The sequence below is a fragment of the Bacillus sp. UMB0728 genome (assembly GCF_002858875.1).
Classification (GTDB): domain Bacteria; phylum Bacillota; class Bacilli; order Bacillales; family Cytobacillaceae; genus Bacillus_AB; species Bacillus_AB infantis.
The window spans coordinates 1-115,343 of the sequence record NZ_PKLA01000004.1; the positions used below are offsets into that span (position 1 = coordinate 1).

At 47.0% G+C, this 115,343-nt stretch carries 112 protein-coding genes and 1 other annotated feature (1 of these 113 running past the window's edge); of the genes, 11 read left to right on the forward strand and 101 right to left on the reverse strand.

Features of this window, described 5'->3' with window-relative positions; genetic code table 11:
* Window positions 1-305: 305 nt before the first annotated feature.
* The 11 genes from ftsY to CYJ37_RS15915 form a co-directional block, all read right to left on the reverse strand.
* The gene (gene ftsY, locus CYJ37_RS15865; RefSeq protein ID WP_101550625.1) at window positions 306-1,295 is read right to left on the reverse strand and encodes a signal recognition particle-docking protein FtsY; all 990 of its coding nucleotides are present in this window, start codon (window positions 1,293-1,295) and stop codon (window positions 306-308) included.
* Window positions 1,296-1,374: 79 nt separating this feature from the next.
* Window positions 1,375-4,941 carry a chromosome segregation protein SMC gene (gene smc / locus CYJ37_RS15870; RefSeq protein ID WP_009795944.1) on the reverse strand — a complete coding sequence of 1,189 codons (3,567 nt, stop codon included), beginning with the start codon at window positions 4,939-4,941 and terminating at the stop codon, window positions 1,375-1,377.
* Window positions 4,942-4,954: 13 nt separating this feature from the next.
* Window positions 4,955-5,734 (reverse strand): ribonuclease III, encoded by a 780-nt coding sequence (gene rnc, locus CYJ37_RS15875; protein WP_009795945.1) that lies wholly within the window; start codon window positions 5,732-5,734, stop codon window positions 4,955-4,957.
* Between the two features lie 229 nt (window positions 5,735-5,963).
* Window positions 5,964-6,197: an acyl carrier protein gene (locus CYJ37_RS15880; RefSeq protein ID WP_009795947.1), complete on the reverse strand. Its 234-nt coding sequence runs from the start codon at window positions 6,195-6,197 to the stop codon at window positions 5,964-5,966.
* A 94-nt stretch (window positions 6,198-6,291) separates the two neighbouring features.
* On the reverse strand, window positions 6,292-7,035 hold the full coding sequence (gene fabG, locus CYJ37_RS15885) for a 3-oxoacyl-[acyl-carrier-protein] reductase (RefSeq protein ID WP_094767483.1): 744 nt from the start codon (window positions 7,033-7,035) through the stop codon (window positions 6,292-6,294).
* Complete coding sequence (gene fabD / locus CYJ37_RS15890) at window positions 7,032-7,979, reverse strand: ACP S-malonyltransferase (protein WP_101550627.1); 948 nt, start codon at window positions 7,977-7,979, stop codon at window positions 7,032-7,034. Before fabD ends, fabG begins: the two co-directional genes overlap by 4 nt.
* Window positions 7,980-8,011: 32 nt before the next feature.
* Entirely contained in the window at window positions 8,012-9,013 is a 1,002-nt protein-coding gene (gene plsX / locus CYJ37_RS15895) for a phosphate acyltransferase PlsX (protein WP_101551125.1), read from the reverse strand.
* Between the two features lie 37 nt (window positions 9,014-9,050).
* Window positions 9,051-9,620 (reverse strand): transcription factor FapR, encoded by a 570-nt coding sequence (gene fapR, locus CYJ37_RS15900; protein ID WP_009795951.1) that lies wholly within the window; start codon window positions 9,618-9,620, stop codon window positions 9,051-9,053.
* A 108-nt stretch (window positions 9,621-9,728) separates the two neighbouring features.
* On the reverse strand, window positions 9,729-11,777 hold the full coding sequence (recG, locus tag CYJ37_RS15905) for an ATP-dependent DNA helicase RecG (protein ID WP_101551127.1): 2,049 nt from the start codon (window positions 11,775-11,777) through the stop codon (window positions 9,729-9,731).
* 144 nt (window positions 11,778-11,921) lie between these two features.
* On the reverse strand, window positions 11,922-13,604 hold the full coding sequence (locus CYJ37_RS15910) for a DAK2 domain-containing protein (RefSeq protein WP_009795953.1): 1,683 nt from the start codon (window positions 13,602-13,604) through the stop codon (window positions 11,922-11,924).
* 16 nt (window positions 13,605-13,620) lie between these two features.
* The gene (locus tag CYJ37_RS15915) at window positions 13,621-13,983 is read right to left on the reverse strand and encodes an Asp23/Gls24 family envelope stress response protein (RefSeq protein WP_009795954.1); all 363 of its coding nucleotides are present in this window, start codon (window positions 13,981-13,983) and stop codon (window positions 13,621-13,623) included.
* A gap of 314 nt (window positions 13,984-14,297) precedes the next feature.
* Between CYJ37_RS15915 and rpmB the strand changes: the two genes are divergently transcribed.
* Window positions 14,298-14,486, forward strand: a complete 189-nt coding sequence (gene rpmB / locus CYJ37_RS15920; protein WP_009795956.1) for a 50S ribosomal protein L28 — start codon at window positions 14,298-14,300, stop codon at window positions 14,484-14,486.
* A gap of 162 nt (window positions 14,487-14,648) precedes the next feature.
* On the opposite strand, the gene spoVM is transcribed toward rpmB, so the two are convergent.
* From spoVM to CYJ37_RS16005, 17 genes are all read right to left on the reverse strand, one after another.
* Entirely contained in the window at window positions 14,649-14,729 is an 81-nt protein-coding gene (spoVM, locus tag CYJ37_RS15925; RefSeq protein ID WP_022543708.1) for a stage V sporulation protein SpoVM, read from the reverse strand.
* 104 nt (window positions 14,730-14,833) lie between these two features.
* Window positions 14,834-15,478: a thiamine diphosphokinase gene (locus CYJ37_RS15930; RefSeq protein WP_094767531.1), complete on the reverse strand. Its 645-nt coding sequence runs from the start codon at window positions 15,476-15,478 to the stop codon at window positions 14,834-14,836.
* A 71-nt stretch (window positions 15,479-15,549) separates the two neighbouring features.
* Window positions 15,550-16,194, reverse strand: coding sequence for a ribulose-phosphate 3-epimerase (gene rpe, locus CYJ37_RS15935; RefSeq protein WP_101550629.1), 645 nt, complete (start codon window positions 16,192-16,194; stop codon window positions 15,550-15,552).
* A 1-nt stretch (window position 16,195) separates the two neighbouring features.
* Window positions 16,196-17,077: a ribosome small subunit-dependent GTPase A gene (rsgA, locus tag CYJ37_RS15940; protein WP_009795960.1), complete on the reverse strand. Its 882-nt coding sequence runs from the start codon at window positions 17,075-17,077 to the stop codon at window positions 16,196-16,198.
* A gap of 20 nt (window positions 17,078-17,097) precedes the next feature.
* Window positions 17,098-19,074 carry a Stk1 family PASTA domain-containing Ser/Thr kinase gene (gene pknB / locus CYJ37_RS15945; protein ID WP_101550631.1) on the reverse strand — a complete coding sequence of 659 codons (1,977 nt, stop codon included), beginning with the start codon at window positions 19,072-19,074 and terminating at the stop codon, window positions 17,098-17,100.
* Window positions 19,068-19,829 (reverse strand): Stp1/IreP family PP2C-type Ser/Thr phosphatase, encoded by a 762-nt coding sequence (locus tag CYJ37_RS15950; RefSeq protein ID WP_101550633.1) that lies wholly within the window; start codon window positions 19,827-19,829, stop codon window positions 19,068-19,070. The genes pknB and CYJ37_RS15950 overlap by 7 nt, the downstream gene beginning before the upstream one ends.
* 4 nt (window positions 19,830-19,833) lie before the next feature.
* The gene (rlmN, locus tag CYJ37_RS15955) at window positions 19,834-20,922 is read right to left on the reverse strand and encodes a 23S rRNA (adenine(2503)-C(2))-methyltransferase RlmN (protein WP_009795963.1); all 1,089 of its coding nucleotides are present in this window, start codon (window positions 20,920-20,922) and stop codon (window positions 19,834-19,836) included.
* Window positions 20,922-22,268, reverse strand: a complete 1,347-nt coding sequence (rsmB, locus tag CYJ37_RS15960) for a 16S rRNA (cytosine(967)-C(5))-methyltransferase RsmB (RefSeq protein WP_101550637.1) — start codon at window positions 22,266-22,268, stop codon at window positions 20,922-20,924. Before rsmB ends, rlmN begins: the two co-directional genes overlap by 1 nt.
* Entirely contained in the window at window positions 22,258-23,214 is a 957-nt protein-coding gene (gene fmt, locus CYJ37_RS15965) for a methionyl-tRNA formyltransferase (protein WP_101550638.1), read from the reverse strand. The genes rsmB and fmt overlap by 11 nt, the downstream gene beginning before the upstream one ends.
* Window positions 23,211-23,696, reverse strand: a complete 486-nt coding sequence (gene def / locus CYJ37_RS15970; RefSeq protein WP_035403535.1) for a peptide deformylase — start codon at window positions 23,694-23,696, stop codon at window positions 23,211-23,213. The genes fmt and def overlap by 4 nt, the downstream gene beginning before the upstream one ends.
* A 70-nt stretch (window positions 23,697-23,766) precedes the next feature.
* The gene (gene priA / locus CYJ37_RS15975; RefSeq protein ID WP_009795967.1) at window positions 23,767-26,175 is read right to left on the reverse strand and encodes a primosomal protein N'; all 2,409 of its coding nucleotides are present in this window, start codon (window positions 26,173-26,175) and stop codon (window positions 23,767-23,769) included.
* Window positions 26,172-27,377: a bifunctional phosphopantothenoylcysteine decarboxylase/phosphopantothenate--cysteine ligase CoaBC gene (coaBC, locus tag CYJ37_RS15980; RefSeq protein ID WP_101550640.1), complete on the reverse strand. Its 1,206-nt coding sequence runs from the start codon at window positions 27,375-27,377 to the stop codon at window positions 26,172-26,174. The genes priA and coaBC overlap by 4 nt, the downstream gene beginning before the upstream one ends.
* A gap of 314 nt (window positions 27,378-27,691) precedes the next feature.
* The gene (rpoZ, locus tag CYJ37_RS15985; protein ID WP_022543704.1) at window positions 27,692-27,913 is read right to left on the reverse strand and encodes a DNA-directed RNA polymerase subunit omega; all 222 of its coding nucleotides are present in this window, start codon (window positions 27,911-27,913) and stop codon (window positions 27,692-27,694) included.
* A 4-nt stretch (window positions 27,914-27,917) separates the two neighbouring features.
* The gene (gmk, locus tag CYJ37_RS15990) at window positions 27,918-28,532 is read right to left on the reverse strand and encodes a guanylate kinase (RefSeq protein WP_009795971.1); all 615 of its coding nucleotides are present in this window, start codon (window positions 28,530-28,532) and stop codon (window positions 27,918-27,920) included.
* A gap of 10 nt (window positions 28,533-28,542) precedes the next feature.
* Window positions 28,543-28,806 carry an extracellular matrix/biofilm regulator RemA gene (gene remA / locus CYJ37_RS15995; protein WP_009795972.1) on the reverse strand — a complete coding sequence of 88 codons (264 nt, stop codon included), beginning with the start codon at window positions 28,804-28,806 and terminating at the stop codon, window positions 28,543-28,545.
* A 57-nt stretch (window positions 28,807-28,863) separates the two neighbouring features.
* Window positions 28,864-29,739, reverse strand: a complete 876-nt coding sequence (locus tag CYJ37_RS16000) for a YicC/YloC family endoribonuclease (protein WP_101551129.1) — start codon at window positions 29,737-29,739, stop codon at window positions 28,864-28,866.
* Between the two features lie 200 nt (window positions 29,740-29,939).
* Entirely contained in the window at window positions 29,940-32,618 is a 2,679-nt protein-coding gene (locus CYJ37_RS16005; protein WP_009795974.1) for a calcium-translocating P-type ATPase, SERCA-type, read from the reverse strand.
* A gap of 329 nt (window positions 32,619-32,947) precedes the next feature.
* Here CYJ37_RS16005 and CYJ37_RS16010 point away from each other — a divergent pair, with 329 nt between their 5' ends.
* Entirely contained in the window at window positions 32,948-34,660 is a 1,713-nt protein-coding gene (locus CYJ37_RS16010; RefSeq protein WP_009795976.1) for an Rqc2 family fibronectin-binding protein, read from the forward strand.
* Window positions 34,661-34,735: 75 nt separating this feature from the next.
* Here CYJ37_RS16010 and pyrE read toward each other — a convergent pair whose 3' ends face one another.
* From pyrE to CYJ37_RS16255, 48 genes are all read right to left on the reverse strand, one after another.
* Window positions 34,736-35,371, reverse strand: a complete 636-nt coding sequence (gene pyrE / locus CYJ37_RS16015; RefSeq protein WP_094767494.1) for an orotate phosphoribosyltransferase — start codon at window positions 35,369-35,371, stop codon at window positions 34,736-34,738.
* The gene (gene pyrF, locus CYJ37_RS16020) at window positions 35,368-36,084 is read right to left on the reverse strand and encodes an orotidine-5'-phosphate decarboxylase (RefSeq protein WP_009795978.1); all 717 of its coding nucleotides are present in this window, start codon (window positions 36,082-36,084) and stop codon (window positions 35,368-35,370) included. The genes pyrE and pyrF overlap by 4 nt, the downstream gene beginning before the upstream one ends.
* The gene (locus CYJ37_RS16025; RefSeq protein ID WP_101550642.1) at window positions 36,056-36,997 is read right to left on the reverse strand and encodes a dihydroorotate dehydrogenase; all 942 of its coding nucleotides are present in this window, start codon (window positions 36,995-36,997) and stop codon (window positions 36,056-36,058) included. Before CYJ37_RS16025 ends, pyrF begins: the two co-directional genes overlap by 29 nt.
* Window positions 36,994-37,773 carry a dihydroorotate dehydrogenase electron transfer subunit gene (locus tag CYJ37_RS16030; RefSeq protein ID WP_009795980.1) on the reverse strand — a complete coding sequence of 260 codons (780 nt, stop codon included), beginning with the start codon at window positions 37,771-37,773 and terminating at the stop codon, window positions 36,994-36,996. Before CYJ37_RS16030 ends, CYJ37_RS16025 begins: the two co-directional genes overlap by 4 nt.
* Window positions 37,770-40,982 (reverse strand): carbamoyl-phosphate synthase large subunit, encoded by a 3,213-nt coding sequence (gene carB / locus CYJ37_RS16035; RefSeq protein WP_009795981.1) that lies wholly within the window; start codon window positions 40,980-40,982, stop codon window positions 37,770-37,772. Before carB ends, CYJ37_RS16030 begins: the two co-directional genes overlap by 4 nt.
* The gene (locus tag CYJ37_RS16040) at window positions 40,961-42,067 is read right to left on the reverse strand and encodes a carbamoyl phosphate synthase small subunit (protein WP_101550644.1); all 1,107 of its coding nucleotides are present in this window, start codon (window positions 42,065-42,067) and stop codon (window positions 40,961-40,963) included. The genes carB and CYJ37_RS16040 overlap by 22 nt, the downstream gene beginning before the upstream one ends.
* The gene (locus CYJ37_RS16045; protein ID WP_101550645.1) at window positions 42,064-43,350 is read right to left on the reverse strand and encodes a dihydroorotase; all 1,287 of its coding nucleotides are present in this window, start codon (window positions 43,348-43,350) and stop codon (window positions 42,064-42,066) included. The genes CYJ37_RS16040 and CYJ37_RS16045 overlap by 4 nt, the downstream gene beginning before the upstream one ends.
* Window positions 43,313-44,251 carry an aspartate carbamoyltransferase catalytic subunit gene (locus CYJ37_RS16050; protein WP_101550647.1) on the reverse strand — a complete coding sequence of 313 codons (939 nt, stop codon included), beginning with the start codon at window positions 44,249-44,251 and terminating at the stop codon, window positions 43,313-43,315. The genes CYJ37_RS16045 and CYJ37_RS16050 overlap by 38 nt, the downstream gene beginning before the upstream one ends.
* Before the next feature lie 175 nt (window positions 44,252-44,426).
* Window positions 44,427-45,731 carry a solute carrier family 23 protein gene (locus tag CYJ37_RS16055; protein ID WP_101551131.1) on the reverse strand — a complete coding sequence of 435 codons (1,305 nt, stop codon included), beginning with the start codon at window positions 45,729-45,731 and terminating at the stop codon, window positions 44,427-44,429.
* A gap of 143 nt (window positions 45,732-45,874) precedes the next feature.
* On the reverse strand, window positions 45,875-46,417 hold the full coding sequence (gene pyrR, locus CYJ37_RS16060) for a bifunctional pyr operon transcriptional regulator/uracil phosphoribosyltransferase PyrR (RefSeq protein ID WP_009795986.1): 543 nt from the start codon (window positions 46,415-46,417) through the stop codon (window positions 45,875-45,877).
* A gap of 216 nt (window positions 46,418-46,633) precedes the next feature.
* Window positions 46,634-47,539, reverse strand: a complete 906-nt coding sequence (locus CYJ37_RS16065; protein ID WP_101550649.1) for an RluA family pseudouridine synthase — start codon at window positions 47,537-47,539, stop codon at window positions 46,634-46,636.
* Window positions 47,514-48,002, reverse strand: coding sequence for a signal peptidase II (lspA, locus tag CYJ37_RS16070; RefSeq protein WP_022543702.1), 489 nt, complete (start codon window positions 48,000-48,002; stop codon window positions 47,514-47,516). The genes CYJ37_RS16065 and lspA overlap by 26 nt, the downstream gene beginning before the upstream one ends.
* A 99-nt stretch (window positions 48,003-48,101) precedes the next feature.
* On the reverse strand, window positions 48,102-48,443 hold the full coding sequence (locus tag CYJ37_RS16075) for a hypothetical protein (protein WP_022543701.1): 342 nt from the start codon (window positions 48,441-48,443) through the stop codon (window positions 48,102-48,104).
* A 195-nt stretch (window positions 48,444-48,638) separates the two neighbouring features.
* A complete protein-coding gene (gene ileS / locus CYJ37_RS16080) occupies window positions 48,639-51,410 on the reverse strand; it encodes an isoleucine--tRNA ligase (protein ID WP_009795990.1) in 2,772 nt (923 codons plus the stop codon).
* A 92-nt stretch (window positions 51,411-51,502) separates the two neighbouring features.
* Window positions 51,503-51,746, reverse strand: a binding site (T-box leader).
* Window positions 51,747-51,790: 44 nt separating this feature from the next.
* A complete protein-coding gene (locus tag CYJ37_RS16085; protein ID WP_022543700.1) occupies window positions 51,791-52,306 on the reverse strand; it encodes a DivIVA domain-containing protein in 516 nt (171 codons plus the stop codon).
* Between the two features lie 122 nt (window positions 52,307-52,428).
* On the reverse strand, window positions 52,429-53,202 hold the full coding sequence (locus CYJ37_RS16090) for a YlmH family RNA-binding protein (RefSeq protein WP_101550650.1): 774 nt from the start codon (window positions 53,200-53,202) through the stop codon (window positions 52,429-52,431).
* Window positions 53,203-53,310: 108 nt separating this feature from the next.
* Window positions 53,311-53,574 (reverse strand): YggT family protein, encoded by a 264-nt coding sequence (locus CYJ37_RS16095; protein ID WP_009791730.1) that lies wholly within the window; start codon window positions 53,572-53,574, stop codon window positions 53,311-53,313.
* Window positions 53,575-53,580: 6 nt separating this feature from the next.
* Window positions 53,581-54,021, reverse strand: a complete 441-nt coding sequence (locus CYJ37_RS16100; protein ID WP_009791729.1) for a cell division protein SepF — start codon at window positions 54,019-54,021, stop codon at window positions 53,581-53,583.
* Window positions 54,022-54,037: 16 nt separating this feature from the next.
* Window positions 54,038-54,709 (reverse strand): YggS family pyridoxal phosphate-dependent enzyme, encoded by a 672-nt coding sequence (locus CYJ37_RS16105; RefSeq protein WP_101550652.1) that lies wholly within the window; start codon window positions 54,707-54,709, stop codon window positions 54,038-54,040.
* Window positions 54,710-55,537, reverse strand: a complete 828-nt coding sequence (gene pgeF / locus CYJ37_RS16110; RefSeq protein ID WP_101550653.1) for a peptidoglycan editing factor PgeF — start codon at window positions 55,535-55,537, stop codon at window positions 54,710-54,712.
* A gap of 73 nt (window positions 55,538-55,610) precedes the next feature.
* Window positions 55,611-55,880 (reverse strand): YlmC/YmxH family sporulation protein, encoded by a 270-nt coding sequence (locus CYJ37_RS16115; RefSeq protein ID WP_009791726.1) that lies wholly within the window; start codon window positions 55,878-55,880, stop codon window positions 55,611-55,613.
* Between the two features lie 479 nt (window positions 55,881-56,359).
* A complete protein-coding gene (gene sigG / locus CYJ37_RS16125) occupies window positions 56,360-57,139 on the reverse strand; it encodes an RNA polymerase sporulation sigma factor SigG (protein WP_009791194.1) in 780 nt (259 codons plus the stop codon).
* 143 nt (window positions 57,140-57,282) lie between these two features.
* Entirely contained in the window at window positions 57,283-58,002 is a 720-nt protein-coding gene (gene sigE, locus CYJ37_RS16130) for an RNA polymerase sporulation sigma factor SigE (protein ID WP_009791193.1), read from the reverse strand.
* Between the two features lie 44 nt (window positions 58,003-58,046).
* Window positions 58,047-58,985 (reverse strand): sigma-E processing peptidase SpoIIGA, encoded by a 939-nt coding sequence (spoIIGA, locus tag CYJ37_RS16135; RefSeq protein ID WP_101550657.1) that lies wholly within the window; start codon window positions 58,983-58,985, stop codon window positions 58,047-58,049.
* Window positions 58,986-59,255: 270 nt separating this feature from the next.
* Window positions 59,256-60,422, reverse strand: coding sequence for a cell division protein FtsZ (gene ftsZ, locus CYJ37_RS16140; protein WP_009791191.1), 1,167 nt, complete (start codon window positions 60,420-60,422; stop codon window positions 59,256-59,258).
* Window positions 60,423-60,463: 41 nt separating this feature from the next.
* Window positions 60,464-61,744 (reverse strand): cell division protein FtsA, encoded by a 1,281-nt coding sequence (gene ftsA / locus CYJ37_RS16145; protein WP_101550659.1) that lies wholly within the window; start codon window positions 61,742-61,744, stop codon window positions 60,464-60,466.
* Window positions 61,745-61,870: 126 nt separating this feature from the next.
* A complete protein-coding gene (locus tag CYJ37_RS16150; RefSeq protein ID WP_009791189.1) occupies window positions 61,871-62,230 on the reverse strand; it encodes a small basic family protein in 360 nt (119 codons plus the stop codon).
* Window positions 62,230-62,958 (reverse strand): DUF881 domain-containing protein, encoded by a 729-nt coding sequence (locus CYJ37_RS16155; RefSeq protein WP_022543698.1) that lies wholly within the window; start codon window positions 62,956-62,958, stop codon window positions 62,230-62,232. Before CYJ37_RS16155 ends, CYJ37_RS16150 begins: the two co-directional genes overlap by 1 nt.
* Window positions 62,959-63,005: 47 nt before the next feature.
* A complete protein-coding gene (locus tag CYJ37_RS16160; protein WP_101550661.1) occupies window positions 63,006-63,725 on the reverse strand; it encodes a DUF881 domain-containing protein in 720 nt (239 codons plus the stop codon).
* Window positions 63,685-64,479, reverse strand: a complete 795-nt coding sequence (locus tag CYJ37_RS16165; protein WP_094767509.1) for a cell division protein FtsQ/DivIB — start codon at window positions 64,477-64,479, stop codon at window positions 63,685-63,687. Before CYJ37_RS16165 ends, CYJ37_RS16160 begins: the two co-directional genes overlap by 41 nt.
* A gap of 203 nt (window positions 64,480-64,682) precedes the next feature.
* On the reverse strand, window positions 64,683-65,591 hold the full coding sequence (murB, locus tag CYJ37_RS16170) for a UDP-N-acetylmuramate dehydrogenase (protein WP_101550663.1): 909 nt from the start codon (window positions 65,589-65,591) through the stop codon (window positions 64,683-64,685).
* Window positions 65,592-65,645: 54 nt separating this feature from the next.
* Window positions 65,646-66,749: an undecaprenyldiphospho-muramoylpentapeptide beta-N-acetylglucosaminyltransferase gene (gene murG / locus CYJ37_RS16175; protein ID WP_009791183.1), complete on the reverse strand. Its 1,104-nt coding sequence runs from the start codon at window positions 66,747-66,749 to the stop codon at window positions 65,646-65,648.
* A gap of 280 nt (window positions 66,750-67,029) precedes the next feature.
* Window positions 67,030-68,130 (reverse strand): stage V sporulation protein E, encoded by a 1,101-nt coding sequence (gene spoVE / locus CYJ37_RS16180; RefSeq protein ID WP_022543696.1) that lies wholly within the window; start codon window positions 68,128-68,130, stop codon window positions 67,030-67,032.
* A 109-nt stretch (window positions 68,131-68,239) separates the two neighbouring features.
* Window positions 68,240-69,592, reverse strand: a complete 1,353-nt coding sequence (gene murD, locus CYJ37_RS16185) for a UDP-N-acetylmuramoyl-L-alanine--D-glutamate ligase (protein ID WP_094767511.1) — start codon at window positions 69,590-69,592, stop codon at window positions 68,240-68,242.
* Window positions 69,593-70,567, reverse strand: coding sequence for a phospho-N-acetylmuramoyl-pentapeptide-transferase (gene mraY / locus CYJ37_RS16190; protein ID WP_009791179.1), 975 nt, complete (start codon window positions 70,565-70,567; stop codon window positions 69,593-69,595).
* 1 nt (window position 70,568) lies between these two features.
* On the reverse strand, window positions 70,569-70,718 hold the full coding sequence (locus CYJ37_RS27335; protein ID WP_009791178.1) for a hypothetical protein: 150 nt from the start codon (window positions 70,716-70,718) through the stop codon (window positions 70,569-70,571).
* An 84-nt stretch (window positions 70,719-70,802) separates the two neighbouring features.
* The gene (locus CYJ37_RS16195; protein ID WP_101550665.1) at window positions 70,803-72,263 is read right to left on the reverse strand and encodes a UDP-N-acetylmuramoyl-L-alanyl-D-glutamate--2,6-diaminopimelate ligase; all 1,461 of its coding nucleotides are present in this window, start codon (window positions 72,261-72,263) and stop codon (window positions 70,803-70,805) included.
* Between the two features lie 321 nt (window positions 72,264-72,584).
* On the reverse strand, window positions 72,585-74,501 hold the full coding sequence (locus CYJ37_RS16200; protein WP_022543694.1) for a stage V sporulation protein D: 1,917 nt from the start codon (window positions 74,499-74,501) through the stop codon (window positions 72,585-72,587).
* 94 nt (window positions 74,502-74,595) lie between these two features.
* On the reverse strand, window positions 74,596-76,839 hold the full coding sequence (locus tag CYJ37_RS16205; RefSeq protein WP_009791174.1) for a penicillin-binding protein: 2,244 nt from the start codon (window positions 76,837-76,839) through the stop codon (window positions 74,596-74,598).
* Entirely contained in the window at window positions 76,836-77,195 is a 360-nt protein-coding gene (gene ftsL, locus CYJ37_RS16210; protein ID WP_009791173.1) for a cell division protein FtsL, read from the reverse strand. The genes CYJ37_RS16205 and ftsL overlap by 4 nt, the downstream gene beginning before the upstream one ends.
* A 94-nt stretch (window positions 77,196-77,289) precedes the next feature.
* On the reverse strand, window positions 77,290-78,222 hold the full coding sequence (gene rsmH / locus CYJ37_RS16215; RefSeq protein ID WP_009791172.1) for a 16S rRNA (cytosine(1402)-N(4))-methyltransferase RsmH: 933 nt from the start codon (window positions 78,220-78,222) through the stop codon (window positions 77,290-77,292).
* 61 nt (window positions 78,223-78,283) lie between these two features.
* Window positions 78,284-78,715: a division/cell wall cluster transcriptional repressor MraZ gene (gene mraZ / locus CYJ37_RS16220; protein ID WP_009791171.1), complete on the reverse strand. Its 432-nt coding sequence runs from the start codon at window positions 78,713-78,715 to the stop codon at window positions 78,284-78,286.
* Window positions 78,716-79,022: 307 nt separating this feature from the next.
* Window positions 79,023-80,657 carry a bacillithiol biosynthesis cysteine-adding enzyme BshC gene (gene bshC / locus CYJ37_RS16230; RefSeq protein WP_101550667.1) on the reverse strand — a complete coding sequence of 545 codons (1,635 nt, stop codon included), beginning with the start codon at window positions 80,655-80,657 and terminating at the stop codon, window positions 79,023-79,025.
* Between the two features lie 124 nt (window positions 80,658-80,781).
* Window positions 80,782-81,177 carry a DUF3397 domain-containing protein gene (locus tag CYJ37_RS16235; RefSeq protein ID WP_101550669.1) on the reverse strand — a complete coding sequence of 132 codons (396 nt, stop codon included), beginning with the start codon at window positions 81,175-81,177 and terminating at the stop codon, window positions 80,782-80,784.
* A 12-nt stretch (window positions 81,178-81,189) separates the two neighbouring features.
* Window positions 81,190-82,083, reverse strand: a complete 894-nt coding sequence (locus CYJ37_RS16240; RefSeq protein ID WP_101550671.1) for a 2-dehydropantoate 2-reductase — start codon at window positions 82,081-82,083, stop codon at window positions 81,190-81,192.
* Window positions 82,084-82,844: 761 nt separating this feature from the next.
* A complete protein-coding gene (locus CYJ37_RS16245; RefSeq protein WP_009791166.1) occupies window positions 82,845-84,386 on the reverse strand; it encodes an acyl-CoA carboxylase subunit beta in 1,542 nt (513 codons plus the stop codon).
* A 32-nt stretch (window positions 84,387-84,418) separates the two neighbouring features.
* Window positions 84,419-84,631, reverse strand: a complete 213-nt coding sequence (locus CYJ37_RS16250) for a biotin/lipoyl-containing protein (protein ID WP_009791165.1) — start codon at window positions 84,629-84,631, stop codon at window positions 84,419-84,421.
* A gap of 14 nt (window positions 84,632-84,645) precedes the next feature.
* Window positions 84,646-85,989, reverse strand: coding sequence for an acetyl-CoA carboxylase biotin carboxylase subunit (locus tag CYJ37_RS16255; RefSeq protein WP_101551133.1), 1,344 nt, complete (start codon window positions 85,987-85,989; stop codon window positions 84,646-84,648).
* Between the two features lie 341 nt (window positions 85,990-86,330).
* Between CYJ37_RS16255 and CYJ37_RS16260 the strand changes: the two genes are divergently transcribed.
* A complete protein-coding gene (locus CYJ37_RS16260; RefSeq protein WP_009791163.1) occupies window positions 86,331-86,813 on the forward strand; it encodes an N-acetyltransferase in 483 nt (160 codons plus the stop codon).
* Window positions 86,814-86,864: 51 nt separating this feature from the next.
* Here the strand turns inward: CYJ37_RS16260 and CYJ37_RS16265 are convergent, their stop codons facing one another.
* The 4 genes from CYJ37_RS16265 to CYJ37_RS16280 all read right to left on the reverse strand — a co-directional run bounded on the left by CYJ37_RS16265 (window position 86,865) and on the right by CYJ37_RS16280 (window position 89,265).
* Window positions 86,865-87,467 (reverse strand): RsfA family transcriptional regulator, encoded by a 603-nt coding sequence (locus CYJ37_RS16265; protein ID WP_009791162.1) that lies wholly within the window; start codon window positions 87,465-87,467, stop codon window positions 86,865-86,867.
* A 78-nt stretch (window positions 87,468-87,545) separates the two neighbouring features.
* A complete protein-coding gene (locus CYJ37_RS16270) occupies window positions 87,546-88,304 on the reverse strand; it encodes an enoyl-CoA hydratase/isomerase family protein (RefSeq protein WP_101550673.1) in 759 nt (252 codons plus the stop codon).
* Between the two features lie 139 nt (window positions 88,305-88,443).
* A complete protein-coding gene (gene rpmF, locus CYJ37_RS16275; protein WP_009791160.1) occupies window positions 88,444-88,617 on the reverse strand; it encodes a 50S ribosomal protein L32 in 174 nt (57 codons plus the stop codon).
* 126 nt (window positions 88,618-88,743) lie between these two features.
* Window positions 88,744-89,265 (reverse strand): YceD family protein, encoded by a 522-nt coding sequence (locus CYJ37_RS16280; protein ID WP_094769954.1) that lies wholly within the window; start codon window positions 89,263-89,265, stop codon window positions 88,744-88,746.
* A gap of 224 nt (window positions 89,266-89,489) precedes the next feature.
* On the opposite strand from CYJ37_RS16280, the gene CYJ37_RS16285 reads away from it, so the two are divergent.
* The gene (locus CYJ37_RS16285) at window positions 89,490-90,716 is read left to right on the forward strand and encodes a nucleotidyltransferase (protein ID WP_101550675.1); all 1,227 of its coding nucleotides are present in this window, start codon (window positions 89,490-89,492) and stop codon (window positions 90,714-90,716) included.
* A gap of 39 nt (window positions 90,717-90,755) precedes the next feature.
* On the opposite strand, the gene CYJ37_RS16290 is transcribed toward CYJ37_RS16285, so the two are convergent.
* Window positions 90,756-91,778: a SepM family pheromone-processing serine protease gene (locus CYJ37_RS16290; RefSeq protein ID WP_101550677.1), complete on the reverse strand. Its 1,023-nt coding sequence runs from the start codon at window positions 91,776-91,778 to the stop codon at window positions 90,756-90,758.
* A complete protein-coding gene (locus CYJ37_RS16295; RefSeq protein ID WP_022543690.1) occupies window positions 91,765-92,565 on the reverse strand; it encodes a patatin-like phospholipase family protein in 801 nt (266 codons plus the stop codon). The genes CYJ37_RS16290 and CYJ37_RS16295 overlap by 14 nt, the downstream gene beginning before the upstream one ends.
* Window positions 92,566-92,891: 326 nt before the next feature.
* On the opposite strand from CYJ37_RS16295, the gene ylbJ reads away from it, so the two are divergent.
* A complete protein-coding gene (gene ylbJ, locus CYJ37_RS16300; RefSeq protein ID WP_035401061.1) occupies window positions 92,892-94,118 on the forward strand; it encodes a sporulation integral membrane protein YlbJ in 1,227 nt (408 codons plus the stop codon).
* A gap of 20 nt (window positions 94,119-94,138) precedes the next feature.
* On the opposite strand, the gene coaD is transcribed toward ylbJ, so the two are convergent.
* The 3 genes from coaD to CYJ37_RS16315 all read right to left on the reverse strand — a co-directional run bounded on the left by coaD (window position 94,139) and on the right by CYJ37_RS16315 (window position 97,222).
* Complete coding sequence (coaD, locus tag CYJ37_RS16305; protein ID WP_022543689.1) at window positions 94,139-94,627, reverse strand: pantetheine-phosphate adenylyltransferase; 489 nt, start codon at window positions 94,625-94,627, stop codon at window positions 94,139-94,141.
* A 2-nt stretch (window positions 94,628-94,629) separates the two neighbouring features.
* A complete protein-coding gene (gene rsmD / locus CYJ37_RS16310; protein ID WP_101550679.1) occupies window positions 94,630-95,199 on the reverse strand; it encodes a 16S rRNA (guanine(966)-N(2))-methyltransferase RsmD in 570 nt (189 codons plus the stop codon).
* 604 nt (window positions 95,200-95,803) lie between these two features.
* On the reverse strand, window positions 95,804-97,222 hold the full coding sequence (locus tag CYJ37_RS16315; RefSeq protein ID WP_101550680.1) for a hypothetical protein: 1,419 nt from the start codon (window positions 97,220-97,222) through the stop codon (window positions 95,804-95,806).
* A gap of 251 nt (window positions 97,223-97,473) precedes the next feature.
* On the opposite strand from CYJ37_RS16315, the gene CYJ37_RS16320 reads away from it, so the two are divergent.
* Window positions 97,474-97,863, forward strand: coding sequence for a DUF7147 family protein (locus tag CYJ37_RS16320; RefSeq protein ID WP_094769948.1), 390 nt, complete (start codon window positions 97,474-97,476; stop codon window positions 97,861-97,863).
* A 247-nt stretch (window positions 97,864-98,110) separates the two neighbouring features.
* On the opposite strand, the gene CYJ37_RS16325 is transcribed toward CYJ37_RS16320, so the two are convergent.
* From CYJ37_RS16325 to CYJ37_RS16345, 5 genes are all read right to left on the reverse strand, one after another.
* The gene (locus tag CYJ37_RS16325) at window positions 98,111-98,386 is read right to left on the reverse strand and encodes a YlbG family protein (protein WP_009791147.1); all 276 of its coding nucleotides are present in this window, start codon (window positions 98,384-98,386) and stop codon (window positions 98,111-98,113) included.
* A 136-nt stretch (window positions 98,387-98,522) separates the two neighbouring features.
* Window positions 98,523-98,963: a YlbF family regulator gene (locus tag CYJ37_RS16330; RefSeq protein WP_009791146.1), complete on the reverse strand. Its 441-nt coding sequence runs from the start codon at window positions 98,961-98,963 to the stop codon at window positions 98,523-98,525.
* Between the two features lie 59 nt (window positions 98,964-99,022).
* Window positions 99,023-99,436, reverse strand: a complete 414-nt coding sequence (locus CYJ37_RS16335; RefSeq protein WP_101550683.1) for a hypothetical protein — start codon at window positions 99,434-99,436, stop codon at window positions 99,023-99,025.
* A gap of 139 nt (window positions 99,437-99,575) precedes the next feature.
* Window positions 99,576-99,818 carry a YlbE-like family protein gene (locus CYJ37_RS16340; protein WP_009791144.1) on the reverse strand — a complete coding sequence of 81 codons (243 nt, stop codon included), beginning with the start codon at window positions 99,816-99,818 and terminating at the stop codon, window positions 99,576-99,578.
* Window positions 99,819-99,835: 17 nt separating this feature from the next.
* Window positions 99,836-100,234, reverse strand: coding sequence for a YlbD family protein (locus CYJ37_RS16345; protein ID WP_009791143.1), 399 nt, complete (start codon window positions 100,232-100,234; stop codon window positions 99,836-99,838).
* A 143-nt stretch (window positions 100,235-100,377) separates the two neighbouring features.
* Between CYJ37_RS16345 and CYJ37_RS16350 the strand changes: the two genes are divergently transcribed.
* Entirely contained in the window at window positions 100,378-100,863 is a 486-nt protein-coding gene (locus tag CYJ37_RS16350) for a PaaI family thioesterase (protein WP_009791142.1), read from the forward strand.
* A gap of 10 nt (window positions 100,864-100,873) precedes the next feature.
* A complete protein-coding gene (locus CYJ37_RS16355) occupies window positions 100,874-101,263 on the forward strand; it encodes a hypothetical protein (protein ID WP_009791141.1) in 390 nt (129 codons plus the stop codon).
* A gap of 43 nt (window positions 101,264-101,306) precedes the next feature.
* Here CYJ37_RS16355 and CYJ37_RS16360 read toward each other — a convergent pair whose 3' ends face one another.
* Together CYJ37_RS16360 and CYJ37_RS16365 are read right to left on the reverse strand one after the other, a co-directional pair.
* Complete coding sequence (locus CYJ37_RS16360) at window positions 101,307-102,332, reverse strand: CAP domain-containing protein (RefSeq protein WP_101550685.1); 1,026 nt, start codon at window positions 102,330-102,332, stop codon at window positions 101,307-101,309.
* Window positions 102,333-102,819: 487 nt separating this feature from the next.
* Window positions 102,820-103,251 carry a CBS domain-containing protein gene (locus CYJ37_RS16365; RefSeq protein WP_009791138.1) on the reverse strand — a complete coding sequence of 144 codons (432 nt, stop codon included), beginning with the start codon at window positions 103,249-103,251 and terminating at the stop codon, window positions 102,820-102,822.
* 338 nt (window positions 103,252-103,589) lie between these two features.
* On the opposite strand from CYJ37_RS16365, the gene CYJ37_RS16370 reads away from it, so the two are divergent.
* Both CYJ37_RS16370 and ytvI read left to right on the forward strand, forming a co-directional pair.
* On the forward strand, window positions 103,590-103,949 hold the full coding sequence (locus tag CYJ37_RS16370; protein ID WP_009791136.1) for a YugN family protein: 360 nt from the start codon (window positions 103,590-103,592) through the stop codon (window positions 103,947-103,949).
* Window positions 103,950-104,143: 194 nt separating this feature from the next.
* A complete protein-coding gene (gene ytvI, locus CYJ37_RS16375) occupies window positions 104,144-105,202 on the forward strand; it encodes a sporulation integral membrane protein YtvI (RefSeq protein ID WP_101550687.1) in 1,059 nt (352 codons plus the stop codon).
* 111 nt (window positions 105,203-105,313) lie between these two features.
* Here the strand turns inward: ytvI and CYJ37_RS16380 are convergent, their stop codons facing one another.
* The 8 genes from CYJ37_RS16380 to cyoE all read right to left on the reverse strand — a co-directional run bounded on the left by CYJ37_RS16380 (window position 105,314) and on the right by cyoE (window position 113,339).
* Window positions 105,314-106,489, reverse strand: coding sequence for a GNAT family N-acetyltransferase (locus tag CYJ37_RS16380; protein WP_101550688.1), 1,176 nt, complete (start codon window positions 106,487-106,489; stop codon window positions 105,314-105,316).
* Window positions 106,490-106,626: 137 nt separating this feature from the next.
* Window positions 106,627-107,094: a DUF420 domain-containing protein gene (locus CYJ37_RS16385; RefSeq protein WP_009791133.1), complete on the reverse strand. Its 468-nt coding sequence runs from the start codon at window positions 107,092-107,094 to the stop codon at window positions 106,627-106,629.
* Window positions 107,095-107,253: 159 nt separating this feature from the next.
* A complete protein-coding gene (gene ctaG / locus CYJ37_RS16390) occupies window positions 107,254-108,165 on the reverse strand; it encodes a cytochrome c oxidase assembly factor CtaG (protein ID WP_101550690.1) in 912 nt (303 codons plus the stop codon).
* Window positions 108,166-108,350: 185 nt separating this feature from the next.
* The gene (gene ctaF / locus CYJ37_RS16395) at window positions 108,351-108,686 is read right to left on the reverse strand and encodes a cytochrome c oxidase subunit IVB (protein WP_035401058.1); all 336 of its coding nucleotides are present in this window, start codon (window positions 108,684-108,686) and stop codon (window positions 108,351-108,353) included.
* Window positions 108,687-108,690: 4 nt separating this feature from the next.
* A complete protein-coding gene (locus tag CYJ37_RS16400; protein WP_009791129.1) occupies window positions 108,691-109,320 on the reverse strand; it encodes a cytochrome (ubi)quinol oxidase subunit III in 630 nt (209 codons plus the stop codon).
* The gene (gene ctaD / locus CYJ37_RS16405; RefSeq protein ID WP_022543683.1) at window positions 109,320-111,197 is read right to left on the reverse strand and encodes a cytochrome c oxidase subunit I; all 1,878 of its coding nucleotides are present in this window, start codon (window positions 111,195-111,197) and stop codon (window positions 109,320-109,322) included. Before ctaD ends, CYJ37_RS16400 begins: the two co-directional genes overlap by 1 nt.
* Window positions 111,198-111,222: 25 nt before the next feature.
* Window positions 111,223-112,290: a cytochrome c oxidase subunit II gene (gene coxB / locus CYJ37_RS16410; RefSeq protein ID WP_009791127.1), complete on the reverse strand. Its 1,068-nt coding sequence runs from the start codon at window positions 112,288-112,290 to the stop codon at window positions 111,223-111,225.
* A gap of 110 nt (window positions 112,291-112,400) precedes the next feature.
* Window positions 112,401-113,339, reverse strand: a complete 939-nt coding sequence (gene cyoE, locus CYJ37_RS16415; protein ID WP_101550692.1) for a heme o synthase — start codon at window positions 113,337-113,339, stop codon at window positions 112,401-112,403.
* A gap of 534 nt (window positions 113,340-113,873) precedes the next feature.
* On the opposite strand from cyoE, the gene CYJ37_RS16420 reads away from it, so the two are divergent.
* Window positions 113,874-114,851 (forward strand): COX15/CtaA family protein, encoded by a 978-nt coding sequence (locus CYJ37_RS16420; protein ID WP_101550695.1) that lies wholly within the window; start codon window positions 113,874-113,876, stop codon window positions 114,849-114,851.
* A 119-nt stretch (window positions 114,852-114,970) separates the two neighbouring features.
* Here CYJ37_RS16420 and pyc read toward each other — a convergent pair whose 3' ends face one another.
* Window positions 114,971-115,343, reverse strand: the end of a protein-coding gene (pyc, locus tag CYJ37_RS16425) for a pyruvate carboxylase (RefSeq protein ID WP_165352506.1). It continues 3,068 nt past the right edge of the window; 373 of the gene's 3,441 nt are visible here — the last part of the coding sequence; its start codon lies off the right edge, out of view — the gene reads right to left on this strand; its stop codon occupies window positions 114,971-114,973.

Genomic DNA, 115,343 nt, shown 5'->3' on the forward strand with positions numbered 1-115,343 from the left:
TTTAACAGTAAACATTCTAACCAGATTAACCTACGATGTTACGAGTAGGAGCTAGTTTCGTTCATGATAACTCGTCGTACCTCCTACGGGGTCTCAGCTCTGCCGCTGCAATCCCGCAGGAGTCTTCGTGCCTTCCACTCCAATCAACGTGCTCCAATTTTTTTGCAGCAAGTTTATGCTTATTAAATAAAAGGCGAATGGTAGCACTATGGACTTTTGATACTACAATATGATGCTAACCCAAACCGTACCCTTTCTCTCCAAAATAAAAGCAGCTGCATATGCAGCTGCTTACCTCTTAGAATTTACTCTTCCGCATTCTCGACCATGTCAGCGAATAGCCCGTAGACATAGCGTTCTGCGTCGAATTCCTGCAGGTCGTCCATTTTTTCTCCGAGGCCGACGAATTTGACGGGAATGTCGAGTTCCTTGCGGATGGCCAGGACGATGCCGCCTTTTGCGGTGCCATCAAGCTTTGTCAGGACGATTCCGCTCACATCTGTTGCTTCTTTGAAGGTTTTTGCCTGGATCATGGCATTCTGCCCTGTTGTTGCATCAAGGGCGAGCAATACTTCATGCGGGGCGCCGGGGATTTCCCTTTCGATCACCCGCTTGACTTTTTCAAGCTCCTTCATCAGGTTGACCTTGTTCTGAAGGCGTCCTGCGGTGTCACAAAGAAGGATATCTGCATTCCTTGATTTCGCAGCCCTGACGGCATCAAACATAACAGCTGCCGGATCTGATCCTTCTGCCTGCTTGATGACTTCGACGCCGACCCGGTCTCCCCAGACTTCAAGCTGCTCGATGGCCCCCGCACGGAAAGTATCCCCTGCGGCCATGAGCACCTTTTTTCCTTCAGACTTGAACTTATGCGCCAGCTTGCCGATTGAGGTTGTCTTGCCGACCCCATTCACACCTACGAACAGGATGACTGTCAGGTCGCCTTCCTGGATATTCAAAGCGAAAGATGCTTCCCCGCTTCCCTCATATATTTCAACCAGTTTCTCGGAAATGATGCTTTGCACGCCTTGCGGGTCCTGGATGTTTTTGCGCTTCACTTCCATTCTCAGCTCTTCTACAAGCTCCATGACCGTGTCAAAGCCCACGTCAGCCTGAATGAGAATTTCCTCAAGCTCTTCGAAGAAGTCCTCATCGACCTTCCTGTACCTCGCTACAAGATCATTGACCTTGCCGGAAAAATTATCCCTCGTTTTTGTCAGGCCATCCTTGAATTTTTCTGTCACTGTATCGGTTTGCTTCGTAATTTTATCTTTCAGTTTTTTAAAGAAACTCATCTGTTCACTTCCTTCTCATTCATCTGTATGTATCGCCGGAAAAAGAGCGTACACCCCTTTTCCGGCATATTTTGGCTGTCTATTGCGGAACAAGCTCCCGGGTTTCTTCAAGTCTGACTGAGACAAGCTTTGAAACACCTGATTCCTGCATCGTTACACCGTACAGGACGTCTGCTTCTTCCATCGTCCCTTTGCGGTGGGTGATGACGATAAACTGTGTTTCCTCACTGTATCTCTTCAGATATTGGCTAAAGCGCTGGACGTTGGCTTCATCGAGCGCAGCCTCCACTTCATCCAGGATGCAGAACGGTACGGGGCGCACCTTCAGGATTGAGAATAGCAGCGCGATTGCCGTGAGCGCCCTCTCCCCGCCTGATAAGAGCCCCAGATTCTGCAGCTTCTTGCCTGGCGGCTGGGCAACGATGTCAACGCCTGTATTAAGCAGATCGTCAGGCTGTGTCAGCTTTAGATCTGCCCTGCCTCCGCCAAACAGCGCCTGGAAGACAGACTCAAAATGGAATCTGATTCCTTCAAATGTCTGCCTGAATCTTTTTTTCATTTCTTCATCCATTTCATCAATTACCTGGAAGAGAGTGTCCTTCGCTTCCTGCAGATCATTCTTCTGTGCCAGCAGGAACTCATAGCGCTCTGATACGCGCTCATATTCCTCAATGGAACCCAGGTTCACTGTCCCTAGCTCCTCAATGGACAATTTGATGAGCTTAACCTTTTTGCGTGCTTCCTCAGCAGGAATGTGGAGCGGATACTCCTCCCTGGCTGCTTCAAAGGTAAGCAGATATTCCTCCCTGAGATGGGCCAGGCGGTTATCCAGTTCAACATCCAGCCTGTTCAATCGCACTTCCTCATCCTTCATGCTCTCAGTCATGCCCTTATGAAGGCGGCGGAGCTCCTTGGCTGAAAGCTCCAGGTCTTCAAGTGTTTCCTGGAGTTTAAGGCGCTCCTCTTTCCTGGAAGAAATCAAGTCGATGGCTTCCTGCTTATCTTTCAGCTTCTTCCTTGCGGCTTCCTCGAGCACTTCTTCTCCTGAAGAGCTGCTGGTCAGCTCTGATGACAGCAGCGACAAATCTTCCTTGAAGGTCTGAAGCTTCTCTGATGTTTCCGCCAGCTCTCCCTCAATGGACGCGAAAGTATCTTTAGCGAAGTTCAGCTGTTCGTTCTTGGATGCCAGCGTAATCTTTAGCTCGCCGATCATGTCCATGAGCGTTTCCTTGGAGGTCATCCTAGTGTTTTTCTGCTGTGTGAGCACCTCGATTTCTTCCTCCAGGCCAGTGATGCTTTTTTGCATCTTCTCAAGCTCAAGCTCAAGTGCAGATTTCCTGGCTGAAAGCTTCTGGGACTCTTCGGCAGATTGCGACTTATCCATATCATACAAGGAAAGGCGTTCATTTATGTTCTTCTCAGCCATCTCCACTTCCCGGAGATCGCCCTTCAGGGAGTTTTCCTTCAGCCTCAGTTCTTCACCGGATCTGCGCAGGTTTTCAATCAGTTCTTCCTGCTTGTTTATGTCTCCCTTGACCCTTCTCACCTGCTCTTCCAGCAGCTGCGTCTTGGAATCCATTTCGGCCAAACGTTCTTTCAGCTCTTCAAGCTCTGTCTTCCGGCTGAGCAAAGAAGAGGATTTTTGCTTGACGGCGCCGCCTGTCATGCTGCCGCCCGGGTTTACAACATCGCCTTCCATTGTGACAAACCGGCTTCTGTAATTAAGGATCTTTGCCATTTCATTGGCTCCCTTTAGATCCTTTGAAACTATGACATTGCCGAGAAGGTTTTTAACGACCTCTTCATACTTTGAATCAAAAGATACCAGGTCAGCGGCAGCACCGATAAAAGATGGATGCAGCTTTAGCGATTGCAGCTGGCCCTGTGACAGCGACTTTCCTTTAATGACATTCAGCGGCAGGAAGGTCGCCCGGCCGTATGAATGCTTTTTCAGGAACTGGATGGCGCTGCGGCCATTCTCTTCGTTCGCTACCACAACATGCTGCATCGCACCGCCAAGAGCGGTTTCAATCGCAGTCTCATACTGCTTCGGCACCGCAATCAGCTCAGCGATCGCGCCTTCAATGCCCTTAAGTGCGCCGCCCCTTGCCTTCAGCACTTCTTTGACTCCCTGGAAGAAGCCGGAATAGTCCTCCTCCAGCTCTTCCAGCATATCTTTGCGGGACTTGGCCTGCTGAAGATACTGATAGGCCTGGTAAAGAGTCGTTTCCTGCTTCTGATAGTTCGTTTTCAAAGATTCGGTCTTTGCCTGCTCATTCTTGAAAAGGCGGACCTGTTCCTCAAGCTCGCCCTGTATCTGTTCAAGCCTGCCAATGATTTCTTTCTTTTGGTCTTCTATCTGCTTTCGTTCCGAAAGAAACTTTTCATTGTCTGACTCAAGCCGGGTTGATCTTGCTCCCTGCTGGGCCAGCTGCTGGCCGATATATTGAAATTCATTTTTAAAAGCAGCCTGCCTGTTCAGCAATTCAATATAATCACTTTTGAGAGAGTCGATTTTTTCTTCGGTATTTTCACTATAAAGCTTCAGCTCAGCCTGTTTTTCTCTCAGCTTTTTCTGAAGCTCAGCTGCCTCTCTCTGAAGAACATCGGCAATCTCCTGCTGCATTGCTTTTCTTTCTTTAAGAGAAGCTTCCTTTTCCCCCAGCTCTTCTATATTTCTCTTCAGCTGTTCTTTATTATGGGAAGCATTTTTCTTCCGTTCTTTGAGGACTTCTTTCCTGCCCTCGAGCTTTTCCAGCTCCTCGCTGGCATGAAGCAGCACACCCTGCAGATCATTGATGGACTCATCAAGGTCTGCAATGCCTGCCCTTGCCACTTCGATTTCAGCTTCCTTTTCCCCGATCGCACCGCCCAAAGCTTCTTCTTCCTTTTTCAGCTTTTCAAGCACGGCGGAAAGAGCCTCCCATTTTCCGTGAAGGTCCTCAATCTCAAAGGCTGTAAGGGCAACTTCGATTTTTTCCAGCTCTTCTTTTTGCTGCAGGTAGTCCTTGGCGATGGAAGACTGGATCTTCAGCGGCTCAACCTGGCTTTCGAGCTCATAGACGATATCATTCACCCGGTTCAGGTTTTCCTGGGTTTCAAGAAGCTTGGCCTCAGCCTTTTTCTTCCTTGTTTTATATTTCAGGACTCCGGCCGCTTCTTCAAAAATGCTCCTCCGGTCCTCAGCCTTGCTGTTTAAGATTTCTTCTACCTTCCCTTGGCTTATAATGGAGAATGCCTCCCGCCCAAGGCCTGAATCCATGAACAAATCGATGATATCCTTCAGGCGGCATGATTGGCTGTTTATATAAAATTCACTGTCCCCTGAGCGGTAGACTCTCCTCGTAACACTCACTTCATTATAATCAAGCGGGAGGAACTGATCTTCGTTATCAAGGGTCAGGGTCACCTCTGCAAAATTCAGCGATTTCCTGCTGTCGCTCCCGGCAAAGATGATATCCTCCATTTTCGATCCCCTCAGGGACTTCGCGGACTGCTCGCCAAGCACCCAGCGGATGGAGTCTGTAATATTGCTTTTGCCGCTCCCATTCGGGCCGACAACAGCTGTCACGCCAGGGACAAAATCGACAGAGGACTTCTCGGCGAAGGATTTAAAGCCTGCAATATCTAGCCGTTTCAGAAACACTGATATATCCCTCCTAGCTTCTCGGTTGATTTTCTTGGGATGTTGAGTCATTCTGCAAATGGGATTTTAAAATCTCCAGCGCCATCTGTGCCGCGTGCTGTTCTGCTTCTTTTTTCGATCTGCCTGTCCCGGTCCCGAGCTCATTCCCTGACAAGGAAACACGTGAGACAAACTCCCTGCTGTGTGCAGGGCCTTTTTCCTGAAGGATCTTATACTCAATTGCACCCGCTCCATCACGCTGGACGAGCTCCTGAAGCTGGCTCTTGAAATCCATCACATGAGAAAAAGCACCCGAATTTATTTTTGGAAAGACCGTTTGTTCTAAAAATCCGATGACTGTATCTATCCCTTTTTCCAGGTATAATGCGCCGATAAATGCCTCGAACACATCTGCAAGCAAAGCCGGACGCTCTCTTCCGCCTGTCATTTCCTCCCCTTTGCCGAGAAGGACGAGCTTCCCGAACTCAAGCTCATTGGCAAATGTAACCAGGGATGGCTCACACACAACTGCCGCTCTCAGCTTTGTCAGCTCTCCTTCGCTCATCATGGGATATTTCTTGTATAAAAATTGGGATACAGTCAGTTCAAGTACGGCGTCCCCTAAAAACTCCAGCCGTTCATTATCTTCATACGGCTTTCTCCGATGCTCATTCACATACGATGAATGTGTAAAAGCCTGCTTCAGCAGCTTTTCATTTTCAAAGGAAATCCCGATTTTCTTCTGGAACTCCCTGAATTGCATTTCTGCCGCGCGGTATGCTTTTTTCTCTTGGTCTTTATTGTTCTTGCGCATATTGCCTCCACCTTGCTAATAGTTTACATACATTATCAGTTTACGTAATAATTCTTAAAAACGCAAAAAAACCTGAAAGCATCCTGAATATTCCAGGCAGCTTCCAGCCTCTTGGACCAATGGGCCGATTCATCAGGAAGCACGGGCTCTGCCGGCATGTGAATCATCCCTGTATCCGCCTTTATAGAAGAAAGCCCCGTTCAAAACGGAGCTTTGCTCAATCTAACGATTACACATTAGCTTTTATGTAATTCACAGCGTCGCCGACTGTTGCGATCTTTTCTGCATCATCGTCAGAGATTTCCATATCGAATTCATCTTCCAGTTCCATAACCAGTTCAACTACATCCAGGGAATCTGCGCCAAGATTTTCTTTGAAAGAAGCTTCCAATGTTACTTCAGACTCTTCAACACCAAGACGATCTACGATGATCTTTGTTACACGTTCTAACACATCTGCCATGCTTGTCACCTCCCCTCAAGACATTATAGAGCATTTTAGCAGATTAATAAATGTCCAGCCTAACAATTTTTTCTTTTGTCTGCTGAAGAGGCTTCTACATCACCATTCCGCCGTCAACATGGAGGGTCTGCCCTGTCATATAGCGGCTGTCCTCAGAAGCCAGGAATAAGGCTACCTTTGCAATATCTGAAGGTTCGCCAAGCCGTCCGAGGGGGATTCCTGACAGCATCTGCTCTTTCACTTCTTCATTAAGCTTGTCTGTCATATCAGTCGAGATGAAGCCAGGGGCAATTGCATTGACGGTGATTCCCCTTGTAGCCAGTTCTTTTGCAGAAGTTTTTGTCAAGCCGATGACGCCTGCCTTTGCGGCAACATAGTTGGCCTGTCCAGGGTTGCCGCTGACACCGACGATCGATGATACATTGATGATCCTGCCGCTGCGCTGCTTCATCATTTGCCTTGTTGCCGCCTTCGTGCAAAGGAAGACACCTTTGAGATTGATGCTGATGACTTCATCCCATTCTTCCTCTTTCATTCTCATAAGAAGATTATCGCGGGTGATGCCTGCATTATTGACAAGAATATCAATGCTTCCGAATTTTTCGATTGTCTCTTTCATCATGGCCGTTACAGCCTCACTGTCTGATACATCTGCCTTTACAGCAAATGCGTCACGGCCGAGCGCCTTAATTTCTTCAACAGTCTCGTTAGCTTTTGCTTCGCTTCCTGAATAGTTGACTGTCACATTGGCTCCTTGCCTCGCAAGCTCCAATGCAATTTCGCGGCCAATTCCCCTGGAAGCGCCTGTTACGATCGCTGACTTGCCCTCAAGCTTCATTGCTGTTCCCCCTTTAATGCCTCAATTGCAGCCGCACAGCTTGCTTCATCTGAAACAGCATATGTTTTGGCTGAGCGGCTTACTTTTTTCACAAGCCCTGATAAAACTTTTCCTGGGCCGATTTCAATGAATGTATCGACTCCGAGGCCGATCATCCTTTCAATAGAATCCTCCCACAGCACCGGGGAATAGAGCTGCTGGACAAGCTTTTCTTTAATATCCCCTGATTCCGTCATTTCGGCGGCACTGACATTGGAGATGACTGGAATTTGCGCATCGGAAACCGTGATGCTGTCCAGGACACCCCGCAGATTCTCTGCTGCCGGCTTCATCAGAGATGAGTGGAACGGTCCGCTGACATCAAGCGGAAGGACCCTCTTGGCGCCTGCTTCTTTCGCTTTTGCAGAAGCTTGCTCAACGCCCTGCCTGGAGCCGGATATTACGATCTGGCCGGGGCAATTCAGGTTTGCCAGCTGTACCGGATGTCCTTTCCCTGAAATTTCCTCTGTCACCGCACGCAGTTCATCCCTTCCGAGGCCGAGGACTGCTGCCATCGTGCCTTCACCGTTTGGAACCGCCGCCTCCATGAACTCGCCTCTTTTTCTTACCGCATGCACCGCGTCTTCAAAAGAGATGCTGCCTGCAGCGACAAGGGCAGTATATTCACCAAGGCTGTGTCCGGCTGTATAATCAGCTCTGATTCCTGACTCACGGAACTTAGCGAGAATGGCAATGCTTGTCGTCAAAAGCGCCGGCTGGGCATTGACCGTTAATGTCAGTGTCTCCTGCGGCCCTTCAAATATCAGGCTTGATAGCTTATCATTCAGCCTTTGGTCTGCCTGATCAAAGACAGCTTTTACTTTATCATCTGATTCTGCCAAAGATTTCCCCATGCCAACAGTCTGAGAGCCCTGGCCAGGAAATAAAAATGCAATTTTCCCCATTTTCTCTTCTCCTTTTCAAAGAAATCTGCAGGCTATTCCCTGCCTGTTGCAGGCAGCTTTCCTGCTGCTGCCTTTATTGTTTCCGCCACATTATTCTGCACCATTTCACGTGTCTGCCTGACTGCGCTGAAGAGCGCATTGCTGTCAGAGGAACCATGGGCCTTGATGACAGGAGCGTTCAGTCCGAACAGCCCGGCTCCGCCGTACTCCGAATAGTCCATCTTTGATTTCAGCTGGACAAGGTCCGGCTTCAGCACTGCTGCTGCCATTTTGCTCTTCAGGCTGCTTGTCATCGCCTCTTTCATCATTTTAAAGACGGATAAGGCGGTGCCTTCTATCGTCTTCAGAACCATATTCCCTGTAAATCCATCAGTGACGACAACATCTGCCGCACCTTCCAGAAGATCCCTTGCTTCTACATTCCCGACAAAATTCAGTCCGGCATCTTTGATCAGTCCAAATGCACTCTTGGCCAGTTCATTTCCTTTTTTTTCTTCTGTGCCGATATTTAAAAGGCCTACTCGGGGATTGGAGATGCCCCTGACTTTTTCGCAATATATCGATCCCATGACGGCATACTGCAGAAGGTGCTCAGGTTTGGCATCGACATTTGCCCCTACATCAAGCAGGAGGAATCCCTTGCCATCTATTGTCGGCAAAGTCGGCGATAATGCCGGCCTTTCAATGCCCTCAATCCTTCCTACAACGAATAACCCTGCTGCCATCAGTGCGCCTGTATTCCCGGCTGAAATGCATGCATCCGCATTGCCATCAGCGACCTGCCTGGCTGCGAGGACCATAGAAGCATCCTTCTTCCTCCGCACTGCCCTGACCGGTTCATCGGTGCCAAGGATCATCTCTTCTGTATGGATGATTTCGATCCGCTCATTCACTGTGAGATGCTCCCTGATTCTCTTTTCGTCACCGACGAGTGTAATATGTATGTCCTTGAATTCTGCTGCAGCCTTCATGGCCCCGAGTACAATTTCCTTTGGGGCATTGTCTCCGCCCATTGCATCTATCGCTATCTTCATCATTCTGCATCATCCCCTGCTTGTTAACGGATTATTTTCATGCTTCTCTGTGGGAACGGAACATGTCGAACTCGCCTTTGAAAACCAGTTCATTGTTCGCAAAGCTTGAAACCTCTACAAGTGTCCTGCCAGAGCTGTTGTCGATCTTAACGACTTTTGCTTTTGCGATTACCCTCTCATTCTGGTGTACTGAGCGGGTAAACTGTATGCTCGCTTTAGCCGTTAGTGCCAGCTCGTCATTTATGACAGCGACAGCCAGTGAATTGGCCTGTGCAAAAAGGTGGTGGCCTCGGGCAATCCGGTTCCTTTTGAATACATGCTCTTCTTTTACATCAAATATAGAAATCGCCGTATTATCAAGTTCTATGTCAATGATTTCCCCAATGACTTCATCTATGGGAAGAGATTTTACTTCATCCTCGAAAGATTTCTCCGCAACATTTTTGATCCTTTCCCTCAGCTCGGGAATGGAAAGCTCGAGACGGTCGAGCCGGATGGTCTGGACGCTGACTGAAAAACGGTCGGCCAGATCCTCGTCTGTAATGAAGGGATTATCCTTTATCGTTTCAACCAGCAGCTGCTGGCGTTCTTTTTTATTTTTTCTCATATCCTCCACCGCCGAGATATTAAGACTAGGTACTAATAGCAGTATATACAAAAAAAAAGCAGAGCGCAAGGCAGAACTTTTCCGTTCTGTCTCCGTCTGCTTCCCGCTTCAATCAAGCTTTTCCCCATGGAATACGCCTGTATTTTTAAGATATTCCCTTAGCATCCCATATTCCGGACCTTCCCAGAAGATACTGGACTGTATCAGCTTCGATGCATCATTCCGTGCCGTTTCAAGAGCGCGGTAGTCATGGACCATATCTGCCACCTTGAATTCAGGCATGCCGCTTTGCTTGCGGCCGAAAAAGTCTCCAGGCCCCCTCAGTTCCAGATCCTTTTCACTGAGAACAAAGCCATCATTGGTCTCAGACATGATTTTCATCCGTTCTTTCCCGACCTCTGATTTTGGATCGGCAAGGAGGATGCAATAAGACTGTTCGCTTCCCCTTCCGACCCTTCCTCTCAGCTGGTGCAGCTGGGACAGCCCGAATCTCTCTGCATCATAGATTACCATAATGGTAGCATTAGGCACATTGACCCCAACTTCAACGACAGTTGTAGATACAAGGATCTGTATCTCGTTGCGGCTGAACTCTTTCATCACTCCATCCTTTTCCTCCGGATGGAGCCTGCCATGCATCAGCCCTACTTTATACCGGTCCTGATAATAGAATGTCAGATTGCTGTGGACATCGATTGCATTCTGGACATCCAGCTTGTCCGATTCCTCAATCAGCGGGCAAATGACGTATGCCTGCCTTCCTTTGGAAAGCTCCTTCTCCATGAATTGGAGAATCCGGTCCAGCATTTCCTGCTTTGCCCAGTAAGTTTCGATTGTCTTCCTGCCTGCAGGCATCTCATCAATAATAGATACATCCATTTCCCCGAACACCGTTATGGCAAGCGTCCTTGGAATCGGAGTTGCTGTCATGAACAGGACATCAGGGCTTTCACCCTTTTCACGGAGCACCCTGCGCTGTTCTACGCCGAACCGGTGCTGTTCGTCTGTTATGACAAATCCGAGCCGCTTGAACTCGACTTCCTGCTGGATGAGGGCATGGGTACCGATCAGAACATCAATTTCCCCTTCCGAAAGCCTGGCTAGGATCTCTTTTCTCTTCTTTCCCTTGACAGAGCTTGTCAGCAGCTCACACGACAGGCCCTGAGGCTCCAGCAGCTCTTTCAGCGATTTCTCATGCTGCTCGGCAAGTATCTCTGTCGGGACCATCAGTGCCCCCTGATAGCCTGCTGTTGCTGCTGCATATAAACCGATGGCAGCTACGACCGTCTTGCCGGAGCCTACATCACCCTGCAGGAGCCTGTTCATCCGGTATGGGGATTTCATATCAGACAGGATTTCGTTCACTACTCTTTTTTGGGCTCCAGTCAAAGGAAAGGGAAGCGATCCGATGAATTCTTTCAGCTTTTTCAAGTCATACGTCTGGACAATCCCTTTTGACTGTTCACGCTCGAATTTTCTGAGCGCCTGCATTTTAAGCTGGAAATATAAAAATTCTTCATAAACAAATCTGCGCCTTGCCTGCTTCAAATCCTCGGGCCCGCCCGGAAAATGCATCGCCCTGAGGGCATCTTTCCTGTTCAAGAGCTTATACTGCTCAAGAAGCCGCTCAGGCAGTGTCTCCGCAATACTGTCAGCATACTGGCTGAACGCCATGCCAATGAATCTGCGGATGCCTTTTACCGTAATGCTGCCTTTCACTGCGTATACAGGTTCGAAATCCTTGGAAGCTGCATTCTCCCCAAGATGAATTTCACTGGCGGAAATCATCTGGCGGTGCTGATCCCACTTCCCGGTAATCGTGACAGAATCATTGATGGCAAACTTCTTTTTTAAGTAAGGCTGGTTAAAAAATACCGCCTGGATCAAATAACGGCCGACAAGGACTCTTATCGTCAGGCGCGACCGTTTTCTCCCATAATAAGTCAGCAAAGGCTCGCTGTGGATTTTTCCCTCCACTGTAACCCTTTCCTCATGCTTGACTTCTGACAGGTCTTTAAGCCGGTAGTCCTCATAGCGGAACGGGAAATGCTCCAAAAGGTCGCCGACAGTAAAAATATTCATATCTGCCAGTGCCTCAGCGGTCTCTGCACCTATTCCTTTTATACTTGTAACTGGTTCGTTCAACATATTAATCACCTGATTTCGATTATACTTTATAGGAGAATATGACTGTGGATGCATCCGGGGATCTCTATTTGGGAGCTTCGGCAAGTTTCGGGGGCATTGCCTGCCTGCATAGATAGAAATAGAAGGGGCATCCCCTTCTATTTCCTGGTAAGGCTATTCGATTGAAAAGATGAAAGCGTACAATGGCTGTTTGCCGTCATGCACTTCAACTTCTATGTCTTCGTATTCTTTTTCCAGGAAGTCTGCAATGGCTTCCAAATCTGCCTCGGATGCATCCTCGCCCTTAAGGATTGTAATAATTTCAGCATCCTCATCAATCATATGTGTGAGGAGCTTTTTGGCTGATTCAGTCTTATCCTTATCTTTGACAACGATTTTGCCATCAGCGATGCCCATGAAATCTTCTTTTTCGATTTCAAGGCCGTCGATGCTCGTGTCACGGACAGCAAAAGTGATCTGTCCTGTCTTGACATGGCTTAAAGCCTCGCTCATGCCGCTTTCATTGTCCTGAAGGCCTGCACCAGGATTGAAAGCAAGCAGTGCAGCCATACCCTGCGGCACAGTTTTGGATGGAATGACAACAACGTCTTCCTCTGCTACCTCGGCGGCCTGCTGGGCAGCCATAATAATGTTCTTGTTGTTCGGCAGGATGATGATCTTTTTGGCATTCGCATCCTTTATGGCCTTAACAATGTCCTCGGTGCTCGGATTCATTGTCTGGCCGCCTTCAATGACAACATGGGCGCCAATGCTTCTGAAAAGGTCAGCAATGCCGCTGCCCATAGACACAGCTACAATGCCGTATTCAAGCTTCTCGTTTGTTTTGGCAGGTTCTCCGGTCCTTAGCGGGGTATGTGTCTCACCCACTATGTTTGTGTGCTGCTGGCGCATATTTTCAATTTTCATATTCACCAGGCTGCCATATTTCTGGCCATAGCTCAGCACATCTCCGGGCTGCTCAGAATGAATATGTACCTTCACCAGTTCTTCATCGGCAATCACCAGAAGAGAATCACCGAAACGGCTTAAATCCTGACGGAAAAGATCTTCAGAAAAGTTTTTTCCGTTCAGTTTTTCTTCTTCAAGCTTAACCATGAATTCAGTGCAATAGCCGAATTCAATATCTGCCGTATTGATATGCCCCTGGACTGATTTATGATGTTCGGCATTTACCATTTCATCCATGCTCGGAAGAGAGGCAGGTGCGTCAGGAAGCTTTTCGCCCTTCAGCTCAGCAAGAAAGCCTTCGTAGACAAATACAAGGCCTTGCCCGCCGCTGTCCACAACGCCGACTTCCTTCAGAACAGGCAGCAGGTCAGGCGTCCTGTTCAGCGAAGCTTTTGCTTCCTTCAGGACTTCCTCAAGGACTTTGATAATATCGTCCTCGCTTTGCGCAGCCTGGACACCCCTTTTGGCAGAATCCTTTGCAACGGTCAGGATCGTCCCTTCAACCGGCTTCATGACAGCTTTATAGGCGGTCTCGACACCAGTATTCAGCGCGTCTGCAAACTCGCTTGCTGTAATTTCAGACTTTTGCTCAATTGCTTTAGAGAAGCCGCGGAACAGCTGTGACAGGATGACACCCGAATTCCCGCGGGCACCCATCAATAATCCTTTTGAAAGGGCAGTGCCCACTTTTCCAATATGCGCCTGGACATTATTCCTGACTTCCTTCGCTCCGGAAGTCATCGATAAATTCATATTGGTTCCTGTATCTCCATCAGGAACCGGGAAAACGTTTAGCGCATCTACATATTTGGCATTAGAGGATAAGTGGTTTGCACCCTGCATCACCATTTCCGCGAAACGCTTTCCATCTAAAACTGTAATTGACACAAATCTTTCCTCCTCACTACGGGTTCGTTACACGAACTCCCTGAACGTAAATATTAACCGAGTCAACGGCAAGTCCAACAGTTTTATCAAGGGTGTACTTTACTTTTGATTGCACGTTGTGGGCAACCTCGGAAATTTTCGTTCCATAACTCACAATAATATACATATCGATATGTACTTCTTCGCTTTCCTGGCGCACAATCACACCGCGTGTAAAGTTTTCCTTGCGCAGAATATCGGTAAGCCCGTCCTTAATCTGGTTCTTGGAAGCCATCCCTACAATGCCGTAGCAGTCAACAGCTGCGCCACCGGCAATAGTAGCAATCACATCATTAGATATATCAATTTGCCCGAATTTCGTTTTTAATTCAATGGACATGAGTCGTTCCCCCTTTGGAAATTGCTCCTTGACTAAAGTCATTTTACTATATCAAGGGTAAATTTAAAAGCTATACTTCCCCTTTCTTATTATAGGGCAGCTTCCCGTATACTATGTCAAGGAAATTTTCTTGAAAGGTTGCATCACAACTATTGCATTCATTTGGGTTGTATGATAAATTATTAAAGTATCTTTTAATGCCGAAAAACATACTCGTTACTGTTTTTCCATTACTTAGATTGAGCAATATGATCATTGCAAATGAAAGCATGAAAAAATAGTTTCAAGCTTTGTGAGTTAGGAGGGAAATATACATGCCACGCAAATGTGTCGTAACAGGTAGAAAAACAACTTCAGGCAATAAGCGTTCCCACGCTATGAATGCAAACAAGCGTACTTGGGGAGCTAACCTTCAAAAAGTTCGCATCCTTGTAGACGGTAAGCCTAAACGTGTTTGGGTTTCTGCAAGAGCGCTTAAATCAGGTAAAGTAGAACGAGTGTAACAGCTCGAAAAGGACATCCCGCGGATGTCCTTTTTTATTTCTCCGTCCCCGCAAAACCGCACTTGCTTCGATATCCTTCCTTGCAAAAAAAATCAGCATCCGCTGTCCGGATGCTGCTGAAGGTGTGGTATTTTTGTACGTTCTGCTATGGATCTATCACTTTTATTCCTTTTTGAAGGTTCCTAGCATCGCGCGGACAAGTCCGCCTAAAAACTTCGGCAATTTAATCGTATAAAACTTCATGGATATGTCCCTCCTCGCCATCTAACCGCAAATCTCTCTGTCCTCTTTTGCGCCCTTACCATCATATTCAAAAGATTAAGATGAGTACACTTTGTTTAAGACTTTTAATCATGACTCCTTATCACCATTATTATGCCTTCGGTAAATGAAAAAGTACCATAATCATGATTAAGTTCGTTACTAATGCACAGGGTAGACCCGAGCGGGACATATTTATTTTTCAGCGGATATTTAAAGCCTTCGAGCGTCAGGTCCTTGATATGGCTCGTCACCGGGACGAAGGAGACATATTTCATATTCTCCAAGGGCAGGACAGTATAAGCCCCCGGGCCTTTGGCATAAATGATATTTCTGCTGTCTATCAGCTCGATATGGGTGCTAGCGCCTTTCAGGAGCGGCCCGATGAGGAGCTGCACATTGCCAAAGAAGTGGTCGAGGCGCCCCCCGGTCCCTCCATATATTTTGATGGCTTCGGGTTCCTGCTTCAGTGCCCAGATGATGGCAAGCTCCATATCGGTTTCATCTTTCTCAGGGTTGAACAGCCGGACTTTCTTTACAGCTTCCCGGATTTTCATCATCTCATCGGGAGATACTGAATCAAAGTCGCCGAATGCGGCCTGCGGAACAATACCTTTTGAGAGCAGGGTAAAGACTCCCCGGTCCACACCTGCCCAAATATCCCCTTCATCAGCAGGTACAAGTTCCGGAAGAAGTTCCACCGGCCCTCCTGCAAGTATATGGATAATCAGCGGTATCACCTGTCTTTCTTAAATTAGCTTATAGAAAAGCCAGCCGAATCATTCAGCTGGCTTTTCTTTTTTTATCCTCTAAGTGCTGCGATTGCTTTCGCGCGGTCTTTCTGATTATAAACGGCAGAACCGGCGACAAGTACATTTGCGCCTGCCTCTATACAGAGCTTAGCCGTCTCCTCATTCACACCGCCATCCACTTCAATTTCAAGATCCGGCTTCTGCTCTGCAGCCATTTCTTTTACCTGCCTGATTTTCGGGAGCACCGATGAAATGAATCTCTGGCCCCCAAAGCCAGGATTCACTGTCATCAGCAGGACCATGTCGATATCCTGGATGATATGCTTAAGAGCTTCTGCCGGGGTCGCTGGATTCAGGACGACGCCTGCTTTTACACCATAAGACTTGATAAGATGGATCGTCCGGTGCAGATGCCTGGATGCTTCTGCATGGACTGTAATATAATCGGCGCCTGCCTTGGCGAAGGCTTCGATATACTGATCTGGATTTTCAATCATCAGATGCACATCAAGCGGCAGCTTTGTAATCGGTCTGACTGCCTCTACAATCAGCGGGCCGATCGTGATATTCGGGACAAAATGGCCATCCATTACATCCACATGGATATAGTCGGCCCCTCCCCTTTCTACATCCTTGATTTCTTCTCCCAGCCGGGAAAAATCAGCAGATAATATCGATGGTGCAATCTTAACCATATTAATACCTCGGCTTTCTATCTTTTATTTCCTGGAGGAAATCTTTGTAATGCTCATATCTGTATTGCGGGATCTCTCCGTTGTCGACCGCTGCTTTGACCGCACATTTCGGCTCGGAAATATGCAGGCAGGCACGGAATTTGCAAGCCTCGCTTTTTTCCCTGATATCAGGGAAGCAGAAATTCAGTTCTTCTGCTTCAATATCGGTGAATTCAAGGGAACTGAATCCCGGCGTATCAGCAACAAATCCCTGGCCGATTTCAATCAGCTCCACGTGGCGTGTTGTATGCTTCCCTCTTCCCAGATGTGAGGAAATGATGTCCGTTTTGAGTTCTAGCTCCGGCCTGAGGGCATTGAGGAGAGAAGACTTTCCAACTCCCGACTGCCCTGCAAAAACCGAAATTCCTCTTTCAAGGAAAGGAAGCAGTTCATCAATCCCGATCCCATTTTCTGAAGAAGTCAGCAGCACATCATAGCCTGCGTCCCTGTACGAAGCTGCGTAGTCCTCAATCTTCATTCTTTCTTCTTCATTTACCAGATCCATTTTTGAGATGCAGATAACCGGCTGGATATGGTTAAATTCAACCAGCACAAGGAAACGGTCAAGTAAAGCTGTACTGAAATCCGGTTCAATAGCTGAAAAAACAAGAATGGCCTGATCCACATTGGCAATCGGAGGCCTGATCAGTTCATTTTTTCTTTCTTTCACTTCAAGGATATATCCTTCACTGTCGTTATCTGCCTGATATACGACATTGTCTCCGACAAGGGGTGTGATCTTATTTTTCCTGAACACTCCCCTGCCCCTGCATTGCACAGTTCTTTCGCCGCTAAGCACATAATAGAATCCGCTTAATGCCTTAATGATTTTGCCTTCAGGCATACAAACACTCCTAATTCTTTTTAGTTCCCGGGATAATCGACTTCTTCATCAATAATCTGCTGGCTGTTTCTCAGAACTTTATAATACGCTTTGCTGCCTTCCTGTATCAATAGTTCCATATTATACTTACGTTCTTCCGTAATGTAGAAGGTATCAAAAGGCGCTGTCATCTTATTATTCATATCTTCCACAAGGATCTGGATTTCCTGCGGTTCCCCTTCTTCCTCAGGCTCATATGGTATCGTGATTTCTATGGGCACTGTTTTTGGAGGAATCTCTTCCTTGCCTTTTGAGAAGGTGACTGACAGGCCTGAACCTTTGCCAAGCTCAGTTCCTGCGGGCTGCGACTGGCTGATGACGAGGCCTTTTTCAACTGTATCATGGTACTCTTCTTTTGATGTATCGATCTTCAGTCCCGTTGATTCGGCATAATCCTGAACTCCCTTTAGATTCAGACCAGTAAGATCCTTCAGGACAATGGGTGCGGGTCCACTGCTTACGGTGAACTCGATCCCGGTTTCGCCAGGGATTACTTCTTCCCCTTCATCGATTGACTGCTCAAGGATTGTACCTTCAGGCTCATCCTCATTATTGGCGTCCTCCCGGGTGATTTGTGTAAAGCCCTCTTTCTCGAGGAGGCTTTCGACCTCTTCAAAGGATCTTCCGGTATAGTCCGACATTTCAAACTTCTCTTTCCCGGAACTTAAATATATCGTTATACTGGATTCTTCCTTCGCCATCCTGCCGGCTTTCGGATCGGTTTTGATAACGAGTCCCTCTTCTACCTCTTCATCATTAATCTCGACCGGATCTTCCACCTCAAAACCTGCTTTTGTCAGTATAGATGTGGCATCCTCAATCGTTTCCCCTGCCACATCAGGAACCTCGATTTCCTTTGGCAGAAACAGCTCAGGAAGGACTGTCAGGGCCAGTACTCCCATTACAACAAAGAAGAGAAAAAGAGAAACAAGGACAATCGGCCACTTCTTCTTCTTTTTCTTATCTTTCTTTTGTTTTTTGGCAGCAGGAGCCGGACCCGCTGAAGAGCCTTTATCATCTTTTTCATGTACGCGCGTTTCGTCCATATTCTGATAGGGGCGATCGCTTGTGATCACCGGAATCGCTTTGGTGGCATCATCATCATCAGGCACCGAAAATTTCTTCTCATTCATTCTGTCCGGTTCAAGGGCGGTCCTGATATCTTCCTCCATATCCTCTACATTTTCATACCGGTGGAAGGGGTCCTTCGCAGTTGCCTTCAGGACGATATTCTCAACGCTTTGGGGAATAGACGGATTCCACCTTCTTAATGAAGGGGTTTCGGACTGAAGATGCTTAAGCGCGATGGAAACCGCCGACTCTCCTGAAAACGGCAGCCTGCCGGTCAGAAGCTCAAACATCACAATTCCAAGGGAGTATATATCCGATTTCTTATTGGCCATCCCCCCTCTTGCCTGTTCAGGGGATAGATAATGGACAGAGCCAAGCACAGAGTTGGTCTGGGTGATGCTTGTTGAACTCAGGGCCATGGCAATCCCGAAATCTGTAATTTTCACATTCCCGAGCCGGTCAACCAGGATATTATGCGGCTTGATGTCCCTGTGCACAATATGATGCTGATGGGCGTGGGAAATAGCGGAAAGAAGCTGTTTCATAATATCCAGTGCCGTGTCAACGGGTACAGGGGAATGCTGCTGTATATACTGTTTGAGTGTTTGCCCTTCCACATATTCCATGACAATATAATAGATTGAATCTTCTTCGCCGACGTCATAGATGCTCACTATATTCGGATGTGCGAGGCTTGTAGCCGATTGCGCTTCACGGTGGAATCTCCTGATGAATTCATCATTTTCAGCAAAATCCAGGCGCAGGATCTTTACGGCCACATCGCGGTCCAGGATCATGTCATGCGCCAGATAAACATTCGCCATCCCGCCGCCGCCGATCATATCCAAAATCTTATAGCGGCCGCTTATTCTTTTACCAATCAGCATTCTGTATCACCAGAGCTGCCGGCTTCCATGAACTCGACAATCACAAGGGTGATATTGTCCTCACCGCCGTTGTCATTGGCAAGCCGGATCAGATCCGCTGCCTTATCATCGAGCTTTTTCTCCCCGGCAAGGATTTCATGCATCTCCTGCTCTGAAACCTTATTTGTCAATCCATCCGAACTGAGAAGCAGCAGATCTTCTTCCTCAAATACGATGGTCCTGGTGTCCATCTGTACCTTTTCTTCTGTTCCAAGTGCTCTCAGCAAAACATTCTTCCGGGGGTGATGCTCTGCATCTTCTTTTGTAATCTGGCCTGACCGGAGGAGCTCATTCACAAGGGAATGATCTTCTGTCAGCTGCTTGAACCCAGATTCATTCAATATGTAACCCCTGCTGTCGCCAATATTGGCAATGGTGGCAAACAGGCCGGTCGCAATGGCGGCAACAATGGTCGTCCCCATGCCCTCGCATTCACTGTTATTCTTTGAATGTTCGAACAACAGGGCATTCACTTCCCCGATATTGGTCCTCAGCCATTCTTCAGCCTGCTCAGGTGTCTCAATCCCTGCATTGCCTTCCCAGAGCTCCTTCAGCTTCAGGAGGGTCATCTCACTGGCAACGTCACCCGCACGGTGGCCGCCCATGCCATCGGCTACGATGGCAAGGCGCTGCCCGCTGCGGTTGACAAAAATTCCGCCGTTATCTTCATTATGCTGACGGATCTTTCCCCTGTCCGTCATAAAGACAGCTTTCATTCTGTCACCTCGTCTCTTCTTTGCGCTCCTTCGCACGGAGCTGGCCGCATGCTGCATCAATATCATGGCCCTGCTCACGGCGGATGGTCACGTTCACACCTCTGTTCTTCAGCGCTTTTTCAAAAGCAAAGATCTGATCCTTCGGTGTTCTTACATAATCCCTTTCAGGCACATAATTGACGGGAATCAGGTTCACGTGGCATTTCAGCCCTTTAATCAGAGAAGCCAGCTCCTCAGCATGCTCCACCTGGTCATTTACACTCCCGAACAAGCCATATTCAAAGCTTACCCGCCTGCCCGTTTTATCGACATAATAGCGGATGGCTTCCATCAGGTCCGGCAGTTTATATGCACGGTTGATCGGCATCAGCCTGCTGCGGATTTCCGTGTTTGGCGCATGCAGGGAAACTGCGAAGTTGATCTGCATGTTTTCATCTGCAAATTTGTAGATTTTCGGAATGATCCCGCTTGTTGAAACCGTAATATGGCGCGCTCCGATATTGAGCCCGTCATCATGGTTGATGATTCTTAGGAAAGACATCATATGATCATAATTGTCAAATGGCTCGCCGATGCCCATGATGACAACAGAGCTGACCCTTTCATCCGTTTCATCAAGTGCCTGTTGTACTTTTACGACCTGGGCAACGATTTCTCCTGCTTCTAAATTACGTTTTAATCCTCCGAGTGTGGAAGCGCAGAATGTACAGCCTATCCGGCAGCCCACCTGAGTTGTCACACAGACGGAATTTCCGTATTCGTGGCGCATTAAAACGGTTTCGATGGAATAGCCGTCATGAAGCTCGAACAGAAACTTGATTGTTCCATCCGAAGAGGTCTGCTGGATAAGTGTTTTTAATGTCGTCAGGGTAAAGGTTTCATTCAGTTTATCTCTCAAAGCTTTTGAGAGGTTTGTCATATCTTCGAATGATGCCACCCGTTTCTGGTAAAGCCATTCGAAAATCTGGGCGGCACGGAATGCCTTCTCGTTATTTTCCTTGAGCCAATCCTTCAGCTCATCGAGCTGCAATGAATAGATGGATGGTTTTTGCTCGGCTGTCTGCTTCTTCTCTGTTGTTTTAACGTTTTCCACTATTGCACCTTCTTTCTCAGGCTGGCTATATAAAAGCCGTCCGACCCCAGGTCCTGGGGCAATATTTGTAGTTCAAAATCTTTTGCCAATGCTTTCACTGCATCAGGCAGTCTCTCTGCTAAGGAATGGTCGCCGGAGAATTCGGGATGTGAATCAAGGAATTGCCTCACGGCGTTTTCGTTTTCTTCCCGATCCACTGTACATGTGCTGTAGACAAGGGTTCCCCCGTCCTTCAGCAAAGGGGCGACTGCTTCCAGCAGTTTGAGCTGCACCTTCTGCAGGTGCATGATATCTTCTTCTTTTTTAGTGTATTTCATGTCAGGCTTCCGCCTCATTACACCAAGGCCTGAACATGGGGCGTCAAGCAGGATGCGGTCAAAAGAGCCCGCATTGAAGTGTTCCTGTACTGTCCTGCTGTCCATCGCCTTTGTCTCGATATTTGACAGTCCCAGTCTTCTGGCATTGTCATCAATAAGCTTAACCTTATGTTCATGCAGGTCAAGGGAGATGACTTGTCCTGTATTTCCAAGCTTTTCGGCAATATGGGTTGTTTTCCCGCCCGGAGCGGCACAGGCATCAAGAACATGATTATCCTTTTCTGCTCCCAGGGCATATGCCGCAAGCATAGAACTTTCATCCTGGATGCTCAGATAGCCTTCCTTGAATGCCCGTGAATGAGCAAGATTCCCTTTTTTGCTTTTGACTGCCTCGGGGATGACAGGGCTGGCTTCTACTAGGTAGCCTTCTTCTTCCAGCATTGCCATGCATTCATCCATGCTTACTTTCATAAGGTTGACCCTTCCTGTCTGCATGGGAGCTGTCAGATTAAGCTCGCACATTTCTTTTGCGCGTTCAAACCCGAGCTGGTCGACCCATCGCTTGACAAGCCAGAGCGGATGGCTCGTTTCCATTGCCAGCCTTTCCACACTGTCTTTGATGCTGTCGAGACTGCGGGCACCCTGCCTCTGAAGGCTTCTCAGCACGCCATTCACCATCCCGGAAATACCTTTATGCCCTTTGCGCTTGGCTATTTCCACCGCTTCATAGATAGCGGCACGGTCAGGGATTTTATCCAGATAGATCATCTGGTAAAAAGTGATCCTGAGCAGCTGCCTCACCCAGCTTTCAAGTTTCTTGGGATTCTTAAGGAATGGCTCCATTTGATAATCAAGGGTCATTTTCCTTTGCAGGGTTCCGTAGACAAGCTCAGTAAGGAGCCCGACATCTTTGCTGCTGATATCGTTTTTCTTGATGCTGCTGTTCAGGAGGAGATTGCTGTATGACTGGTTTTTTTCGATCGCTTCCAGCAGCTCTACCGCTGCCTCGCGCACATTTTTATTCGCCATGCTGTTCTCCCAGCACAGTGCCGATGCTCAAGGAAGAGCCTGCACCGCGGAGAAATTGTTCTCCGGACATTTTTTTCTTTCCTGCCGGCTGCAGCTCGGTAATCTTAATGCCGGTCATATTCCCGGCTGCCGCGATAAAGCCATCTTTTTCTATCCCGACAACTGTTCCGGGAAGGGCTTTTTCCTTCAAGCCGACTTTTTCAGAGCTCCACAGTTTCACTACTGACCCGTCAAGAGTGGTAAAAGCAACAGGCCAGGGATTCATGCCGCGGATATGGTTGTATATCTCTTCGCCAGTCTTGGTCCAATCTACCTGTTCCTGCTCTCTTTTTATATTATAAGCAAATGTCGCCTCTTCATCATTCTGGGGAATTGGCTTGAGTTCACCCTTTAGCAGCTTGGGAAGTGTCTCTGACAGAAGTGCTGCCCCCGCAGCGCTCAGCTTATCGAACAGAGATCCAGCTGTATCCTGCTCATCGATTTTAACCTCAGCCTGTGTCAGAATATCGCCTGCATCCAGATTTTCAGCCATATACATGATGGTGATGCCTGTCTTTTCTTTCCCCTGGATGATCGAATAATGGATCGGTGCGCCGCCCCTCAGCTCAGGAAGCAGGGAAGCATGAACATTGATGCAGCCGTATTTAGGGTAATCCAGCAGCTCCTTCGGCAAAATCTGGCCAAATGCAGCTGTGACGATCAGGTCAGGCTCAAGGGCCAGGATCTTCTCCAGCTCCTCTTTTACGCGGATTTTCTCGGGCTGGTAGACAGGGATTCCCTGCTTTACAGCTTCCGCCTTGACGGGAGGGGGCGTCAGGACTCTTTTCCTGCCGACCGGCCTGTCCGGCTGCGTTACCGCTGCAATCACATTATAGCCTTCCGATATTAATTGCTTTAAGATAGGCACCGAGAAATCCGGTGTTCCCATAAATACGATTTTTGTCATTCGCTTTCCAACCCTTCCAACTCTTCTTCTTCCAGGTATCTGTTCACTTTTGAAGTAAACAGGACACCATCCAAATGATCGATTTCATGCTGAATCGCCCTTGCCAGAAAATCATCTGCCTCCAGTGTGAAGCTTTTTCCTTTTCTGTCCTGGGCTTTTATTTTAACAGTGAACGGTCTTGTCACTTCTCCATACAGTCCGGGGAAGCTCAGACATCCCTCAGGGCCTGTCTGCTCCCCGCCTGTTTCAATGATTTCCGGATTGATGAGCTCAATCGTCCCGTTTTCATCATCAATATCAACGACGGCGATTCTTTTCCTGATCCCGATCTGGGGGGCGGCAAGCCCTACGCCGTCAAACTCTATCATCGTATCATACATATCATTCAAAAGCTTCACAAGCTTCTTATCGAATTCAGTAACCGTCTCGCACGGCTCTTCAAGTATCTCTGCTGGATAAGTAACTATTTTTCTAACGGCCAAATCATTGCCTCCAATGTCTTTTTCTCTATTTTCAACAAAATCCCCGAAACTCATAACCATTAATCCCCGTCTACATCATAATATAGGGATTAAGATCAACCGATATCTGCAAACCTGCAGATATCTCCTGCTGATAATGGTCGAGAACCGATTTTAATACTTTTTCCAATCCGGGTTCCCGTTTGTATTTTATCAGACATTGATAGCGATATCTATTATTGATCCGCGGAATCGGCGATGCCACCGGGCCGAGGATGTTAGCCTCCGGGCTCAGCCTTGCCGCAGCAAACTGCGTGATTTTTTCTGTCACCGAAACTGCCTTCATTAAATCTTCATGGCTGACAGTGATGAGCGATATATAATAGAAGGGAGGATATTGATGCATCTTCCTCACCATCATTTCTGTCCGGTAGAAGCTTTCGAAATCCTGCTCACCGGCAAGTTCGATGCTGTAATGCTCAGGCGTGTAGGTTTGTATGACCACTTCTCCCTCCAGCTCATGACGCCCAGCCCTTCCGCTCACCTGTGTCAGAAGCTGGAACGTTTTTTCAGACGCCCGGAAATCGGGGAGGTGAAGCATTGTATCCGCTGAAAGCACACCTACAAGTGTAATATTCGGAAAGTCAAGCCCCTTGGCTATCATCTGCGTTCCAAGGAGGATATCAGCATGCCCCTCCTGGAATTCGTTCAGCAGCCTTTCATGGGAGCCTTTTCGGCTCGTTGTATCTACGTCCATCCTGACAACCCTGGCTTCAGGCAGGATTTTTCCAAGTTCTTCTTCCACCTTCTGCGTGCCTGTCCCGAAATAGCGGATATGTTCGCTTCCGCATTCCGGACATACAGGGGGGACATGATCTTCATGGCCGCAGTAATGGCATTTCATCTGCTGGCTGTATTGGTGGTAAGTAAGGGAGATATCGCAATTAGGGCAATTGACGACATATCCGCAGTCTCTGCACATGACAAAAGAGGAATGTCCCCTTTTATTGAGGAAAAGTACCGTCTGCTCTTTCTTCTCCAGCCTGTCCTTTAATTTTTCAAGAAGCTGGCGGGAGAACATGGAGCGGTTCCCTTCCCTTAATTCTTCCCGCATGTCCACGATTTCCACCTTTGGGAGAGGCTGGCTGTTCATCCTTTTGGTGAGCTCCAGCTTTTTATAGACACCCTTCTGGGCCCTTGCAAAGGTCTCAAGCGAAGGTGTCGCACTCCCGAGGACAACAGGGCAGCTGTGGTACTGAGCCCTTTCAATCGCAGCATCCCTCGCATGATATCTGGGATTCTCTTCCTGTTTATAGCTGTTTTCATGTTCTTCATCAATAATAATGATCCCAAGGTTCTCGAAAGGGGCGAAAACGGCAGACCTTGCCCCGACAACAACCTTCACTTCCTTGCGCTGGATTTTTCTCCACTCATCATATTTTTCGCCGGCAGAGAGCCCGCTGTGGAGGACGGCAACCTGATTCCCGAACCTGCCCTTAAACCTGGTCACCATTTGCGGAGTCAGGGAAATCTCGGGAACAAGGACAATCGCCTCCCGCCCCTGCTCAAGAACGCGCTGAATGGATTGAAGGTAAACCTCGGTTTTTCCGCTGCCAGTGACTCCGTACAGCAGGAAGACATGGTGCTCAGTTTCATTAATGGACGAAAGGATTGGCCTGATGGCCGCATCCTGCTCAGGGGTCAGTGTAAGGGGAGATGTTGCCTCAAAGTTCCGGTCTTCATAGGGATCCCGGTAGACTTCCATTTCTTTTTCAGCAAGTATGCCCTTTTGAACGAGCCCTTTGATGGTGGAAGCGGAAACACCCAGGGCGGGGAGAAGCTCGCGCAATTCAACAGGTCCATTATTAACAATAAAATAATCGATGACCTCTTTCTGCCTGGAAGCCTGGACTGGCAGATCCTCTTTGAAGCTGATCAGCTTTTCCGGTGCAGCAGGGATAATATGCTTCAGCTTCTTCTTCCGTACCTTTTCCTTCACTTCATAGATGACCTCAAGGTTCCCCTTATCCGCTTCTTTCTGCATAAGCGGCAGGAGCCCCGCTTTGGAAGCATCTTCCCAGAGTACCTCGTCCCTGGTTCCAAAAGCACTCTGCACAGCCTCCGGCAAAGAAGCTGTTTCCAAGCCGCCGGCTGGCCTTATCTTTTTCGTATATTTCGCCTTAAGCGCTGCAGGCAGCATCGCCTGGAAGGCGGATATTTTATAGCTGAGAGTATGGCTGGTCAGCCAATTGCCGAGAGAAAGAAGCTCCGTGTTCAGAACAGGCGTCAGGTCCATCGGCTCAATGAGCTCCTTCAGCTTGCCGAAATCAGAGCTGTCCTTTAAGCCGATGACGAATCCCTGTATTTTTCTCGGTCCAAAAGGTACTATGACACGCATACCCGGCTTGATTGCCCCGATAAGGCTGTCAGGGATCTTATAATCAAAGGCCCTGTCAGTCTGTTTGGCCGGCACATCGACTATGACACTCGCAATATTCATCGGTTATCATCCTTTAGCAGAGCTGAGGCTTCTTGCAGGATCCTGGCAGCAGCCTCATGCTTGCTCATAAGCGGCAGCGCTATTGCTCCGCCATCTCTTTTGTATATGGTGATAATATTCGTATCTGTGCCGAACCCTGCGCCTTCAGATTTTACATTATTGGCAACGATCATATCAGCATTCTTTTTGGCCAGTTTCTTTCTGGCATATTCTTCTACATGATCCGTCTCAGCAGCAAATCCAATGAGGATCTGCTGTTTTTTTCTGCGGCCAAGATCCAGCAGGATGTCCTTGGTCCGCTCAAGCTCAAGAACCTGGTCCCCATCCTGCTTCTTCACCTTGCTTTCGTGCACCACTTTAGGGCGGTAGTCAGAAACTGCCGCCGTTTTAATGACAATATCAGCTCCATCAAATACACCATCAACAGCCTGATACATCTCTTCGGCACTTTCAACATCAATAACAGCTGCTCCGGCAGGCTTCGCCAGCGAAGACGGACCTGAAATCAGCGTAACCAGAGCACCTGCCTTCAAGGCTTCTTCTGCAATGGCATAGCCCATCTTTCCTGAAGAATGGTTGGTGATATAGCGTACAGGATCAATTTTTTCCCTTGTCGGTCCTGCTGTCACCACGACTTTTTTGCCTGCAAGGCTTCCGCTGTTCCTGAAAAATCCTTCTATATTGCTGACGATCATTTCCGGCTCCTCGAGACGGCCTTTCCCAACATACCCGCAAGCCAGGTAGCCTTCACCAGGTTCAATGAATCTGCAGCCGTATTCATAAAGCAGTTTGATATTTTTCTGTACTGCCGGGTGGTCATACATATGCACATTCATTGCCGGAGCAATCCAAACAGGAGCAGTCGCAGCCAGGAGCGTTGTTGTGATCATATTATCCGCAATCCCATTGGCCAGCTTGCCGATCACATTGGCAGTCGCCGGTGCAACCAGAATAAGGTCGGCCCAATCAGCCAAATCGATATGGGCAATCACCCTGGAGTCTTTTTCATCAAAAGTATCTATATAAACGTCATGGCGGGAAAGTGCCTGAAAGGTCAGCGGCGCCACGAATTTCACTGCAGACTCACTCATCATGACCTTAACCTCCGCGCCGGCCTGAGTCAGCTTGCTGGTCAGCGCTGCCGCCTTGTAAACAGCAATCCCGCCTGTAACACACAAGAGAATCCTTTTTCCATTCAGCATAAACCGAACCCCCATCCAAACCCAATATTCTAAACTCCATTATGCTCCAAACGAACATATATTTCATCTATTTTATACCGAAATGCGGAAGGCGCTTGTTCAGCCCCGACAAGCATAAGACGCTTCAGGATAGAAGGCGTTCTTTGCCTTCAATCCTGAAGTGGCTTATGACTCGAGGGGCTAGCGCCTGGAGCTGGACAAATCGAAATGCGGAAGCGGCTTGCTCAGAGCCGCCAAGCATCAAGCGCCGGGTCCAGCATGCTCAGGCAGCAAAAAAAATAACAACCCCGCATGCCAGGTTGTTATTTTAACGTTTATTCCAGCTCTTCACCCTGTGGAACTTCTCCTAATCTGTAGTGAAGCTCGTCGGCATGAATTTCTTCAAGCGCCTTGCCGACATTTTTGTGTGACACATATTTGTCCAGCTGAGGCTTCGCATCAATCTGAAGCTTGCGGGCACGTTTCGCCGCCACAGATACAAGGGAATATTTAGAGTCAATTTTAGTCATTAAAGAGTCAATAGAAGGATACAGCATAAGTTCATTCAACCTCCAGCATTTTTTTATAGCGCGGCTCGACCCGTTCCCTGCGGCAATGTTCAGCCACAACAATGGATTTGATCCTTTCGCTTGCCAGTTCCACCTGGTCATTCTCTACAACATAATCATACAGATTCATCATTTCAATTTCTTCCTTGGCCGCAGTCAGACGATTCTTGATAACATCCTCTGTCTCAGTTCCCCTTGTCGTTATCCGGTTTTTCAGCTCTGTAAGGCTTGGCGGCATAAGGAAAATGAACAGGCCGTCAGGGAATTTTTCACGGACCTGCCGTGCGCCCTGGACTTCGATCTCAAGGAATACATCTCTTCCTTTATCCAGTGTCTCCCTTACATAATCAACAGGAGTACCATAATAGTTGCCGACGAACTCGGCATATTCAAGGAGCTTTTCCTGTTTGATCAGCTCTTCAAACTCTTCCCTTTTTGAAAAAAAGTAATCGACTCCGTGAACCTCGCCATCACGCGGAAGCCTGGTAGTCATTGAAATCGAATACTCAAAAGAAGTATCCGGCTGTGAAAAAATCTGTTTTCGTACAGTTCCTTTACCTACCCCTGAAGGACCAGAAAGAACGATTAGTAAACCCTTTTCCTGCATTTATTAGATCCTACCCTTCATCAATAATTTCATCACGGTCATTTAATCGGTGGGCGACCGTCTCCGGCTGGACAGCAGACAAAATAACATGGTCGCTGTCCATCACAATGACAGCCCTTGTCCGCCTGCCATATGTCGCATCTATAAGAGAGCCCCGGTCCCGGGCATCCTGGATAATCCTTTTGATCGGTGCTGATTCAGGGCTTACGATCGAAATAATCCGGTTTGCTGACACGATATTGCCAAACCCGATATTAATCAGTTTAATCGGCATGGTGGTCCTCCAATCGTCAGTTACTTATTTTGGCCGTTATTGAAGTCTTTTAAACGTTTATTCTATATTCTGGACCTGCTCTTTCATCTTTTCCAGAAGGCTTTTCATCTCAACCACTTCCCTGGCAATCGAGGAATCATTAGCCTTAGATCCAATCGTGTTGGCTTCCCTGTTCATTTCCTGGAGAAGGAAGTCAAGCTTCCTGCCGACAGGCTCTTCCAGCAGAAGGGTGCTTTCAAACTGGCCGATATGGCTGTCAAGCCTCGTTATTTCCTCATTTATATCGGCTTTATCAGAGAACACAGCCACCTCGGCCAGGATGCGGTTTTGGTCAATCTGCTCGCCAAGGAACTCTGTCATCTTCTTCTCAAGACGGTCGCCATATTGCTTGATAACCAGCGGGGCAAGGTTCTTAAGCTGCACAAGGCAGGCGTGCAGCTTATCCAGCTGGACCCGGATATCTTTTTCCAGCTCTGCTCCTTCAGCTTTCCGCATGGAAACCAGCCGCTCTGCAGCTTCCTCGACCGCCTCAATGACAATCGCTTCAAGCTCTCCATCCGCTGCATCCTCTTCCTGGATGGAGAGCATATCCTCCCGGCTGACCAGATCTGTGATTGACGGACCATCGCTCAAACGATATCTTTCTTTGATTTGCATTATGTATTGATAATATTCATCCAGAAGGTCCCAGTCAACATTAACTTTCCGGCTGACGGCCCCTTCCCCTTCTATGCTGGCAAATAATTCGACTCTGCCCCGCTTAATCCTGGAGGCCAGAACCTTCTTTATTTTATCCTCAAGCCTGATCATCTGCCTCGGCATCCGGAGCTGGTGCTCGGAAAACCGGTGGTTCACTGTTTTCAGTTCGATGTTGACCGAGAAGCCATCAGTGCTTTTATTGCTCCGGCCGTAGCCGGTCATACTTGAAACCACAAAATCACATCCATTCTTTTTTCGGGGCCATTCCCGGCAGACAGCAACTTTCTTCCCTGTCTCCAAAAGCTGGAGCTGCTATGAGGCTTTCAAATCTCAAGATTTATGTATGCTGAGCAGCAAGCAAAGCTTGCCGGCGTTTCAAGACAAAAGAAAAGGTAATAGAGGCTTCTCTACTACCTTTAGGATTATACCATAATTTATTTTGTTTTTCTTAACAAAAACGTTCCGGCAAGCAAAAAAGTTGGAACGGAAGCAAGTGCTGTGATCATAATCCAGTCTCCAGGCTGTATAGCCATCGTGTGGAAGATTGGCTGCAGCGGCGGATAGTATATGACGATAATCATCAGCAGAAGAGAAGAAATCACGGCCCATACAAGATATTTATTGCCGAACGGATTCCTGGCCAGAACTGACTTTTCGCTCCGGCAATCAAACACATGGATGAGCTGGGCAAGGACAAGGGTAGCAAATGCCACTGTCTGGGCATATCCCAGCTGATCCGGATTATTCTTGTATGCAAGCATGAATGCTGCCAGTGTTACAATTCCGATCAAAAAGCCCCGGGAAACCACCTTCCAGCCGAGCCCTCTTGCAAAAACGCCTTCCTTCGGACTCCGCGGCTTCCTTTTCATCACGTCATCCTCCGGCTGATCAAGTCCGAGAGCCATTGCCGGGAGCCCGTCTGTAACCAGATTGACCCAGAGAATCTGGATAGGAACCAGCGGCAGCGGCAATGCAAGGAGCATTGCAAAGAGCATCACCAGAATTTCACCCACGTTGGAGGCAAGGAGATATCTGATGAACTTGCGGATATTTTCATAGATATTCCGTCCTTCTTTGATCGCTGCCTTGATCGTGGCGAAGTTATCGTCCAGAAGAACAAGAGCGGAAGCTTCCTTCGCCACATCTGTTCCTGTAATGCCCATAGCCACTCCAATGTCAGCAGCTTTGATGGCAGGCGCGTCATTGACCCCGTCGCCTGTCATTGCAACTATATGTCCTTTGTTTTGCAGGGCTTTGACAATTTTAAGCTTATGCTCCGGTGACACCCTTGCAAAGACGGAAACCTCATCAACCACATCCTCCAGCTGGCCAACGGACATCTCGGAGAGCGCTTTCCCGTCAAGCACCTTGCTGCTGCCTGTCAGGATGCCAAGCTGTTTGGCAATCGCCTTGGCAGTGATAACATGGTCTCCCGTAATCATCACGGTTTTAATGCCTGCTTCCCTGCACTCCTTCACCGCTGTCCGTACTTCAGGGCGGGGAGGATCTATCATGCCCTGGAGCCCGATCAGCGTAAGGTTTTTCTCTGCTTCTTTCTCATCAAGGACCACCTGGTTTGCCGGGAGCTCCCTGAAGCCGATGGCAATGGTCCGCAGCGCCTGGGAAGCAAGTCCATCAATCGCTTCCTGGACCTCTTTTTTCATTTCCCCCGTCATCATCTGGCGCTTGTCGTTCCAAAGAATAGAATCGCTGATTCCCGCCAAAACATCCGGTGCACCCTTTGTAACAATGAACTGCCTGCCGTTTCTGTCTTTGACAATGATGCTCATCATTTTCCTGGCCGAATCAAAAGGAAACTCATTGAGGACCTGGTACTGGTCCATCAGGCTTTCCCTCCTGTAGCCAGCCTTCATAGCCGCTACCAGGAGAGCTCCTTCTGTGGGATCTCCATCAATGCTGTATTCCCCTTTTTTCTCTGTAAGCTCTGCATGGTTGCAAAGCAGCCCGAACATCAGCATCTGCTGGAGTGACTTCTGGGCTTTAACATCCACCCGCTTATCATCACTATAAAAGGTTCCGGAAGGCTCGTAGCCGATGCCGTCCACCGTCCACTGTTTCCCTCCGCTCCAGAGATGGGTGACCGTCATTTGGTTCTGTGTCATCGTTCCGGTTTTGTCAGAACAAATGACAGAAGCGCATCCAAGCGTTTCTACAGCCGGGAGCTTCCTGACGATGGCCTTTTTCTTGATCATCCGCTGGACGCCGAGCGATAAGGCAACCGTTACAATGGCTGGCAGCCCTTCTGGAATGGCTGCTACTGCAAGGGAAACGCCTGCGAGGAACATCGTGTACAGTTCGTGGCCCTGGATGACGCCGACCAGGACGACCAGAACTGTCAAAAGGAGAGCTGCCGTAATCAGAATTTTACCAAGCTGCTCAAGCCTGCGCTGAAGGGGTGTTTCCATCGTTTCAGCATTCTGAAGCAGATCGGCTATCTGGCCCATAGCTGTCTTCATGCCAGTAGCGACAACGACCCCAACACCGCTGCCCCTGGTAATCATCGTACCCATAAAGGCCATATTCTCCATATCGCCAAGCCCCGGATTATCTGCTTTTAAAGATGCAGTCGTCTTTTGGACAGGAACCGACTCACCCGTCAAAGCAGACTCTTCAATTTCAAGGCTCTTGGATTCAATCAGCCTGATGTCTGCACCAATCCGGTCTCCGCTCGAGAACTTGAGCAGGTCACCTGGGACTACATCCTTGGAGGGAACTCTGACCCACTTCCCGCTGCGGAGGACCTGTACCTGCGGAGCGGACAATTCCTTTAGAGCAGAGAGCGATTTCTCTGCTTTCCTTTCCTGGAAAAAGCCTAACAAACCATTAATGATGACAATCGCAATGATGGCAATCGCATCAATATATTCTCCCAACAGCCCTGAAACAAGAGTGGCCGCAAGCAGGACCAGCACCATAAAATCTTTGAACTGGCTGAAAAACAGCAGCAGTGCCGACTGCTTTTCCCCTTCTGAAAGTTCATTGAAGCCATGCTGGTTCCTCCGTTTTTTCACATCATCATCGGTCAGCCCAGCCGAAAAATCCGTATTTAATGCTTCTTCCACTTCTCTTTCATTCATCTCATGGAACTTCATCCGGCCATCACTCTTCCTCCTTTAAAATTCTATGGGAGCCTGCCACCTTGAAGCAGGCCATGACAGAAATCCTGCTCGATCTGAATGAATTCCCCCGTCTTCCAGCCCTGCGGCAGATTCTGGCACAAAGCTGTCCCACTCCGCTCTAAGAAATCTTATTCAGACCTGTCCAAAAAAATGCCAGAAGCCAGGGGAAGAATGAGCAATCCTGCAGGATTTTTGCTAAAATAAGATATTAGAAACAAAAAAGCGCTGCATATAACAGCCGCTGAAAATACTCACCCGGATTGGGATCATCCCCAGCCGGACAAAAGAAAAGGATGTTCCTTATGTCATTTGATGGATTGTTTACAAGAGCCATGGCACATGAGCTCTCAGATACATTGCAGGGCGGGCGGATCAATAAAATCCACCAGCCGTTCAAAAACGAAATTGTACTCGTCATCAGGGCGAATGGAAAAAACCACAAGCTGCTGCTTTCCGCCCATCCAAGCTATGCGCGGGCGCAGCTTACCCATGAGGCGTACGAAAACCCAAGTGAGCCCCCTATGTTCTGCATGCTCCTCCGGAAGCATCTGGAAGGCTACATACTGGAAGATATCCGCCAGGTTGGCCTGGACAGGATTCTCATCCTTGATGTTAAAGGGCGGAATGAGATTGGCGATATCTCATACAAACAGCTGATTGTGGAAATCATGGGGCGCCACAGCAACATCGTACTTGTAGATAAAGGCCGCAATATGATCCTTGACAGCATCAAGCATGTATCATATGCCCTGAACAGCCACAGGGCCATCCTGCCCGGCCAGGAATATGTAAAACCGCCGGAACAGAATAAAATCAACCCGCTGGGGCTTGAAGAAGAGGATATACTCAGAAGGCTTGATTTTAATGCCGGGAAAATGGATAAGCAGCTTGTGGAACAATTTGCGGGCATTTCGCCTCTTTTCGCGAAAGAAGCTGTCAAACGGGCAGGAATGAGCAACCGCAATACAATTCCCAAGGCATTTTTGGATTTGCTGGGACCAGTTAAAAATCATGAGTATACTCCAGCCATTACGGCAGGACAGAAGGAGAATTTTTACCTGTTCCCTCTTGAGCATACAGGAGGCAGCAGCCGGACTTTCGAAACCTTAAGCGGGATGCTGGACCGGTTTTATTTCGGGAAGGCCGAAAGGGACCGGGTCAAGCAGCAGGGAAATGACCTTGAGCGCTTTATTATCAATGAGAAAGAGAAAAACGAGAAAAAGATCGAGAAGCTTGAAAAAACGCTGGAGGAAGCCAGGAATGCCGATCAGTACCAGCTGTCCGGCGAACTGCTCACGGCTAATCTGTATATGGCTGAAAAAGGCATGAAGGAAATCGAGGTCATCAACTATTATGATGAAAACGGCGCGACGATGGTCATCCCGCTCGATCCGCAAAAAACTCCTTCAGAGAATGCGCAGAAATATTTCACCAAATATCAGAAAGCTAAAACAGCCGCCGGCATTGTTAAAGAGCAGATCGAAAAGGCAAAGGAAGAGGCCGCATACTTTGAGTCCCTTTTGCAGCAGGTTGAAGCGGCTTCCACTAAAGATATCGAGGAAATAAGAGAAGAGCTGGCAGAGGGCGGCTATATCCGCATCCGCCAGAAAAAGCAAAATAAAAAATCAGCCAATGTGAAGCCAGTCCTGGACAGATATACAGCAACAGACGGTACAGAAATTTATGTCGGCAAGAACAACAAGCAAAATGACTATCTGACCAATAAGCTTGCTGCCAGAGATGAAATCTGGCTTCATACAAAGGATATCCCCGGCTCTCATGTCGTCATCAGGGATAAAACACCTTCAGATGAAACGATACTTGAAGCCGCAAAGCTTGCTGCCTATTTCAGCAAGGCCCGCAGCTCCGGCTCGGTGCCTGTTGACTATACCCAGGTGCGCCATGTCAAAAAGCCAAGCGGTGCAAAACCGGGGTTTGTCATCTATGACAATCAGCAGACTGTTTATGTTACGCCGGACGAAGAAACAGTTTTGACACTAAAAAAATCACAATAAAAAAAAGAAGCAGAGTCCGCAGATTCTGCTTCCTTTTTTATTTCAAGATAAGAAATCTTACTTTTAGTACTTCAATTATTGTCTGGCAGCAGCGCCCCATTCGGCTGGATTCTCTCTCCATTCCGAAAGGGCATCCATTTCGCCAGTTGTGATATGGCCCTTCTCTCTTGCTGTCTCCGCAAGCTCTGTGAAGGTGGCCAGGGAATATGACTGTATCCCTGCTTCAGCAAGCTTCTGATCGCCCTGCTTCAGCTCATATGTAAAAATGGATACAGCCCCAAGTACTTCACAGCCTGCTTCGCGAAGAGCATCAACAGCTGTGATGACGCTGCCTCCAGTTGAAATAAGATCTTCGACCACAACTACTTTCTGCCCTTTTTCCGCTCTTCCTTCAATCTGCTTTCCTTTTCCATGCTCTTTCGCTTTTGAACGGACATAGCACATCGGCAATTCCAGCAAATCGCTTGCCCAGGCGGCATGAGGAATCCCTGCAGTCGCAGTTCCGGCAATGACTTCAGCGTCAGGGAAATGCTCTTCTATAAGCACTTTAAGCCCTGCGGCTATTTCCCTGCGCACCTCCGGATAGGACATTGTCAGGCGGTTATCACAGTAGATGGGAGACAGCAGCCCCGATGACCAGGTGAAAGGATTGGAAGGCTGCAGAGTAACCGCTCCAATTTCCAGCAATCTTTCAGCAATTGTTTTATTCATGACAAAACGCCCTCCCATTGATTTTTAAATGACAGATAAGCTTCATACGGATCAGCTGCTTTTGTGATGGAACGGCCTACTACTATGGCCGAGACTCCTTCCTGCCTTGCAAATCCCGGTGTGCTGATCCTCTTTTGATCACCTGCCGCCTCTTCTGCCAGACGAATCCCTGGCGTCACTGTCAGGAATCCTTCCCCAAAACGGCTGTTCAGCAGCTTTGCTTCATGCGGGGAGCAGACGACGCCATCAAGCTCTGACTGTCTGGCAAGCCCTGCATAATGAATAACAGAATCATTCAGTGCAACAGGGATCAGCTGCTCTGCCCGCATCTGTTCCTCTGATGTGCTGGTGAGCTGTGTCACCGCAATGCACAGAGGCCTTTTTTTTCCGGCTGCTGTCCCTTCATCCAGCCCTTCAAGGGCGGCTTTCATCATTTCGCTGCCGCCGGCTGCATGGACATTCACCAGATCGCATCCAAGACCGGCAATCCTTCGCATGGCACTGCCGACTGTATTAGGAATATCATGGAGCTTTAAATCCAGGAATACTTCATGCCCGGCCGCCTTCAGTTCCCGGACCATGTCAGGTCCCTCCTGGTAAAAAAGCTCCATGCCCACTTTGACAAATAATTTTTCTTCCGGAAATTTCCCGAGGAAGGATAAGACTTCTTCCTTTTCAGCAAAATCAAGCGCGATGATAAGCGGATTCTTCATGCTTGCCCCAGCTCCTTCCCGTACATTCGCTAATATGCTCAAAACCAAGCTTCTCCAGCAATTCTGGGAGCTTATCTATTATGTTTGGACAGACAAAAGGATCGACGAAATTGGCTGTTCCGACCGCAACAGCTGAAGCCCCTGCATAAAAGAACTCAATCACATCCTCCGCTGTTTCCACTCCGCCCATTCCGATGATGGGCAGATCCACCTGCTGGCTCACTTCATAGATCATCCTTAACGCCACAGGCTTTATCGATGGTCCGGAAAGGCCTCCCGTCCGGTTGGCAAGGATTGGTCGGCCTGTGTTCAGATCCATCCTCATGCCAAGAAGCGTATTAATCATAGTAAGACCGTCTGCACCGCCTTCTTCAACGGCTTTAGCCATTTCTACAATATTGGTGACATTCGGGGACAGTTTTACATAAACAGGCACTGCAGATGCAGCCTTTACTTTCTTTGTCAGGCTCTTTGCGATTTCGGGGATGGTCCCGAAAGCTATGCCGCCCGTCTTGACGTTCGGGCAGGAAATGTTCAGCTCCAAAGCCTTTACATTGGATGCCTTTGATAACTCTCTGGCCACTCCTATATAATCTTCTTCCGTGCTGCCTGCTATATTGGCGATAATAGGAACATCATATTGCTCCAGTCTCGGAAGCTCTTCCATAAGCACATGATCAAGCCCCGGATTTTGCAGGCCGATTGCATTCAGCATCCCAGCTGGTGTTTCAGCGACCCTAGGAGTCGGATTCCCGAATCTCGGCTCAAGAGTGGTCGCTTTTATCATAATGGCTCCCAGCAGGCTCAAATCATACAGCCCGCTGTATTCCTTTCCGAAGCCGAAGCAGCCGGAGGCAGGCATGATCGGATTTTTAAGGGTTAATCCTGGCAGCTCCACATTCAGCATACTCATAGTACAACCTCCCCTGCCCTGAACACAGGCCCGTCAGTGCAGACTTTTTTATAGCTGAAGCCCTCCGGGTCATCCGCCGTATGGCAGACACAGGCAAAGCATGCACCCAGGCCGCATCCCATCCGCTCTTCCAGCGATAAAAATACCTTTTTGTCCAGGTAGGCATTTTCCAGTGCCCTGAGCATGGGTGTCGGCCCGCAGGCATATATTACATCAAATACAAGCGATTCCCGGCTGATAATATCTGTCACAAAGCCCCTGGATCCGTATGTTCCATCCGCCGTTGCAATAAATGTTTCTCCCAGCACTGAAAATTCCCTTTCATAAAACACTTGTTCAGCCGATTGAAATCCAAGCACATGTACTGTCTTGACGCCTCTCGCTTTTAATCTTTTGGACAATTCATATAGGGGCGGCACACCAATTCCCCCCCCTATAAGGAGGGCTGTCTGGCCTGGCAGGGCTTCATTGTCAGGAAAGCCATTGCCCAGCGGACCAAGGACATCGACCTTTTCGCCTGACTGCTTTGAAGCCAGCAGAATAGTGCCCCTGCCTCCTGCCCTGTAGATCATCGTAAAGGTCTGGCGGCTTTTATTGATTTCCGCAATCGAAATCGGCCTTCTTAAAAGCGGGTCATATCCGTTTGATACTTTTAAATGGACGAACTGTCCCGCAGTCTCCATCTCATTGACAAGCTCACCTTTTAAGGTGAGCTCATAAATGTCTTTAGCAATTTCCTGATGTGAGACGATCGTACAGAGTTCCTTCCTGATCATAGAAGGACCGCCTTCTTCTCATGGCTGCCCGGCATCATGGCCTCTGCCGAGAAGTTCATGGATTCAATTACCTGGAGAATCGCTTCAGCTGTGTCCAGGGATGTCAGGCACGCGACCCCGTTTTCCACTGATTCCCTGCGGATCCGGAAGCCGTCGCGCGCCGGCTGCTTTCCTTTTGTCAGCGTATTGATGACCAGCTGTGCCTCTCCATTGCGGATGACATCCAGCAGGTCCGGGCCTTCTGCCCCGATTTTGCCGACCACTTTCACTGGAATGCCTGCTGCAGAGAAATAGCCTGCCGTACCGCTTGTCGCCATTACCTGATAGCCGATTTCTGCAAACCTCCTGGCAAGTGCGAGAGCTTCTTCTTTATCTTTGTCGGCCACTGTCATCAGGACATTTCCGTAACTGCTGATTTTCATACCTGATGCGACAAGGCCTTTATATAAGGCTTTTTCAAGGGTATGATCTTTCCCCATGACTTCACCTGTCGACTTCATCTCAGGGCCGAGCGTGATGTCTACCCGCCTTAGCTTAGCAAAGGAAAACACCGGCACCTTTACATACACGCCCTGCTTTTCAGGTACAAGGCCTGACTCATACCCCTGGCTTTCAAGCGACTGCCCAAGGATTACCTTTGTTGCAATATTAGCCATCGGGACATTGGTTATTTTAGACAGGAATGGAACTGTCCGGCTGGACCGCGGGTTCACTTCCAGGACAAATACCTCTCCTTTTGCCACTACATACTGGATATTCAGGAGACCGATGATGCCGAGGCCCTTTGCCAGCTTTTCCGTATATTCGGCCAGTTTCGCTTTCACTTCATCAGTCAGATTTTGAGGCGGGTATACGGCGATGGAGTCGCCCGAGTGGACGCCTGCCCGTTCGATATGCTCCATGATGCCTGGAATGACGACTCTTTCTCCGTCAGAAATTGCATCAACTTCGATTTCCTTGCCTGTCAGGTAGCGGTCGATCAGAACAGGATGTTCCGGATTCACACGTACCGCATTTTTCATATAATGAAGCAGCTCTTCTTCTTTATAGACAATCTCCATTGCCCTGCCCCCAAGGACATATGAAGGGCGGACAAGGACAGGGTAGCCGATTTCAGCAGCAATAACGGCCGCATCTTCTGCAGAGAAAGCTGTCTTTCCCTGCGGCTGGGGAATGCCCAGGTCTGTCAGCGCCATTTCAAATTTGTCCCTGTCCTCAGCACGGTCAAGGTTTTCAAGTGATGTCCCGAGGATTTTCACTCCTCGTTTCACAAGTTCTGCCGCAAGATTGATCGCTGTCTGGCCCCCGAATTGGACCACTGCCCCCTCGGGTTTTTCCAGATCGATGATATGCATAACATCCTCAATCGTCAGCGGTTCAAAATAAAGCTTATCGGAAATGCTGAAGTCTGTAGACACAGTTTCCGGATTATTGTTGATGATGATTGCTTCATAGCCGGCTTCTTTAATTGCCCATACAGAGTGTACGGTTGCATAGTCGAACTCAATTCCCTGACCAATGCGGATCGGCCCGGACCCAAGCACGACGATGCTTTTCCTGTCTGTAACGATAGACTCGTTTTCTTCTTCATAGGTTCCGTAATAATAAGGTGTTTCTGATTCGAACTCCGCCGCACAGGTATCAACCATCTTATATACCGGTACAATGCCGTTTTTCTTCCTCCAGCTGTAGACCTCCTGCTCTGAGGCATCCCACAGCCCCGCAATCACCAGGTCAGAAAAGCCCATTTCCTTTGCTTTTTTCGCAATCTCCTGGTCAAACCGTTTGCCAGAGAGTGTCTTCTCAAATGCCACGATTTTGTTCATTTTATAAAGGAAGAATAAGTCGATCTCGCTCCACTCATGGATGGTTTCGATCGTTACTCCCCGCCTCAGCGCTTCAGAGATGTAGAACAGCCTCTCATCGCCTGCTTTGCGGATACGCTTTTCCATAAGAGCATCATCGATTTCCTCAGGATTATTCAAAGCAAAATGGTATACATTGGCTTCCAGCGACCTGATGGCCTTAAGCAGTGACTCTTCAAAAGTCCGCCCTATGGCCATTACCTCACCTGTTGCTTTCATCTGTGTACCGAGAGAGCGGTTGGCTGACTCAAATTTATCAAAAGGCCAGCGCGGGATCTTGGTGACAATATAGTCAAGGGCAGGCTCAAAGCACGCATACGTTTTTCCGGTGACCGGGTTCATCATCTCATCAAGCGTCAGGCCAACGGCAATCTTCGCCGCCAGTTTGGCAATCGGATAGCCTGTTGCTTTTGAAGCCAGCGCAGAAGAGCGGCTGACACGAGGATTCACTTCAATGATGTAATAGTCGAAGCTGTATGGATCCAGCGCGAGCTGAACATTGCAGCCTCCCTCGATTTCCAGGGCACGGATGATTTTCAGTGATACATTGCGGAGCAGCTGGTATTCACGGTCGCTTAAGGTCTGGCTCGGAGCGACAACGATAGAATCTCCTGTATGTACCCCTACCGGATCGATGTTCTCCATATTGCAGACAACGATCGCATTATCGTTCGAGTCTCTCATAACCTCGTATTCTATTTCTTTGAAGCCAGCTATGCTCTTCTCGAGCAGGCACTGGGTGACAGGGCTGTTCTTCAGGCCGCTCGCCGTGATTTCCAGCAGTTCTTCCTCATCATGGCAGATGCCGCCCCCTGTTCCGCCGAGCGTGAAAGCAGGACGGACAATCACCGGATAGCCGATCTGCTCTGCAAATGCAAGGGCCTCATCGATATTATGGATGATTTCACTTTCAGGGACCGGCTCACCCAATTCATTCATTAAGCTTCTGAACAGATCGCGGTCTTCCGCCTTTTCAATGGCCGACAGCTTTGTGCCGAGCACTTCCACACCGCACTCTTCAAGCACGCCTGCTTTAGACAGCTCGACTGCCAGGTTCAGACCGGTCTGTCCTCCCAGGGTCGGAACGATCGCATCCGGGCGCTCTTTGCGGATGATCCTGCTGACAAACTCAAGTGTCAGGGGTTCAATATAGACGGCATCGGCAATCTCTGTATCTGTCATGATGGTCGCCGGATTCGAGTTGACAAGGATGACCCTGTATCCTTCTTCTTTCAGCGCTATGCAGGCCTGTGTCCCGGCATAGTCGAATTCTGCCGCCTGCCCGATGACAATGGGCCCCGACCCGATCACTAGAATGCTTTTTATATCTGTACGCTTTGGCATGCTGCAGCACCTTCCCGTTTCTCAGATTCGATCATTTGCATAAATTGTTCAAAAAGATTATTGGCATCTTCCGGCCCCGGAGAGGCTTCAGGATGATATTGGACTGTAAAAGCAGGTACATTCTTATGTTTCAGCCCTTCGACTGTTCCGTCATTAAGCGCAATATGCGTCACTTCAAGCGGTGTACCGTAAATAGAATCTTCGTTGACAGAGTATCCATGATTTTGTGAAGTCAGCGCCACTTTCCCTGTTTTAAGTTCTTTGACAGGATGATTGGACCCCCTGTGGCCGAATTTCAGTTTCTCAGTATCAGCGCCGCAAGCAAGGGCAAACAGCTGGTGGCCGAGGCAGATTCCAAACAATGGGACCTTCCCGAGCAGCCCCTGGATCATCGGGATGGCTTCCACTACATCTTTCGGGTCCCCAGGCCCATTTGAAAGCATAACCCCGTCAGGGCTCAGGCTGAGGATCTCTTCGCTTGTTGTATGGTATGGCACCACGATCACATCACATCCGCGCTTGTTCAGCTCCCGGAGGATTCCATGCTTCATCCCGTAATCCACAAGCACGACCCTGCGGCCGCGTCCAGGGGAAGGGTAGGCTTTTTTCGTTGATACCCTTTTCACCTGGTCGCGAGGGAGGACAGCAGATTTCAGCTTTTCAATCACTTCGGAAGGATCCTGTTCAATCGGGCATATGCTCCCTTTTAAAGTTCCATGCTTCCGGATGATTCTTGTCAGTTTCCTAGTGTCGATCCCCGCTATTCCAGGAATGCCTTTCGCTTCAAGATAAGCGCCTAAAGAATGCTCGTTCCTCCAGTTAGAAGGGTATTCAGCCGCTTCTTTAACAACAAATCCGTGAATCGCCGGCAGAATGCTCTCAAAATCATCCCTGTTGATGCCATAATTCCCGATTAGAGGGTAAGTCAGCACCACGATCTGGCTGCAGTATGAAGGGTCAGAGAGGATTTCCTGATATCCGGTCATCCCTGTGTTGAATACGACTTCTCCGAAAGCTGCAGAATCGCTCCCAAAACCTTCCCCGATAAAAATGGTTCCGTCTTCCAAAATCAGCTGTTTTTTCATGCGTTGACACTCTCCTTCGCCCATACCGTTTTTCCGCCCGCTATTGTCAGGACCGGCCAGCCTTTGCAGTTCCAGCCTGAGAATGGGGTGTTTTTCCCTTTTGAAACAAATTCCTGCGGATCAATGTTCTGCCCATGATCCAGATTAACCAGCACCAGGTCGGCAGGAGAACCTTCCTCCAGCTTTCCATATGGCAGGCCGAAAGCTTCTGAAGGCTTGATTGTCATGAAATCAACCAGCTGTTTTAAAGTAAGGGTCCCCTTTAGCACCAGATGTGTGTAGAGAAGCGGAAAGGCTGTTTCAAGCCCTGTGATCCCAAATGGGGCCAGCTCCATTCCCTCCTCTTTTTCTTCCGAGGTATGCGGGGCGTGATCGGTTGCGATAAAATCAATCGTACCGTCCAAAAGACCTTCTATCAGTGCCTCACGGTCACTGGCGCTCCTTAGCGGCGGATTCATCTTGAAATTTGCGTCAAGGCCCGGAATATCATCTTCGCATAAGAGCAGATGATGAGGCGTAACCTCAGCAGTTACCTTGATCCCTGCCCTTTTGCTGTCTCTGACAACCCTGACAGACTCTTTAGTAGAGATGTGGCACACATGATAGTGGCAGCCAGCCGCTTCAGCCAGGAGCACATCTCTTGCAATATGTACAGATTCGCATACAGATGGGATCCCATTGATTGCATGCTTCCTTGAAAATTCCCCTTCATGGACAGAGCCTTTATTGATCAGCGTATTTTCTTCGCAGTGCGCAACGACAGGCATGCTGACAGCAGCAGCTTTTTTCATCGCAGAAAGCATCATCCCGGCTGACTGCACTCCCACGCCGTCATCAGTAAAAGCAAAGGCGCCGGCCTGCTTCAGCCCTTCAAAATCGGTCAGCTCACTGCCAAGCTGCCTGACGGTGATCGAAGCATAAGGAAGGACCCGCACATGAGCCGTTTCCGCAATCCTTCTGTTCAGCCATTCCAGCTGCTCCACCGTGTCAGGCACCGGCCTTGTGTTAGGCATTGGGGCGATTGTTGTAAAGCCACCGCGGGCTGCTGCCCTGGTCCCTGTTTCAATCGTTTCTTTCTTTTCTCCCCCCGGCTCCCTGAGGTGTACATGAAGGTCAACGAAGCCCGGGACTGCCAGCAGCCCTTCTGCATTTATCACTTCAGCATCTGGACTGGCGATCCCAGCCCCGATCTTTGCGATTTTTCCGTCCTCGATCAGGATATCCTTCTGTACCAGCTCTCCGTTTTCAGTAAGCAATCTGCCATTTTTGATCAGCTTCTTCATATTTACCGCTCCCCTCTTTATGTTCAAGTGACCTTTTCAGAACTGCCATGCGGACAAATACACCATTTTCCATCTGTTTAAAAATCCTTGACCTGCTGCATTCCACCAGGCTGTCTGCTATCTCGACCCCTCTGTTGACCGGTGCAGGATGCATGATGATGCTTCCCTGCTTCATCCGCTTTTCGCGCTTTTCTGTCAGTCCGTATTTTTCGTGGTACTCGGCAGCAGACATCCCAGTGCTTTCCTGATGCCTCTCATGCTGTATTCTCAGGAGCATGACCACATCCGCAGTCGCAGCCGCTTCATCGATTTCTTCAAAGCTTCCAGAATGGCGGAAGGAAGGGTCGAACCATTCTTCCGGCCCTGAGAATACAACCTCTGCCCCAAGCCTTGCCAGTGCTTCAGCATTGGACCTTGCCACCCTGCTGTGAAGGATGTCGCCGATGATGGCCACCTTCAAGCCGGCAAAGCGGCGGAACTCCTGCCGGATCGTCAGCAGATCCAGCAGCGACTGGGTTGGATGGTGCCCGCAGCCGTCACCTGCATTCAGGACCGGGATGCCTATCTTACCGGAAAGCGCGCTGAAGTAATCTTCCTCCTGATGGCGGATGACCACCGCATCGACACCAATGGACTCGAGTGTCCTCACCGTGTCATAAAGCGATTCGCCCTTCTGGACGCTTGAAGTCCCTGCTTCAAATGGGATGACACCAAGTCCAAGCCTCCTCTCAGCAACTTCAAAGCTGCACTTGGTCCTTGTGCTTGCCTCAAAGAAGAGATTGGCAACGAAGGACTGTGAAGACGGCCTCCACACTGCGCCTTCAGCAAACTCCTGCGCCTGTTTCAGAATCTCCCCGATTTCCATTAAGCTCAATTCATTCATCGTGAGCAGATCTTTCATCTTTGCTTCCTCCTTAACGGAGGCGGGCAAGGCTGTAAAAAAAGCACCCTGAACCTGGTTCAGGGTGCTGAAAAGTCAACATGCCATACTGCACGGGAAAAAGCAGCCGAGCTTCCTCCCGCAGCACATCAACACCCTTGCAAGCCTCTCTGGACTTCTTTAAAAAGTGTCTTTCTTATGCAACATTACTTTTTTTTTCGGTTTCCGCTTCAAACATATCTTCTTCAATCTGAGGTTTGCCTGGCAGGATCAGGTTGAGCACCACACCGCAGATTGCCGCGAGCGCCATACCTTCCAGATTTAATCCGCCCAGAGTTACATGGGCTCCGCCGATCCCGATGACCAGGATGACAGACGAGATGACCAGATTCCGTTTGTCCCCAAAGTCCACCTTGCTGTCAACCAGCATTCTCAGTCCGGACGAGGCGATGATGCCGAACAGCAGGATGGAAACCCCGCCCATCACAGGTGTCGGGATTGAAGCGATCAGCGCAGTGATCTTGCCGATGAAGCCAAACACGGTCGCAACTACTGCGGCACCGGCCAGCACATATACACTGTAGACCCTTGTGATCGCAAGGACGCCGATATTTTCGCCGTAAGTTGTTTTAGGCGGTCCGCCGATCAGCGCGGAAATGATGGTTGCCATCCCGTCCCCGAGAATCGACCTGTGAAGTCCCGGGTTTTTAATATAATCCCTGCCTACCACTTTGCTGAGAACAAGCTGGTGGCCTATATGCTCTGATAAAGTGACGACTGCTACAGGCACCATCAGCAATGCGATCTTCAATGATGACAGATCAACTTTATAATCTGCAAATGGAATGAGGAAATTTGGTGCTTCAAACCACTTTGCTTCGAGAACCGGAGTGAAATCTACAAGACCCGCAAATACGGAGTATATATACCCGATGATGATCCCGCCAAGAATCGGGATCATGCTCAGCATCCCTTTAAAGTAGATGGAGAAAACAATGGTTGCCGCCAATGTGACGAGCCCGGCGGAAAAGTACAGGAAGCTGTATTCCCCGTCTGCATTGTTCATTGCCATTCCTACCGCTGTGCCTGCAAGACCAAGTCCGATGACAATGATGACCGGGCCGACCACAACAGGCGGAAGCAGCTTCATGATCCAGCGATAACCTGCTTTTTTAATGATGAGCGCCACGATGCCGTATACCAGGCCGGCCATAAAGCTGCCGATCATGGCTGCGCCCGGCCCGCCTGCGGTCTTCGCTGCGATGATCGGTGCGATGAAGGCAAAGGATGAGCCAAGATATGCCGGAACCTGCCATTTTGTGACGATCAGAAAAGCAATGGTTCCAAGTCCGCTCGAAATGAGTGCAATGGCCGGATCAAGTCCGACGAGGTAAGGAACAAGAATGGTTGCGCCGAACATGGCGAATAAATGCTGGATGCTTAAGGTAATCCATTGAAATGGCTTTGGTACTTCGTTTACGTCTAATAATGGTTTATTCATGGCTTTGTCTCCTTTGTATTCGTCTTTTCCCCGCAAAAAAACCCTCTTGCTTTTTCGCACAGAGGGCATAGGAGCACAGCTGAAAAGACACCAGCCATGTTCCCCTTTGCCAGCCTCTCTGGACTGCGTTAAAAGGGGGATGTTCAGTTTTCAAAGATGCTTACTTGATCGGTTTCATCTACTTCCTTCAGTTCAACGACTATTTTTTCCGAGCTGGAAGTCGGTATGTTTTTGCCTACATAATCTGCCCGGATCGGGAGCTCTCTATGGCCCCTGTCCACCAGGACTGCCAGCTGAATCGCAGCCGGTCTGCCGATGTCTACCAGGGCATCGAGGCCCGCTCTGACTGTCCTGCCTGTATACAGTACATCGTCGATGAGGATGACTTTTTGATTGGTGATATCCTGCGGAATGTCGCTGCCTTTGACCAGCGGCTGATCGTCATCCGTTTTCTTTGTCAGATCATCACGGTACAGCGTAATATCCAGCTCCCCGACAGGGATCCTTTTACCCTCGATCTGTTCAATCCTGTCAGCCAGGCGATTTGCCAAGTAGATGCCTCGGGTCCTGATCCCTACAAGCACACATTCATCTATCCCTTTGTTCTTCTCAATGATTTCATGGGCGATCCTGGTCAATGCCCTCCTGATTGCCTGTTCATCTAATACCACTGCTTTTTGTGTCATGTTATCACCCTCCAGCATCAGGCTGCACGATTCTTGTATAAAAAAACCTCCCGCCTGCACGACGAGAGGTTTGGCTGCACTTTTAGTGCAGGAAGGGGAATCCCTTCCGTATCCGATACCTTCTCAGTCTCACAGGACTGGTCTTAAAGGTCATATTCATTAAAGCTATAGTAAAATATTTTAGGACAGATGTCAACGATTATTATTTTTCAGATGCTACTTGCCCAGTTTTTCCAGGAGTTCCGAGAAGTATGCCGGAAGAGGAGCCTCAAATTCCATGTATTCCCCGGTTCTTGGATGCACAAAGCCCAGAACACCTGCATGCAGTGCCTGTCCGCCGATTTCAAGTGTCTTTCTTGGCCCGTACTTCGGGTCCCCTGCCAGCGGATAGCCGATATATTTCATATGAACGCGGATCTGGTGGGTCCTTCCTGTTTCAAGCTGGCATTCCACATGGGTAAAATCCTTGTAGCGGTGAATCACATGAAAATGCGTGACCGCATGCTTTCCGCCATCCACCACTGTCATGCTCTGCCTGTCTTTAGGATCCCTTCCAAGCGGAGCATCAACCGTTCCATAGTCATGAGGGATGGTTCCATGAACAATTGCCTGGTACTTCCTTGTCACGGTTTTTTCAACAAGCTGATCCACCAGGCTTTCATGGGCCATATCATTCTTGGCAACCATCAGCAGGCCTGATGTATCCTTATCGATGCGGTGAACGATTCCCGGGCGCAGGACGCCATTAATGCCGGAAAGGTCCTTGCAGTGTGCCATAAGGCCATTGACCAGCGTTCCTGATGCATGACCTGGCGCAGGATGGACGACCATTCCCTTAGGCTTATTAACGACAAGGACATCACCATCTTCATAATAGATATCAAGGTCCATCTCTTCCGGTAAGACATCAAGCTCTTCCGGTTCTGGGAATGATATTTCAATCTTATCATCAGTGCTGCATTTATAATTCGTTTTAGTTCCCTGGCCGTTGACAAGGATATGGCCATCCTTGATCATTTGCTGCGCCTGTGATCTTGACAGCTCTTCGTTCAGCAGTGAAACAGCTTTATCAAGCCTTTCCCCTGCCACTTCTTCATTAATGATGTATTCCATTTTCTCCATTCGATTTCTCCTTCGCTTCCCGCTCTTCCCGGAGCATTTGTATCATCAGTATGATTACCCCGACAACCAATGATGAATCGGCCACATTAAAGACAGGAAAATCATATCCAAAGATATATGTGTTGACGAAATCAACCACTTCTTTGCGGAAAACCCTGTCGATAAAATTGCCGATCGCCCCTCCGAGCATTAATCCCAGTGCGATGCCAAGCAATCGCTTCCCTTTTGCTGCGGTCTTGATGTAATAGACAATACCTATGATGACGGCAACTGTAATAACATAGAAAAACCACATTTGCCCTTCAAGAATTCCCCATGCCGCCCCCCTGTTGCGGTGCGATGTGATATAAAGAAAATTCTCGATCACCGGGATGCTTTCACCAAGCTCCATATTTTTAACAATCAGCCATTTGGTCAGCTGATCCAGAGCAATAACAAATAAGGCAATTATGTAATAAAACACAAAGGCTACCTCCAATTTGAAGTCATTACCTTAGCATTTTAGCATAATCTCCATGAAAACGACACCTTTTATCCACTATGAAGGCTGCTGCTGACCGGTTCAGCCTCTCATAATCATCATCAAGAAAGAAGCGGTGTCTGCGGACGGTTCAAAAACTGATTCCATCGGCTTTCGGCAAAACGCCCCAAGCTTATCATAATCTGACAATGCTACCATAGTTGGGATGACTGACAGCAGATTTTCCGGTATCAATTCCCCGGATATTTCACATTTTCCGTATTCCCCTTTTTCCAATTTTCCGATGGCGCGGTTAATATCGGCCAACTCATCATATATTAATGGCTGGATAAGGGCTGAGCATCTTCCGCTTTCCAGCCTCTGAAGCAATTCCTCTTTAGTTGCACGGAGTTCTGAATAGAGCTTTTCAAATGAGCTGTCCATTGCCGCTTCCTCCGTTCTTCTTTGTTTAAAATTATTATCTCCGGCCTGGGCGCACAGAACCTGATAAACATTTAACAAAGAGCACAAAGTTTAGATAAGGTGGAAGGATTTATCGAAAAAAAAGGTAATCTTTCGGGGGTTAGGTGACAGGAAAAAAATCAAAAACCCGGCTGCACCAGGCAGCCGGGTCTGTTATTATGCCAAATGGCTATAGTTGTTTTTTACAACACTTGCACAGCGCGGGCAAAGCGAAGGGTGGCTGGAATCAGCACCGACTTCCGGTGTAACTGTCCAGCAGCGCTCGCATGTTTCGCCTTCTGCTTTAGACACAAGAATTGCCGCTTTGTCGAGCTTGAGGGCTTCTTCAGGCGCCTCGCCATACTCTCCGCCGATTTCAAAGGCGGAAACGATGAACAGCTGTTTCACATCTTCTTTAATGCTGTCAAGAAGGCTTCTAGTTTCAGCCGTTGGATAAAGAGTGATCTTTGCTGCCAGGGATTTCCCGATCACTTTTTCATTTCGTGCCTCTTCAAGTGCTTTAAGCACTTCATCGCGCAAATTCATGAATGATGTCCATTTTTTCATCAGTTCATCTGCATTAGGAAGCTCTTTGTATTCAGGCATGTCTGTCAGCTGGACACTTTCTTCCTTCGCAGCAGGGATAAAGGACCATACTTCATCAGCTGTATGAGAAAGAATCGGCGCAGTCAGCTTTGCAAGCGCAACAAGGCTTTCATAAAGCACTGTCTGAATCGCACGGCGGTCCGCATTATCTTCGGCCTCGATGTAAAGAACATCTTTGGCAAAATCCAGGTAGAATGAACTTAAGTCCAATGTACAGAAATTATTGATCGCATGGTAAATGCCTGCGAATTCATAGCGGTCATAAGCTTCCTTGACGTTTTTGACCAGCTTGTTCAGCTTCACGAGCATGAACTGATCGACTTCCCTGAGGTTTTCAAAGACAACTGCATCTTTCTCAGGATTGAAGTCAGCCAGGTTCCCAAGCAGGAATCTGAATGTGTTTCTGATCTTGCGGTAAACCTCAGCAACCTGCTTCAGGATCGGGTCAGAGACTCTTACGTCTGCCTGGTAGTCTACAGATGCCACCCAAAGACGCAGGATATCTGCTCCAAGCTGGTTCATGACCTTCGCCGGAACGACAACATTTCCGATGGATTTACTCATTTTCCTGCCTTCGCCGTCAAGTGCAAAGCCGTGGCTAAGAACGCCCTTATACGGCGCCTTTCCAGTTACTGCCACTGAGGTGGACAGGGATGAATTGAACCAGCCTCTGTACTGATCAGAGCCTTCAAGGTAAAGGTCTGCAGGACGCTGCAGATCATCGCGTTCTTCCAGGACAGCCTGGTGGGATGAGCCGGAATCAAACCAGACATCCATGATATCCGTTTCTTTTGTGAACTTGCCATTCGGGCTGCCAGGATGTGTGAACCCTTCAGGCAATAGCTCTTTGGCCTCTTTCTCGAACCAGATATTGGAGCCGTGTTCCCTGAAAAGGGCAGAAACATGATCAATTGTTTCATCAGTAATGATGCTGTCGCCGTTTTCAGCATAAAAGACAGGGATAGGAACGCCCCATGCACGCTGGCGGGAAATACACCAGTCGCCGCGGTCGCGGACCATATTGAACAGGCGTGTTTCTCCCCATGCCGGCACCCATTTCGTTTCTTTAACAGCTTCCAGGAGCTCATTGCGGAAGTCCTTGATGGATGCGAACCATTGCGCTGTAGCCCTGAAAATGACCGGCTTCTTCGTTCTCCAGTCATGCGGATAAGAGTGAGTGATGAACTTCAGGCCCAATAATGCACCCTTTTCTTTAAGCGCTTCGGTGATCGGCTTGTTGGCTTCGTCATAGAAGAGGCCTTCAAAGCCTTCAGCTTCATTGGTCATAAGACCCTTATCATCGACCGGGCACAATACCTCAAGTCCATATTTCTGGCCAACATAAAAGTCATCTTCACCATGGCCGGGCGCAGTGTGGACACAGCCTGTACCTGCATCAACGGTTACATGGTCGCCAAGCATGACAAGCGAATCGCGGCCATAAAGCGGATGGGAGGCAAGGATGTTTTCCAGCTCGCTTCCTTTGACTGTCTTAACGACAGCCGGGTCTTCCCAGCCAGTTTCTCCTGCCACAGATTCCAAGAGCTCTTCTGCGACCAGATATTTGCTGCCGCCCGCTTCTGCAACCACATAATTAAGGTCAGGATGGACGCTGATCCCCAGATTGGCCGGGATCGTCCAAGGAGTTGTCGTCCAGATGACGATTTGGACATCCTGATCCAATACACCTTTTCCATCTTTGACTTTAAAGCCAACATAAATGGAAGGAGAGCGCTTATCCTGGTATTCAATCTCCGCTTCGGCAAGTGCTGATTCACTTGAAGGTGACCAGTAGACCGGTTTCTTCCCTTTGTAGATATAGCCTTTTTTAGCCATATCGCCAAATACCTTGATCTGCTGTGCTTCATATTGAGGCTGCAGCGTGATATAAGGGTTTTCCCAGTCGCCGCGGACGCCAAGGCGTTTAAATTGTGAACGCTGGCTGTCAACCTGTTCATAGGCATACTCCTCGCAAAGCTTTCTGAACTCGGCAACTGTCATTTCTTTTCTCTTAACGCCTTTATTCGTCAATGCCTGCTCAATCGGCAGGCCGTGGGTATCCCAGCCTGGTACATATGGTGCATGGAATCCGCTCATGGACTTGTAGCGGACAATAAAATCTTTAAGGATTTTATTCAGCGCATGGCCCATATGGATATCGCCGTTAGCATATGGAGGGCCATCATGGAGAACAAACATCGGCCGGCCCTTCGTATGCTCCTGCACCTTTTCATAAATATTCATTTCTTCCCATTTGCCCTGGATTTCCGGCTCCCTTTTTGGGAGATTTCCGCGCATCGGAAATTCTGTTTTTGGCATCAATAATGTATCTTTGTATTCCACTGCAATTCCTCCTGCTTTCATTTAGGTAATTTGACTTGCCGTTACCGGGCGTTTTCCACTTGAGAAAAACAAAAAAAGCCCTCTCATCCCGGTAAAGGGACGAGAAGGCTTATAGCTCCCGCGGTACCACCCTTGTAGACAGAAAAGAATTATTCTGCCCGCTCAAAGCATCCTTAACGCGGATGAAACGCCTGCACCTTACTGGTTCGGAGAACGTTCAGGCAGGTACTCTAGGGTGATCTTCCAGCAATCTGCTTATTCCAGGCTCCCACCGTCCCTGGATCGCTAATCTTAAAAGCATATAGAATGCTGTACTGTCCCTTTCAACGCAGTCAATATTTTCTTATGATATGGATTATATTCGATTCATGCAGGCTACGTCAAGCCAGTGAGTCTTCTTCCTCAGTTGATTTCAGATCCGTTGAATCGAGCTCATACTGAAGGAGATGGTCCCAGTCCTCTGTATTGAGCATATCCAGCTGTGCTTCGATCAGCATCCTGAACCGTGTTCTGAAGACCTTTGACTGCTTCTTCAAATCCTCGATCTCCAGGGCAATCTTCCTTGCTTTTGATAAGGATTCATTCACAATGCGGTCGGCATTCTTCTCCGCTTCCTTGATGATCAGCTTGGCTTCCTTCTGTGCATTGCGCCTGACTTCTTCAGCGGCTTCCTGTGCAACGACGATGGATTTGTTCAGCGTTTCCTCAATATTGGTGAAATGCCCGATCCGGTCATTCAAATCTGTAAGCCTTTCCGAAAGCTCCTTTTTCTCCCTGATCAGTATTTCGTAATCCTTGATGATCTGGTCAAGAAATTCGTTTACTTCATCTTCGTCATAGCCTCTGAAGCCTTTGCTGAACTCCTTGTTATGTATATCTAATGGTGTTAAAGGCATAATGCCACCCCCTATGAGTCTTAAAGCATATGTATGACAGCGTGAATACGCTGATTTCTGATATTATCACAGTGATAAAGATATATTCGACATTTTCTTTTAAAATCCTGCAAAAAAATAATTTATTTTTGCTTTCCCGTAATGATTCTCCATTTATCTTTCTTTGTCTTTCCTTCTACTTCTATGATTTTAGATCGGCCTTTTCCCCTTACAGAAAGAACATCAGCTTCCCCGCAAACAAAAGAAGGATCCTCGACTTGTCCCCAATTAACTTTTACAAGACCCTGCTGGACAAAGAGCTGTGATTTTTGCCTGGAAATATTGTATATGGCCGAAATGACGGCATCCAGTCTCAGCGAGGAAACAGAAGCTGACGATTCCTCCCATGCACCTGCCGCAGTGATCGCTTTCTCCAGCGGCAATTTTTTCAGAGTGACGGAAGCTTTGCCGATCGATTCCAGCTGCATGCTTACATAGTCTTCAATTTCGCGGGAGATAAAAAACTGCGCCCTTTCATCCTGGACAGTGATATCCCCGAATTTCCCCCTCTTCAAGCCAAGAGCCATAAGGCTGCCAAGTATTTGAGGGTGTTCGATTGAAACAAATTTGCTGGGATAATTTATTTCAAAGAGCGTGATAGAGAATTCTTCTTCATCAGGGGTAAAATATTCAGGATACAGAAGGGCCCTTTTCCGCTCTGTACCCTCAGTTCCCCCGAATAAGCGAAGCTTCACGCCGGAATGCTCCCCGACAATCATTTTTACAATCTGCTGCTCTCTCGGATCAAGGAAGTCAGTCAATTTAGGTGCATAGGATGTTTCAACATAGTCCTTCCAGCCCAGAGACTGGTCGATGAATTCTTTCTCCTCAGGCCGAAAATGCTGATAAATAGACATCGGCACTCTCCTTTTATATTATTCAGGAAGGCATCTGCGGACATGTTCAAGCATATCACAGCAGCCACCAAAAAAGGGACTGCTCAGAGTCCCAAGTTATTGGTAATTCTATGCAACCCAATAATAGAGCTGATATAGTCCACTGGTGGCAAACCGCAGGACAAAAATCGCCACGATCGGCGAGATATCAATCATCCCCAGCGGCGGTATGAACCTGCGGAATGGTTCCAGATATGGCTCGCATATACGGGCTAAAAACTGGCCAATGGACGATTCTCTTGCATTTGGAAACCAGGACAGCAATATGTAAATAATCAATGCCCAGGAATATAACGAAATTATTTGACTTAAAATACCTACTACTGTTGCCATGTAGTGCTACCACCTCGCATTTTCTAGATCATGCTCCTGCATGATTTGGGAAATATTCCCTGACACCTCCACATTATCTGGAGTGCATAAAAAGATATCTGTTCCAATTTTCTGGATGTCGCCGCCAATGGCATATACCGTGCCGCTCAAAAAATCGACAATCCTTTTTGCCTGGTCCCTTTCGATGCGCTGCAGATTAACTACCACAGCCCGGCGGTTTTTAAGCTGGTCTGCAATATCCTGGGCTTCGGCATATACCCTGGGTTCAACAAGCACAACCTTTGAAGACTTCTGGACACTTTGCAGGCTGACCACATTCTGCTTTGGAGAAGCAGGCTGTTTTTGAGGCCTGACAGGTTCGATTTCTTCTTCGATGATTTCCTCTTCTTTATAGTCATATTCATCATCAAGGAAAAAAAATGTTTTTATTTTTGATTTAATGCTCATTTTTTATACCTCCTGCTTATTCTCCGACAAGAGCAGTTCCGATCCGGACCATGGTGGCCCCTTCTTCCACTGCAATTCCAAAGTCATTGGACATGCCCATGGAAAGTTCCCTGCAAGGCGCATGAGCAAGGTTTAAATCCTGGATATTCTTCTGCAGAGTTTTCAGTGTCCGGAAACAATGCCGCAATACTTCCTCATCGTCCGTCAAAGGGGCCATCGTCATCAGCCCTGCAGCAGAAATGTAAGGATAAGCCTCCAGGTCTTTTACAAACGGAATCACTTCCTCAGGAGAAAGCCCCTGCTTTGACTCTTCACCGGAAGCATTGACCTGTATCAGGCATTGGACTGTTTCTTCTGCCCGCTTGTCTATTTCCTTCGCCAGTGAAAGCCTGTCCAGTGAGTGGATATAATCGGCAATGCCGATTATATTCTTGACTTTCCTGGTCTGCAGCGATCCGATGAAATGCCATTTGGCAGCATGGCCGATTTCTTTATGCTTGGCAAGCATACCCTCATCCCGGTTTTCGCCCAAATTGGCGATTCCCGCAGACACCGCCTCTTTCGCCCTTTCCGTGGAAACATATTTTGTTACAGCGATTATGGTCACTTCGCCGGGATTTCTCCCTGACCTTTTACAGGCTTCATCTATTTTTTCTTGGATGCTCTTAAGATTTTCCTCTACCTTCATCTAGCTGCAGTCAGCCTCCTTCCAGCCTATGTAGCTCATCATCCTGCCAGTCTTCCCCCCATCCCTGCGATGGGAAAAAAAGTATTCCTCCTGGCAGCTGGTGCAATAGCCGGATACAATTATATTCTCTTCCCGGATGCCTGATTTCATGAGAAGCTGTTTGTTCACTTCTTTCAGATCAAGCTGGTATTGATTCTCTTTTACTTGATTATATGGTTTTTTATCGACATCTTCTAGTCTATTTTTCACTAAATTGACAACTCTGCTGTCGACAATATAACATTTTTCGCAAATGGAAGGCCCGATTGCCGCCAAAATTTCCCCCGGATCGATTCCTTCATTCTTAAAGACACCGGTCATATTTCCGGCAATCCCGCCGACAGTCCCTTTCCAGCCGGCATGTGCGGCCCCTATAGCCCCTGAATCAGGATGTGTGAAATAAAGTGGGACACAGTCAGCAAAGCATAGAGTTAAAAGCAGGCCCTGCTCAAGTGTGAAAAAGCCATCAGTCCTCCTGAATGCCTGGCCATAATCCAAAGCGCCTGTTCCTGCATCTTCCTTTGATACTTTCCGTATAAAGGTTTCATGGGTCTGCTCTGCCCCCGTCCATGCTGGCAATGGAAAGCCTATTGACTCAGAGAAAATTTCCCTGTTGCCGCATACCGCCTGGACAGAATCATTTACATGAAGGCCAAGGTTGAGGCTGCTGTAGTCTCCATTGCTATTCCCTCCATTTTTCGTGGAAAAACCTGCAGCAAGGCCCGGAAACTTTTCCGTCCAGTCTTCAATGGAAAAAAACTTGCTTTCCTTTAGTACAAATGGCTCCATTTATCGTGTCCTCTTCGTGTTTTTCTTTAGTTTATCATAAAGAATGTTCGTGTTACAGAAAAAAGGAGGAAGCTTATGCATCCTCTTCCACCTGTTTGAGTTCTTCGGAGATTTTATAGCGAACAAGAATGACGTCCTCGCCGATTTTTAAAATATTTTTCCACGGAATGATGATATCCTCATCTTTTCCAAAGAATCCGAGGACTTTTCCTGCTCCGCTGATGATGACGGCTTCAATTTTTCCGCTCATCAGATTGATGTCAATATCCCCGATGCTTCCAAGTTTTTTGCCGTCGGCCACATTTACTACGTCCTTGACCTGGAATTCTGATATCTTAACCATGGTCCACCCCCGCCATTTGTTGCTTACTTGATTATATGTTGCTGAAGGATGGAATATTTTGATTTGATGGGGGGTTTTAGGGAAATATTCAATAACAGCTAAAACATCTTACGCAGCTAAGAATAACGAGATAAGTTATCTTCAATTTTTTTACTTATTGATTGGGCTGTTGATTTCCGTTGCAGGCACTTCGCTTTCGGTGGGGCGGAGTTGAGCCTCCTCACGCTTGCGCGCTGCGGGGTCTCAACATTTCCGCTATCTCCCACAGGACATTGAATTTTCTTCCCTGAAATCACATCGCACGAAGAAAATGCGCATGCATTTTATGGGGAGTCTTCGCGCCTTCCACTGCAATCAACAGGTTTTCATAAATTTTTTGGCCATTAACCCTAAATATACACACGTGGATTTTAGATCATATTTCAGCCAGCATGGAGCACTTACAAAACCCAAAACAAAAAGCTGCTTTTCAGCAGCTTTCAGCTTTGGATATTTTTGTTCATTTGCTTGATGGCGGCTTTTTCAAGGCGGGAGACCTGGGCTTGGGAGATGCCGATTTCTTCGGCTACTTCCATTTGCGTTTTGCCTTGGAAAAAGCGCTTTCTCAATATGAGCTTTTCTCTTTCGTTAAGCCTGCGCATGCCTTCTTTGAGGGCAATTTCTTCAATCCATTGAATATCTTTATTGCGCTCGTCGCTCAGCTGGTCCATGACAAATATCGGATCGCCTCCATCGTTATAGATGGGCTCGAATAATGAGACCGGATCCTGTATCGCATCAAGTGCAAACACGATTTCTTCATGGGGCACTTCAAGGACCCTGGCTATTTCCTCAGCCGTTGGTTCCTTTGACGTTTCACTCATCAGGCGTTCCCTGACCTGCAAAGCTTTGTAGGCTATATCTCTTAATGACCTTGATACCCTGATAGGATTATTATCCCTCAAATACCTTCTGATCTCACCAATGATCATCGGAACAGCATAAGTGGAGAACTTTACATTCTGGCTTAAATCAAAATTATCAATAGATTTCATCAGGCCGATACATCCCACCTGGAAGAGATCATCTACAAATTCGCCTCTGTTGTTAAAGCGCTGGATGACACTCAGTACCAGCCGAAGGTTGCCATTGACTAGGCACTCCCGGGCATATGTATCACCTTCATGCATTTGCTTGAAGAGTTTTCTCATTTCTTCGTTTTTCAAAACGGGAAGCTTTGATGTATCAACACCGCAAATTTCTACTTTATTTCGAGTCAATCCATTTCCCTCCTCACAGGAGCTGCTGTACAAAAAACAGTATCTCCTCGGAAAGGAAAAATATGCACATACCGATTTTCCATGATCCCCGGAATAAACGGCATATACAGTCTGAATAAGGGCTAAGCGGGATAAAAAAAAATTTAAACCATCTTGTTGAATTCCTTTTTCAATCTTTTGATGATTCTCTTTTCTAGCCTTGATATGTAAGACTGTGAAATGCCAAGCATGTCAGCCACATCTTTCTGTGTTTTTTCCTCGCCAGAGCCGAGGCCGAAACGGAGCTCCATGATCTGCTTCTCTCTGTCAGTGAGCTGGTGAAGGGCCTTCAGCAGAAGCTTCTTATCTACATTCGCCTCCAGGTCCTTAGTAATAATGTCTTCTTCGGTTCCCAGCACATCGGACAAAAGGAGCTCATTCCCATCCCAGTCAATATTCAGAGGCTCATCGAAGGAAACCTCCGACCTGATTTTATTGTTCCGCCTCAGGTACATCAGTATTTCGTTTTCAATACACCTGGATGCATAAGTGGCAAGCTTGATTTTCTTTTCCGGATTAAAAGTGTTGACCGCTTTGATGAGCCCGATTGTCCCGATGCTGATCAGGTCTTCAATATTGATGCCCGTATTTTCAAACTTCCGGGCAATGTATACGACGAGGCGGAGATTTCTTTCGATCAGCATTGATCTTGCAGCTTTATCGCCTTTGGGGAGCTTAATCAGAAGAACTTCTTCTTCTTCTTTTGAAAGAGGGGGAGGGAGAGCCTCGCTGCCGCCTATATAGAATATTTCATCAGTCTTGAGCCCAAGTTTGATCAGCAGTTTATACCAGTAATAGGATAGGCGAAACTTCAAATTTTTCATGAGTTGTCCTCCTTCTAAATTATGTTTTTCCGAGTATAGTATTATTAACTTACCTTTTCCGCTGATTCTGCTTTTCCGGCACCTGTCATCATCTTTGGATGGATAATGCAGTCAAATGCATCATCACTGGAGAGCTGCTGCATTGTAAAAGAGATGAGCGCCTTGCCTGCCAGGATTTTTTCTTCCCCCCTTTGGATGATGATCCTGTCTGGCTTCATGGCAATAATAAGCTGATGTTCTTGTCCAACCACCTTGCAAGGAAGAATTCTCATCCGATTTTCCCATTCAGGCGGGATTCTTGCCTCCCCCATCAGGAAAGGCTCAGGATCCTGGGAAACGGCGAGGAGAACTTCAGGAAGCTTTTCTGCCATCCCTTTTAGGGATGCAATCATGACCGGAGTCCTGGATATTGGATCATAAAGCTGATTTCCCGTATCAACAAGCCCCTTAAAGTTCAGGTCAATCCCATTAATCGAAATGCAGACCTCAGCCAGCTGGTCATATTGGAGATTGGCCATTTCCATGTTTTCTCCGTGCTTCCGTGAAAAATGCCAGGCAGCAGGAAATCCAAATATGACAAACATCCAGCTGATCGGATCCCCGAAGCCTTTGACACTTCCCAGCAGGACGGCTGAAGAAAGCTCAAAATCAAATTTCACAAAATAATGGGCACCTATCAAAGTCCCTCCAATGAGGAAAGTTGCCATATAAAAAGTAAACAGGCCTTTAATAAAATATCCGGCCCTTTTATATCCAAAGGCAAGGACGACCATGACAATTGAAAAAAGCAGCTTTGATAGCGGATGCCCGGAAATAGACTGAACCGGTGTTACCGCGAGCAGAACGATCATTGAGCCCGCAGCACCGCCCGCCAGTATCCGCCAAATAGAAACATCCCTTTTCAGGAAGATCGCTGTGAGATACAGCAGGAGGCTGTCAAAAAGAAAGTTCAGCAGCCAAATGATATCCAAATAAATAGCCAACCCAGCTTCACTCCAGACATATCCGGCTTATTAAGTCCGGATGCCAAAAACTGATTATTCATCTATCTATTAATCTTATGGAAAAGTATACCCCAGCCATATCATTGAAGTGTGTCACTTTCTGTAGCCTGTTTAGGAGAATTTTTTCACTATTCCCTTCGGTTTTTGTCAGTATTTTGTTTTATATGCCTGTCTAAAAAAATACGAATCAATCTTAAAAACCAAAATAAAACGGCGCCTCATATGAGGCGCCGTTCAGCGAATGCTATCTTATCTTCTTCTATTGCGGTTTCTCAGGAAAGTCGGGATATCCAATGTTTCTTCACCTTGTGAAGACTGAGATGATGAGTTCCTTACAGGCGGCTCATGGCTCTGCTCTTCGCGCTTTGGCTCCCTGTCCCTGTCCCGGTTAAGGGAAGGTGAATGCGTCTGCTGCTGTTTAGGCTGTCCAAATGATGGGCGTGCCGGTTTTGGCGCGGCCACTTCTTCATTGAACCCAGTCGCAATTACTGTAACCACGATTTCGTCTTTCAGGTTTTCATTGATAACAGAACCGAAGATCATATTGACATCCTGGTCTGAAGCGGAGGCTACGATATCTGCAGCTTCCTGAACCTCATAAAGGCTCAGGCTTGAACCGCCGGTGATATTCATCAGGACACCCTGTGCACCATCAATGGACGTTTCAAGCAGCGGAGAAGAAACAGCTTTCTTTGCCGCTTCTGCCGCACGGTTTTCTCCTGAAGAGACGCCGATCCCCATCAGTGCAGAACCCTTGCTTGACATGATGGTCTTTACATCAGCAAAGTCAAGGTTGATCAGCCCTGGAGTGGCAATCAGGTCGGATATGCCCTGAACACCCTGGCGAAGCACATTATCCGCTTCACGGAATGCTTCAAGCATCGGAGTGCTTTTGTCTACAATTTCTAATAGACGGTCATTCGGAATGACAATCAGGGTATCAACAGCTTCCTTCATGGAAGCAATTCCGCCTGCAGCCTGTCCGGCACGCTTGCGGCCTTCGAATGTAAACGGCCTTGTAACGACCCCTACTGTCAAAGCGCCCAAGTCCCTTGCAATCTGTGCAATGACAGGTGCAGCTCCAGTACCTGTACCGCCTCCCATTCCGGCAGTGACAAACACCATATCTGCGCCTTTCAGTGCTTCTTCAATCTGCTCTTTGCTTTCCTCAGCAGCCTTTTTGCCTACTTCCGGATTAGCACCGGCACCCAGTCCGCGCGTCAGCTTTCCGCCGATCTGCATTTTCACTTCTGCTTTCGAGAGGTTCAGTGCCTGTGCATCCGTATTAACTGCGATGAATTCTACGCCTTGAACGCCGTGTTCGATCATGCGGTTTACCGCATTATTTCCTCCGCCGCCAACGCCGATAACCTTTATGGTCGCTAGTGAATCTAAATTAGTGTCAAATTCCAACATGACAAATCCTCCTAATTCGTCGATATTCCTTAAAGCACTGTTTACTCGAAAAAGTAGCCAAGGAACTTTTTAACTCGTGATGTAATCTTTTCTTCCGGCTGTTTTTCCGGTCTTGCTTTTGGTTGCGGTTGTTTTTGGACGCGTTTCTCCTTCGCTTCGTTCACTTGGGCAGGCTCTATCTTCCTGCCCTGAAGCCTTGCATTTTTATAGGCAAACTTGATCAGGCCGACTGCTGTTGTATACTGCGGCTCCCTTACGCCGATATAATCCGGAATGGCAATCCGGACGCGGTTCTGGAAAATGATCTGTGCCAGTTCCAGGATGCCCTGGGTGTTGGCTACTCCACCTGTCAGGACATAGCCTCCTGGCAGGTCGCTGACTCCCAATCTCTTAATCTCATTCTGGATCAGATCGAAAATTTCTTCCATCCTTGCTTCAATAATATCAGAAATTTCAAGCTGATTAAATTGCTGGTGCTGATCGCTCCCGATAATCGGGACACTGAAGACTTCATCTTCAGAAGCATGGTCATAAAAAGCATAACCGTATTTTGTTTTGATTTTTTCGGCATCCTCTGTAGAGGTCCTGAGGCCAATAGATAAATCCTTTGTAATATGGTCCCCGCCGACAGGAAGTACGATTGTTGCCTTCATGATTCCCTGCTCGAACAGGGCAATGGTTGTAGAGCCGCCGCCCATATCGACCAAGGCCACTCCGAGATTCATTTCGTCCTTTGAAAGTGCGAATGCCCCTGCTGCAAGCGGCTGGAGCGTTATGTCCAAAATTTCAAGCCCTGCTCTTTCAACACATCTCAGAATATTATGTAGAATTGTCTTAGAACCTGTAATAATGGTGCCTTCCATTTCCAGGCGGACACCGATCATGCCCCGCGGGTCGTTTATTTCATTCAAACCGTCTACAATGAATTGCTTCGGAATGACATCCACAATCTCTCTTTCAGGAGGGATGGAAACCACCTGGGCGGCATCGATCACCCTTGCAACATCTTCATCTGTAATCTCCCTGTTATCACTGGAGACTGCCACTACTCCATGCGAAGGCTGGAGCATGACATGATTTCCGGTGATGCCGACGATGACCTGCCTGATCTCCATCCCTATCATTCTCTCAGCTTGTTCGATTGCCTTTTTTATAGAATGAACGGTTTCATCTATATCAACAATTGAGCCTTTGCGCAATCCTTCAGACTTCACATTGCCTACACCGATAATGTTTAAAGAGTCGTTGACCATTTCACCAATGATTACTTTTACACTGGATGTACCGATGTCAAGACTAACATAAATTTCATTGCTGTTCATTCTCTGGCACCTCCTTTTGCAAATCCGATTATTGAACAACAATAATGCCAATTTTTAGTTTTATCTTAAATTAATATAATCATTTAAATTATTCGGCAAAACTAATATATTTCCCTTTATTCTATCTTAACTTTTTTCTACTTTTTCTCGGTTCGACCATTTGGTCAGAATAATTCTCCGGATGACCGCTATGTTTTGGAAAAGCCTTACACCAAACGCAAAAACAGCGGCTAAATACAAGTCTACACCAAGATGAACCCCCAGAAAAGCTAAAGATGCTGCCAGCAGGATGTTAAAGAAAAAGCCGGATACAAATACCTTTTCATCATATATATCCTGCAGATGCGCACGGATGCCCCCAAACAGGGTGTCAAGGGCAGCCAGCACTGCAATAGACAAATAATTGGAGTACTCATCAGGGATCCTGAAGTCCGTAAGAAGGCCCAGTATGGCCCCGATAAGCAAACCCAGTACGGGAAGCCACATTAAGAACTGCCTCCTTTTTCTTCTGCAGGTTCCATATTTTTTACCCGGATCGTGTCCTGATAGGCAGGGATAACAATGTTCTCCTTTGGCTTTAGGATAGTGACCCTGAGATTTTCGACAAAAAATTCTTCTGCCGATTTGGATACCTGCATCTGATTATAAAGCTTTTGAGCTGACTGCATATCTTCTGCGGCCGCTCTGACTTCAATCGGCAAAGAACTGACTGCATGGCCGTCGATTTTGGTTTCGCCGTTAATATCGCGGATGACGGTCGTATTAATGATTCTGTGCCCGTCAATCGATATTTGCTCAGCATCATGCATATTCAGCTCATTGACCAGCCTTTTAAGCAGATCAGGCGAAACATCACCGGGTGCATTGCCCAGGAGTGCTTCTTCAACAGCAGGCTCAATGAGGATGATAACCCCCGGACCTTTTACTTCCGTAAGGCCAGCTTCCTCTTTAAGCTCATCCAGCGTTTCCTTCAGCACCTGTTCTTTGCTTTGTTCCCGCTTATTTTCATATTGAGCAAGCTTCAGCTCGTTTGATCTGATTTCCCGTATCAGCCTCAGCTGAATTTCCTGTTCTTTCCGCAAGTCCTCCCTAAGCTGCCATGTGTCGCGGGTATCCCTCACCACCGGCTCTTTGACGGATTGGAACTGGACCGCAATCATAAAGCCGATCACAGCGGAAATTACCGTAAAGCTTATGATCTGATTCCTTTTCACGATTTCCACCTTACTTTCTCTGCTTCCAGTAAGTGGATCAGCCGTATTTAATTCCCCAGATTGGGTTCCATTTTGATTTCAGCCTTTTCCTCCAGCGAGAACTGGATGTTCTCGTTGACAAGCGAATCCTTGACTCCGCCTGTAAGGTTCAGCGCTGAAGAAAGAACCTCCGGATCGCCGATTGCTTCAATGATAAAAGGTGCCGGATGCTGCTTTCCATCAATTTCAATGACAGGGCCATTGCACAAAATATATGAGTCATGGGAAAGGCGCTGGCCGTTAACTGCAACAGCTGAAGCACCAGAGATATACAGTTCATTGATTACCTTGAAAACATGGTGTTCATGGACAATATAGCTGTTTACATTGGCTTCGCTGGGATTATAATCCCCGTCAGCCAATGTGACCTCCACCCCTTTGCCCAGGACGGCGACTTTCCCAAGATACATCCTGTATTTTTCTGCGTCCTCTGCCAGGTTGAAATATACCTGCGCCTCTTTTGACAAATCCTTTTCGAATTGGAGAACCTGTCCCTGTTTGCTGTCCAATTCCTTCTGGAGCCTGCGGTTGCGCTCTTCCATGCTGATGAGCTGGCTTCTCAGTGCAGAGTCCCGTTCCCACTGGCTTCCTGTCATGTCTGCTTCCTCATTTTCACTTTTTGTAAAGTGATAGGAAAATGAAAGCATATAGCCGAGAACAAGGAGCACCAATGAAAGGACAACCCGCTTACCTTTCACCTTCTTCTTCTTCTTCTCCACGGCTATCATCTCCTTCCGGACCGTAGGCTTTAAAATAAGAACCTACTTCCAGATCAATCACGCCGCTGACCCCAGGGTCCAGCTGGCTGATGATTGAAGGATAATGCGCCATCTTTTCTGAAAAGCTCCGCAATGTTGCACTAACTTCGAACCCGTCATTCATATATAGAGTAATATGATACTCGTCCGTTTCTTTAGGAGAATAATGAATCTCCGAAATTGCGTTCAGCACCTCTTTCGGAAGGCTTTCCAGGCTGTCTATCATCTCAAGGAGGACGTCGCCCTCCTTGAATCCGAGCAGCAGCGGTGCATTAACTGGAATGTCTGTGATTTCCTGTTTGCTAAGTATCATCCCGTTTTCAAGTACAGGCAAAAAACTTTTTTCTTTCGCTATGTAGGCAATGCGATTGTGCTCAGCCACCTTGATGTCAACCGTATTGGGGAGGCGGGTTTTTATTTCAGCCCCGCTGATTTCAGGCAGCTCTTTCAGTCTACCCTCAATTGCCCCCTTATCAACCTTCCAAATATTTGTTTTCTTAGAAAGGCCGCTTACGGCAATCAATTCTTTTGTCGTGTATGTCTGATTTCCGCTGATGCTGATCTCTTTTACACGGCTTAAAGGCGACTGGAAATATATCACAAAAACAATCATAGAAAAGAATAAAAGCAATAAAACGATAAGCCTGCGGTTCGCTTTTTTCCTTCTTTGCTGCTTCAGTTTGGGAATTCGATCCTCCAGCGAGACTACGTTCCCTTTCTCCATAACCTTCACCTCACTATAAAAGCTTGAGCCGCATAATGCCAATAGCCTATCAGCCTGGCAGGCAGCATAACGTTCTCGTCAGACGGAAAGCAGAATGGGCACCGGCATATCCGGATGCCGGTGTGTCTTCTGCCGGCTTTTAAAGGTTATTTCTAAGGAAATATTATATCACAATAAATGGCAGCAGTAAGGAGAATTTCCTGTTACTTTCGGCCGATAATTTCCACTTCAGTTTCCATTTTAACCTTAAATTGGGAATAGATAGTATCTTTTACATGCTCGATCAATCCAAGAACATCTTCGGCCGACGCGCTGCCGGCATTTACGATGAAGTTTCCATGCAGCTCGGAAATCTTAGCCCCGCCGATGCTGTGGCCTTTTAAACCTGCAGACTCAATCAGCTGGCCGGCATATTGTGGAAGAGGATTGCGGAAGATGCTTCCTGCACAAGGATAATTATAGGGCTGTGTTTCTTTCCGGTAATCCTTGTTCTTTTGCATCTCTGCCACTATGCTGTCCCTCTCTCCTTCCTGAAGGCTGAACACTGCCTCAAGTACGATGCCGGGCCGCTCCTTCTGAAGAACTGATGTACGGTAGGAAAATTTCATTTGCTCATTGGTGAGCCATTCCATGGTTCCATCTTCAAAGAGCACAAAAGCTTTTTTTAGGATCTTTGAAATATCAGACCCGTGGGCGCCTGCATTCATATAGACTGCACCGCCGACCGAGCCGGGGATGCCGCTTGCGAATTCCAGGCCGGAAAGGCCTTTCCGGCTGATCTGGACGGACAGGCTCACAATAGAGAATCCTCCGCCCGCAGTCACTTCAGAACCATCCACTTCCAGTTTATCCAATCCTGGGCCAAGCTTAATGACGGCCCCTTCAATCCCTTTATCTGATACAAGCAGATTCGATCCCCTGCCTATTACCCTCCACTTGATATTATGTTCACGGATAAGCTCCATTGTTTTAATGAAATTGTCTATAGATGAAGGCTCTACAAACAAATCGGCGGGTCCGCCTATTTTCATGGTTGTATGGTTGGCCAAAGGTTCTTGTTCTTTCACTTTTCCAACCTGCATATCTTTAAGCCTGCTGATCAATTCGTCCATATATACCTCCCTTTCCATTGTTTTTACTATCTTATGTCTTTTAAGCTCTTTGGGCTACTGGCCCTTCTTACGGACAAGGTCTTCCATAACGCGGTGCAGCCTTCTGGCCGCATCCGGTATCCCCAATTCCCTGGCCGCTTTTTTCATATCCTTCAGTTTCTTCTCATCAAGGAGTATTCCATCAATTGAAGCGACAAGCTTCTTGCTGGTCAGTTCTTTTTCAAGCAGAAGTTCTGCTGCCCCGTTATCAGAAAGGGCCCTGGCATTCTTCTCCTGGTGGTTGTTGGTCACATAAGGGCTTGGCACCAGTATGCTCGGGATTCCAAGTGATGTCAGCTCTGCAAGAGTGGTCGCCCCCGCCCTTGCCACAGTCAGGTCCGTGCCGGCCAAAACCTCCGGCATATTATGGACAAATGGCTTTATGATCACATTTGGCGGATTGCCGACCAGTTCTACCTCTTTTCTGACTTCCTCATAGTGCACTTCTCCTGTCACATACAGCACCTGGTAAGGCTTATCCTGCAGCTCGGCGAGCGATTTCAGCACAGCTTCATTAATCGGCCTTGCGCCCCTGCTGCCGCCAAAAATTAAAACAGAAGGGATATTTGTCTTCAGACCGGCTGAAAGCCTGCCTTTGACAGGGTCCTGGCCAATCACTTCTGAGGCGCGGGGATTTCCAGTCAAGATAACCTTTTCCGATGGAAAAAATTCTTTTGCTTCTTCAAAACAGACTGCGATTTTATCGACATATCTGCTCAGGAATTTGTTGGTCAGTCCCGGGACACTATTTTGCTCGTGTATGATTGTGGGGATGCCAAGCTTGGCAGCTGCATAGACAACAGGACCGCACACATAGCCGCCGGTTCCGATGACAATGTCCGCCTTGAAGTCCTTCAGCATTTTCCTGCTGTCAGCTGTTCCTTTCAGGAATCTGAATACAGTTTTCATATTTTCAAAAGACAGCTTTCTTTTGAAGCCAGTGATATGTATAGATTTAAACGGGATGCCTTCTCTTTCCACGAGAGTGCTTTCGAGCCCCTTTTCTGTGCCTATATATAAAAACTCTGTGTCTTTATTCTCTTTTTGAATTTCTCTGATCAATGCGAGTGCAGGATATATATGTCCTCCTGTACCGCCTCCGCTGACTGCAATTCTCATGACTTTCACCTCAAAGAAGAGTGTTGGTATTTAGCAGGCATTAATAGCCTTAAAGGGGTGGCAGCACAAAGTTTCCCTTAAAAAACACTCTCACGCTTTACCCCATTCTACTATAATCTAAACGGCTCTAATAAGCCATAACATTAATGTCATGCAAATGTAATAAAAATCCTTAAAATATCTGGATAGTCACCCTGATTTTTGAAGCTGTACAGAAGAAAGCTTCTTTCCCTTGTAAAGCCAGCCCGGAAAGTAAAAAGAAACCCTGTCGGAAACAGGGTCAATATCTCGCATGCCGGCTTATATTCAGGAGGACTCCGATCGCCATCAGCATTAGAGTGAGGGATGAACCGCCATAGCTGAGGAAAGGGAGTGTAATCCCAGTTACCGGCATCAGCCCGGTAACAACCCCGATGTTTATCATAACCTGGATCGCCACCATCGCAATGATTCCCACGGCAAGGAAGCTGCCGTACAAATCAGGTGCTCCCAGCGCAATCCTTATCCCCCTCCAGAGGAGGAGAGAAAACAATAAAAGCACGAAAGAACCACCGATGAAACCCAATTCTTCCGCCAGGATGGCAAAAATAAAATCGGTCTGGGGTTCAGGCAGATAAAAAAACTTTTGCCTGCTCTCCCCGAGGCCAAGGCCGAATAGCCCGCCTGGCCCTATTGCATATAATGACTGGATGATCTGGAAGCCGCTCCCAAGCGGATCCTCCCATGGATCAAGGAATGATGTGATCCGCTTCATCCTGTACGGAGCTGACAGCACCAGCCCCGCAAAGCCCCCCAGGCCGATAAGCCCAAGAACAGCAAAATGGCTTATCTTCGCCCCGGAGATAAATATCATAACCACACAGGTCCCGATCATCACGGTCCCTGTCCCAAGGTCAGGCTGAAGCATAATCATCCCGAATGCAAGAAATGCGAGCCCAAGGGAAGGGAGGAGCCCCTTGCGGAAAGAGGTTATCAGCTTTTGCCTTTCAGAAAGGTACTTAGCCAGGAACGCAATCATGGCAAGCTTCATGAATTCGGAAGGCTGGATGGAAAATGCCCCTACGCCTATCCAGCTCCTTGATCCATTCCTTACATTTCCCACCCCGGGAATAAGAACGAGAACCAGCAGTACAAAGCAAATAATTACAATTGCCTTGGCCCAGGTCCTCCATGTCCAATAATCGATATTCATGATAAAAAACATGGCCATGATGCCTGCAGCTGCAAAGAGCATCTGCCTCTTCGCAAAGAAAAAGGAATCATCAAACTTATACTCTGCCCAAATGGCACTGGCGCTGTATACCATAATGAGGCCGACTGCCAGCAGAGTAAATGTAACTAAAATCAATATAAAGTCCGGAGTAGATTTTTTTGTTGGCAACAGAATACACCTCGAATGCAAGTTTTAGGGCCTGCATGAGCATGCATTCTAGTTTGCAGCACAATGAAGATGCAGTCGCTCCCGGACGGTCAGCGCCCGGGACAAGCCCTTACTTAAGCTTATGCACCGCATCGATAAAAATGTCTCCCCTGACCTCAAAAGTTTTGTATTGGTCCCAGCTTGCACATGCCGGCGAGAGGAGAATGACATCGCCCGGCTTTGAAAGCCTGTGGGCGGCGGGTACGGCGCTAGCAACATTATCGACACGCATGATCGATTTTATTCCCGCAAGCTTTCCTGCCTCTTCTATTTTTCCGGCTGTCTGCCCAAAGGTGATCAATGTTTCTACATTAGCCAGTGAAGGGATCAATTCTTCAAAGCCATTGCCGCGGTCGAGGCCGCCGGCCAGCAGTATGACAGGAACATCAAAAGCGGCAATGGCATTTTTCGTAGCAAGTATATTAGTAGCCTTGGAATCATTGTAGAATTTCCGTCCATCCACTTCACCGATATACTGAAGTCTGTGTTTGACACCTGCAAAAGAGGACATGACCTTAAAGATCGCTTTATTATCCACGCCTGAAAGCTTCGCGGCTGCAATCGAAGAAAGAATGTTCTCCAGATTATGATTGCCGGGAAGGGATGCATCTTCCCGCTTCATGACAGGCTCCCCATTAAAGCAGATCCAGCCATCCTTTACACATGCCCCTGCCTCAAGAACCCTGCTGACAGAGAACGGCACAATCCGGGCGCGGCTTTCTTCTGCTAATTGAATGACAGCCTCCTGATCAGCATTGATAATAAAGTAATCTTCTTCTGTCTGGTTTTTAGTAATATTGGCTTTGGCTTCAAAGTAATCATGCCTTGTCCCATGATAATCCAGATGGGCATCATACAGATTTGTAAGAATCGCGATTTTCGGCCTGAAGGCCTCTATGCCCATCAGCTGGAAAGAAGACAGCTCAATGACAATGGTATGATCGGATCTTGCACCTTCAGCAACGCCTGTGGCAACAGTCCCAATATTCCCCGCAATCAACGGCGACTTTCCGCCCGCTTCCAGCATTTCATGGACAAGGGTTGTGGTTGTTGTCTTCCCGTTCGTTCCAGTGATCGCGATAAATGGCGCTTCGGAAATCTGATAAGCAAGCTCCACTTCTGTAATGACAGGAATGCTGCGCTCCATGGCGCCCTCTATCATTGGATTATGATAAGGGATTCCCGGGTTCTTAACAATAAGTTCAAACCCTTCATCCAAAAGCTCTATCGGATGGTCTCCGCAAATAACCTTGATCCCCTGCTCAAGCAAGCCCTGGGCTTCCGGATTTTCAGATAAAGGCTTCATATCATTAACAGTAACGAAGGCCCCCAGCTTGTGCAGCAGGGAAGCTGCACTCACCCCGCTCTTGGCGAGTCCGAGTACAAGAATTTTTTTATGATTGTAAGTATCTATCTGCTTCAATTATAACCACACCTCGATATAGATTCCCAGGATTGCAAACAGGAGCCCGACTGTCCAGAAAGTCACTACTACGCGCCATTCCGACCAGCCGACAAGCTCATAATGGTGGTGAAGGGGACTCATTTTAAAAATCCTCTTGCCAGTTGTTTTAAAAGATATTACCTGCAGAATAACAGAAAGCGTCTCAATGACAAAAACTCCCCCGATGATGATCAGGATGAACTCAAGCTTTGTCAGGATGGCAACAGTTGCAATTGCACCGCCCAGGGCAAGCGAACCGGTGTCGCCCATGAATACTTTTGCCGGATGGGCATTGAATACAAGGAATCCCAGGACTGCACCCACAACAGCAACTGAAAAAATCGACACTTCAAATTGGGACTGGTTCCATGCCAGAACAGCAAAGGCACCGAACGCGATTGCCGCAGTACCGGAAACAAGTCCGTCCAGCCCGTCTGTCAGATTGACAGCGTTGGAAAAGCCGACGAGCCAAAAAATGATGAACAATGCATAGCTCCAGCCTAAATCAATGGACAGATCTGTAAATGGAATAGACACCTCTGTTGAAAATTCATTTGTCTGGAAGATGAAATAAAAAATGAGCGATATGATAATCTGGCCCAGCAGCTTTTGCTTAGAAGTAAGGCCTAGATTCCTTTTTAGCGCCACCTTGATGAAATCATCTAGAAAACCGAGAAGCCCAAAGCCCAGTGTGACCAGCAGGACCATATATATCTCCGCTGTAGGCTCTGCAAACTTGCTGGACATCACCAGGGTAGTCACAGTAACCGAAAGCAGAATCATGATCCCGCCCATTGTCGGCGTACCGGTTTTTTTCTGGTGCGACTGCGGTCCTTCCTCCCGGATGCTCTGGCCGAATTTCAGCCTTCTAAGGAAAGGGATGAAAATGGGAGATAGTAGGACTGTTATTAAAAACCCCATCAGGATTGTCAGAAATATTGCCTGCTCCATCATTTTATTCCCCTCCTTCCTGTAATGCCCGCTCATTCATTACTGCAATATCATATGTAGTGAGCCTGTCATTAAGACTTTTATTTTCTATCTTATGGTAGTTATGGGCAGCCATGCCGCATTCGGCACCGCTGGATTGAATAGTATTCGTCATGATCAAAAGCCTTTCAGTATATCTATTTATTATTTGTTATAGAGTATATCATCGGAGCAGCAGCTTTCCCGGCTGCTGCCCTGGTTATCTGTTTTGTATAGCTTCTCTAGCTGCAGTCCTGTCGTCAAAGTCAAATGTCTGCCCGCCGATCTGCTGGTATGTTTCATGCCCTTTGCCTGCTATGAGAATCACATCTCCCTTGCCTGCAGCACCAACACTGTATGCTATTGCCTCTTTGCGGTCTGCTATCATTGTATAATTTCCTTCAGGGACGCCCGCAGCCATATCTTTCAATATTTCTTCCGGATCTTCGCTTCTCGGATTATCCGATGTAAATACCGCATCAGTTGCAAGCCTGCAAGCGATTTTAGCCATCAGTGGCCTTTTGGTTCTGTCTCTGTCACCGCCGCAGCCAACTACGACGAAAATCCGGCCCTCAGCAAACTCTTTTACCGTTTCCAATGCATTTTCCAGACTGTCAGGAGTATGCGCATAGTCGACAATCACAGAAAAATTCTGTCCGGCATCCACTGTTTCAAATCTGCCCGGGACACCTTTGACAGTTGAAATGGATTCCAGGATCGCTTCGAGCTCAAGACCTGAAGCCAAAGCTGCCCCAATTGCAGCCAGCACATTATAAACACTGAATTTGCCGATCAGCTGCATGGCAACAGGGTGCACGCCAAACGGGCTGACAAGGTCAAATGAAGTGCCTCTGGCATCCATCTGGATGTGCACGGCACGCAAATCCGCCTCATTATCGATTGCATAGGTCAGAATCTGCGCGGCAGTCGATTTCCTGTATTCGGCGCTTGCCGGATCATCGGCATTCAGTACAGCATACTTAGGTTTATTGTGATAGAACGCGCTCCCAAGCTGTGCAAAAAGCAAGCCTTTAGCCCTTCTGTATTCGTCCATTGTATTGTGGTAATCCAAATGGTCCTGTGTCAGATTAGTAAATACGGCCACATTGAAATCACAGCCATGGACGCGCCCTTCATCAAGTGCGTGGGAGCTTACTTCCATAACAGCCGCTTCCACTTTCTTTTCGACCATGGAAGCAAAGGTCTTCTGCAATGTCAGGCTTTCCGGCGTCGTATTCTTCGTTTCAAGCGTCTCGCCGGCGACTTTGGTGTACATCGTCCCGATGAGGCCCGTGCTTTTGCCGGCATCAGCCAGAATCTTTTCAATAAGATGGCTTGTCGTCGTTTTCCCGTTTGTACCGGTGATTCCAATCAAATGCAGCTGCTGGCTTGGCTGGCCGTAGAAAGCATCCGCCAGTACAGCCATGGCCCTTGCTGTATCCTTGACAATGATGACAGGGACATTCAGCGAAAGCTCCCTCTCAGCCAAAACGGCCGCCGCCCCGTTCTGGACAGCTGTTTCTGCATAATGATGTCCATCAACCGTAAAGCCCTCGATGCAGATGAACAAGCTCCCTTTTTTCACTTGCCTGCTATCATTTTCTATGGACACAATTTCAGGATTATCACCACCAAAAGGTTTAAAGGGGTGGAGATAGTGTAGCAGTGTATGTAATTTCAATTGAACCCATTCCTCTCATTCCGCAGGAAAGACAGGCAGCATCAGCCTGCATCATCCCCTGCCGTTTTGCTCAGTCGGCCACGCAGCGGATCTGCAGCTGCTTTTTTCATAGCTGAAAAAGCAGCTGTATGCTTTCCCTAAAGCTCTCAGCCAAAATAATTCCTGCATGGCGACTTATATTTTACATGATTATTCTTCTTTTAGCCATTTAGTAATGAAAATTTAAAGAAAAACTTCCTTTGACTGAAATGGATGAATAAATTCCTTTTGCTTCTTACTAAAGAAAACGGGCAGCGCTGACCGGCCGCCCGCATCCTGCTCTTATTTGTCATCAAAATACAGTCTGATTGTTGACCCTTCCTTCAGTTTCACACCAGGCTGAGGGGTTTGCCTGACAACTGTCTCGCCTTCCCCGCTGCCGTCTATTTTCAGGTTGACAATCAATTCGCCGAGCTCCTTTTTCGTAATGCCTACTAAATCGGGCACTTCCACCATCGGAGTATCCAGCCATGTCAGCTCTTTTTCAAGCTGTTCCTTTCTCGGCTCAACACCCATTGCCCTAAGGCTGTCGCCCATGATATTCCCGACGATCGGTGCAGCAACCACCCCGCCAAACTGGATAGTGCCTTTAGGATTGTCAACTGCCACATAAACAACAAGCTCAGGATCGTCCGCAGGGGCAAAGCCTATAAAGGACACAATATGATTGTTCTCGAGATATCTTCCGTTTTCCGCCTTTTGCGCAGTCCCGGTTTTGCCGCCGACCCTGTATCCGTCTACGAACGCTTTTTTCCCGGACCCTTGAGCCACTACACTTTCAAGTGCTAGGCGGATTTCCTTAGAAGTTTCCTCTGATATGACCTTCCTCTTAGCCTCAGGGGTTTTTCTCATCACGATTTCACCTGAAGCAGGGTCAATCAGCTCTTTTGCTATAAATGGTGTATACAGCGTCCCGCCATTGACGGCTGCTGATATTGCTGCAACCTGCTGGATCGGCGTAACGGAAACACCCTGTCCAAAAGCAGTGGTCGCCAGTTCAACCGGACCGACATTTTCAAGATCGAATAAGATCCCTTTTGATTCACCCTGAAGATCTATGCCTGTTTTTGCACCAAAACCAAAGTCTTTAATATATTTAAACAGTGTTTCCTTCCCAAGCCTTTCTCCTAATTCCACAAAGCCCGGGTTGCATGAATTCTGCACGACTTCGAGGAATGATTGGCTTCCATGCCCCCCTCTTTTCCAGCAGCGCAGCTTCGCTCCTCCTACTTCAGTGTAGCCCGGATCATGAAAGTGATCTTCGGCAAGGTCTACTTTCCCTTCTTCAAGGGCAGCTGCAAGAGTGATGATTTTAAAAGTGGAGCCCGGCTCATATGAGCTCCAGACCGGCAGGTTCCGGTTGTAAATATCCGGCGCAACGTTCCGGAAATTGGCAGGATCAAAGTCCGGCCTGCTTGACATTGCGAGGATTTCCCCTGTATTCGGGTTCATGGCAATCGCAATGATCCCGTCCGGATTATAGGCCGCCTCTGCAATATCCAGCTCCCTCTCGACAATCGTCTGCACCTTCGAGTCGATCGTCAGCTTCAGGTCCATGCCATCGACCGGCGGCTTATAATCATCTGCCATATCATTCATCCGCTGTCCTTTTGCATTTGCGTAAAATTTGACAGAGCCTTTCTCGCCCTTCAGATCTTTGTCATAGTAAAGCTCCAGCCCCATCAGCCCCTGGTTGTCGATCCCGGCAAATCCGAGCACATGTGAAAGATAATTGCCAAAAGGATAATGCCGCTTGGAGTCCTCGGCGATATAGACCCCAGCCATTCCCTCTGCCCTGATTTCTGTTGCTTTTTCATGGGAAATTTTTCTGCCCTCAGGTATTTTCACACTTGATGCCTGCTTGGTGATCAGCTGAAGCGCCTTCTCCTCGGACATATTCAGTATGGCGGCCAGCTTCTCAGCCGTCTCATCAGGATCCTTTACCTGCCTTGGAACGACATAGACGGTCGGGGCACTGACATTGGTTGCCAAAGCCACACCATTGCGGTCGACGATTTCTCCCCTTTCCGGCTCGAACGGGATGTCCCGGCTCCACAGCTCTTTAGCTTCATCCGTCAGCATGCTGCCAAGGAAAAACTGGACATATCCGAGCCGGATATCGATGATGAAAAAGATGAGTATGCCTGCCAATAAAGCAATGGTCAACCGTTTTCTTACGGTAACATTTGAAACGCGCATGAAAAACGAACCTCCTTCAATTATGGCTCGTTCAACTATATGCTTGTACCGGCACAAATAGAACGCACCGCCTGAAACGGTGCGCCCTTTACTGTTAATCCAATACTTCTTCCTCTTCAGCGTCTTCCCCGCCGGCAGCTTCATCCTCTTCGGCAGCTGACCGGCTGTATTGTTCCAGAGGCGTTTCAAAGTCCACAATTAGAAACTCGCCTTCTTTGACTGGAGATCCCGGGGAAAGATTCTGTTTGACTGCAAAGCCGCTGCCTACCGTATTCAGCTTCAGGCCGGCAATTTTAGCCGTCTTCATAACATCCCTCATAGACCAGCCCTGCATATCAGGAACATTCAAAGTCCCGTCCGTTTTAATGACTACCCGTTCCCCTTCGAGTATAGAAGCTCCCGGTTCCGGAAGCTGTCCCGTTATTTTGCCGCCCTTCCCGATCACCGCCGGCACAAACCCTGCGCCGCTCAGCTTTTTGGCAGCATCATCCGCAGAAAGGCCTGCAACATCCGGAACCTCTTTTGCTTCGACCTTCGTCTGCTTTGAAGGTTCTATATTCAAATATTGAAGGCTGTTCTGCATAACCGGCTTGAATATCTGCGATACAGGCAGAGACCCTTTTACGTAATCATCGATTTGCGGCTGTTGGACTGCCACATACATGACCAGCTCAGGATCTTCTGCCGGCGCCATGCCCATGAAGGAGAAAACATAGTTTTCTGGCCCGGTCAAATATCCGCCTGATCCCGGAATCTGTGCGGTTCCGGTTTTCCCGGCAACTTTATAGCCTTCCAGATTATATTTTTTATAGCCTGTACCTTTCTCTGATGAAACTACTGTTTCAAGTATATCAAGGACTTCCTTCGCCGTTTTTTCGGATATCGGCTTTCCGGCGCTTTCAGGCTTTGTGTCCTTGATTACTTCTCCTGTTGCTGAATCAACGATTTTGTCAATCACATGGGGCTTCATCATCTGCCCTTTATTCGCAATGGCGGTTGCTGCCTGGATCTGCTGGATCGGCGTGACAGCCGTCCCTTGTCCGAATGCAGTGTTTGCCTTTTCAATCGGATACTGATAGGCGAATTTAGCACCTGTTTCATTCGGAAGGTCTATTCCGGTAGGATTATCAAACCCAAACCTGGTCAAATACTTCCTGAAAGCATCAAAGCCAAGCTGCTCTTTGGCAATTTTTGCAAAAGCAACATTGGAGGATCGCTGCACTCCTTCGAGATAGGTGATTGAACCCCATCCCCGTCCATAGTTATGGTCCCGGACCGGCCTTGATCCCTTGTCCACCACATAGGTCCCTGACTCATACCAGGCATTGGGATTGAACTGCCCTTCTTCAATCGCAGATGCCAGCGTAAATATCTTCATGGTCGAACCAGGTTCAAATGAAGTCTCGATTGCCTCATTATACCAATCATCTGACAGGCCTTCCCTTGTCTGGGGATGGAAGGACGGCCGCTGAGACATGGCCAGGATGTCCCCTGTCTTAGGGTCAGCCACGATCGCCACCATTTTCTTCGGATTATATTCTTTTTGGACACTATTCATGCTGTCTTCCAGAAATGTCTGGATTTTTTTATCGATCGTCAGATAAACATCATTTCCATCCTTGGCCGGTTTTACCTTTTCGTCAGTCCCCGGGAGAAGATATCCCCAGTGATCTTTTTCATAGGTTACCTTCCCATTGATGCCGCTCAGGACGGTGTTCAGGCTTTTTTCTATCCCGAGCTTTCCGACTGCCGGCGTTCTTTCCGGCTCATCCTTATCCTCTTCTTCGGGCTTTTCAACATAGCCCACCAGATGGGATGCAAACATACCATTAGGGTAGAATCGCTTGATTTCCGGCCGGAAAGAAATTCCCGGAAGCTTCAGGTCCTCGATTTCCCTCTTAAGCGAATTGGATATATTGCGGCCTGCCGTACCAAACTCCACCTGTTTGGCATCAGGCTTTGATAGAATCCTCTTAATCTCGGATTCTTCCAGGTCAATTACCTTGGAAAGCTCCCTTGCCGTTTTATCTTTGTCAACCACGTGCTTAGGCTTCTTTTTGTTGACAGTCATATCTTTATCAAGAATGGCAACCAGCGTAAATGAGCTGGCGTCCTCTGCTACCACATCGCCCCCCCGGTCATAGATGGTTCCCCTTTTCGCCTCAAGGACGCGTTCATTGGTATACTTCTGCTCCGCTTTTGCCGCCAAAGGCTGGCCGCCCGCTTCTCCTGTTATTTGAATTGACACAAATCTGTACATCAGAACAAAAAAGAGCAGGCTGAATATTACAAATAATATCGCTGCTCCATAATTGATATTTGGCTGTTTTTTCATCATTTATCCTGTACACCTCTGACATTTTCATTAAGTGTCAGACCAAGAGATTTTGCTTTTTCAAAAATGCGCTCGTATGTACTTAGCTCGCTGATTTGCATTTCAAGCTCGCGATTTGATTTTTCTTTCTCGTTTATAGAGGTTTGGATATCCTGGATATCTTTGTTCATCTCATAAATGGCAGCCTGGTTTGAAATGATGTGGACAGCGCCAAAACAGACAATGGCCCCAAAAACGACACCCATTATTTTTTCGCCGGGCGAGAGCCACAGGTTCTTAATCTTAACCTTCTTCACCTTTACAGCTGTCTTGTGCTGCTGTACTTCCTCCTGCTGCATTTTCCTTGCCAAGTTGCTCATTTTATCCCTCCTGTGATCATATAGGGCCGGACAATGCCTGGCCTTAATTTTTATATTGGGGCAAGCTGTTAAGCTTGTCCCCTTATTAGTCTGCTTACAGTTTTTCTGCAACCCTCAGCTTTGCCGACCGCGCCCTGTTATTTTCTTCCAGCTCTTCTTCTGATGGAAGTATAGGCTTCCTTGCAACAAGCTTAAGCACCGGCTTGAACTCGTCTGGAATGATCGGCAGGCCCGGAGGCAGCGGCGGAGTCTCGCTTGCTTTCTTGAAAGTCGCTTTGCATATCCTGTCCTCAAGCGAGTGGAAAGTTATGACACTGATCCGGCCGCCTGGCTTTAGAATATCAATCGCCTGCTCAAGCGACTTCTCAAAAACACCAAGCTCATCGTTGACAGCAATCCTGATTGCCTGGAAAACCCGCTTGGCAGGATGGCCGCCCTTCCTTCTTGCCGGTGCCGGTATGCCGTCTTTTATCAGTTCGACCAGCTGGGAGGTCGTCTCAATCGGTGCTTTCTCCCTGGCGGCTTCAATCTTTCTTGCTATTTGCTTTGAGAACTTTTCCTCGCCATACCGGAAGAAAATCCTGACAAGGTCCTCATACGGCCAATCATTCACCACTTCATAAGCGGACAGGCTTGCATCCTTATCCATCCGCATATCAAGCGGAGCATCATGATGATAGCTGAATCCCCGCTCAGGTGTATCAAGCTGCGGCGAAGATACGCCAAGATCATAGAGCACACCATCCACCTCAGTGACTCCGGCTTTTTCCAGCTCTTCCTTTAAATGAAGAAAATTGCTTTTTATTATAGTGATTTTGTCTCCATATTTGCTGAGCTTCTCTTGTGCATTTTCAATAGCTGTTTCATCCTGGTCAAAAGCATACAGCTTCCCCCGGCTTGACAGCTGTGTCAGAATCAGTTCACTGTGGCCGGCCCCGCCCATTGTACAATCGACATAGACGCCATCCGGCTTAATATCGAGACCGGCTACCGTTTCCTCCAGCAAAACTGTTTTATGATCAAACATCCTTGTCTTCCACCTTCCAATCGAATCATCGAGGAATTATTATACTAATAAAACATTCCCATTATATATCAAACCCAATCATATTTTCTGCAATTTCAGCAAAAGATTCCTCTGACTCTGCAAAAAAATCTTCCCACAGATGTTTGCTCCATATTTCGATTCGATTGGAAACGCCTACTATGACACATTCCTTTTCCAGCTTCGCATATTGCATGAGCGGGCTGGAAATGTTGATTCTTCCCTGCTTATCGAGTTCGCATTCAGATGCACCGGAAAAGAAAAAGCGGGTAAACGCTCGTGCATCCTTCTTGGTCAAGGGCAGCCCTTTCAGCTTTGTTTCAAGCTGCTTCCATTCAGAAAGCGGATAGCCAAACAAACATTGATCAAGCCCGCGTGTCAAAATGAACATTTCGCCCAAATTGTCACGGAATTTAGCAGGCACTATCAAACGGCCTTTTGTATCAACATTATGATGGTATTCGCCCATGAACATGCCCTAAACCCCACTTTCCAACTCAAATGTACCACATTCCCCCACTTTCCTCCACATGTTTTTAATATTCTCCTTGCATTCTGCAAATCCTTCTGGTAAATAATTATTTTTCTCCTTTTTATTTCCTGATGGAAAATTCTTTCCTGGATGCAGGCGCTGCTCTCAATGCGAAAAAATTCCCAGCCATATTGACAAGGGATGGGGAAACAAATTTCCATTTCAAAAAAACTCATAAAAAAAAAGAGGTTTGGAATGTTTCCATCCCAAACCTCTTTACAGGCATGCAGGTCAGTGGCCGTCCTTCTTTTTAGAGCTTTACCAGTTTATGCTTTCCATCAAACTCAAATGGAAGCTCCATTATATCGTCTATAAGGGTAAGACCATGCAAATTCAGATAATATAGGATATTCCAGATCCGTTCCTGAGGCGACCCCGATGGCCTTAAGGCAGCTTCAATCCGCCTGTATTTAGAAAGAATGGCTGAATGCCTGTTTTTCAAGCTTTCTTCAGTCTTCGCCTCCATGAAATCCAGCTGCTTTAGAAGAAAAGATTCATTTTTTTCAAGCAGGGGCAGCATTCCCCTGTCAGTTTCCCGAAGACGGCTTTCAATCATCTTATACTGGCTGATCAGCTGCTTTTTCGTTTCTCCGAAAAGGCTTGAAAGCGCCTGGTCCTTTACTCCATCCACAAAAGCTTCCTGCTCTTTGCCTGTTCCATTTTCCAAAACCGCTGCCATTTCCAGGTCCAGATCCTGGATGTCCGAAGCAACAGGCCTTTCCAGCAATGTGATATTCAGCCTTGGCACAATCGGAGGCATCTCCATGCCGAGATGTTCAAATGCCTGTTTGAGCTCTGCCCAATAGGCAATTTCCCCCGGGCCGGCAATAAAAGCAAGGACCGGGAAAAGCCGTTCCTGCGTAATTGGCCTTGTCACCACATTATTGCTTAGCTTTTCAGGCGATCCCTTGGCAATCAGCGACAGTTCATCAAGAGAAAACTGAATAGCTCCGTTTTTGCCTTCGAATACGCTGAGTTCCTCATTATATTCCAGAAGGACCCTTTCAGAATTGAGTTCATCATAGAAGAAAAGGTTTGCTGCATTATCTCCTATTTCGATCGCCGGCTTAAAACCGGCCGCCTCCACTTCCCTCTGCTGCTGTTTGACAGCTTTGGTGATGGAGGAAAACTGGCTCAGCTGTTCAGAGAAAATGTTTTTTTCAAGCTTTCTCAGGCGGCTGTCGCCTGAATCGGCAAGCAAAATGCCATATTCCTTAAACAGCTCCATAATCATATATGAAAAAAAGTCCACAAAGGTTTCTGACTCGTCGGCAGCCCGCTGGACAAACTGAAGCAGATCTTTTGTATGCTCTGTTTCTCCATAGCCTTCAATCAGGCTTTCAGCCCAGCGGAAACACAGGGCTCGATCCAGCTCGATCATAGATACCATTTTCTTCTCCAGTATCTTATGCGGATACACAGCTTTTTCAATCCGCCCGCTGTTCTCCGCAAAGATATGATTGACCTCATGATAATCATGATCCTCCCCGGCTATCCAGAACACCGGTACAACGGGAACTCCGAGTTCGGCTTCCTTCTGCTTTGCAAGAACAATTATAGAAATTACTTTATGTATAGTATATAAAGGCCCAGTCAATATTCCTGCTTGCTGTCCGCCGATGATGACCACACTGTCCTCCGAGCGAAGCTTATCTAATGAAATGCCGGTTTTGTCCGAAGAAGGAAATCTGGACATATATTGCCCGATATAATCGGCAAGCTCTTCTCTGTAAAACTTCCGTCCCTTCAGCTCGTTCAAACGCCTTTGATATTCGCTGGCATCATGATAGCGGTAATGGAAAAAACGCTCCACCTCAGGCTCATGAGACGTATAATCTGTCGCAAACCGGCTGGATGCCGGCAGTGAGAGATTTAAAATCTCCATCTAAGTACTTCCTTTCTGGTCAACAATTTTCACTCCTATCTGAGTATATCATTGTCAGAATTGAAAAGAAAAAAACTTTGCCTGAGAAACATGCCCCAAAAATGACTATCGGAGCATTGCCTGCTTACGGAATAGACAGATAGCCGGAGACACTTTGAAAGACACCGAAGATCAAAAGGACAATATAGGCAGAGAAAAACAAAAGAAAATTGAATCGCCAGAACCCCTTGAAAATCATCTGGATATTAATTTCATGTTTAACTTTCCAATGGATGACTGTGAATATGACTGCAGCAAACAGCATGAACAGCACTATAATCCATAAATAAGACCGTTCCCAAATAGCCAGGATCAAAAAATGAACAGAAAGAATAAGAAGAAATGTACTAGAGTCGAGTGCAATGCGGACTGACTTTTTGTGGCTTCCTGTAATTTGCTTGCTGATGACGAATACAATCAGGTAGCCTAGCAGCGGTACTGTTACAAGTGTTGCGGCAACTGCCGAAAAGAATGATGACATGATGGATCCCCCCTAGTTTCCAGGCTCCTTCCCCTTGATGCACGAATAAAATGCATGAACAAGGGGAGCGTGTTTATTTTTTTTATCCGCTTCTCCCAGAATATATCCGAGAATGGCATCAGCTTCTGTTTGCCTCTGGTTTTGCAGGTCTTTTAACATAGATGAAGTGTTTGATGAAGTTTTCCTGCAGACTGAAACCAAAGCATCAAAAGCTTCTTCAGGATCGGACAGCTCCAGCACAGCGGCAATCTCCGCAAAATATTTCTGCACTACTATGTAATAAAAGGGATTTTCAATCAATTCTCCATTTTTCACTTGAAGAATGCCAGTCAACGGGTTGACTACAGCATTGATGACAAGCTTTTGAAGGAGCATTTCCTTGTAATCCTTGCGGACAGAAAAAGGAAAGTCCCCTGAAGTTTCCTCCAGGCATTCGGCCGCTTCTGTTCCTTCTCCTGAGAAAACCGCTATGTTCGTTCTTCCAGCACCTGTGTGCTGAACGGTCCTTGCATCATTTTTTAAAGCCCCATGCTCAACAGTTCCTACAAGGATGGCCCTGGCCCTGAGTTCGTGAAGCAGTGACAGATGGCCCATTCCATTCTGGAGAAATAAAAAAGAAGAGGATGGGGCCGTCTGATTATCATTTATGATAGAAATAAGGGGGTGGATATCATATTGCTTGACCGCAATAATGGAGAGCTCTTCTTCTCCCTTCCATTCATCAGTCAGCAGCACCTGTACAGAAGAAATATGTTCCCTGCCTTCCGCCAATAATGAAATCCCATATGAAGAGATAAGCTTTTTCTGCTCTTCAGAACGGACATACAGAGTGACGTCATGACCTTTCTGCAAGTAGGCTGCAAATAATAATCCAATGGCCCCCCCGCCAATGATTCCTATTTTCATAATAACTCCTCTATATTTTGTAACTTTTAGTAATATTCTATCAGATATAGCCAACTTCCTGTACTCCGCCTGGGACTTTTTCTTTTTTTTATAAAAAAAGCTGAAGTTATGGGATGAAATCAGGCAAGTGGCCAGTACGCGCAGAAGGTATTTAAAAGTAAATTAAAGGCATTTTGGCTTGATGAGTAGAGCGGAGCAGAACTACAGTGGTCAGAGGGCCTCAGTGGCTCTGACTAAGACCCTCTGTTTTCTTTTTTCTTGATCAGAGGGCCCCAGTGGCTCTGACTAAGACCCTCTGTTTTCTTTTTTCTTGGTCAGAGGGTCTCAGCAGCCTTGACTAAGACCCTCTGTTTTCTTTTTTTCTGGTTAGAGGGCCTTAGTGGCTCTGACTAAGACCCTCTGTTTTCTTTTTTCTTGATCAGAGGGCCTCAGTGGCTCTGACTAAGACCCTCTGTTTTCTTTTTCTTGATCAGAGGGCCCCAGTGGCTCTGACTAAAACCCTTTGTTTTCTTTTTTCTTGATCAGAGGGTCTTAGTGGCTCTGACTAAGACCATCTGTTTTCTTTTTTTCTGGTTAGAGGGTCTTAGTGGCTCTGACTAAAACCCTCTGTTTTTCTTTTTTCCTGGTCAGAGGGTCTCAGCAGCCTTGACTAGGATCCTCTGTCTTCTTTATCTACAAATAAAGGGTTCCAGCCTCTGGACCGGAACCCTCCTCTTTTCTATTATCCAGCAGCAAAGCCTAGCCCTGATGAGGCCTTTCTATCAAACCGGATAAACCGGATGCTTTCTCACGCTGAAATTCAGTTCTTTTGTTTCATAATAAGAGAATCTCTCGATCAGCTGATCGCGGAGATCAGAGGCAGCGACAATATCATCTACGATCAATTCTGAAGCAAGCCTGTAGATATCGATATGTTCTTTGTATTCCTGCTGCTTCTCCTGGACAAAGGCTATTTTCTCCTTTGGATCTTCTATTTCATTGATTTTATTGGAATATACGGCGTTGACGGCGGCTTCAGGGCCCATTACCGCAATCTGTGCGGTCGGCAGGGCAATGCAGCAGTCAGGTTCGAATGCAGGGCCCGCCATTGCGTATAATCCGGCCCCATATGCCTTCCGCACAATGACGGATATCTTCGGAACAGTTGCCGAGCTCATGGCTGCGATCAGCTTTGCGCCGTGGCGGATAATGCCGGCGCGCTCAACCTTTGTGCCAATCATGAAACCTGGGACATCTGCAAGGAACAGCAGCGGAATATGGAAGGCATCACAGAGCTGAATGAATTTTGCCGCTTTATCGGCTGAATCAACAAACAGCACACCGCCTTTAACCTTCGGCTGATTGGCAATGATACCGACAGCTCTCCCGCCTATCCGAGCCAGCCCGGTAACGATTTCAGGAGCAAACAGCTTCTTGATTTCAAAGAAACTGCCTTCGTCAATCAATGCATCAATGCATTCATACATATCAAAAGGCGCATTTTGGTTAACCGGAATGATGTCTTCCAGCTGACGGCCCTCTTTGGCTGCCATTCCCTCCAGCAGTTCCGTTTTCTTCAGAAAGTTTGGAGGGAAGTACGGCAAGTACCGTTTGGCATATTCGATCGCTTCTTCCTCACTGTATGCAAGCACGTCGCCGCAGCCGCTGACAGAACAATGCATACGTGCTCCGCCCATTTCTTCCAGCGTCACCTTTTCCCCAATGACCTTTTCAGCCATCCTTGGTGAACCCAGGTACATGGATGCGTTTTGATCCACCATGATGACGATATCACAAAAAGCCGGTATATAAGCCCCCCCTGCAGCTGATGGGCCGAACAGCAGGCAAATCTGCGGGATGACTCCCGACAGCTTGACCTGATTATAGAATATTCGGCCGGCACCTCGGCGGTTTGGAAACATTTCCAGCTGATCTGTAATCCTGGCGCCGGCAGAATCTACTAAATACAATAATGGAACCTTCAGCTTCTCGGCGGTTTCCTGGATCCGGATGATTTTTTCGACGGTCCTTGCCCCCCAGGATCCAGCCTTTACGGTTGAATCATTTGCCATGACACAGACTGTCTGTCCGCCCACTTTTCCAGTGGCGCAAACAACACCGTCAGCCGGGAGGCCTTCTTCCTTGCAATTGGCAAATTTGCCGTCTTCCATATACTCCCCGTCATCAAATAAAAGCTCGAGGCGCTTTCTGACAAACAGCTTATTTTGCGCCTTCAGCTTTTCATGATATTTAGGGGGCCCGCCGGCTTCTGCCGCTTCGGACCTTTCCCTTAATGTTTCGGTCAAAGTGTTGACTGCCTTCATGTTATGCCTCCTCTTTTTCTTTTGGCGGACTGCTATTCCAGTACGATCAGAACGTCTCCTTCATTGACAAAATCACCGGCCGAGACTTTTACCTCAGCTACTTTTCCGTCCATATGGCTTTCAACCGGGATTTCCATTTTCATGGACTCCAGCATAATGACTTCCTGGCCGGCCTTGACCTCGTCCCCAGGCCCTGCCATTGTGTTCAAAACTGTACCAGCCATTGATGATGTTATTTCTTTCATGTGATTTCCTCCTCTTAATGAACTGCAAATTTCTTTTCCGCCAAAAAGGCAGTTGTATAATTTCCTTTAATAAAATCTTCGTCATTCAATATCTGCTGAAATAAAGGAGCATTTGTTTTGATCCCCGTGATTTCCAAATGTGTAAAGAAATCAGATGCCCGCTGGATCGCTTCTGACCTCGAGCCCCCGAAAATGATGCACTTCGAAATCATTGGATCGTAAAAAGGTGTGACTGTGTTTTCAGCGAGATATCCGTTATCCATCCGGATCCCGTCCCCCGTTATCCAGTAAAAGCTATCAATTTTTCCCGGAGAAGGCATGAAACTTACAGGATCTTCTGCATAAAGCCTGAACTCGATTGCATGGCCGTTCCTTGCTATTTCATCCTGCAGCAATGGAAGCTTTTCGCCCCTTGCCACGAGGATCTGCCATTTTACAAGATCCAGGCCGGTGATCTGCTCGGTTACGGGATGCTCGACCTGGAGCCTTGTATTCATCTCCAGGAAATAGAAATTCTCTTCTTCATCTACAATGAATTCAACAGTTCCGGCATTCACATAGCCGACCGCTTCTCCTGCTCTGAGCGCTGTTTTCAGCATATTCTGCCTTGTCCCCTCAGATAAAAAAGGGGATGGCGACTCCTCAACCACTTTTTGGTGTCTTCTTTGGATGGAGCAGTCCCTTTCATACAGGTGCACAAGGTTTCCGAATGAATCCCCGAATATTTGGACCTCGATATGCCTGGCATTAGGAATATACTTTTCTACGAATACTTCATCTGAGCCAAAATAAGCTTTTGCCCGTGCTTTCGTTGATTCGTAGGACTTAGCGAGCGCTTGCTCATTTTCACAGCGGATCATTCCGATCCCTCCCCCGCCGCCGCTTGCCTTAAGCATGACAGGATAGCCCATTTCATCTGCAAGGCTTATAGCTTCTTCCAGCGTGGCGACACCTTCACTGCTTCCCGGAACGACCGCAACTCCCGCCTTTACCATAGTATCCCGGGAAACGATTTTATCTCCCATCAGCTCTATGGTCTCAGGGGAGGGTCCGATGAAGACGATTCCCGCATCAGCTGCAGCGCGGGCAAAAGCCGCGTTTTCTGACAAAAAGCCGTAGCCTGGGTGAATAGCATCGGCCCCTTCAGCTTTGGCAATCCGCAGTATTTCATCTGTTTTGAGATAAGATCTGCCAACCGGGGGCTCCCCTATCCGGAAAGCATGATCTGCTTCCTGGACATATGGCATTCCGCTATCTGCATCTGAGTAAACAGCAATCGTTTCAATTCCCATTTCACGGCATGTTCTAATAACGCGCGAGGCAATCTCCCCGCGGTTTGCAATCAGTATTTTTCGCACATTCAGTCCCCTTTCCTGGCTTAATCCCTGCAATAAAATATATTTCTACAAAGTTCTCCTTTTTCCCTTCTTTTTTTGAAAACGCTTTCTATATTATTTGAAAATAGCTAATAGCTCTCTTTCTTTTTGCCTGACAGCAGCATTCATTCCAGATATCTGCATGCTGCCATAAAATTCAACATCAATTACAACTTGATTATGCAGAATTATTTGTTATTTTGTTATATAATATTGGAAAGCGCCTTCAAATATTTGCTGTAACAGGCAGGTTTAATTTTCTATACTGCAGGGCAAAAAAATTCATATGATGTAATGTAACCAGTACGCAAGGGGGAAACATAATGGAATTTAAAGTAGAAAAATTAAAGGTGAACTATAAAACACTTGAGGAATTTAAAAGATTCAAAGAATATGGCCTGCAGGAATTATCCATGTTTGAAGATCTTGAAGCCAATATTATTGAGAACGACAGCGAGTCTCCTTTTTACGGGATCTATTTCGGGGATAAGCTGGTTGCCAGAATGAGTCTTTACCGGGAGGCTGCGAAGTTTGACCGGTATTTCAGCCCGCCGCAGGATTATCTTGAGCTCTGGAAGCTGGAAGTTCTTCCTGATTACCAGGGCAAAGGGTACGGAACTGCGCTTGTGAACTTTGCGAAAAGCTTCAGTCTTCCTATCAAAACCAATCCCCGCATCAAATCAAAGGAATTCTGGGAAAGGATGGGATTCACTTCCGTCTCGTATGACATAGAAAGGGATCTGGGAGAAAACCCATTGGTGTGGATTCCTGCCGGAGCCTCTGAACAGACGGTTGAAAGCAAATAACAGGGGCAGACAGCCAGAAAGCGGACATCAATTGTCCGCTTTTTAGTATGATCACTTTTGAAATACCTGCTGGCTGTTCTTTGTTTTCTGCTGGCGGTCTTCCTCTTTCAGCACCACCATCTTCCTTGCCCTTTCCATTATTTCCGTAAGCGCTTCATAGTCTCTTTCCATGACAGAAATCTCCTTCAGCAGCCTTTCGTTTTCTGCAGCCAGGTAATATACCTGATTTTCCAGTTTCTTGATCTGCTCTCCCGTCTCAGCCGCGGCTGGCTGATTGGCTTTGCGGTACAATGCTTCAATGTAACCCACTATAACCTCAACTTCAGGGATTTCTGCCCCGGTAGCGGCTTTTTCCGTTGAGGTACCATCCTCCGTTTTGGCGGATTCAGGTTCCTGCTTGCCAGTCTGGACTGCTTCCGGCTTTTTCTTCAATTCCTTCCGCTGTTTCTTAGCAAGCTCAATCCCTGATTTATATTGCTTCCTCACATAAGAATTCCATCTGAAACCGCAGGCCGCAGGGGTCCTTGAAAGCTGTTTTCCCACTTCCTCGAAGGCCTGCAGCTGTGTACCGCCTTCCCGGATATGGCGAAGCACCACTTCGGCAAGCAGCAGATCCTCATCCTGGGTCCAGGCATCCTGCCTTGTTGTCGACATCAGCTATCCCTCCTAGTCTTTTTAAAAGCATATGCTTCTGCTAGAAAAGATAGACTGATGCAAAATAAATTATAATGACTAAGAGCGATTTAGAAATTTGTCCACCTGCGCATGATACTCATCCTTTTCCCACAGAACTGAACAGTGGCGGACTTCGTCGTCAATTCTCTGCAGAATATGGCTGTTTTGCCACTTTTTAATCTGCAGCCTTTTGTAGCTTTCAAGCACATTCACATCCAGCTGGAGAATTTTTGACAAATAATCCCTGCAGCTTTCGAGCGCTTCCTTTTGGCTTATCCTATGAATGAATCCGAGCTCCAGCAGTTCAGAGCATCCATAAACCGATGCTTCCGCCAGCATTTTCAGCGCATTGGCTGGCAGGAGTTTCTCCATTAAAATAGAGCCGCCGCCCCAGCCGGTCGTAATTGCTAGCTTTCCCTGGATGAATCCAGCCTTTGCACCCGGAGCTGCTATACGGAAATCGCATGCAGATGCAATCTCACAGCCTCCTCCAACCGCCGCCCCATTTAAAAAAGCCACTGTCGGTTTTGGCAGGAACAGCAGGTCTTTCAGGATTGCCGCCATCCCTGACAGCATTCCAAAAGCCTCATCCTCTGTCTTCAGGCTGTGGAAGAGCCCCAAATCTCCGCCTGAACAAAAAGCATGGCCTCCGGCTCCGGTTATCATAAGTGCCTTAACCTCTTTCCTGCCCGCCAGATTGACTGCCTCCCTCAGCCCTTCCATTACTTCATAGTTGATTGCATTCCGGACTTCCGGCCTGTTGATCGTGAATTGAAGCAGCCCATCTTCATGCTGTTCTATTGAATACGGCATCATCATCTTCCTTCACTTTTCTTCCATTATAGGAAGAAGTCCGGCTAAATAGCAATAAAATCACAGAACAGCCCAGCTTCACCCGGAAAATGCCAAAATTAAAAGCACAGGGATATAATCCCTGTGCTTTTAATAGTGAAAATTAGTCGTTAACAACTTCTTTTCCTTTGTATGTTCCGCAAGCCTTGCACACGCGGTGAGCAAGTTTCATCTCACCACAGTTTGGGCATTCTACCATACCAGGCACTTGCAGTTTGAAATGAGTGCGACGTTTTCTTTTCGCAGTTTTAGAAGTTCTTCTAAAAGGTACAGCCATTCTTCCCACCTCCTTAAAGAGTATTAAGAAAGTTATGAAGGCCAGGTATTCGCTGGATTCTTCAAATGCTTCTTGTAGTAGTTCATAAGTCCGGAAATATTCCGGGGATCATAATCCAGTCTCCTGCTATTCGCCGGAGGGATCATTTTGATCAAAGAAATTCGCAAGCCCAGCAAGACGGGGGTCGACTTTCTTTTGAAGGTCTTCCTCCTGGATGACTTCCCAGTCCTTGCCGGATTGGGGGGCCCCCTCTTCACCGCTGTCCTCGCAAAAAACCTGCATAGGGACTTCAAGCAAAAGGATTTCTTCAATGATCGGCTGAAGATCAATGACATCGCCTTTCACCTGATGGGTTTCCTCTTCGGTTTCATAATCCAAACCTTTTAAGAGGAATGTTTCAGTTGTTTCAACATTAATTGGATAATGCACATCAACTAACGTACGAGAACAAGGCAGCACCAGATGACCTTTAATCGCTAAATGAAAAGTCACCTTGGACGAATCTATATCCGCCCGGCCAAATATATGAATCGGCGAAACTTCTCTGATCGTCGGGTCGGTCTCCCTGATCCCGCTCACATCCACTGTCTCATCGATCGGATAATCCTTGCTTCGATATTTCTGTAATTGACTTATTGTCCATTTCATACGAATCACCCCAAGGCAACAAAAGTAATTATAGCTTTCATATAATTATTTGTCAATATTTTTTCTTTACACTATAATTTAAGCTAGTTAAACTCAGAATCGGCTTATTTTCCGGGCTTTTTCCTCTTGAAGGAGTAGCCTCATCTACCATTATAGCTTCTGTCACTATAACATAGGTTTATCACAAGCAGCCGATATTAAACCATTATAAGGGGAATGTTCTTATGAAAGCAGTTGGTGTGATCGTTGAGTATAATCCTTTCCATAACGGGCATTTATATCATCTGAAAAAATCGAGGCAAGCAGCAGGCGCAGATATTGCCATAGCTGTCATGAGCGGAAATTTCCTCCAAAGAGGGGAACCAGCGCTCCTCTCTAAATGGGCACGGGCTGAAATGGCGTTAAAAGCCGGCGCCGACCTCGTTTTTGAGCTTCCCTATAAGTTCGCTGTTCAAAATGCCGAAACTTTTGCAGACGGTGCAGTTTCCATTCTTGCTGCTGCAGGATGCAGCTCCCTCTGCTTTGGGAGCGAATCAGGAGACATCGAAACATTCAACGCTGCCGTCCATCTGCTCGATGAGCATAATGAAGCCTACCAGGAAAGGATCAAGCACCATATAGGAGACGGAAACAGCTACCCTAAAGCATTGTCACTTGCTTTCAAAGATCTCGGGCTGGACGAAGCCGGGCTGGACCTGTCCAAGCCGAACAATATTCTCGGCTATCAGTACGCCAAGTCGGTCTATTCCCGCCATAAGGAATTGGAGCTCCTGACTGTGGAAAGAAAAAGTGCAGGCTATCATGACGAACATTTCTCATCAGAGACCATTGCGAGCGCAACAAGCATCAGGAAAGCTTTGTTTTCAGACGGGCTTGAACTGACCGATATCAAATCATATGTTCCTGTAACAACGCTTGACATCATGGAAGATTATAAAAAAACATTCGGTGCCTTCCACCAGTGGGAAATGTACTGGCCCTTCCTCAAGTACCGGCTGCTCCAGATGTCCGCTCCTGAACTAAAAGAAATTTACGAAATGGAAGAAGGCCTTGAAAACAGAATCATGCATTCGGCCATAAAGGCAGGAACCTTCCATGAGTTTATGGAATCCATAAAAACGAAGCGATATACCTGGACAAGGCTGCAGCGGGCTTGTGTCCATATACTGACCAACACGAAAAAAGAAGAAATGCTGCCGCAGCCTAAGTCAGCATCCTATCTCCGGCTGCTCGGGATGAGTGAAGAAGGGCGGATATATTTAAACAGGCAAAAAGGAAGCCTCGGCCTGCCTCTCATCTCCAAGCTGTCTTCCAGCCCGGAAGAAGCTCTGCGGCAGGATATACGTGCAGCCAGGATCTATGCTTCAGCCCTCCCACATCCGCAGCGCCAGAAACTGCTGGAAATGGAATACACTCAGCCGCCAATCTATCTGAAAGGCAGCAGGGCCTGACAAAAAAGGAGCAGGCAGGGATTGATCCTGCCTGCTTAGTTATTTTGGTTCCAAACCTTCCAAATAATCTACCGCTTCCTCAAATGTGTTGATCGGAATGATTTTCATATCTGTCCCGATCTCCTCGGCAGTTTTTGCTGCTTCGCTGTAGTTCGACCCGGCTGCGCCATTTTCATTCGGCGCCAGAAAGATTTCTGCGCCAGCTTTGTCGGCCGCTACAATTTTCTGCTCAATCCCGCCAATCCTTCCGACTGTTCCATCGGCAGAAATGGTTCCTGTTCCTGCAATCTGATAACCTCTTGTCAAATCTTCCTTAGTCAGCTGATTGTAGATTTCCAGTGAAAACATCAATCCAGCGGACGGACCGCCTATTTCCTCTGTATTGAGGCTGACTTCCGGCTCGACTTTAATCTCCTTGTCATCGACAAGCGATATGCCGATCCCGACTTTATCAGGATCATCCTTGAAAGCTTTCAGGGAAACCTCTGCTTCTTTGCTCTCCCCGCCTCTTTTATAGGCAAGTGTAATGGTGTCTCCCTCTTTTTGTTTGCTGACATAAGAAATGAATTCTTCAGACGACTTGAATTTCTGATGGTCGACTTGTGTTATCATATCGCCGGCCTTCAGCACTCCGTCAGCAGGCATATCAGGCAGGACATTCATCACATAGACCCCTCTGTACTCATAATCCACCGGCAGGCCAGCCTTTTTATAGGCAACCTCAATGGCTGCTGTTTTTGATGTGTCCATCAGATGCAGCTGGCGGACATTGTATTCTTCATCAGTTTCATCTTCGCGCCTTATTTCCTCGACAGGATAGATTTCCTGGAACTTGCTCACCTTTGCAGTCAGATAGGAGTAAATATTGGCCCTGCCCATCCTGACGGTTGTAAGCATGAAGTCCCCTGCCTCATCATATCCGCCTTCCACTTCAATTATCGGTTCCAGCTGCTTGGCCATGCCTGGTTTTGTTACATAGTAAGGCAGATAATAGAAAAAACCTGCCAGCAAAATCACTGCAGCGATAAAGAAGGAACGGAGGAAGATTTTATTTCTCTTCATCGTCTTCTTGCCCCTTCCAATTTTGAATAGCTTCCTTTATTCTGGGAACTTGCTTTCTTGCTTCCTCTTCCCCAATCCTGATGATATCTTCAATATTGGTGAAAGCCCTTGAGCTGTACATTTCCACATGCGGTCTGATCATGATATCAGAGGCGATCTCCCGGTTCGAAACGAGCTCCATCTGCATAATATCCAGGCTTTGCATGATCACATCGAATATCGATGTGATGTCAGAGCTGGTCTTCACTCTTGACACATCGACAGCTATGATCAGGTCCGCTCCCATTTCTTCGACAACTGACACCGGCACCCTGTCAATGACTCCCCCATCGACCAGGAGCCGGTCTTCCAGTTTTTCCGGAGTGAAAATCCCGGGTATTGATATGCTTGCCCTGACGGCATCAGCAATCGGCCCTTTGCTGAAAACAACTTTTTCCCCTGCCTTAAGATCAGTTGCAACCACTCTGACAGGGATATCAAGATCTTCCAGGTTCTTGCCATGGGTAAACAATCGAATAAGTTCCTTCACCTTCTTGCCAGCCAGAAACCCCATCTTCGGCACTGTAAAATCAAGATAGTACTTTCTTTTGAAAGCACCTGCCAGCTTATAGAGCCTGTCAATGTCCAGTCCTGCTCCATAAAAGCAGCCTACAAGCGCTCCCATGCTGCTCCCGGCAATCACATCGACGTTAATTCCTTCCTCTTTCAGCACTTTGATGACGCCAAGATGGGCGAACCCCCTGGCTCCCCCTGATCCCAGCGCCAATCCAATCACGGGCTGCCTCATCAGCATCCCCCCTTTTATATATGACTCATGGCGGGCGATAGTCAAGAATTTGCTTACCTCCGCATCAAACACAATAAAGCCTGGTTTAATCTTATGGTCTATTTTATCTTTCTATGAGTATATTGGGATATATGGGGACAAGGCGTGCCCGGCTGAAGCCGATTGGGCAAAGCAAATGGAAAACCCTGTATATTGGCTGAAAAATCTACTGCGCCTCAGGAGGGACGGTTTGCCGCTCCAGACCCGGCCCGCTGATTATAAATACAGTTTATCACTGTTCTGCATGAGCTGCACAGTTTGTTTACCTGATAAGGGAGGATTTGCCGGTGTTGCGTTCCAAACTAAAAACACTCATATTAGCTTCATCCGTTACATTAATGGCTGTATCGCTCATATCCTTTCCACAAGAATCAGTCGACGCGTCGATTAGAGGCCTCAATATGTGGTGGGAAATTGTCTTTCCTTCTCTCCTCCCCTTTTTCATAGTATCTGAGATGCTGATTGGATTCGGGGTGGTCAAATTCCTCGGCGTTTTGCTGGAGCCGCTCATGCGGCCGCTTTTCCGCGTTCCGGGCGTCGGAGGTTTTGTCTGGGCGATGGGGATGGCTTCAGGCTATCCTGCCGGGGCAAAACTTACTGCCAGGCTGCGCCAGGAAGATCAGCTGACTAAAACAGAAGCTGAAAGGCTCGTTTCTTTTACAAACTCATCCAACCCCCTGTTTATTTTTGGAGCAGTCTCTGTCGGTTTTTTCAACAATGCAAAAATCGGCATCATACTGGCTCTGGCCCACTATCTTGGAAATATTACTGTCGGCCTGATCATGCGATTTTATGGAAGAAAAGAAGAGATGACCCGCTCAAAGCCAAAAAGGAAAAATTCTCTCAGGGCTGCGTTTTCTGCTCTCCATCAGACACGAATCAATGACAACAGGCCCATCGGTAAATTGCTCGGCGACGCTGTTATGTCATCAGTCCAGACGCTGCTTATGATCGGGGGCTTCATCATCTTATTTTCGGTTATCAATAAATTGCTCTTCCATCTGCATATCACAGCTTTTGCAGCCGAATTCATAGCAGTCGCCTTCAGCAGCATCAGTCTTCCTTCCGAGCTCAGCATCCCATTTATATCAGGTCTGTTTGAAATAACACTGGGAAGCCAGATGACGAGCCAGATTCAGCAGGCCACCCTGATGCAGCAGGTGATCGTAACAAGTCTTGTACTGGGATTCTCAGGGTTTAGTGTACAGGCTCAGGTGGCCAGCATTCTGGCCCAGACAGATATCGGCTTTAAGCCTTTCTTTGCTGCAAGAATCATCCATGGAATTGCTGCGGCTATGTTCGCCTTTCTTCTTTGGGGGCCAGTCTATGAGAGGTTCTATCATACAGATGCCCCTTCCAATGCTTTGCCTGTTGGGCTATTTGGCGGAAATGCTTATTCACAGGCTGCAGCCTTCCTGGCAGAGCATGGACCGCTGATAACACTCGCAGCTTTGCTTGTCTATATTTTCCTGCTGGGCAGGCAAATTTATGCAGGAGATGCACAAAAAAAATAACCGGCACACGCCGGTTATTTTTACTGCTGAAGACTGAATTTCCCGCTGAGCGCTTTTTGGACAGCCTCTGGCACAAGCTCGGAAATATCTCCGCCGTATTTAGCCACTTCTTTGACGATGCTGGAGCTTAGAAAAGAAAATTGGTTGTTTGTCATCATGAAAAACGTTTCTATTTCCTCATTCAAGACCCGGTTCATTGATGTAATCTGCATCTCATACTCAAAATCTGAAACCGCCCTGAGGCCCCTGATGATTGCACTTGCCCCGACCCCTTTTGCATAGTCAACAAGCAGTCCCTGGAAAGAGTCCACTTTCACATTGGGGAATTCCCTCGTCACCTCACTGATCAGGCTGATGCGCTCATCAACAGAAAAAAGCGGATTTTTGGATGAGTTATTAAGCAGGACCACATGAATCTGGTCAAAAACCTTCGAGGCCCTTTTAATGATATCCAGGTGGCCATATGTAATGGGATCAAAGCTGCCCGGACAAACTGCAATGCTTGCCATTGTCATCCTCCTTCATTACCGTTGCTGTATGTAAAAATTGAAACTGCTATTATTCCATATGTCTCGCTTTTAGTTTTTACAAAATTCCCTGTCTCACCCGGCAGCTCTATATCTGAAGCATGTTCACAAACGATAACTCCCTCTTCTTTCAGGAGGGAATGCCGGCCGATCAATTCCATCAGCTTCAACAGCTGCTGTTTTTTATAAGGAGGGTCCAGGAAGATATAGTCAAAGGAAATTTCCCTTTTAACAATCGCTTTCAATGCCCTTTCAGAATCGTTCCGGTAAACCTCCGCCTTTTCTTCTAGGCCGCAGGCTTCCAGGTTTTCATGGACCGTCTTGATTGCCTTTCCTTCCCGGTCAACGAAAATCACGCTTTCCAGCCCCCGGCTTAAAGCTTCAATTCCGAGGCCTCCGCTGCCGGCAAAAAGGTCGAGTCCGGTTCCGCCATCAAAATACGGCCCAATCATGTTAAAAATAGCTTCTTTAACCTTATCGGTGGTTGGCCTTGTTGTATTTCCGGGCACTGCTTTTAAAGAAATGCCTTTACATTCACCTGACACCACTCTCATCATTCATCACCACAATCATTTGACATTTTCCCTTATTTTCTTATTTATCCTAACACAATTCGCCCCATGCCGCCAACAGGCTATTTGAAAGCGGATTCATTAGAAAAGCGGAAGCGCCTTGCTCACTTAAGGAACGCAGACTAAGAACGCCACGTCCTGTGGCAACGTCTGCATGACCCCATCCTGGGGGCCTTAAGACAAGACACCCGAAAAGGCGTTCTTTGCCTTTTTGGGGGGCTTGGCTTATGACTCGAGGGGCAGGCGCTGGATTAGTAAATTTCCTTAACTGCAAAAAATGTTCCCAAAAGGTGTATAACCGTGTTCTTTATGGAAATAATGTAAGTAACAACATCTATTCGAGGGTGTTGTTGCCAACCGCGGAGAAGACTTACGTTTCCCCATAAGTTCTTCCTCCGGTTTCTCCTCTCCCTTTGCCTTCTGTCCCTATGGGATATAGAAGGGCCCTGCAGGAATGCAGGGTTTTTTTCTGTTTCTGCCAAAAGAATGGCGGGAGTGCTGGAAAGTTTGAAATTAGATAGTTATCGGTACATTCTTTTCTTTTAACAGACGAACAAATGAAAAAAACTGGCATCGCCAGCTTTTCTTATTTGCCTTTTTCGATAGAAATCCTGTGTTCATCTTCGGCAACTTTAATTTTAAATAGTGCTTCCAGCCAGTGACTGTCCATAAAAAGCTCTGATCCTACTGTTACCAGCGGATTCTCCAGGAGCCCGTAGTCCTCTTCATTGTATATGAAAATGTTTTTGTCCAGATAGAAACGGTAGCTATTATTGCCTGCCCCCTGAAGGAAAATTTCTTTAGCAGAAACTTTTTCCGCTTTGAATCCAAGCAGCCCTGCAGTTTTAATAAATGGAAAATATGTTTTTCCATCCAGGCCGATTGCCTCCAAATCTGACTCTGTCCCATTGACATCTATATTCCGCTCATCGGCAAAATAAAAAGGAATATAAGGAGCTTTCTCATCTTTGTTCAAGGTGAAATAGCTTGTATCCTTTCCAAGCTCACTTACAAGGAAACGATCCAGCTGTTCCGCATTAAGAGAATCCGAGTTTTTAACGTAAGAGTAAAATCGTTCCATTCCTTCTTCACCCATGACCTCCTTCAGCCCTGCCAGAAGACTTTTTGCCTTTTCAGAGCCAGGCTCCTGTGAGAGTGCTGCCGAAGTTGCTAAATCCAGCAGCCAGGTTTCACCAGGAGGTGTCCCGCTGAATTTCTCTTTTAGAGCTTGAGACAGAATTTTAGCCATCAGCTCATTTGGATCAGTTCCGGGATTGATGATCATTAGTCCGCTGCCGGCAGCTTCTTTATAGGAACTGGTTTGTATTAAAGTTAAGAACGGAAGATCTGCCATTTTCTCCGCCGATTCCGGAGCTATGGCAAGTCCGTTTTCTTTTTCCGCAGCTAAAAAGATGATATTATCGCCTGCCTCAAAAGTGTTCAGCTTTTCAGCCTGCCAGAAGACTGCCGGTGCGTCTCCTTCCCGTTCAAACACATAATAATCGATCAGCTCTCCCTGCTTGTACCCTTCCGGGCGGCCGCCGGCAGACCAGGTTCCGGACCTTCTGGAGGAATCTACAATGACGGTGAGTGTATCATCTATGTGAACATCAGGAATCATGGTCGTCCAATCAGTCAGCAGGAACGCGGCTGGAGAAGCGCCCACAGGGATTATATATTCGAAGGTGAGGCTGCCGTCTTCAGAAATGAATGTGGACGGATCCTCATCAGAAGAGCTGCATCCCTTCCCTTCTATGCCGGGACATTCCCATCTGAACTGCTTTTCTGTGTTGACAGTTCTGTATTCTTTGCCTTTCGACAGGCCTTTTATAGTCTGTGTAACGAATAATTGATCTTGTGTTGTTTCTATTGTCAGCTCCTGTTGGGCTGACTCCAGCACCTTAGAAGGCTCTGACTGTTTGGAGTAGGCATTCCACTGAAAGAACAGCATTGCGCCGATTACAGTCCCTAATGCCAAAAAACTGAGAAACAATCCTTTCCACATGCCGATTCCCCTTCGAAAAATAATTCTTTATTCATACAATAGCAAATGAACCTGACCAGGACTATCCTTTTTTTTACGATTTCATGAAACTTTTATCCTGATTCGTGATTTGAGTTTTTTTCGTTCTTTCTATAATTTTCCGCCAGAGGACCCGTTTCCAGATTAGAGTGCAGGCTTCTCAAACACTCTGCTTAGTGATAAAGTATCAGGAGATTCATTAAATTTTTTCATATTAACCAGGAGGAATCTATGTGATCCAGCGTTTTATTGAATTGGGAGAAGGCTATTCCGATATATATGAATTACTTGAAATTGTCCGTTCTAACAAACATCGGCTGCAGCATTTGATAGCATTTCAATCCGCTTATGAAGGGAAAGAGATGACATCGGTCGCCGCGGTGCTCAGGCCTGCCGAGACAGGGAAATTCCAGCCTCTGTATATTTGCCGGGAAGGTATCCCCCATCCTGACAAAGCTCCCAACGCCAGGTTTCAATTATTTAAGGATTTAGCTGATGATTGCGAAAAGGAAATGATCCGGCTGGAAGTCAAGCCTTCTGCACTCTTTGCAGAAAAAGAATTATTCTATCAGTACCTCATCGGCATTCTCAGATTGAACCATTATATTCAGCCGCTGCACTAAGAAATGCGGAAAAGCCTTGATCAGCCCCGACAAGCTTAAGACACTTCAGGATAGAAGGCGTTCTTAGCCTTCAATCCTGGAGGGGCTTAAGACTCGAGGGGCTAGGCTTTGGAGCTGGACAAATAGAAATGCGGAAAAGCCTTGATCAGACCCGACAAGCTTAAGGCACTTCAGGACAGAAGGCTCATCGCAGCAGAATTGAATTGTTTGTTCATCAGAAAAAAGGCAGGGATTTCTCCCTGCCTTTTTAAATACCCATTTTATAATCGTATTCTTTCGCTTTATCCGGCTTCGAATTTTCGAATTCTGTCTTCAGGAACGGTTTATAGGAAGGCTCAGCCTTTTTTACGAATGAATAGGATGAAATTTTTTGGATCAATGCCTCAGTATCCTCTATATCGCAGTAAATGACCGCATACTTCAGCTTTTTGGAAACATAGTGGACATTTCCAAACCGTCTCAGCATTTTTGCCTGCTTAAGAGAATAAAGCCAAACAATGATTCCCTGTCGCTGACCTAGCATATAATTTTCCCCTTCAATTTGGCAGTTTTTTATAGTCTAGCAAACAAAAAGGCATATATCAAGAAAAGCTTATAGACTTATGTGCCGCTGCGGAATGCAAAAAGCCCGGGAGTACAAGCTCCCGGGCCATGCTGATTTATGCGGAACAGCTGCAGCTTCCGCCTGATCCGCAGCCGCCTCCGCAGCTGGAGTCAAAGAACGGGTTGCCAGTCGGCACCTTAACACTTTCCGAGACAGACTTTCCAATGATGAGACTGACTTCGTCAAGCAGGCTTTGCAGATCTGTTTCAGCCTTTTTGAACTCAGCCAGATGAATATCCATGTCCATCTCCCTTTTCACTTCCCTGATGCTCATCATCACTGTTTTATAATCAGGATGATACCTTCCGAAGCGCTGCACTTCTTCGTACTGCTCCTTCATTTTTACAAAGGCTTGAATTTTCCTTTGAGTCTCCCTGCTGTTTTTCACTTTATATAAACAAGCGCGGTACTGCTCCGCCGCTTCTGATGTAAGAATCATGGCCGATAATTGGTCAGCTCTCTCAAGCAATTCGACTCTTTCGGTTGTTGCAAGCATGAAAAGCCCACCTCCGATTCATATTCTATCATGAATATGTTAAATTGCGAAGTATGTGCTTAAGGTATTTTTACAGTAAATTCCTTTTCTGCCCCCACAGTACTTCCTTTTGAAACTACTTTCACCTTTATGTGATGGAGTCCGCTTGCGAGCCCTTTGACCGAAAAGGAAGCAGCATGGACTTCCCGCACTTTCTTTCCGTCAGCATACAGCAGGATTTTCCCTTGCTGTTTCCCTGCACCATCCCGGAAAGAAACTCCTGTAACGATACAGTCTATGTATAGGTCACTGCCATGGATTGTATATTTAACAAATAGCGGGCTCTCCTTTTCCTCCAGCCCTGCTGCTGAAATGTTTTTAGCCCCAATATCCGCTGTTTCAAACAGCTTTGCCTCCGGCTCCGGCAAATCTTTGCCGCATCCGGCAGCCAGCACTGCTCCGATTCCAATGAACAAGGCGATTACTTTTTTCATTTCTTGTTCCTCCTTTGCCACCAGGCTATTACTAGTCTTTCTTGGAAGGCAGCTGTTTATGAGCAGAAATTTTCAAAGAGAGAGCGAATCTTTTTTTAAAACACGATGAAAAAAGCTCTTCTCCCGGGAGAAGAGCTTACTATGAAGATTGTGAGTTCATTGCCTGAAACATGCTCATCATCATGGAAGCCATCTGGACGCCATTGGTGAACTTCTCAACATGATGCGGGATCGTTCTTTTATAATAATGCAGTGCGGCAACCTCCAGCGCTTGTATTTCCTGGGGATTCCTGGACAAAGTGCGATACCATTGGGGCTGTTCTCTAATAAATTGCTTCAGTTCTTTTTTCTGCTCTAAATAGTCAAGGATATCTCTTCTCATCTCACACCTGCCTTAAATCAATCTTTCCGGAATGAAAAAGGATTTGGCGGTTTTGCCTGGACCGGGCTTTGTGAGCCTGGGGTCTGGCCTCCTGTCTGGAATTGGGAGATTACGCCCTGGACCGCAGACAGGGCCTGGCTGAGATTATTAATATATCCTTGCACCTGGCCGGGATCCATTTTTTTGACGGTGCCCATCACCGTGGACATCCAGTCGCTTTTTTTCTCCTCTTCCTTCACTTCTGCCCCAGGATCCGATTCGCCCCATCTGGCATCCTCCTCACCGAGAAGGTACCAATCTTCGTATAGATCCTGCCACGTCGACTTTCCATCTCTTACTTCTTTTATGATATGCGGCCTGGATTTTACGAAGTCCTTGAATTGCGCAACGGAAGGATGAAGTTTCTTTACTGTCATAATCCAATCACCTCATCTGATGCATTCGCCTACTTTACCATATGAAAAAGCTTCATGAAATGTGAAAGCTGTCTTTCACAGATGCAAAAAATGCCAATTAAATGATAAGATATGAAGCAGAAAGCATGTGAAAGGTGATATTTATGGATGAGCAGCTAAGGGATTTATTCGAAGCCTGCCTTGAACAGGCCACTGATGACGACAGGAAGGTTTTGCACACACTTCTTGCCGGAGTGAAGAAGAAGCAGGATAACATAAACAGCTCCTATATAGGCGGCATCCTGCATATGGACCGGACCATCACAGCACAGGAATGCAAAATTACAATGCCCGTCTCCCCCCTCCTGCATAATACACTCGGCATCGTGCATGGAGGGATCACGGCCACTGCTGTCGATTCAGCAATGGGCACCCTTGCCAACTCCCTTCTGCCTGAGGGCTATGGGGCAGTCACCACACAGCTGAATATCCACTATCTGGCTGTCGGTAAAGGCGAAAACATTATATGTACAGCCGCCCTCAGCCACAAAGGCACGAAGACCATGGTTCTTTCTGCTGATGTATACAGGGCTGACGGACGGAAGATCGCACAGGCTACTGGCAGCTTTTTTGTTATAGAAAAAAAATAAGGAGGGCGCTATGGTCACCGCCATTGTCATCCCTATTATATGCTTATACTTCTTCTGGGTCACGAGGAAGGAAAGGCGGAATTCCGAAGCAGAATGGAGAAGTATTGGCATGGTCCCTGAAGAAGCTGTGATTGAAGGGAAAGTCACTGCGCTTCACCTTGAAAAGCAGCGCTATTATCATCATCTGTATGTTTGGGTGCTTGAAATGCGCCTCCAGGCTTCAGCAAAGACAATCATAGCCAGAAAGCTGCAGGCAGCAGATCAAGAATTCAGGTATCCCGGTTTTAAAGAGGGCGAATTTATTATCCTTTTCGGGAAATGGCAGAAAGATATTTTCATTGTAAACCGTTCAATGCCCAAAAAAGGACTGAATCAGACAGCATCCCTTGAAACAGACTAAAAAAAAGAGGCTCCCGGCAGTCCGGAGGCCTCTTTGACTATCTTCACTCTTGCCATTTCTGTATGAAATTCTGAGTATAATGCCTGTCGTACACGCCGACGCCCAGGTGGGTGAAATCCGGGTTTAGCAGGCTCTCCCTGTGGCCTTTGCTATTCAGCCAGCCTTCAACTACTGCGGGAGCATCCACATAGTGAGCAGCGATATTCTCGCCAGCCATCTGATAAAAAACCTCCCCAGCCTCAAGCCTGTCCGACAGCTCGCCGTATTTTTCCGAGGTATGGGAAAACTGTTTGCTTTCAAACATATCCCTGCTATGCTCATAAGCTACTTTTGCAGTAGCTTCGTCCCATTCAAGCACATTCAATTCATGCCTTGCCCTGATAAAGTTGCTGATGTCGAATATCTGTTTTTCATTGCCTTCTTCAATCAGCCTCTTTTCTGCCTGCTCTGAAGGCTCGGCTTCTATCAGGTCACCCCTGTATACCAGTTCATAAGGCCGGAGCTTTACAAGCGTCGGGGCATCCATATACCTGATGCTGGACAGCTCGCCTGTGAAACGGTCGATATAAAGCTGTGCATAAATATTTCCGGCCTTGATGAGCGGCCTGGTATTCAGATCGTCTTCAGAGAGTTCAAACCGGTATGAGCTGCCTTTGTATTGAAAATTAATATTAGTGTCAATAAACACAGAAGAATAAATTTCGCTGACCGGCTGACCTATATGGAAAGGACTCACGTCAGCATCGGGCCCTGTGGCAAACAGCGTGACAATCCTTCCATCCAATACGCCCGCCTGAACATACTGGCTGGTGCCTTTCTTATAAATCCACCATTCATAGCCATATTCTGATGGGTCTTTACGTTCCGGGTCACCAAGCAAGACCTGCAGATCAGAGGCATTTTTGCCAATAAGCGATGACAGGCCCTCCCCCGGAAGCTTTAAGGAAGATTCGTCAATCATATTTTGCTCGCTGAGAGAATCGTCTTTCTGGGGTTTCGTTTCCTCATCACTGATCAGGAGTTCGTCTTTAGGGTCTGATGATATATTAAAATAAAAACTAATCACCAAAAAAATGGATACAATAATTAAAATACGGATTAATTTTAGCAGACTCCAGCCCCCTCCCTGCCGTCTTTTCTATCTTTTCTATCATTATATGCCGCAGTATATAGATTATTATATCATTTTCAACTTTCTTTTTAATAGAATAGAATGACAAAATTGCAGGTTTGTCATTGAAAACACAAAAAGACTGCTTAAGCAGTCCTAAAGTAAATTATTATTAGGTTAAGCTCGGGCAGCAATTAAATTTTGAAACCCTGATGATTGTAGAGGAAGACACGTAGACTCCTGCGGGACAGCAGCGGAAATGTTGAGACCCCGCAGCGCGTAAGCGTGAGGAGGCTCAACTCCGCCCCGCGGAAAGCGAAGTGTCTGGAGCGGAAATCATCAGCCCTATTAACAAAATTAAACTAATCTTGAAAATCAATCGCAATAGATTAGATTTCTGACCTGCTACAAGGTTTTAATCCAAATAAAAAATTTACTAAGCAGTTTATTGAGTTGCTTCATTTTCGTGTTCAGAGATGTCTGTGAGGGCCATTCCGGCCTGGGCGTTGGTGCGGCTGCTGACGGCAAGGTCGCCGAGGGATATGATGCCGGCCAGTTTGCCGTTTTCTACGACAGGAAGCCTCCTGATCTGATGCTCAGCCATGATCCTTGATGCTTCGCTGATATTGGCATCAGGCGAGACTGTAACAAGATCACTGCTCATGATATCCTCCACTTTTGTAGATCCCGGATGCTTCTCTGCCACCCCTCTTACCACGATGTCCCGATCTGTAATCATCCCTACAAGCCTGTCAGCATCCACAATCGGGATGGCGCCGACATCCTGCTCCTTCATTTTCAAAGCTACCTCATACATATTGTCCAGAAGAGTGCAGCAATCTACATCTCTTGTCATTATATCGCCAATTTTCTTCATTATAAGCCCTCCTTATTTGATTCCTGCCTGCCGCCTCATTCAGAGGGGCAGACAGATTCGCTAAAAGATAGGTTTTCCAGTCAAGGGATAATTATGTACTGCAGCGGCAAAATAAGGACAGCCATAAAGACCAGCATAATTGTGACTGTTTTAAGTTTTCTTCATCTATTCGTTGCAACTTTGACATTTTTCTACTATTATTAAATTTGAGATAAAAGGGTCCCGATTTCATTGCTTATAGTCCCGGGATGCCTTTTTTGAAAGGCTTGGCCGCTGGTTGCCTTTACTTACAGAATCGCTGTCCAAAAGGACGGCATTGTTTTTCAGGAGGGACAAAGATGAAGTTCGAAAATACTGGTTTGGAAGAACTGAAAGCAGACCTTACACGTCTTGATGAAGTGATGCTTGAACATGGATTGGTCCGTGAAGGCCAATGGGATTATGAAAGAGTTACATACGACCGCAAGTTTGAATTAAAAGAAGGCGTTTTCTATCTGCGTGTCTTCGGTTACGCAGCGGAAGGGGATATCGGCTCCCATAAAGCCGTTATCCAGCTGATGACTCCTTTATTAGGAAAGCATTATTATCCCCATGGAATTGAGTATGGAGAAGGAGAAAGCTTCCCTAAGACACTGGTCAGCCAATGCGAAAAAACCCTTGCAGACATCCAGAGCAAAGTTAAAGGGTTTGCACTGTAAGCTGCAGGAACCGCATTACAATGGGAAGCACTGTAAAAGACGCATGAAACCATGCGTCTTTTTTTCCAGATAAAAAAGCGGACAAAATCAGTTGTAGGCCAGCAGTTCTGCGTAATATAATATAATAATATATCTCAGTTTAAAGAATCAATATCTGAAGCTAAACCCTCAGTGATTTGGAAAGGAGTTTCACCTTGTCCGGTTTTTTTACAAAACGTTTTTTCATCTGGCTTATTGGGCTAATCTTAATAGGCATGCTTTTCTATTTCATCCTCCCTGTTTCCGTCCCGCTGATTGTTGCTTTTATAACAGCACTCATGCTTGAACCGCTCGTAAAGCTTCTGCAGGGAAAACTTAACATCAAACGAAGAATTTCCGTCATGATCGTTTTCATTGCTTTTGTTCTGTTTATTGGACTGTCCGGATATTTTATTACGACAAAAGTGATCACCGAAGCCATTAAGCTGGTTGAAAATGCTCCGGAATATGTGAATGAAATAAACAATGCTTGGCTTGATGCAGAGGAAAAGTTCACCCGTGCTGCAGAAGATCTTCCAAAAGATGTGGTGGATGAGATCAGCAACCAGGTACAGACTTTCCTGAATAAAACGAAAACTGAACTGGTTGCATATGTAAGCATTGATAATGTGAAGGCGCTGCTGACCAATATCCCGAATTATCTTGTCAGCTTCCTTGTTTATTTAATTGCATTATTCCTGTTCCTGATCGACCTTCCGAGGCTCCGGCGTGGTGCCTACAACCACTTGACAGAAAAGACAGCCGATAAGGTCTCTTTCATGACATCCCGTCTCTCTTATGTTGTACTGGGCTTTTTCAAGGCACAGTTCCTCGTAAGCCTGATCATCTTTTTTGTGAGTCTTGTCGGGCTTCTTATCATAGCGCCGGATATCGCACTGGTCATGGCGCTCGTCCTGTGGATCATTGATTTCATTCCGATCATAGGCTCAATTGTTATACTCGGGCCGTGGGCGCTGTTTCATCTTTTGACAGGGGATGTGGTTCTGGGCACGAAGCTTGCCGTCCTGGCAGCTGTCCTGCTCATCATCAGAAGAACCGTAGAGCCAAAAGTAATGGGAACCCACATCGGGCTCTCCCCACTTTCCACCTTGATAGCCATGTATCTCGGGCTTAAGCTCCTTGGCATTCTTGGCTTTATCATCGGGCCGCTTATTTTGATTGCTTTCAATTCTGCAAAAGAAGCAGGGCTGATTAAGATGGATTTCAAAGTTTAAACAGTTTCAAAAAACAAGCAGGGCTCTTATATAAAAGATCCCTGCTTGTTTTTTTACTGAAGTTAAAGAGATTCGGCAGCTTACCCAAACTCATGCTGCTCAAAATTATTGTTAGAAAAAATCATAGAAAAACGCTTTTTGATGGGGAACCATTTTTTCAAATATGTCAGCATCTTCTGCAGATCCCTTTATCTCTCCAAGTTCATACAGCTCAATCGGCCGCTTGTATCCAGTGATAACAGCCGTCAGTGCATTGATGCTCAATTGCAGCCCTCTCTTTGGGGGATGGGCGCAGCTGCCCCCCTCTTTTGGCGGAAAGTATTGAACACCATTGGCTGACAGCTGATAGGTCCCTGTGTTCCAGGGAGCTAATTCGTCTGCAACATGCAGGAACAATGATTGTTCCGGAATTCCGTTAAATCGATAGGTGCCCAATGCCATTGAAAGATCTACAATCCGTGCCATAAAATAAGGGGTGACCTCCATATGCTGCTTTGGCTGCTTGAGATAGTACGGGAAAGGATCGTGGACCGATGTAAGCACCTTTACTTTATCAACCATAGAATCATGCTGGCAGATAAAGTTCCACAAACCAATCCGAGCTTCAGCAGTTAAAGCAGCTAATTCCTGAATGTCGAGGATGCTCTTTTCAACCTTGTAAAGAATATAACCTTCCGGCCTTCCTTCATCCGTTTGCCATACCGCAATTTGATAGTCGGAATAAACACTCTTGAGCCACCAGTCCCTGTCCCTGACAAGCATGCCGGAAAACTTGCTGGTGAAGCGGTCGTATATCTCTTCTGCTGTTGCATCATGGGTATCTTTGTTAAATCTGGTGATCCTTCCGGACAGCTGGCCGATCATATGTAAATCTATTTTATTGATTTCAACTCTTTTTTGGTCAGAAACCAGTTCCCATCCGTATTTCCTGTAAAAATGAATATTGAAGGGATGGAGAAAGGATATTATCTGCCCATTTTCCTTCATAGCCGACAGAGCCTGGCGCATTAGTCCTGATACATAGCCCCTTCTTCTGTACTCAGGAAAGGTGGCCACTCCTGCTATTCCGCCCATTTTCCATTCTTTGTCCTGAATTTTAACTTTTAAGTCCAGTAAGTGAAGCTTGGCAGCCAGTTTTCCATCTTCATAGGCTCCATATATCTTATGTTTCCTCATTGTTTCTTTCCTTTTAGGGAAATCACTTTCTGGTACATGATATTGAAAAGCATAACTGGAAAGCCTGATGGCTTCATCAAATGAATCCTCTTGCAATAATTTTATTTCCACTATGATTGCCTCCATTCTACTTTTATCTATTCTATAGAGTGGCTTGTATTTCCTTCATTCAGAATCATAAGACAGTAAAAGGGAGGCACCGTCAAGCGGAGCCTCCCTTTTGTATAGCAGCGGACTGCAGAGCTTAATCAGAATCCTAAAATTGCTTTAATGACTGATGTGGTTTCCCCGCCATGATAGAACACATATAACAGCAGATAAACAGCTACTCCTGTTATCGCCGTAAAAAACCAGATGATGCTTGTTATCGGACCAATTTTTCGGTGCTTTTCCAATTTATTCGTATAGCCGGTCAGCAGTGTGACAATGCCGAATACTGCTCCTGTAGTAGCCAATGTAATATGGAAAATCAAAAATAAGGTATAATAAATTTTTATATCATCCGGCCCTCCAAAGGCAGTATTGCCGATAAAAACCGTCCTGCTCGCATAAATAATGAAGAAAATGATAGCAAATACTGCCGCCAGCAGCATTGTCTTTTTATGCGCTTCTATTTTCCGCTGGCGGATCTGATACCAGCCGATCGCTACTGTAACAGCGCTCAATACAATGAACGTGGTGCTGATTGTAGGCAAAACAGGCAATGAATAGTTCATAATAACTTCCTCTCTGGACTCATGTTTACAAAATCAATTCTATTAAAACAGCGGCGATTTTTCAATAAACAATCCGCTTCTTTCAGCAATGTTCCCTAATTGTTCATAAATCCAGATACCATTTAATAGAAAAAATCTCCCGGCCTGGGAGATTTTTTCCTACTCGGCAATCTGCGGATCAAGCGATCTGGAAGCCTTAAGTTCTGCTTCAGTTTCCTGCTGTTCCTTCTTGTACCATTGGAAGAAGACCTGAGCGAGGACAACCCCGTATACAACTTCCTGGAATACCTTCATAAGAACGCCGCCAAGCTGCTGGTCATTGAGGGCAGACATGCTGTTGAACATTTCAGGACCGCTCAAATTGAGCGAAGCCAGCGTGGCTGAAGGAACACAGAGATGCATGGCATCAGCCCAGGCACGCGGATCCGAGAAGGTCGCGTAAATAGGTGTGTCTGCAAAAATGATCAGCGCACAAGCAGGTGTAAGAAGAATGCCGTCAGCAAAAATATACCCGACCTTCTTCAGCCCATTCAAGGATTCGTATTCTTCAAGTTTATTCACAAGAGGCCACCACATCAGCCCGGCAAGGATGAACAGAAGTATAGAATAGCCGCCATGAAGCCACATATTCGTCTTGACTGCGTCAAAGATCAATGGAATATGGTAAATGGAGAAAATTCCATTGAACAAAATCAGGGCTATCAGGGGCTTTGTTAAGAACCTGAAAACTTTTTGAATACTTGCCGGTGCCAGTATCTTTCGCCATAGCCATTCCGGGATCCCTGTAATCAAAAGGGGCGGTACAATCAGATATAGTATCGACATCTGAATCATATGCGCGTAAAAGGTGATATGGCTCATCAGGTCTACCGGTGAGCCTTTTACTGCATACACAAGAATGATAGCAGCCGTAAACAGAACTGCCTGTTTGGCTGAAAGAGTGGTGCTCCCGCTGAATCGCTGCCGGTATTTTACTGTCAGCAGAAAATAGGCTGCAAGGATTGCCAGCATGACTATAAAGAAATAAGGACTCCAAAGCGCTCTAAAACCGAATATGTCTAGTGTAAGCATCGCTTGCCACCTCTTAAAGTAATATTGTCGCTTGCACTGTCAAATGCATGTACAAAGCCATTATACCGCTGCTGGAGATGAAACTCAATAATACACAGCTTACTGCAGGCAAGCCCTGCACAAAGTTCATCAAATCTCCTTATTCATACAAAAAAAAGAAAATCGGCTAAAAGCCGATTTCTTTTTTACCACCAGATAATTGTCATGAAAGCCAATACTGTAATTGCACCCACGAGCAAGCCGGAATACAGGAACAGTGCAGGAGCCTCATGGCCCTTATGGCTCATATGCATGAAATAATAAAGCTGGAAGATAACTTGCACAACTGCAAGGATCAGGATGAACGGCACGATGAACCATGCCGAAAATTCCTCATAGCCAACAGCTACAAATGCTACAAGCGTAAGGAAAATCATCAGGGCAAAAGTGATGACCTGCATTCTCATTTCCTCTGCACTTTTCTTGCGACGGTATTCAATGTCTACTCTTGGGTTACCTGAGTTCGGTTGTTGATTCGCCATCAGTTTATCCCACCATTCCCATTAAGTATACTACTGTAAAGATAAATACCCAAACAACGTCAATAAAATGCCAGTATAAGCTTGCGACATAAAATTTTGGAGCGTTGTAAAGGCTCAATCCCCGTCTTGAGTTGCGGATCAGCAGTGTTGTGATCCACAGGAGACCGAATGCAACGTGTCCTCCATGGAAGCCTACCAACGTATAAAAGGCTGAACCGAAAGCACTGCTTGTGAATGTATGGTGGTATTCATGCACATAGTGATTGAATTCGTAAATCTCCAGTCCAAGGAACGCAGCGCCGAGGGCAACGGTGATCCACATCCAGAGCTGCATCTTCTTGAAGTTGAAATTTTTCATATGGTACATGGCGTAAACGCTTGTCAGTGAGCTCGTCAATAGAAGCATGGTAGCTGCAAAGACGAGCGGCAATTCAAACAGGTCCTTAGCCAGGGCATGTTCTGTTCCCGGAACCTTATCTTTTAAAGCAAGATAGGTTGCGAAGAGAGATGCGAAAAGCACCGTCTCCCCGCCAAGGAAGAACCAGAAGCCCAGAAATTTATTCTTTGCTTCGAGGGTTTGTTTCTCAGGCGATGCAGGCCATGTTTCTACAGTCATTTTTTCTTCTGTATGCATTATGCCTTTACCCCCTTGTCATCATCTTCTTTAAGTAAATCTTCTTTATGAATATGGAAGCCGTGGTCATCCTTGACAGATCTCAGGAACATGGAGCCCAGTGTAATGGCCATGCCGAGAATCAGGACAGGAATGCCCCAGTTGTTGCCGTCGTCGCCGTGGTACATTGCACCAAAGGCAGCTACGAACAGTCCAAACGAAATCATGAATGGAATGAAAGATGAATTAGGCATATGGATATCGCCGATCGGCTCTGCAGGCGTCAACGCGTTCTTGCCTTCCATCTTTTCAAGCCAGTATGCATCTAAACCGCGGACAAGCGGCGTCTGCTTAAAGTTGTAGAATGGCGGCGGTGAAGGGATAGCCCACTCCAGTGTGCGCCCGTCTCCCCAAGGGTCATTCCCGACTTTAACATTTTTAACACTTGTCACAATGATATTGATAAGCAAAATCAGCACGGCAACTGCCATGAAGAATGCACCAATTGTACTGATCATATTTCCTGTTTCAAGCCCCTGTCCAGGCAGGAATGTGAATACGCGGCGAGGCATACCCATCAAGCCCAGGAAGTGCTGGATAAAGAATGTCAGATGGAAACCGATCAGGAACAGCCAGAAAGTGATCTTTCCAAGCTTTTCGCTCAGCATGGTTCCAAACATTTTTGGCCAGTAGAAATGAAGGCCTGCCAATAATCCAAGAACAACACCGCCAACGATTACATAGTGGAAGTGAGCTACAACAAAGTAGCTGTCATGGAACTGGTAATCGGCTGGAGCAGCTGCGTTCATAACCCCTGTTACCCCGCCGGCAACAAAGGAAGGAATGAAGGCTACTGCATAAAGCATCGGTGTTGTAAATCTGATGCTTCCCCCCCACATTGTAAAGAGCCAGTTGAAAATCTTGATTCCTGTAGGAACAGCGATCGCCATTGTCGCTACAGCAAAGATAGCGTTGGCAATTGGCCCGAGCCCTGTTGTAAACATATGGTGAGCCCATACCATGAAGCCAAGGAAACCGATCAATACCGTTGCGAATACCATGGAAGAATATCCGAACAGCCTTTTTCTTGAGAAAGTAGCAAAGATCTCAGAGAAAATACCGAAAGCAGGCAGAATCAGGATATATACTTCAGGGTGTCCGAAAATCCAGAATAAATGCTCCCAGATAACTGTGTTTCCGCCGTTGGCAACATCAAAGAAATTAGAGCCGAACATGCGGTCAAAGATCAATAGAAAGATACCGACAGTAAGAGCCGGGAACGCAAACAGAATAAGTGCAGATACTACAAATGTAGACCATGTGAACAATGGCATACGCATATATGTCATGCCAGGGGCACGCATATTGACAATCGTTACAAGGAAGTTAATCCCCCCGATAAGGGTACCAGCACCGGAAATCTGCAGTCCGAGTGCATAGAAATCGATCCCGTGGCCTTCAGATGCCATCGATAAGGAAGCGTAAGACGTCCAACCAGCATCTGGAGCCCCTCCTAAAAACCATGACAGATTAAGGAAGATTCCTCCAAAGAAGAACAGCCAGAACCCAAGTGAGTTAAGGAACGGGAACGCTACATCCCGCGCACCGATCTGAAGAGGAACGACTGCGTTCATAAAAGCAAAGATCAATGGCATAGCTGCCAGGAATATCATGGTTGTACCGTGCATTGTCAATATCTCATTGTACAAGCCGGCACTTAAGAAATCATTGTTTGGAACTGCCAGCTGAATACGGATGAACATGGCTTCAAGTCCACCCACTATAAAGAAGAAACCGCCGGCAATTAGATAAAGGATCGCGATTTTCTTATGGTCCACTGTTGTTAGATAGTCCCATAAAGTGGCGCCGAATCCTTTCTTCTGAGCGTAGGTACTCACAAGTTTTACCTCCCTTTCGAACTCGTTACTCCTGAACTTTAAGGCCCATCAGATATTCTGTCAGAGCGTCAAGCTCCTCATCTGAAAGCTGGCCATATGTACCAGTCATTTTATTCCCCGGCTTATAAGCTTCAGGATCCTTCAGCCAGTTCTTCAATTCTTTTTCATTGTGATCCAGGATACCGGCAACACGGTCGCGCTCGCCAAAGTTTGCAAGGTTTGGAGCCTGCCTTGCCTGCTCCGGCCTTCCATCCACAGGAGTCACAGCGTGACAGCCGATACAGCTGTTGTTAAAGATCTCCTGACCCTGCTGTGCAACTTCTGACTGAGGCTGAGGCTCTTCTGCATTCTGCATATCCGCAACCCACTGATCAAACTCTTCGCCAGAGATTGCTTTCACCTTGAAGTCCATCAGAGCATGTGAAGGTCCGCAAAGCTCCGCACATTTTCCGTAAAAAAGATCCCCTGCAACATCAGAGCTCTCTTTATCGAACTTCAGATAGAACTTATTGACATTATCAGTGTTCGTATCCATCTTGCCCCCGACTGCAGGGACCCAGAATGAATGCTTAACATCAGATGCCTTCAGATTAAAGTAAACCTTTTCACCAGTTGGAACGACAAGTTCCTGCCCAGTGATGATCTCCTGGTTTGGATACTCAAATTCCCACCAGTAAAGATTTGCACGGACATTGACAACCAATGCATCCGTTTTCCCTTCTTCGTTCTTTTTCTCCATTGGAGAAACATCCGCAAGCTTGAAAGTCTGTGCTACTGTAGGAACGGTCAGAACAAGAAGCAGAAGAATAGGAATAACTGTCCAGATGATTTCTAATTTGTGACTTCCTTCAACCTGTTTTGGAATTCTTTCGTCTTTGCGGCGAAACTTAAAAATAACAACCAGGAAAAGCACCGTGACAACGACAATTACTCCCACCATAATCGCCGTGCTCAGCAGCATTAAGTCATATTGCGTTTTCGCAACTTCCCCGGAAGGCTGAAGCGTGGACAAAAACGGTTCGCCGCACCCGGAAAGAATGAGCGTCAAAATTGCAAACAGTGATGCAAGACGCCATTTTGCAAGCCTTTTCATGCTTAATCAAACCCCTCTTTCGTAAAAAATTTCTTTTGTTGTTTGATCAAAAAAAATATGGATAAATTCCCTCCCCCGCTTATGCGCGGAAGGGAATCTCCTAACGTAGGTTAAATAAGTGTAACGATCACCATTGCCACAAACATAATCGTCAGATATTGAAGCGAGTAAATGAACATTGCCTTTGCCCACTTAATATCATCCTTGAATTTGTTGGCATAGATCCCAAGGACTATCCAGCCGACATTCAATGCCGAAGCAAGGATCAGGAATGGAAGACCGAGAGATGTAAGCATCAGCGGCAGGGGCAGAAGCACAGCCAGCCATGCAAAAATATGTTTTTTCGTAGTGCGGAACCCTTTTACAACCGGAAGCATCGGTATGCCTGCTGCCCTGTATTCCTCTGCACGCCTCATGGCAAGTGCGTAGAAATGAGGAGGCTGCCAGGCAAACATAACAAGGAACAGCGCCCAAGCTATCATGTCCAGGTTTCCGTCAACTGCAGCCCAGCCGATCAGCGGCGGCACTGCTCCGGAAATGCTTCCTACGATTGTATTGGAAACATACTTGCGCTTAGTCCATATTGTATAGAGGACTACATAACTAAAGACGCCTATCAATCCAATTACAGCAGCTGCGGGTGATGCAAGGAGCAGCAGCAAGGTTCCCAATGCGATGGTGGATATGCTCAGCAGTGCCACCCTGCCCGGGCTGACCTTTCCTGTAACTGTAGGCCTGTCTTTTGTCCTTTCCATCAAATGGTCGATATCGCGGTCATAGTAATTGTTGTATGCACAGGAACCCGCAATGATCAGTGAAGATCCGACCAGTGTATAAAAAACAATATCAAGATTGTTGAAAAAATGCTGATCTGTAAAATGAAGGGCCAGCCACAAACCAGTGAAGGTAGTGATCATGTTTGAATTGATTATACCTACCTTGATGAGCGCCAGGAAATCCTTCCATGCAGTTGTCTCCGGTATATTGGCTTGAAGGCTTCGTTCACTGTTTTCTAAAGCAGCTTCACTGAAAGCCCTTGTGTTTGACATAACTTCTCCTCCTTTAACCCTTATCACAAATAAAGCTTTTCTACACTACAACTACTATAAGTAATACGATGCTATATTTGCAACAGAAAACGAGGGAATGCTAATCGAAATAGCAGTTATTACTATTCAAATGTCATAAAAATTGTCAAAAGTTTGTGTAGAAAAATAACTATGCCTCTGTATATTAAATCATACTTTGGCGTTTTTTTGTGAATTTTTTTCGAATTAATTATGACTAATTTGTGTCGAGGAGATGACAAACATTGTAACTGGTTACTTTTTTAGCATAATATATAATTGAAGCATTACGGAGATCTTACCTATTAGTACAACTGACTTGAATGAATAATAGATTATAGCCGGAATATGCTGCCGGGGAGTTGTAAAATCCTCCATAATTGTGTAGTATCGAACAGTCAGCGTTTTCGTGATACGATGCGCCGGCTGCCTCACCTGAACTATTATACCCTATTATTATACAGATTAAGTCTATTATGGCAATTTATGAAATTAATTTAAAAGAAGGTGACATGATTGCAGCGTTTGCTTAAATGGTTTGCAGTGCTGACAACGATCGGAATGCTGATGGTGCTCCTTGGAGGGGCTCTTGTGACAAAAACTGAATCCGGGATGGGATGCGGAAGATCCTGGCCGCTCTGCCACGGAGAGCTCATCCCGAGCAATATAACGCCGGAGCTGATCATCGAACTGGCCCACCGGGTTGTATCCGGCGGGGTCGGCATACTGGTCCTGGTGCTCTCGGTCTGGTCCTGGAAAGCGCTGGGCCATGTAAGAGAAACAAAATTCCTTGCTCTTGTCTCTTTCTTCTTTCTCGTCCTGCAGGGTCTGATCGGAGCAGCTGCGGTTAAATGGGGGCAGTCAGATTTTGTACTGGCCCTTCATTTCGGGATTTCCCTGATATCTTTTGCTTCAGTCCTGCTCCTCACACTTTTGATTTTTGAGGTGGATAAAAAGTTCCAGGCGGAAAAGCTTGTTCTGGATAAACGGATGCAAAAGCATATCATCGGCATTACGATTTATTCTTATGCGGTCGTGTACAGCGGTGCCCTCGTCAGGCATACCAATGCCAGCCTTGTTTGCCGCGATTGGCCATTCTGCCTGAATGACAGCATTATGCTGCCGGGCAATATGTATGAATGGATACAGATGGGCCACAGGGCTGCTGCCGGAATTATTTTTCTTTGGGTAGGTTATATCACCATATTGGCCGTCAGGCATTACCGCCACCAGAAGGTCGTGTTCTGGGGATGGATTATATCCTTTATCCTTGTGTCCCTTCAGGTTGCTTTTGGAGCGATGGTTGTTATATCCCGCCTCAACTTGTTCATTGCACTTGGACATGCCTTCTTCATCTCATGCCTGTTCGGTGTTTTCAGCTATTTTATCCTCCTTACTGCAAGGAGCAGGAAAAACGCCGCAGCACTTGCAAGCGTGCCGCCTGAAGCTGAAAAAGAAAACAATGCGGCACACCGGTCTGTTCCTGTTCAATAAGGACCGATGAAACAGCTTTAAAAAAATGCTTCATTGCTGTATTCATAAAAAAGAGGATGGGCAGCTCACCGGCTGCCCATCCTCTTTTGCTATATTTTTTCTTTCGGCCCTGATTTCCTCTATTTCGAAAGCTCGATCAAAAGGTCTCCAGTCTGGATGGCTTCCCCATTTGCAACATGGATTTCACCGACCGTACCGGAATAAGGGGCCTGGACGGTCGTTTCCATCTTCATCGCTTCCGTGATCATCAGATGATCGCCCTTTTCGACCTTTTCCCCTTTTTCAACAATAACCTTAATAACTGTACCTGGCATGGATGCTGCTATATGCTTCTCATTTTTAGGATCAGCCTTCATCTTTGCAGATGCAGCAATTTTAATGCTTTCATCCTTGATGGAAACCTCGCGGGGCTGCCCGTTCAATTCAAAGTAAACGATCCTGGTGCCGTCCGCTTGCGGCTGTCCGATGGAAACAAGCTTTACAATCAGCGTT

What these genes read in the sequence shown, in the direction of transcription:
- ftsY (WP_101550625.1), bottom strand. Translation starts at nt 1,295, where the DNA reads ATGAGTTTCTTTAAAAAACTGAAAGATAAAATTACGAAGCAAACCGAT.
- rnc (WP_009795945.1), bottom strand. Translation starts at nt 5,734, where the DNA reads ATGCGCAAGAACAATAAAGACCAAGAGAAAAAAGCATACCGCGCGGCA.
- CYJ37_RS15880 (WP_009795947.1), bottom strand. Translation starts at nt 6,197, where the DNA reads ATGGCAGATGTGTTAGAACGTGTAACAAAGATCATCGTAGATCGTCTT.
- fabG (WP_094767483.1), bottom strand. Translation starts at nt 7,035, where the DNA reads ATGAAGCTTGAGGGCAAGTCAGCGATCGTAACAGGCGCTTCCAGGGGA.
- fabD (WP_101550627.1), bottom strand. Translation starts at nt 7,979, where the DNA reads ATGGGGAAAATTGCATTTTTATTTCCTGGCCAGGGCTCTCAGACTGTT.
- plsX (WP_101551125.1), bottom strand. Translation starts at nt 9,013, where the DNA reads ATGAAGATAGCGATAGATGCAATGGGCGGAGACAATGCCCCAAAGGAA.
- fapR (WP_009795951.1), bottom strand. Translation starts at nt 9,620, where the DNA reads ATGAGAAAAAATAAAAAAGAACGCCAGCAGCTGCTGGTTGAAACGATA.
- CYJ37_RS15915 (WP_009795954.1), bottom strand. Translation starts at nt 13,983, where the DNA reads ATGTCCATTGAATTAAAAACGAAATTCGGGCAAATTGATATATCTAAT.
- rpmB (WP_009795956.1), top strand. Translation starts at nt 14,298, where the DNA reads ATGCCACGCAAATGTGTCGTAACAGGTAGAAAAACAACTTCAGGCAAT.
- spoVM (WP_022543708.1), bottom strand. Translation starts at nt 14,729, where the DNA reads ATGAAGTTTTATACGATTAAATTGCCGAAGTTTTTAGGCGGACTTGTC.
- rpe (WP_101550629.1), bottom strand. Translation starts at nt 16,194, where the DNA reads ATGGTTAAGATTGCACCATCGATATTATCTGCTGATTTTTCCCGGCTG.
- rsgA (WP_009795960.1), bottom strand. Translation starts at nt 17,077, where the DNA reads ATGCCTGAAGGCAAAATCATTAAGGCATTAAGCGGATTCTATTATGTG.
- pknB (WP_101550631.1), bottom strand. Translation starts at nt 19,074, where the DNA reads ATGCTGATTGGTAAAAGAATAAGCGGCCGCTATAAGATTTTGGATATG.
- CYJ37_RS15950 (WP_101550633.1), bottom strand. Translation starts at nt 19,829, where the DNA reads ATGAAAGCTGTCTTTATGACGGACAGGGGAAAGATCCGTCAGCATAAT.
- rsmB (WP_101550637.1), bottom strand. Translation starts at nt 22,268, where the DNA reads ATGGCGAATAAAAATGTGCGCGAGGCAGCGGTAGAGCTGCTGGAAGCG.
- fmt (WP_101550638.1), bottom strand. Translation starts at nt 23,214, where the DNA reads ATGACAAAAATCGTATTTATGGGAACACCGGATTTCTCGGTGCCTATC.
- priA (WP_009795967.1), bottom strand. Translation starts at nt 26,175, where the DNA reads ATGAATATTGCGAGTGTCATAGTCGATGTGCCGGCCAAACAGACTGAC.
- coaBC (WP_101550640.1), bottom strand. Translation starts at nt 27,377, where the DNA reads ATGCTGAATGGAAAAAGGATTCTCTTGTGTGTTACAGGCGGGATTGCT.
- rpoZ (WP_022543704.1), bottom strand. Translation starts at nt 27,913, where the DNA reads ATGCTGTATCCTTCTATTGACTCTTTAATGACTAAAATTGACTCTAAA.
- gmk (WP_009795971.1), bottom strand. Translation starts at nt 28,532, where the DNA reads ATGCAGGAAAAGGGTTTACTAATCGTTCTTTCTGGTCCTTCAGGGGTA.
- remA (WP_009795972.1), bottom strand. Translation starts at nt 28,806, where the DNA reads ATGCCGATTAAACTGATTAATATCGGGTTTGGCAATATCGTGTCAGCA.
- CYJ37_RS16005 (WP_009795974.1), bottom strand. Translation starts at nt 32,618, where the DNA reads ATGAAGTTCCATGAGATGAATGAAAGAGAAGTGGAAGAAGCATTAAAT.
- CYJ37_RS16010 (WP_009795976.1), top strand. Translation starts at nt 32,948, where the DNA reads ATGTCATTTGATGGATTGTTTACAAGAGCCATGGCACATGAGCTCTCA.
- pyrE (WP_094767494.1), bottom strand. Translation starts at nt 35,371, where the DNA reads ATGAATAAAACAATTGCTGAAAGATTGCTGGAAATTGGAGCGGTTACT.
- pyrF (WP_009795978.1), bottom strand. Translation starts at nt 36,084, where the DNA reads ATGAAGAATCCGCTTATCATCGCGCTTGATTTTGCTGAAAAGGAAGAA.
- CYJ37_RS16025 (WP_101550642.1), bottom strand. Translation starts at nt 36,997, where the DNA reads ATGAGTATGCTGAATGTGGAGCTGCCAGGATTAACCCTTAAAAATCCG.
- CYJ37_RS16030 (WP_009795980.1), bottom strand. Translation starts at nt 37,773, where the DNA reads ATGATCAGGAAGGAACTCTGTACGATCGTCTCACATCAGGAAATTGCT.
- carB (WP_009795981.1), bottom strand. Translation starts at nt 40,982, where the DNA reads ATGCCAAAGCGTACAGATATAAAAAGCATTCTAGTGATCGGGTCGGGG.
- CYJ37_RS16040 (WP_101550644.1), bottom strand. Translation starts at nt 42,067, where the DNA reads ATGAAAAAACAGCTGATTTTGGAAGACGGAACCATTTTTATCGGGGAA.
- CYJ37_RS16045 (WP_101550645.1), bottom strand. Translation starts at nt 43,350, where the DNA reads ATGAAGAAGCTGATCAAAAATGGCAGATTGCTTACTGAAAACGGAGAG.
- CYJ37_RS16050 (WP_101550647.1), bottom strand. Translation starts at nt 44,251, where the DNA reads ATGAAAGATCTGCTCACGATGAATGAATTGAGCTTAATGGAAATCGGG.
- CYJ37_RS16055 (WP_101551131.1), bottom strand. Translation starts at nt 45,731, where the DNA reads ATGAATAAACCATTATTAGACGTAAACGAAGTACCAAAGCCATTTCAA.
- pyrR (WP_009795986.1), bottom strand. Translation starts at nt 46,417, where the DNA reads ATGACACAAAAAGCAGTGGTATTAGATGAACAGGCAATCAGGAGGGCA.
- CYJ37_RS16065 (WP_101550649.1), bottom strand. Translation starts at nt 47,539, where the DNA reads ATGGAGAAAATGGAATACATCATTAATGAAGAAGTGGCAGGGGAAAGG.
- CYJ37_RS16075 (WP_022543701.1), bottom strand. Translation starts at nt 48,443, where the DNA reads ATGGACAGCTCATTTGAAAAGCTCTATTCAGAACTCCGTGCAACTAAA.
- CYJ37_RS16085 (WP_022543700.1), bottom strand. Translation starts at nt 52,306, where the DNA reads ATGCCTTTAACACCATTAGATATACATAACAAGGAGTTCAGCAAAGGC.
- CYJ37_RS16090 (WP_101550650.1), bottom strand. Translation starts at nt 53,202, where the DNA reads ATGTCTATTTATCAGCATTTTCGGCCTGAGGAGAAAGAATTCATCGAC.
- CYJ37_RS16095 (WP_009791730.1), bottom strand. Translation starts at nt 53,574, where the DNA reads ATGGCAACAGTAGTAGGTATTTTAAGTCAAATAATTTCGTTATATTCC.
- CYJ37_RS16100 (WP_009791729.1), bottom strand. Translation starts at nt 54,021, where the DNA reads ATGAGCATTAAATCAAAAATAAAAACATTTTTTTTCCTTGATGATGAA.
- CYJ37_RS16105 (WP_101550652.1), bottom strand. Translation starts at nt 54,709, where the DNA reads ATGAAGGTAGAGGAAAATCTTAAGAGCATCCAAGAAAAAATAGATGAA.
- pgeF (WP_101550653.1), bottom strand. Translation starts at nt 55,537, where the DNA reads ATGGAGCCATTTGTACTAAAGGAAAGCAAGTTTTTTTCCATTGAAGAC.
- CYJ37_RS16115 (WP_009791726.1), bottom strand. Translation starts at nt 55,880, where the DNA reads ATGGTTAAGATATCAGAATTCCAGGTCAAGGACGTAGTAAATGTGGCC.
- sigE (WP_009791193.1), bottom strand. Translation starts at nt 58,002, where the DNA reads ATGAAAAATTTGAAGTTTCGCCTATCCTATTACTGGTATAAACTGCTG.
- ftsZ (WP_009791191.1), bottom strand. Translation starts at nt 60,422, where the DNA reads ATGTTGGAATTTGACACTAATTTAGATTCACTAGCGACCATAAAGGTT.
- ftsA (WP_101550659.1), bottom strand. Translation starts at nt 61,744, where the DNA reads ATGAACAGCAATGAAATTTATGTTAGTCTTGACATCGGTACATCCAGT.
- CYJ37_RS16150 (WP_009791189.1), bottom strand. Translation starts at nt 62,230, where the DNA reads ATGTGGCTTCCCGTACTGGGTTTGCTTATCGGGGCCATACTGGGCCTT.
- CYJ37_RS16160 (WP_101550661.1), bottom strand. Translation starts at nt 63,725, where the DNA reads ATGATAGCCGTGGAGAAGAAGAAGAAGAAGGTGAAAGGTAAGCGGGTT.
- CYJ37_RS16165 (WP_094767509.1), bottom strand. Translation starts at nt 64,479, where the DNA reads ATGGAGAAAGGGAACGTAGTCTCGCTGGAGGATCGAATTCCCAAACTG.
- murB (WP_101550663.1), bottom strand. Translation starts at nt 65,591, where the DNA reads ATGGACGAATTGATCAGCAGGCTTAAAGATATGCAGGTTGGAAAAGTG.
- murG (WP_009791183.1), bottom strand. Translation starts at nt 66,749, where the DNA reads ATGAGAATTGCAGTCAGCGGAGGCGGTACAGGAGGACATATATATCCT.
- mraY (WP_009791179.1), bottom strand. Translation starts at nt 70,567, where the DNA reads ATGATGGAGCAGGCAATATTTCTGACAATCCTGATGGGGTTTTTAATA.
- CYJ37_RS27335 (WP_009791178.1), bottom strand. Translation starts at nt 70,718, where the DNA reads ATGACGAATACTATTCAATCCAGCGGTGCCGAATGCGGCATGGCTGCC.
- CYJ37_RS16200 (WP_022543694.1), bottom strand. Translation starts at nt 74,501, where the DNA reads ATGCGCGTTTCAAATGTTACCGTAAGAAAACGGTTGACCATTGCTTTA.
- CYJ37_RS16205 (WP_009791174.1), bottom strand. Translation starts at nt 76,839, where the DNA reads ATGATGAAAAAACAGCCAAATATCAATTATGGAGCAGCGATATTATTT.
- ftsL (WP_009791173.1), bottom strand. Translation starts at nt 77,195, where the DNA reads ATGAGCAACTTGGCAAGGAAAATGCAGCAGGAGGAAGTACAGCAGCAC.
- rsmH (WP_009791172.1), bottom strand. Translation starts at nt 78,222, where the DNA reads ATGTTTGATCATAAAACAGTTTTGCTGGAGGAAACGGTAGCCGGTCTC.
- mraZ (WP_009791171.1), bottom strand. Translation starts at nt 78,715, where the DNA reads ATGTTCATGGGCGAATACCATCATAATGTTGATACAAAAGGCCGTTTG.
- bshC (WP_101550667.1), bottom strand. Translation starts at nt 80,657, where the DNA reads ATGGAGATTTTAAATCTCTCACTGCCGGCATCCAGCCGGTTTGCGACA.
- CYJ37_RS16235 (WP_101550669.1), bottom strand. Translation starts at nt 81,177, where the DNA reads ATGTCATCATTCTTTTCGGCAGTTGCCGCAACACTTGTAACAGTACCG.
- CYJ37_RS16240 (WP_101550671.1), bottom strand. Translation starts at nt 82,083, where the DNA reads ATGAAAATAGGAATCATTGGCGGGGGGGCCATTGGATTATTATTTGCA.
- CYJ37_RS16245 (WP_009791166.1), bottom strand. Translation starts at nt 84,386, where the DNA reads ATGAAGGCAGTCAACACTTTGACCGAAACATTAAGGGAAAGGTCCGAA.
- CYJ37_RS16250 (WP_009791165.1), bottom strand. Translation starts at nt 84,631, where the DNA reads ATGAAAGAAATAACATCATCAATGGCTGGTACAGTTTTGAACACAATG.
- CYJ37_RS16260 (WP_009791163.1), top strand. Translation starts at nt 86,331, where the DNA reads ATGGAATTTAAAGTAGAAAAATTAAAGGTGAACTATAAAACACTTGAG.
- CYJ37_RS16265 (WP_009791162.1), bottom strand. Translation starts at nt 87,467, where the DNA reads ATGTCGACAACAAGGCAGGATGCCTGGACCCAGGATGAGGATCTGCTG.
- CYJ37_RS16270 (WP_101550673.1), bottom strand. Translation starts at nt 88,304, where the DNA reads ATGATGCCGTATTCAATAGAACAGCATGAAGATGGGCTGCTTCAATTC.
- rpmF (WP_009791160.1), bottom strand. Translation starts at nt 88,617, where the DNA reads ATGGCTGTACCTTTTAGAAGAACTTCTAAAACTGCGAAAAGAAAACGT.
- CYJ37_RS16280 (WP_094769954.1), bottom strand. Translation starts at nt 89,265, where the DNA reads ATGAAATGGACAATAAGTCAATTACAGAAATATCGAAGCAAGGATTAT.
- CYJ37_RS16285 (WP_101550675.1), top strand. Translation starts at nt 89,490, where the DNA reads ATGAAAGCAGTTGGTGTGATCGTTGAGTATAATCCTTTCCATAACGGG.
- CYJ37_RS16290 (WP_101550677.1), bottom strand. Translation starts at nt 91,778, where the DNA reads ATGAAGAGAAATAAAATCTTCCTCCGTTCCTTCTTTATCGCTGCAGTG.
- CYJ37_RS16295 (WP_022543690.1), bottom strand. Translation starts at nt 92,565, where the DNA reads ATGAGGCAGCCCGTGATTGGATTGGCGCTGGGATCAGGGGGAGCCAGG.
- coaD (WP_022543689.1), bottom strand. Translation starts at nt 94,627, where the DNA reads ATGGCAAGCATTGCAGTTTGTCCGGGCAGCTTTGATCCCATTACATAT.
- rsmD (WP_101550679.1), bottom strand. Translation starts at nt 95,199, where the DNA reads ATGAGAGTGGTGTCAGGTGAATGTAAAGGCATTTCTTTAAAAGCAGTG.
- CYJ37_RS16315 (WP_101550680.1), bottom strand. Translation starts at nt 97,222, where the DNA reads ATGTGGAAAGGATTGTTTCTCAGTTTTTTGGCATTAGGGACTGTAATC.
- CYJ37_RS16325 (WP_009791147.1), bottom strand. Translation starts at nt 98,386, where the DNA reads ATGCTAGGTCAGCGACAGGGAATCATTGTTTGGCTTTATTCTCTTAAG.
- CYJ37_RS16330 (WP_009791146.1), bottom strand. Translation starts at nt 98,963, where the DNA reads ATGCTTGCAACAACCGAAAGAGTCGAATTGCTTGAGAGAGCTGACCAA.
- CYJ37_RS16335 (WP_101550683.1), bottom strand. Translation starts at nt 99,436, where the DNA reads ATGAAAAAAGTAATCGCCTTGTTCATTGGAATCGGAGCAGTGCTGGCT.
- CYJ37_RS16340 (WP_009791144.1), bottom strand. Translation starts at nt 99,818, where the DNA reads ATGAGAAGAGATATCCTTGACTATTTAGAGCAGAAAAAAGAACTGAAG.
- CYJ37_RS16345 (WP_009791143.1), bottom strand. Translation starts at nt 100,234, where the DNA reads ATGACAGTAAAGAAACTTCATCCTTCCGTTGCGCAATTCAAGGACTTC.
- CYJ37_RS16350 (WP_009791142.1), top strand. Translation starts at nt 100,378, where the DNA reads ATGGATGAGCAGCTAAGGGATTTATTCGAAGCCTGCCTTGAACAGGCC.
- CYJ37_RS16355 (WP_009791141.1), top strand. Translation starts at nt 100,874, where the DNA reads ATGGTCACCGCCATTGTCATCCCTATTATATGCTTATACTTCTTCTGG.
- CYJ37_RS16365 (WP_009791138.1), bottom strand. Translation starts at nt 103,251, where the DNA reads ATGAAGAAAATTGGCGATATAATGACAAGAGATGTAGATTGCTGCACT.
- CYJ37_RS16370 (WP_009791136.1), top strand. Translation starts at nt 103,590, where the DNA reads ATGAAGTTCGAAAATACTGGTTTGGAAGAACTGAAAGCAGACCTTACA.
- CYJ37_RS16385 (WP_009791133.1), bottom strand. Translation starts at nt 107,094, where the DNA reads ATGAACTATTCATTGCCTGTTTTGCCTACAATCAGCACCACGTTCATT.
- ctaG (WP_101550690.1), bottom strand. Translation starts at nt 108,165, where the DNA reads ATGCTTACACTAGACATATTCGGTTTTAGAGCGCTTTGGAGTCCTTAT.
- ctaF (WP_035401058.1), bottom strand. Translation starts at nt 108,686, where the DNA reads ATGGCGAATCAACAACCGAACTCAGGTAACCCAAGAGTAGACATTGAA.
- CYJ37_RS16400 (WP_009791129.1), bottom strand. Translation starts at nt 109,320, where the DNA reads ATGCATACAGAAGAAAAAATGACTGTAGAAACATGGCCTGCATCGCCT.
- coxB (WP_009791127.1), bottom strand. Translation starts at nt 112,290, where the DNA reads ATGAAAAGGCTTGCAAAATGGCGTCTTGCATCACTGTTTGCAATTTTG.
- cyoE (WP_101550692.1), bottom strand. Translation starts at nt 113,339, where the DNA reads ATGTCAAACACAAGGGCTTTCAGTGAAGCTGCTTTAGAAAACAGTGAA.